This window comes from Ornithinibacillus bavariensis (genome assembly GCF_018333235.1).
In the GTDB taxonomy this organism is placed as follows: domain Bacteria; phylum Bacillota; class Bacilli; order Bacillales; family Amphibacillaceae; genus Ornithinibacillus; species Ornithinibacillus bavariensis.
Map to the genome: position 1 here is coordinate 57,672 of NZ_BORP01000002.1, position 115,343 is coordinate 173,014.

At 37.8% G+C, this 115,343-nt stretch carries 121 protein-coding genes and 1 riboswitch (1 of these 122 only partly in view); of the genes, 84 read left to right on the forward strand and 37 right to left on the reverse strand.

Annotation, left to right across the window (positions count from 1 at the left end; genetic code table 11):
- Positions 1-507, reverse strand: the 5' portion of a protein-coding gene (locus KI338_RS06110; protein ID WP_212920123.1) for a 3-hydroxyacyl-CoA dehydrogenase. Its footprint begins 387 nt before the window's first position; the window shows 507 of its 894 coding nt (coding positions 1-507); its start codon is at positions 505-507; its stop codon lies beyond the left edge, outside the window.
- A gap of 130 nt (positions 508-637) precedes the next feature.
- Here KI338_RS06110 and KI338_RS06115 point away from each other — a divergent pair, with 130 nt between their 5' ends.
- Complete coding sequence (locus KI338_RS06115; RefSeq protein WP_212920124.1) at positions 638-1,723, forward strand: LuxR C-terminal-related transcriptional regulator; 1,086 nt, start codon at positions 638-640, stop codon at positions 1,721-1,723.
- Positions 1,724-1,946: 223 nt separating this feature from the next.
- The gene (locus KI338_RS06120; protein WP_212920125.1) at positions 1,947-2,138 is read left to right on the forward strand and encodes a hypothetical protein; all 192 of its coding nucleotides are present in this window, start codon (positions 1,947-1,949) and stop codon (positions 2,136-2,138) included.
- Between the two features lie 398 nt (positions 2,139-2,536).
- On the opposite strand, the gene KI338_RS06125 is transcribed toward KI338_RS06120, so the two are convergent.
- Positions 2,537-3,271: a CAP domain-containing protein gene (locus KI338_RS06125; RefSeq protein ID WP_212920126.1), complete on the reverse strand. Its 735-nt coding sequence runs from the start codon at positions 3,269-3,271 to the stop codon at positions 2,537-2,539.
- Between the two features lie 150 nt (positions 3,272-3,421).
- Here KI338_RS06125 and KI338_RS06130 point away from each other — a divergent pair, with 150 nt between their 5' ends.
- The 9 genes from KI338_RS06130 (at position 3,422) to KI338_RS06170 (ending at position 10,528) form a co-directional block, all read left to right on the forward strand.
- Positions 3,422-4,096 (forward strand): response regulator transcription factor, encoded by a 675-nt coding sequence (locus KI338_RS06130; RefSeq protein WP_212920127.1) that lies wholly within the window; start codon positions 3,422-3,424, stop codon positions 4,094-4,096.
- Positions 4,089-5,450 carry a sensor histidine kinase gene (locus KI338_RS06135; RefSeq protein ID WP_212920128.1) on the forward strand — a complete coding sequence of 454 codons (1,362 nt, stop codon included), beginning with the start codon at positions 4,089-4,091 and terminating at the stop codon, positions 5,448-5,450. Before KI338_RS06130 ends, KI338_RS06135 begins: the two co-directional genes overlap by 8 nt.
- A gap of 229 nt (positions 5,451-5,679) precedes the next feature.
- Positions 5,680-6,363: a zinc metallopeptidase gene (locus KI338_RS06140; RefSeq protein ID WP_212920129.1), complete on the forward strand. Its 684-nt coding sequence runs from the start codon at positions 5,680-5,682 to the stop codon at positions 6,361-6,363.
- A gap of 16 nt (positions 6,364-6,379) precedes the next feature.
- Positions 6,380-6,811, forward strand: coding sequence for a DUF5392 family protein (locus KI338_RS06145; RefSeq protein ID WP_212920130.1), 432 nt, complete (start codon positions 6,380-6,382; stop codon positions 6,809-6,811).
- A gap of 21 nt (positions 6,812-6,832) precedes the next feature.
- Entirely contained in the window at positions 6,833-7,126 is a 294-nt protein-coding gene (locus KI338_RS06150) for a hypothetical protein (RefSeq protein ID WP_212920131.1), read from the forward strand.
- 36 nt (positions 7,127-7,162) lie between these two features.
- Positions 7,163-7,564 (forward strand): Spx/MgsR family RNA polymerase-binding regulatory protein, encoded by a 402-nt coding sequence (locus KI338_RS06155; RefSeq protein ID WP_212920132.1) that lies wholly within the window; start codon positions 7,163-7,165, stop codon positions 7,562-7,564.
- 142 nt (positions 7,565-7,706) lie between these two features.
- Positions 7,707-8,873 carry a TraB/GumN family protein gene (locus KI338_RS06160; RefSeq protein WP_212920133.1) on the forward strand — a complete coding sequence of 389 codons (1,167 nt, stop codon included), beginning with the start codon at positions 7,707-7,709 and terminating at the stop codon, positions 8,871-8,873.
- 97 nt (positions 8,874-8,970) lie between these two features.
- Positions 8,971-10,203: a hemolysin family protein gene (locus tag KI338_RS06165; protein WP_212920134.1), complete on the forward strand. Its 1,233-nt coding sequence runs from the start codon at positions 8,971-8,973 to the stop codon at positions 10,201-10,203.
- A gap of 16 nt (positions 10,204-10,219) precedes the next feature.
- Complete coding sequence (locus KI338_RS06170; protein WP_212920135.1) at positions 10,220-10,528, forward strand: TFIIB-type zinc ribbon-containing protein; 309 nt, start codon at positions 10,220-10,222, stop codon at positions 10,526-10,528.
- Positions 10,529-10,633: 105 nt separating this feature from the next.
- Here the strand turns inward: KI338_RS06170 and KI338_RS06175 are convergent, their stop codons facing one another.
- From KI338_RS06175 to KI338_RS06190, 4 genes are all read right to left on the reverse strand, one after another.
- Complete coding sequence (locus KI338_RS06175; protein WP_212920136.1) at positions 10,634-11,197, reverse strand: NADPH-dependent FMN reductase; 564 nt, start codon at positions 11,195-11,197, stop codon at positions 10,634-10,636.
- 291 nt (positions 11,198-11,488) lie between these two features.
- On the reverse strand, positions 11,489-13,189 hold the full coding sequence (locus KI338_RS06180) for a methyl-accepting chemotaxis protein (RefSeq protein ID WP_212920137.1): 1,701 nt from the start codon (positions 13,187-13,189) through the stop codon (positions 11,489-11,491).
- 151 nt (positions 13,190-13,340) lie between these two features.
- A complete protein-coding gene (gene dacB / locus KI338_RS06185; RefSeq protein ID WP_212920138.1) occupies positions 13,341-14,858 on the reverse strand; it encodes a D-alanyl-D-alanine carboxypeptidase/D-alanyl-D-alanine endopeptidase in 1,518 nt (505 codons plus the stop codon).
- A gap of 121 nt (positions 14,859-14,979) precedes the next feature.
- The gene (locus KI338_RS06190; protein WP_212920139.1) at positions 14,980-15,450 is read right to left on the reverse strand and encodes a GyrI-like domain-containing protein; all 471 of its coding nucleotides are present in this window, start codon (positions 15,448-15,450) and stop codon (positions 14,980-14,982) included.
- A gap of 154 nt (positions 15,451-15,604) precedes the next feature.
- Here KI338_RS06190 and KI338_RS06195 point away from each other — a divergent pair, with 154 nt between their 5' ends.
- The 3 genes from KI338_RS06195 (at position 15,605) to KI338_RS06205 (ending at position 16,527) form a co-directional block, all read left to right on the forward strand.
- Complete coding sequence (locus tag KI338_RS06195; RefSeq protein ID WP_212920140.1) at positions 15,605-16,009, forward strand: hypothetical protein; 405 nt, start codon at positions 15,605-15,607, stop codon at positions 16,007-16,009.
- 134 nt (positions 16,010-16,143) lie between these two features.
- Entirely contained in the window at positions 16,144-16,332 is a 189-nt protein-coding gene (locus KI338_RS06200) for an H-type small acid-soluble spore protein (protein WP_212920141.1), read from the forward strand.
- A 15-nt stretch (positions 16,333-16,347) separates the two neighbouring features.
- A complete protein-coding gene (locus KI338_RS06205; RefSeq protein ID WP_212920142.1) occupies positions 16,348-16,527 on the forward strand; it encodes an H-type small acid-soluble spore protein in 180 nt (59 codons plus the stop codon).
- A 34-nt stretch (positions 16,528-16,561) separates the two neighbouring features.
- Here KI338_RS06205 and KI338_RS06210 read toward each other — a convergent pair whose 3' ends face one another.
- Positions 16,562-17,131 carry a YpjP family protein gene (locus KI338_RS06210; RefSeq protein ID WP_212920143.1) on the reverse strand — a complete coding sequence of 190 codons (570 nt, stop codon included), beginning with the start codon at positions 17,129-17,131 and terminating at the stop codon, positions 16,562-16,564.
- A gap of 245 nt (positions 17,132-17,376) precedes the next feature.
- Here KI338_RS06210 and KI338_RS06215 point away from each other — a divergent pair, with 245 nt between their 5' ends.
- The 4 genes from KI338_RS06215 to pstB all read left to right on the forward strand — a co-directional run bounded on the left by KI338_RS06215 (position 17,377) and on the right by pstB (position 21,157).
- Positions 17,377-18,366 (forward strand): PstS family phosphate ABC transporter substrate-binding protein, encoded by a 990-nt coding sequence (locus tag KI338_RS06215; protein ID WP_212920144.1) that lies wholly within the window; start codon positions 17,377-17,379, stop codon positions 18,364-18,366.
- Between the two features lie 102 nt (positions 18,367-18,468).
- Positions 18,469-19,419: a phosphate ABC transporter permease subunit PstC gene (pstC, locus tag KI338_RS06220; protein ID WP_212920145.1), complete on the forward strand. Its 951-nt coding sequence runs from the start codon at positions 18,469-18,471 to the stop codon at positions 19,417-19,419.
- A 1-nt stretch (position 19,420) separates the two neighbouring features.
- Positions 19,421-20,305, forward strand: a complete 885-nt coding sequence (pstA, locus tag KI338_RS06225) for a phosphate ABC transporter permease PstA (protein WP_212920146.1) — start codon at positions 19,421-19,423, stop codon at positions 20,303-20,305.
- Positions 20,306-20,356: 51 nt separating this feature from the next.
- Positions 20,357-21,157, forward strand: a complete 801-nt coding sequence (pstB, locus tag KI338_RS06230; protein WP_212920147.1) for a phosphate ABC transporter ATP-binding protein PstB — start codon at positions 20,357-20,359, stop codon at positions 21,155-21,157.
- Positions 21,158-21,226: 69 nt separating this feature from the next.
- Here the strand turns inward: pstB and KI338_RS06235 are convergent, their stop codons facing one another.
- The gene (locus KI338_RS06235) at positions 21,227-22,921 is read right to left on the reverse strand and encodes a methyl-accepting chemotaxis protein (RefSeq protein WP_244853434.1); all 1,695 of its coding nucleotides are present in this window, start codon (positions 22,919-22,921) and stop codon (positions 21,227-21,229) included.
- A 262-nt stretch (positions 22,922-23,183) separates the two neighbouring features.
- Here KI338_RS06235 and KI338_RS06240 point away from each other — a divergent pair, with 262 nt between their 5' ends.
- From KI338_RS06240 to KI338_RS06250, 3 genes are read left to right on the forward strand one after another with little or no spacing between them, the layout of a single operon-like run.
- A complete protein-coding gene (locus KI338_RS06240; protein WP_212920148.1) occupies positions 23,184-23,546 on the forward strand; it encodes a DUF2089 domain-containing protein in 363 nt (120 codons plus the stop codon).
- Between the two features lie 12 nt (positions 23,547-23,558).
- Complete coding sequence (locus KI338_RS06245; RefSeq protein ID WP_212920149.1) at positions 23,559-23,942, forward strand: hypothetical protein; 384 nt, start codon at positions 23,559-23,561, stop codon at positions 23,940-23,942.
- A gap of 9 nt (positions 23,943-23,951) precedes the next feature.
- Positions 23,952-24,239 (forward strand): hypothetical protein, encoded by a 288-nt coding sequence (locus KI338_RS06250; RefSeq protein ID WP_212920150.1) that lies wholly within the window; start codon positions 23,952-23,954, stop codon positions 24,237-24,239.
- Between the two features lie 24 nt (positions 24,240-24,263).
- Here the strand turns inward: KI338_RS06250 and KI338_RS06255 are convergent, their stop codons facing one another.
- Positions 24,264-25,514 carry an MFS transporter gene (locus KI338_RS06255; RefSeq protein ID WP_212920151.1) on the reverse strand — a complete coding sequence of 417 codons (1,251 nt, stop codon included), beginning with the start codon at positions 25,512-25,514 and terminating at the stop codon, positions 24,264-24,266.
- Positions 25,515-25,715: 201 nt separating this feature from the next.
- Here KI338_RS06255 and KI338_RS06260 point away from each other — a divergent pair, with 201 nt between their 5' ends.
- From KI338_RS06260 to KI338_RS06305, 10 genes are all read left to right on the forward strand, one after another.
- Positions 25,716-26,261 carry a PadR family transcriptional regulator gene (locus tag KI338_RS06260; protein WP_212920586.1) on the forward strand — a complete coding sequence of 182 codons (546 nt, stop codon included), beginning with the start codon at positions 25,716-25,718 and terminating at the stop codon, positions 26,259-26,261.
- 14 nt (positions 26,262-26,275) lie between these two features.
- Complete coding sequence (locus KI338_RS06265) at positions 26,276-26,755, forward strand: DUF4188 domain-containing protein (protein ID WP_212920152.1); 480 nt, start codon at positions 26,276-26,278, stop codon at positions 26,753-26,755.
- 204 nt (positions 26,756-26,959) lie between these two features.
- On the forward strand, positions 26,960-27,958 hold the full coding sequence (locus KI338_RS06270; RefSeq protein WP_280530732.1) for an ABC transporter ATP-binding protein: 999 nt from the start codon (positions 26,960-26,962) through the stop codon (positions 27,956-27,958).
- Positions 27,955-28,950, forward strand: coding sequence for an ABC transporter ATP-binding protein (locus tag KI338_RS06275; RefSeq protein WP_212920153.1), 996 nt, complete (start codon positions 27,955-27,957; stop codon positions 28,948-28,950). The genes KI338_RS06270 and KI338_RS06275 overlap by 4 nt, the downstream gene beginning before the upstream one ends.
- A 99-nt stretch (positions 28,951-29,049) precedes the next feature.
- Positions 29,050-30,645, forward strand: a complete 1,596-nt coding sequence (locus KI338_RS06280) for an ABC transporter substrate-binding protein (protein ID WP_244853436.1) — start codon at positions 29,050-29,052, stop codon at positions 30,643-30,645.
- 82 nt (positions 30,646-30,727) lie between these two features.
- Positions 30,728-31,732, forward strand: a complete 1,005-nt coding sequence (locus tag KI338_RS06285) for an ABC transporter permease (protein WP_212920154.1) — start codon at positions 30,728-30,730, stop codon at positions 31,730-31,732.
- Between the two features lie 56 nt (positions 31,733-31,788).
- Positions 31,789-32,691, forward strand: coding sequence for a nickel transporter permease (gene nikC, locus KI338_RS06290; protein ID WP_212920155.1), 903 nt, complete (start codon positions 31,789-31,791; stop codon positions 32,689-32,691).
- A 166-nt stretch (positions 32,692-32,857) separates the two neighbouring features.
- Positions 32,858-33,445 (forward strand): DUF6305 family protein, encoded by a 588-nt coding sequence (locus KI338_RS06295; protein ID WP_212920156.1) that lies wholly within the window; start codon positions 32,858-32,860, stop codon positions 33,443-33,445.
- Between the two features lie 25 nt (positions 33,446-33,470).
- Complete coding sequence (locus KI338_RS06300) at positions 33,471-34,868, forward strand: HAMP domain-containing sensor histidine kinase (RefSeq protein ID WP_212920157.1); 1,398 nt, start codon at positions 33,471-33,473, stop codon at positions 34,866-34,868.
- Positions 34,840-35,451 (forward strand): response regulator, encoded by a 612-nt coding sequence (locus tag KI338_RS06305; protein ID WP_212920158.1) that lies wholly within the window; start codon positions 34,840-34,842, stop codon positions 35,449-35,451. The genes KI338_RS06300 and KI338_RS06305 overlap by 29 nt, the downstream gene beginning before the upstream one ends.
- A 61-nt stretch (positions 35,452-35,512) precedes the next feature.
- Here the strand turns inward: KI338_RS06305 and KI338_RS06310 are convergent, their stop codons facing one another.
- On the reverse strand, positions 35,513-35,968 hold the full coding sequence (locus KI338_RS06310) for a nucleoside deaminase (RefSeq protein WP_212920159.1): 456 nt from the start codon (positions 35,966-35,968) through the stop codon (positions 35,513-35,515).
- Between the two features lie 11 nt (positions 35,969-35,979).
- Positions 35,980-36,537 (reverse strand): CDP-alcohol phosphatidyltransferase family protein, encoded by a 558-nt coding sequence (locus tag KI338_RS06315; protein WP_212920160.1) that lies wholly within the window; start codon positions 36,535-36,537, stop codon positions 35,980-35,982.
- A 1,668-nt stretch (positions 36,538-38,205) separates the two neighbouring features.
- On the opposite strand from KI338_RS06315, the gene spxA reads away from it, so the two are divergent.
- Complete coding sequence (spxA, locus tag KI338_RS06320) at positions 38,206-38,601, forward strand: transcriptional regulator SpxA (protein WP_212920161.1); 396 nt, start codon at positions 38,206-38,208, stop codon at positions 38,599-38,601.
- Positions 38,602-38,649: 48 nt separating this feature from the next.
- On the opposite strand, the gene guaC is transcribed toward spxA, so the two are convergent.
- The 7 genes from guaC to KI338_RS06355 form a co-directional block, all read right to left on the reverse strand.
- Complete coding sequence (gene guaC / locus KI338_RS06325; protein WP_212920162.1) at positions 38,650-39,633, reverse strand: GMP reductase; 984 nt, start codon at positions 39,631-39,633, stop codon at positions 38,650-38,652.
- Between the two features lie 309 nt (positions 39,634-39,942).
- The gene (locus KI338_RS06330) at positions 39,943-40,431 is read right to left on the reverse strand and encodes a DinB family protein (RefSeq protein ID WP_212920163.1); all 489 of its coding nucleotides are present in this window, start codon (positions 40,429-40,431) and stop codon (positions 39,943-39,945) included.
- Positions 40,432-40,597: 166 nt separating this feature from the next.
- Positions 40,598-40,993 carry a hypothetical protein gene (locus KI338_RS06335; protein ID WP_212920164.1) on the reverse strand — a complete coding sequence of 132 codons (396 nt, stop codon included), beginning with the start codon at positions 40,991-40,993 and terminating at the stop codon, positions 40,598-40,600.
- A gap of 58 nt (positions 40,994-41,051) precedes the next feature.
- Positions 41,052-41,456 (reverse strand): YciI family protein, encoded by a 405-nt coding sequence (locus KI338_RS06340; RefSeq protein ID WP_212920165.1) that lies wholly within the window; start codon positions 41,454-41,456, stop codon positions 41,052-41,054.
- A gap of 354 nt (positions 41,457-41,810) precedes the next feature.
- A complete protein-coding gene (locus KI338_RS06345; RefSeq protein WP_212920166.1) occupies positions 41,811-42,818 on the reverse strand; it encodes a ketoacyl-ACP synthase III in 1,008 nt (335 codons plus the stop codon).
- Positions 42,819-43,078: 260 nt separating this feature from the next.
- Complete coding sequence (locus tag KI338_RS06350) at positions 43,079-43,732, reverse strand: YdeI/OmpD-associated family protein (protein WP_212920167.1); 654 nt, start codon at positions 43,730-43,732, stop codon at positions 43,079-43,081.
- Between the two features lie 15 nt (positions 43,733-43,747).
- On the reverse strand, positions 43,748-44,200 hold the full coding sequence (locus KI338_RS06355) for an SRPBCC family protein (RefSeq protein WP_212920168.1): 453 nt from the start codon (positions 44,198-44,200) through the stop codon (positions 43,748-43,750).
- A 123-nt stretch (positions 44,201-44,323) separates the two neighbouring features.
- Between KI338_RS06355 and KI338_RS06360 the strand changes: the two genes are divergently transcribed.
- On the forward strand, positions 44,324-44,866 hold the full coding sequence (locus tag KI338_RS06360; RefSeq protein ID WP_212920169.1) for a D-glycero-alpha-D-manno-heptose-1,7-bisphosphate 7-phosphatase: 543 nt from the start codon (positions 44,324-44,326) through the stop codon (positions 44,864-44,866).
- A 719-nt stretch (positions 44,867-45,585) separates the two neighbouring features.
- Here KI338_RS06360 and KI338_RS06365 read toward each other — a convergent pair.
- Complete coding sequence (locus KI338_RS06365) at positions 45,586-46,419, reverse strand: N-acetylmuramoyl-L-alanine amidase (protein ID WP_212920170.1); 834 nt, start codon at positions 46,417-46,419, stop codon at positions 45,586-45,588.
- 419 nt (positions 46,420-46,838) lie between these two features.
- Between KI338_RS06365 and KI338_RS06370 the strand changes: the two genes are divergently transcribed.
- From KI338_RS06370 to KI338_RS06385, 4 genes are all read left to right on the forward strand, one after another.
- Positions 46,839-47,258, forward strand: coding sequence for a VOC family protein (locus KI338_RS06370; protein ID WP_212920171.1), 420 nt, complete (start codon positions 46,839-46,841; stop codon positions 47,256-47,258).
- Positions 47,259-47,312: 54 nt separating this feature from the next.
- Positions 47,313-47,897, forward strand: coding sequence for a GNAT family N-acetyltransferase (locus KI338_RS06375; protein ID WP_212920172.1), 585 nt, complete (start codon positions 47,313-47,315; stop codon positions 47,895-47,897).
- 93 nt (positions 47,898-47,990) lie between these two features.
- A complete protein-coding gene (locus KI338_RS06380; protein ID WP_212920173.1) occupies positions 47,991-48,917 on the forward strand; it encodes a fumarylacetoacetate hydrolase family protein in 927 nt (308 codons plus the stop codon).
- A gap of 67 nt (positions 48,918-48,984) precedes the next feature.
- The gene (locus tag KI338_RS06385; protein WP_212920174.1) at positions 48,985-49,188 is read left to right on the forward strand and encodes a CDGSH iron-sulfur domain-containing protein; all 204 of its coding nucleotides are present in this window, start codon (positions 48,985-48,987) and stop codon (positions 49,186-49,188) included.
- 97 nt (positions 49,189-49,285) lie between these two features.
- Here the strand turns inward: KI338_RS06385 and KI338_RS06390 are convergent, their stop codons facing one another.
- Positions 49,286-50,080 (reverse strand): hypothetical protein, encoded by a 795-nt coding sequence (locus tag KI338_RS06390; RefSeq protein ID WP_212920175.1) that lies wholly within the window; start codon positions 50,078-50,080, stop codon positions 49,286-49,288.
- Positions 50,073-50,666: a sigma-70 family RNA polymerase sigma factor gene (locus KI338_RS06395; RefSeq protein ID WP_212920176.1), complete on the reverse strand. Its 594-nt coding sequence runs from the start codon at positions 50,664-50,666 to the stop codon at positions 50,073-50,075. The genes KI338_RS06390 and KI338_RS06395 overlap by 8 nt, the downstream gene beginning before the upstream one ends.
- A 246-nt stretch (positions 50,667-50,912) precedes the next feature.
- Here KI338_RS06395 and KI338_RS06400 point away from each other — a divergent pair, with 246 nt between their 5' ends.
- Positions 50,913-52,568, forward strand: a complete 1,656-nt coding sequence (locus KI338_RS06400; protein WP_212920177.1) for an FAD-binding dehydrogenase — start codon at positions 50,913-50,915, stop codon at positions 52,566-52,568.
- Positions 52,569-52,641: 73 nt separating this feature from the next.
- Here the strand turns inward: KI338_RS06400 and KI338_RS06405 are convergent, their stop codons facing one another.
- A complete protein-coding gene (locus KI338_RS06405) occupies positions 52,642-53,292 on the reverse strand; it encodes a glycoside hydrolase domain-containing protein (protein ID WP_212920178.1) in 651 nt (216 codons plus the stop codon).
- Between the two features lie 207 nt (positions 53,293-53,499).
- On the opposite strand from KI338_RS06405, the gene KI338_RS06410 reads away from it, so the two are divergent.
- Positions 53,500-53,643, forward strand: coding sequence for a hypothetical protein (locus KI338_RS06410; protein ID WP_212920179.1), 144 nt, complete (start codon positions 53,500-53,502; stop codon positions 53,641-53,643).
- A gap of 245 nt (positions 53,644-53,888) precedes the next feature.
- Entirely contained in the window at positions 53,889-54,647 is a 759-nt protein-coding gene (locus KI338_RS06415; RefSeq protein WP_212920180.1) for a hypothetical protein, read from the forward strand.
- A 42-nt stretch (positions 54,648-54,689) separates the two neighbouring features.
- On the opposite strand, the gene KI338_RS06420 is transcribed toward KI338_RS06415, so the two are convergent.
- Positions 54,690-55,751, reverse strand: a complete 1,062-nt coding sequence (locus KI338_RS06420; protein WP_212920589.1) for an NAD(P)/FAD-dependent oxidoreductase — start codon at positions 55,749-55,751, stop codon at positions 54,690-54,692.
- Between the two features lie 235 nt (positions 55,752-55,986).
- Here KI338_RS06420 and KI338_RS06425 point away from each other — a divergent pair, with 235 nt between their 5' ends.
- Entirely contained in the window at positions 55,987-56,754 is a 768-nt protein-coding gene (locus KI338_RS06425) for a hypothetical protein (protein ID WP_212920181.1), read from the forward strand.
- Between the two features lie 58 nt (positions 56,755-56,812).
- Here KI338_RS06425 and KI338_RS06430 read toward each other — a convergent pair whose 3' ends face one another.
- Both KI338_RS06430 and htpX read right to left on the reverse strand, forming a co-directional pair.
- Positions 56,813-57,484, reverse strand: a complete 672-nt coding sequence (locus KI338_RS06430) for an SIMPL domain-containing protein (protein WP_212920182.1) — start codon at positions 57,482-57,484, stop codon at positions 56,813-56,815.
- 124 nt (positions 57,485-57,608) lie between these two features.
- Positions 57,609-58,487 carry a protease HtpX gene (gene htpX / locus KI338_RS06435; protein ID WP_212920183.1) on the reverse strand — a complete coding sequence of 293 codons (879 nt, stop codon included), beginning with the start codon at positions 58,485-58,487 and terminating at the stop codon, positions 57,609-57,611.
- A gap of 143 nt (positions 58,488-58,630) precedes the next feature.
- Between htpX and KI338_RS06440 the strand changes: the two genes are divergently transcribed.
- Both KI338_RS06440 and KI338_RS06445 read left to right on the forward strand, forming a co-directional pair.
- A complete protein-coding gene (locus KI338_RS06440; RefSeq protein WP_244853439.1) occupies positions 58,631-59,110 on the forward strand; it encodes a PaaI family thioesterase in 480 nt (159 codons plus the stop codon).
- A gap of 308 nt (positions 59,111-59,418) precedes the next feature.
- The gene (locus tag KI338_RS06445; protein ID WP_212920185.1) at positions 59,419-61,350 is read left to right on the forward strand and encodes an ATP-dependent DNA helicase; all 1,932 of its coding nucleotides are present in this window, start codon (positions 59,419-59,421) and stop codon (positions 61,348-61,350) included.
- A 26-nt stretch (positions 61,351-61,376) separates the two neighbouring features.
- Here KI338_RS06445 and KI338_RS06450 read toward each other — a convergent pair whose 3' ends face one another.
- Complete coding sequence (locus KI338_RS06450) at positions 61,377-62,006, reverse strand: NUDIX hydrolase (protein ID WP_212920186.1); 630 nt, start codon at positions 62,004-62,006, stop codon at positions 61,377-61,379.
- Between the two features lie 169 nt (positions 62,007-62,175).
- Here KI338_RS06450 and KI338_RS06455 point away from each other — a divergent pair, with 169 nt between their 5' ends.
- The 5 genes from KI338_RS06455 to KI338_RS06475 all read left to right on the forward strand — a co-directional run bounded on the left by KI338_RS06455 (position 62,176) and on the right by KI338_RS06475 (position 66,181).
- A complete protein-coding gene (locus tag KI338_RS06455) occupies positions 62,176-62,688 on the forward strand; it encodes a DUF3231 family protein (RefSeq protein ID WP_212920187.1) in 513 nt (170 codons plus the stop codon).
- 253 nt (positions 62,689-62,941) lie between these two features.
- Positions 62,942-63,694, forward strand: a complete 753-nt coding sequence (locus KI338_RS06460; protein ID WP_212920188.1) for a MerR family transcriptional regulator — start codon at positions 62,942-62,944, stop codon at positions 63,692-63,694.
- Positions 63,695-64,708, forward strand: a complete 1,014-nt coding sequence (locus tag KI338_RS06465) for a C45 family autoproteolytic acyltransferase/hydrolase (RefSeq protein WP_212920189.1) — start codon at positions 63,695-63,697, stop codon at positions 64,706-64,708.
- An 87-nt stretch (positions 64,709-64,795) separates the two neighbouring features.
- Positions 64,796-65,401 carry an NAD(P)H:quinone oxidoreductase gene (gene wrbA / locus KI338_RS06470; RefSeq protein ID WP_212920190.1) on the forward strand — a complete coding sequence of 202 codons (606 nt, stop codon included), beginning with the start codon at positions 64,796-64,798 and terminating at the stop codon, positions 65,399-65,401.
- Positions 65,402-65,539: 138 nt separating this feature from the next.
- Positions 65,540-66,181: a pentapeptide repeat-containing protein gene (locus tag KI338_RS06475; protein WP_212920191.1), complete on the forward strand. Its 642-nt coding sequence runs from the start codon at positions 65,540-65,542 to the stop codon at positions 66,179-66,181.
- 383 nt (positions 66,182-66,564) lie between these two features.
- On the opposite strand, the gene KI338_RS06480 is transcribed toward KI338_RS06475, so the two are convergent.
- Positions 66,565-67,581: an LLM class flavin-dependent oxidoreductase gene (locus KI338_RS06480; RefSeq protein WP_212920192.1), complete on the reverse strand. Its 1,017-nt coding sequence runs from the start codon at positions 67,579-67,581 to the stop codon at positions 66,565-66,567.
- A gap of 199 nt (positions 67,582-67,780) precedes the next feature.
- Between KI338_RS06480 and rlmN the strand changes: the two genes are divergently transcribed.
- Both rlmN and asnB read left to right on the forward strand, forming a co-directional pair.
- Positions 67,781-68,848 carry a dual-specificity RNA methyltransferase RlmN gene (rlmN, locus tag KI338_RS06485; protein ID WP_212920193.1) on the forward strand — a complete coding sequence of 356 codons (1,068 nt, stop codon included), beginning with the start codon at positions 67,781-67,783 and terminating at the stop codon, positions 68,846-68,848.
- 102 nt (positions 68,849-68,950) lie between these two features.
- A complete protein-coding gene (gene asnB, locus KI338_RS06490) occupies positions 68,951-70,777 on the forward strand; it encodes an asparagine synthase (glutamine-hydrolyzing) (protein ID WP_212920194.1) in 1,827 nt (608 codons plus the stop codon).
- Between the two features lie 51 nt (positions 70,778-70,828).
- Here the strand turns inward: asnB and KI338_RS06495 are convergent, their stop codons facing one another.
- Positions 70,829-72,037: a GGDEF domain-containing protein gene (locus tag KI338_RS06495; protein WP_244853441.1), complete on the reverse strand. Its 1,209-nt coding sequence runs from the start codon at positions 72,035-72,037 to the stop codon at positions 70,829-70,831.
- Between the two features lie 354 nt (positions 72,038-72,391).
- On the opposite strand from KI338_RS06495, the gene KI338_RS06500 reads away from it, so the two are divergent.
- The 4 genes from KI338_RS06500 to KI338_RS06515 are packed head-to-tail and all read left to right on the forward strand — an operon-like array spanning position 72,392 to position 76,062.
- On the forward strand, positions 72,392-73,570 hold the full coding sequence (locus tag KI338_RS06500; protein WP_212920195.1) for a carboxylate--amine ligase: 1,179 nt from the start codon (positions 72,392-72,394) through the stop codon (positions 73,568-73,570).
- A gap of 16 nt (positions 73,571-73,586) precedes the next feature.
- Positions 73,587-75,080, forward strand: a complete 1,494-nt coding sequence (locus tag KI338_RS06505; protein ID WP_212920196.1) for a Mur ligase family protein — start codon at positions 73,587-73,589, stop codon at positions 75,078-75,080.
- Positions 75,081-75,123: 43 nt separating this feature from the next.
- A complete protein-coding gene (gene cuyB, locus KI338_RS06510) occupies positions 75,124-75,849 on the forward strand; it encodes a cysteate racemase (protein ID WP_212920197.1) in 726 nt (241 codons plus the stop codon).
- A 12-nt stretch (positions 75,850-75,861) separates the two neighbouring features.
- Positions 75,862-76,062, forward strand: a complete 201-nt coding sequence (locus KI338_RS06515; protein ID WP_212920198.1) for a hypothetical protein — start codon at positions 75,862-75,864, stop codon at positions 76,060-76,062.
- A 63-nt stretch (positions 76,063-76,125) separates the two neighbouring features.
- On the opposite strand, the gene KI338_RS06520 is transcribed toward KI338_RS06515, so the two are convergent.
- Entirely contained in the window at positions 76,126-77,127 is a 1,002-nt protein-coding gene (locus KI338_RS06520) for an NAD(P)/FAD-dependent oxidoreductase (RefSeq protein WP_212920199.1), read from the reverse strand.
- Between the two features lie 356 nt (positions 77,128-77,483).
- Here KI338_RS06520 and KI338_RS06525 point away from each other — a divergent pair, with 356 nt between their 5' ends.
- Positions 77,484-77,897, forward strand: a complete 414-nt coding sequence (locus tag KI338_RS06525) for a PaaI family thioesterase (protein WP_212920200.1) — start codon at positions 77,484-77,486, stop codon at positions 77,895-77,897.
- Between the two features lie 110 nt (positions 77,898-78,007).
- Here the strand turns inward: KI338_RS06525 and paaX are convergent, their stop codons facing one another.
- Entirely contained in the window at positions 78,008-78,868 is an 861-nt protein-coding gene (paaX, locus tag KI338_RS06530; RefSeq protein WP_212920201.1) for a phenylacetic acid degradation operon negative regulatory protein PaaX, read from the reverse strand.
- 300 nt (positions 78,869-79,168) lie between these two features.
- Between paaX and paaA the strand changes: the two genes are divergently transcribed.
- The 17 genes from paaA (at position 79,169) to KI338_RS06615 (ending at position 94,612) form a co-directional block, all read left to right on the forward strand.
- The gene (paaA, locus tag KI338_RS06535) at positions 79,169-80,158 is read left to right on the forward strand and encodes a 1,2-phenylacetyl-CoA epoxidase subunit PaaA (RefSeq protein WP_212920202.1); all 990 of its coding nucleotides are present in this window, start codon (positions 79,169-79,171) and stop codon (positions 80,156-80,158) included.
- An 18-nt stretch (positions 80,159-80,176) separates the two neighbouring features.
- Positions 80,177-80,530, forward strand: coding sequence for a 1,2-phenylacetyl-CoA epoxidase subunit PaaB (gene paaB / locus KI338_RS06540; protein ID WP_212920203.1), 354 nt, complete (start codon positions 80,177-80,179; stop codon positions 80,528-80,530).
- Positions 80,527-81,348: a 1,2-phenylacetyl-CoA epoxidase subunit PaaC gene (paaC, locus tag KI338_RS06545; protein WP_212920204.1), complete on the forward strand. Its 822-nt coding sequence runs from the start codon at positions 80,527-80,529 to the stop codon at positions 81,346-81,348. Before paaB ends, paaC begins: the two co-directional genes overlap by 4 nt.
- Positions 81,349-81,401: 53 nt before the next feature.
- Entirely contained in the window at positions 81,402-81,905 is a 504-nt protein-coding gene (gene paaD, locus KI338_RS06550; RefSeq protein ID WP_212920205.1) for a 1,2-phenylacetyl-CoA epoxidase subunit PaaD, read from the forward strand.
- A gap of 87 nt (positions 81,906-81,992) precedes the next feature.
- Positions 81,993-82,298 (forward strand): EthD family reductase, encoded by a 306-nt coding sequence (locus tag KI338_RS06555; RefSeq protein ID WP_212920206.1) that lies wholly within the window; start codon positions 81,993-81,995, stop codon positions 82,296-82,298.
- Positions 82,291-83,061 carry an enoyl-CoA hydratase/isomerase family protein gene (locus KI338_RS06560; protein ID WP_212920207.1) on the forward strand — a complete coding sequence of 257 codons (771 nt, stop codon included), beginning with the start codon at positions 82,291-82,293 and terminating at the stop codon, positions 83,059-83,061. Before KI338_RS06555 ends, KI338_RS06560 begins: the two co-directional genes overlap by 8 nt.
- 4 nt (positions 83,062-83,065) lie before the next feature.
- Positions 83,066-83,842 carry an enoyl-CoA hydratase/isomerase family protein gene (locus tag KI338_RS06565; protein ID WP_212920208.1) on the forward strand — a complete coding sequence of 259 codons (777 nt, stop codon included), beginning with the start codon at positions 83,066-83,068 and terminating at the stop codon, positions 83,840-83,842.
- An 11-nt stretch (positions 83,843-83,853) separates the two neighbouring features.
- Entirely contained in the window at positions 83,854-85,374 is a 1,521-nt protein-coding gene (locus KI338_RS06570; protein ID WP_212920209.1) for an aldehyde dehydrogenase family protein, read from the forward strand.
- 82 nt (positions 85,375-85,456) lie between these two features.
- Complete coding sequence (locus KI338_RS06575) at positions 85,457-86,332, forward strand: 3-hydroxyacyl-CoA dehydrogenase (RefSeq protein ID WP_212920210.1); 876 nt, start codon at positions 85,457-85,459, stop codon at positions 86,330-86,332.
- Positions 86,329-87,528 (forward strand): acetyl-CoA C-acyltransferase, encoded by a 1,200-nt coding sequence (locus KI338_RS06580; RefSeq protein WP_212920211.1) that lies wholly within the window; start codon positions 86,329-86,331, stop codon positions 87,526-87,528. The genes KI338_RS06575 and KI338_RS06580 overlap by 4 nt, the downstream gene beginning before the upstream one ends.
- Positions 87,529-87,589: 61 nt before the next feature.
- Entirely contained in the window at positions 87,590-88,366 is a 777-nt protein-coding gene (locus KI338_RS06585; RefSeq protein ID WP_212920212.1) for an enoyl-CoA hydratase-related protein, read from the forward strand.
- 15 nt (positions 88,367-88,381) lie between these two features.
- Positions 88,382-89,350, forward strand: a complete 969-nt coding sequence (locus tag KI338_RS06590; RefSeq protein WP_212920213.1) for an NAD(P)H-dependent flavin oxidoreductase — start codon at positions 88,382-88,384, stop codon at positions 89,348-89,350.
- Between the two features lie 145 nt (positions 89,351-89,495).
- Positions 89,496-90,548 carry a pyruvate dehydrogenase (acetyl-transferring) E1 component subunit alpha gene (pdhA, locus tag KI338_RS06595; protein WP_212920214.1) on the forward strand — a complete coding sequence of 351 codons (1,053 nt, stop codon included), beginning with the start codon at positions 89,496-89,498 and terminating at the stop codon, positions 90,546-90,548.
- Between the two features lies 1 nt (position 90,549).
- Positions 90,550-91,569, forward strand: coding sequence for an alpha-ketoacid dehydrogenase subunit beta (locus KI338_RS06600; protein ID WP_212920215.1), 1,020 nt, complete (start codon positions 90,550-90,552; stop codon positions 91,567-91,569).
- A gap of 163 nt (positions 91,570-91,732) precedes the next feature.
- Positions 91,733-92,719, forward strand: coding sequence for an ABC transporter substrate-binding protein (locus tag KI338_RS06605; protein ID WP_212920216.1), 987 nt, complete (start codon positions 91,733-91,735; stop codon positions 92,717-92,719).
- 116 nt (positions 92,720-92,835) lie between these two features.
- Entirely contained in the window at positions 92,836-93,816 is a 981-nt protein-coding gene (locus KI338_RS06610) for an ABC transporter permease (RefSeq protein ID WP_212920217.1), read from the forward strand.
- A 1-nt stretch (position 93,817) separates the two neighbouring features.
- Complete coding sequence (locus KI338_RS06615) at positions 93,818-94,612, forward strand: ABC transporter ATP-binding protein (RefSeq protein WP_212920218.1); 795 nt, start codon at positions 93,818-93,820, stop codon at positions 94,610-94,612.
- A gap of 608 nt (positions 94,613-95,220) precedes the next feature.
- Here the strand turns inward: KI338_RS06615 and KI338_RS06620 are convergent.
- Positions 95,221-95,943 (reverse strand): NAD-dependent deacylase, encoded by a 723-nt coding sequence (locus KI338_RS06620; RefSeq protein ID WP_212920219.1) that lies wholly within the window; start codon positions 95,941-95,943, stop codon positions 95,221-95,223.
- Between the two features lie 146 nt (positions 95,944-96,089).
- A riboswitch (cobalamin riboswitch) is annotated at positions 96,090-96,276 on the forward strand.
- A 184-nt stretch (positions 96,277-96,460) separates the two neighbouring features.
- On the opposite strand from KI338_RS06620, the gene KI338_RS06625 reads away from it, so the two are divergent.
- The 3 genes from KI338_RS06625 to KI338_RS06635 are packed head-to-tail and all read left to right on the forward strand — an operon-like array spanning position 96,461 to position 100,129.
- Complete coding sequence (locus KI338_RS06625) at positions 96,461-98,683, forward strand: ribonucleoside-diphosphate reductase subunit alpha (protein WP_212920220.1); 2,223 nt, start codon at positions 96,461-96,463, stop codon at positions 98,681-98,683.
- A complete protein-coding gene (locus tag KI338_RS06630) occupies positions 98,680-99,105 on the forward strand; it encodes a flavodoxin (protein WP_244853444.1) in 426 nt (141 codons plus the stop codon). The genes KI338_RS06625 and KI338_RS06630 overlap by 4 nt, the downstream gene beginning before the upstream one ends.
- Entirely contained in the window at positions 99,086-100,129 is a 1,044-nt protein-coding gene (locus tag KI338_RS06635) for a ribonucleotide-diphosphate reductase subunit beta (protein WP_212920222.1), read from the forward strand. The genes KI338_RS06630 and KI338_RS06635 overlap by 20 nt, the downstream gene beginning before the upstream one ends.
- Positions 100,130-100,210: 81 nt before the next feature.
- Here KI338_RS06635 and KI338_RS06640 read toward each other — a convergent pair whose 3' ends face one another.
- Both KI338_RS06640 and KI338_RS06645 read right to left on the reverse strand, forming a co-directional pair.
- Positions 100,211-100,969, reverse strand: a complete 759-nt coding sequence (locus tag KI338_RS06640; RefSeq protein WP_212920223.1) for a TerC family protein — start codon at positions 100,967-100,969, stop codon at positions 100,211-100,213.
- A gap of 314 nt (positions 100,970-101,283) precedes the next feature.
- Entirely contained in the window at positions 101,284-102,537 is a 1,254-nt protein-coding gene (locus KI338_RS06645; RefSeq protein WP_212920224.1) for a hypothetical protein, read from the reverse strand.
- 124 nt (positions 102,538-102,661) lie between these two features.
- Here KI338_RS06645 and KI338_RS06650 point away from each other — a divergent pair, with 124 nt between their 5' ends.
- Positions 102,662-103,693 (forward strand): MerR family transcriptional regulator, encoded by a 1,032-nt coding sequence (locus tag KI338_RS06650; RefSeq protein ID WP_212920225.1) that lies wholly within the window; start codon positions 102,662-102,664, stop codon positions 103,691-103,693.
- A 52-nt stretch (positions 103,694-103,745) separates the two neighbouring features.
- On the opposite strand, the gene KI338_RS06655 is transcribed toward KI338_RS06650, so the two are convergent.
- Complete coding sequence (locus tag KI338_RS06655; protein ID WP_212920226.1) at positions 103,746-104,405, reverse strand: N-acetylmuramoyl-L-alanine amidase family protein; 660 nt, start codon at positions 104,403-104,405, stop codon at positions 103,746-103,748.
- A 179-nt stretch (positions 104,406-104,584) separates the two neighbouring features.
- Here KI338_RS06655 and KI338_RS06660 point away from each other — a divergent pair, with 179 nt between their 5' ends.
- From KI338_RS06660 to KI338_RS06685, 6 genes are all read left to right on the forward strand, one after another.
- The gene (locus KI338_RS06660; protein ID WP_212920227.1) at positions 104,585-105,361 is read left to right on the forward strand and encodes a 3-hydroxybutyrate dehydrogenase; all 777 of its coding nucleotides are present in this window, start codon (positions 104,585-104,587) and stop codon (positions 105,359-105,361) included.
- 85 nt (positions 105,362-105,446) lie between these two features.
- Positions 105,447-106,361 carry a DUF7847 domain-containing protein gene (locus KI338_RS06665; RefSeq protein ID WP_212920228.1) on the forward strand — a complete coding sequence of 305 codons (915 nt, stop codon included), beginning with the start codon at positions 105,447-105,449 and terminating at the stop codon, positions 106,359-106,361.
- Between the two features lie 23 nt (positions 106,362-106,384).
- Positions 106,385-107,032: a DUF4129 domain-containing protein gene (locus tag KI338_RS06670; protein ID WP_212920229.1), complete on the forward strand. Its 648-nt coding sequence runs from the start codon at positions 106,385-106,387 to the stop codon at positions 107,030-107,032.
- Positions 107,033-107,045: 13 nt separating this feature from the next.
- Positions 107,046-108,170, forward strand: coding sequence for a DUF4350 domain-containing protein (locus KI338_RS06675; RefSeq protein ID WP_212920230.1), 1,125 nt, complete (start codon positions 107,046-107,048; stop codon positions 108,168-108,170).
- The gene (locus KI338_RS06680; protein ID WP_212920231.1) at positions 108,167-109,096 is read left to right on the forward strand and encodes an AAA family ATPase; all 930 of its coding nucleotides are present in this window, start codon (positions 108,167-108,169) and stop codon (positions 109,094-109,096) included. The genes KI338_RS06675 and KI338_RS06680 overlap by 4 nt, the downstream gene beginning before the upstream one ends.
- Positions 109,047-110,405: a DUF58 domain-containing protein gene (locus tag KI338_RS06685; protein WP_212920232.1), complete on the forward strand. Its 1,359-nt coding sequence runs from the start codon at positions 109,047-109,049 to the stop codon at positions 110,403-110,405. The genes KI338_RS06680 and KI338_RS06685 overlap by 50 nt, the downstream gene beginning before the upstream one ends.
- Here KI338_RS06685 and KI338_RS06690 read toward each other — a convergent pair.
- Positions 110,383-111,360 carry a stage II sporulation protein M gene (locus tag KI338_RS06690; RefSeq protein WP_212920233.1) on the reverse strand — a complete coding sequence of 326 codons (978 nt, stop codon included), beginning with the start codon at positions 111,358-111,360 and terminating at the stop codon, positions 110,383-110,385. The genes KI338_RS06685 and KI338_RS06690 overlap by 23 nt on opposite strands.
- An 84-nt stretch (positions 111,361-111,444) precedes the next feature.
- Here KI338_RS06690 and KI338_RS06695 point away from each other — a divergent pair, with 84 nt between their 5' ends.
- Complete coding sequence (locus KI338_RS06695; protein WP_212920234.1) at positions 111,445-112,236, forward strand: RDD family protein; 792 nt, start codon at positions 111,445-111,447, stop codon at positions 112,234-112,236.
- Between the two features lie 58 nt (positions 112,237-112,294).
- Here the strand turns inward: KI338_RS06695 and KI338_RS06700 are convergent, their stop codons facing one another.
- A complete protein-coding gene (locus tag KI338_RS06700) occupies positions 112,295-113,521 on the reverse strand; it encodes an ABC transporter permease (RefSeq protein WP_212920235.1) in 1,227 nt (408 codons plus the stop codon).
- Positions 113,514-114,449: an ABC transporter ATP-binding protein gene (locus KI338_RS06705; RefSeq protein WP_212920236.1), complete on the reverse strand. Its 936-nt coding sequence runs from the start codon at positions 114,447-114,449 to the stop codon at positions 113,514-113,516. The genes KI338_RS06700 and KI338_RS06705 overlap by 8 nt, the downstream gene beginning before the upstream one ends.
- A gap of 294 nt (positions 114,450-114,743) precedes the next feature.
- On the opposite strand from KI338_RS06705, the gene KI338_RS06710 reads away from it, so the two are divergent.
- Positions 114,744-115,250 (forward strand): DoxX family protein, encoded by a 507-nt coding sequence (locus KI338_RS06710; RefSeq protein WP_212920237.1) that lies wholly within the window; start codon positions 114,744-114,746, stop codon positions 115,248-115,250.
- Positions 115,251-115,343 lie beyond the last annotated feature (93 nt).

A 115,343-nucleotide genomic window follows, 5' to 3' on the forward strand; every position in this document is an offset into this window, starting at 1 on the left:
GTCAGTTACTTGCTCTGTATATTTAGCATCAGTTCCCGGATGTCCCATAACTTCAGCAGTATTGTTTTGCCAAATGGAATTAGCAAAATGTAGTGCTAAAAACTTTTCAGGACGACCGGTAAACGCTGCAAATTGACTTGGCAACATGGTAGAAGAGTTTGAAGCGAATACCGTTTTCTCTGGTGCAACCTCTGCAAGCTTTTGATAGAAATCTTGCTTAATACCTACAACCTCTGGAACAGCTTCGATCATCAAATCTACATCTGCTACTGCATCCGCTAAATCGGTATAGAAAGATATACGACCAATTGCAGCTTCTGCTTTATCTGAATCCTGGAAGTAGCCTGCATAGACAGCTTTTAATTTAGAAAAACGTTCCTTCGCTACATTAATAGCAGCTTCATTGATATCATATACGTTTACATGATAACCAAAAAATGCTGATTGGAAGGCGATTTGGCTACCTAATACACCACTACCTGCGACCATTATCTTTTTGAAATCCATATTCATTCCCCTTTGAATAACTCTAAAATATAAATCTATCAATTTCATTTTATAGGACTTTTGTGTCATAATAAACATAGTTTAATAGGTATTTTTACGGATATATCCCATGCAAATGTAGGTGTTTACTATGAAGGAAATCGAATTCCAGTATTTATTATTTAGTAAGATTAATCAGGATGAAATCATGAACTGTGCTGCTATATTAATAGAAAAGAATAGAAATATAGAAACCAATCAGAAGCAAGGACTCTACCAATTTGTCACAGCATTTACCGACTTTGTTACATCACAGATCAAATATACTAAAATTGAAGAAATGCAACTGAATCATTGGGTACAAATGTTTAGTAATGATATGTCAGTATTAGATCCTTATATTTTTCTAGAAATACTTCATGAATCATTTAAGAGTGTTCTCGTTGAGCAAAAACAATCCAATCAAGAAGCGCTGTTAGGTTTTCATAACGAATTGTTACATAAGGTAACTACCTACTATTTAGATTGGGTGGAACATCCCCTGGAAATAACGGAAAGAAAACCAAAATATTTGCAGCAATTAGACAAATTTAGTGAGGTCCTCATTCAAAGAAATGGAACGGAAGATTTACCTTATATAGTAGCTAGAGTAGAAGAGATATTCGGATTCAAGCGCTGTGTATTTGTAAGCTATAATCCCTGGTTAAAGGAATTCTCAGGAGTGATTGGTGAGGAATTAGCGAAGGTTCATTTATTACGGGGGAAAATAGAATCTGAGCCAGTTTTTGCTTTGAAAAGGCCATTATTTCTAAAAAAGCCAGACCCATATGTACAACAAGTAGCCATTGAGATGTTTGAACTGTCCTCTATTATTTTTATACCGATTACACATGAGCATGAGTTATACGGATGGCTTACCCTTGATCAGCGTGGAGAACCTTTTGATTGTACAAAGCTCCAGCTTGATATTTTAGAAAAGGTTGGGGATCGTTTAGGGATGTATTTAGCACGGAAGCAAATGGGAAAAAGATACAAATATCCTCTAGATCTTACGGAAAATGAATTAGCCGTTCTTCATTTACTCACAGAAGGCTATAGTAATAAGAAAATGGCAGAATTAATGTTCTTAAGTGAGTTTACAGTACGAGATTATATCCAAAAATTAATGATTAAATTGAGAGCAAAGAATCGAACACAAATCATAGCAATGGCTTTTCGTATGGGGTTGGTGGACTAAATCAAATTTAAACTCACCTCTAAAAAAGGAGGGTTTGGGGTCAATACGCACACTATGCTCTCAAGTCCATTGGACGTATCTGAATCTTATTATCTCCCATGGAGCACTATATAACGTATTACAAAAAAGTATTTCTATTTTGTCGTTGATAACCCAATTGAAGGACAAACAAATAAGGTAACGGCAATCAAATAATTTAAAACATATGAGAAGGGAGTCAACGATGAAAAAAAGAAGTTTGATTATATTAACAACGGCTGCTATTACTGGTCTTTTAACTTACTTTTTGTTTATTACCGAAGATAAGAAAACTGAAAGTATTGTAATAGATAAAGATGGAGAAATAGTAAAACCATTAAATGGCGAAAATGATACTATTGGTCATTATTGTAAAAGAAGCGACTTTATAAGTTGAAGTAATCTACGAGGATTATTTATTTCCAGGATGAGAAAATCGCTACAGAAAGAGGTGCCGTCAAACATTTCGGATGTTTTGTGCGCGAAGGGATTTTTAAAGTGAAAAACAGGCTATTTATGTACGTTAAGACACTTTCATAAAGGGTGTAGTCGATACCTGGATTTTGAAACACCTTTTGGTACTACTTTTTAGCCCAAATTTGGGTTTAATAATGAGTGCTATGAGAAATGTTTAAACATACGGACACCTCCAAAAATTATTGTTCGTTAACTTTAATTTATCAAAAGGTGTCCTTGTTTGTGTACACAAATTGAGTGCTATTCACCTGTTTTAGCGAGTACCACTCTTCTTTATTTACTGGGTTATTGTCCTGGCCTCAGCCTATTCCATAAAGCCTATTTTTGAATAAACATCTGTGTCCAATGCTGTCCATCTGGATCATATCCTACACCGATATGGGTGAAATTTGGATTTAAGATGTTCTCACGGTGTCCTTCACTATTCATCCAAGCATTTACTACGTCCGCAGGTGTGGTCTGCCCTTGGGCAATATTCTCACCAGCTGCTTTGTAGGTAATTCCGAAGTCACGCATCATATCAAATGGTGAACCATATGTTGGGCTAGTGTGGGAGAAATACCCTTTTCGCTGCATATCATTCGATTTTTCCCTTGCAACTTGACTTAAGCTTTGGTCAATTTGTAGTTCGGGAACTCCAGCCTGTGCTCGTTCTTTGTTCGTTAACGTAACAACATCACTTTCAAAATTACTAAGGGAATAATTTTGATTTGATTGTTGCTGCTTAGCAGGCTGGTTCTGTGGCTGTTCTTGTTTCTCTAGATTATTTGTCCCAGTATTCGGTGATGGAGCTTGTCCATTCGGAATCTCCTGGAACTTATATTTAGCTTCTTGCGTTTGTATTGGCTGCGTATGTGGGTAGTTATCACTGGACTGGTCTGTACTAAGGCTCGAGATATTGTCATTATTTTGATTCGTGTTATCTCGATTATCTTGGTTATTATGATTATTTTGGCTATCTTGATTAGCATTATCATTATTGTTAGTGCCACAAGCAGATAATGCTGCAATCAATACGATAGAGAAAAGAATTCTCAAGTAATTTTTTTTCATTTGTTTTCACTCCTTAATGGTTTTGTCATAGTATTAGTAGTTCATTGAGAAAATATTGATGGAAATATAAAAAACACAACTTCCTATTTTACGTTTAAATAGCTATCCGCTAAACTAGCATTAGAATACGTTTTGAGGAAGGAAAGAAACATGAATACAATCCTAGTTGTAGACGATGATGCACATATACGGAAATTAATAAGGCTTTATTTGGAGAATAGTCATTATCATGTGATTGAGGCGGCTGACGGTAAGGAAGCGCTACATCTTCTAGGAAAAAACACGATTGACTTGGCAATTGTCGATGTCATGATGCCACATGTGGATGGCTATGAACTCACAGAAGATATTCGTTCCTTTTTAGACATTCCTATTCTGATGGTAACGGCAAAGGCGGAGTCACAGGATAAGGTAAAGGGGTTCCGCGCAGGGACAGATGATTATTTAGTAAAGCCCTTTGATCCAGTGGAATTGATTCTGCGAGTTGAGGCTTTGTTAAAGCGTTATAATATCAACATTGAAAATAGAATTAAGCTTGGGTCAGTTACTATTGATAAAGACCGTTTAACTGTTTATACGGAAGAGGAGACAGTTTCATTAAAGAAAAAGGAATGTGAGTTATTGTTTGTGCTAGCTAGTTCACCGGGAAAAATATTCACCCGAAATCAATTAATCGAGAAAATCTGGGGCTATGATTATGAGGGTGATGAACGGACAGTCGATGTGCATATAAAACGGTTAAGAGAACAGCTAGAGGTATTTGAAGATATAACGATTACGACCGTAAGAGGTCTTGGGTATAGGCTGGAGGACAAGGATGTTTAGAAGCCTGTATTTAAAAATTGTACAGACATTTATTTCTGTAGTATTAATCAGTATTTTTATTTCCTATTTTTTAACACCGTTCTCTCTAAATCAAGAAGAAATATTTAAGGAAGAATTATCAAAAATATCCATGGGTATTGCCCAGGTAATTCAAATGACAGGACCAGAAAGCATACCGGAATTGATTAGGGGATTTGATGATGAGAATTTAAATATCCTTATTACCAATGGGGAATATACATTTTTTGTTAATGAAGGCGATGATCGTTTACAGATACGGAAGAAGGATGTAGAGGAGATTCTTAGACATACCTTTGATGACCCCGTTGTTTTGGTGGATAAAGATAACAGGTCAGCTAGAATTATAGGTGTACCAATTAACGTATCAGGGAAAAAATATGCACTAATTACACGAATTGATTATGAAGATGAGTTTGAGGATATTCAACAAGGAATCTTTATGTCTTTAGTTATTGTGTTAATGGTTGGTAGTCTCTTAATTCTCCTAGCATCGACCTATTTAGTAAAACCCATTAGGAATTTGACCCATGCTGCACGAAAGCTTGCTAAAGGGGATTTCTCAGTACGAGTAGAGAAAAAGGAAGGCAAAAACCAGGATGAGGTTGGGGAACTAATCGATAGCTTTAATCATATGGCAACTGAGATTGAAAAAATTGATATGATGCGAGCAGACTTTGTTAGTAATGTCTCTCATGAAATACAATCGCCCCTTACTTCGATAAAAGGATTTACAAAAGCCATTATGGATGATGTAGTTCCAAAGGAAGACCAGAAGGAATACCTAACCATAATTTATCAAGAGATTGAACGAATGTCGAGGTTAAGTGATAACTTATTACGTATGGCATCACTGGATTCAGAGCACCATCCATACCACCCCGTTTCCTATCGTCTTGATGAACAATTAAGAAAATCGATATTAACAACCCAGCCACAGTGGGAAAAAAAGAATCTATCCATAGAGCTAGATTTAGAACCTGTTGAAATATTTGCTGATAAGGATTTGATGGAGCAGGTATGGCTTAATTTAGTTATAAATGCGATAAAATATTCCCATGATAATGGAACCATCGAAATTGCTATTAAAATTGCTGGTGGTCAAATTCATGTACTAGTTAGAGATTACGGTATTGGAATACCGGGAGAGGCAATACCTAACTTATTCAGTCGTTTCTATAAAGTGGATCGTTCTAGAAACCGTTCAATCGATGGAAATGGATTAGGGCTTTCTATCGTGAAGAAAATAATATCGATCCATAAGTTCAGTATTCATGTTATCAGTGAAGAAGGGGTGGGCTCAACATTCACAGTAAAAATACCAATCAGGCACTAAAAAAAGGGCTAGGAACAATTTTTTGTTCTTAGTCCTTTTCAGTTCATATTCAGTTCATATTTATAATTTATACTAAAAACAAAATAAGATCATTAGAAATTTCTTTATTTGTGAAACGAAGTACAAAGTAATTTCGTATAGATAAGTGATACTCCAAAAAAAGGGTATTAATCTAGGATGAAATTGGCAAGTCTGAATATAAGAGTAAGAACAGCTAGGGGGAATAGACATGTTCTTTCATCCAATGGATTTTTTAATAATTATCGCTTTTGGACTTGCGATGTGGGCACAAAGTCTTGTACAGCGTAATTTCCGAAAAGGTTCTAAAATAGGCTCATCCTCTGGGATGACAGGTGTAGAAGTAGCAAGGAAAATTTTAGATAGTGAAGGACTCTCTGATGTAAGGATTGAGCTTTCAAGAAGAGGAGCATTATCCGATCACTATGATCCGACAGCTAAGGTTGTTCGACTTTCGGAGCCTGTATATCGCGGGAAATCTATCGCTTCTCTGGCGGTTGCTGCACATGAGGTTGGGCATGCTATCCAGCATGCGAATCATTATTCCATGCTAGTGTTTCGTCATAAGCTTTTTCCAGTGGCGAATATTAGCTCCCAGCTAGCACCATTTTTATTAATTGCTGGATTCATTTTTTCCATACCGAGTCTAATTGGAATTGGAATTGTTTTTTTTGCGGCAGCAGTCGTTTTTCAGCTCGTCACCCTACCTGTTGAGTACAACGCATCGAGTCGAGCTAGAAATAAATTAATTACACTTGGAATGATTACGAATCAAGAGGAGAAAGGCGTAGGTAAGGTTTTAAATGCGGCGGCTTTGACCTATGTAGCAAGTACCTTAATCGCTTTACTTGAATTAGTAAAATACATCATGATTTTTCGTGAACGAAATAGTTAAGAAGGTGGGATGTTTAATGAGTTATTTACCAATAACTGATATGCCAAGCTTTATCAAGAAAGAAGTAGATACGTTAAATGAGGCAATCGCACCATTCATAAAAAGGATATCAAAATATTCATTTTGGGCTTTTCCGTTAATCGTGTTTTCACTCATTAATTTGTTATTTATGTTGTTCATTATGCCAGACACAAGGACTACATTTTCATTAGTCATCTATGCGGTGATGGGTGCCTTTGGTTTTGCTTTATCTAGAGAGGTGAAGCTACAGCGCAAAGAAGTAATAAAGGTAAGTGAGGATTTCATTATAAACCGAATTGAAAAAAGTAGTGCTTTGGTAGATTCCATAAAAGACCGGTATATTAAATTGGTTAAAGAGCAGCCTGCATTTGCAATGAATTATTTCATTCGATTCTTGGAAGAAGAGAATCGAGAGATAAGTCACTAAAGCGCTAGCTGGAGGGATTTAGTGGAGTTATTAGCCGAGCAGGAATATGTAAAGATTGAACGTAAGGTAGATAGTTTGGAACAGGTAGATTTGGAACACTGGCGCTACTTACGTCTATATAAAAGCAAAATTACGAGTGAGCATCGTGAATTTCCTATTCAGGAAGTTTTAGATATGTCTTTCCGTGAAATCGGTAGTAAAGGGGTTGGCCTTCTTTACTTACATACTATACGTGGTGTGTACTCGTATACCGTGAAGTCTTCTCCAAAGCAATTTATTGAAACGTATAAGCGGCATGTAGGAAAAAATGTATGAGATTTTCAAAACTTTAGTTGAAATGGGGAATGATCGATGACTGTTATGATTTATGGAGCAGCGTGTTCATCAACAAGAAAAGCAAAAGATTGGTTTAGAAAAAATAACATAGAATTTGTGGAACGAAACATTTTAAGGGAACCTTTAACAGTACAGGAGCTACAGCAAATCTTGCGAAGAACGGTTGAAGGTACAGAAGAAATTATATCAACAAGATCAAAGGTATATAAAGAATTAAATGTGGATATTGATTCCCTTCCATTACAAGAGCTGCTGGAACTAATTCATGAACATCCAAGACTATTAAGAAGCCCAATCATGCTTGATGATAAACGATTACAGGTAGGGTTTCATGTGGATGACATTAGACAATTTTTGCCACGGAAAACAAGAGAAAGACAATGGTTACAGTGGCGAATGAATTACCTTCCGATGTGAAATAAATGAGAAAGACTAACTTAGGAAAAACGTAACCCCTAATGAAGCGGTTACGTTTTTTCTAAGTTAGTAGTAAAATTATTCAAATTTATTCCAAACTAGTTTATTATTAAATTTATATAGATACAAAGGAAGGTAACCAATGTCCGAAGAAAATATATCACGATTGCAAATAGAGGGAAAAGAGATTATCTTAATTGGCACTGCCCATGTATCGAAAAACAGTGCCGAGCAGGTTAAAGAAGTGATTGAGAGAGAACAGCCTGACTCTGTTTGTATCGAATTAGATGAGCAACGATATAAATCGATTACAGAAGGAAACAAGTGGAAGGATACAGACATTTTTCAAATTATTAAGAATGGCAAGTCATCCTTGCTATTAATGAATCTTGCCATTTCTTCCTTTCAGAAGCGGATGGCTAACCAATTTGGGATTAATCCAGGGCAAGAGATGATTCAAGGCATCGAGTCAGCAAAAGAAACTGGAGCAAATTTAGTGCTTGCAGACCGAAATATTCAAACAACATTTTCCAGGATCTGGCGCGGTATTGGTTTAAAGGGAAAGGCAATGCTGTTAACTCAAGTTATAGCGAGCATCTTCACGAAGGAGACCATAACAGAGGAAGAGCTAGAGAAGATGAAAAACCAAGATATGATTGATTCTATGCTCCAGGAGTTTACAGAAAGCTTCCCGAGGCTAAAGACACCTTTAATTGACGAACGAGATCAATATCTTGCACAAAAAATTAAAGAAGCACCAGGAGAAAAAATAGTTGCTGTATTAGGTGCAGCACACGTTCCGGGAATCAAGGAGCAAATTAAAAAGAATCATGACCTAGGGCTTCTCACCAAGCTACCACCAAAATCGAAAATTCCTAGACTTATTGGCTGGTCGATACCTATTCTCATTATAGCCCTCATTGTATACACCTTTATGACAAATGCAGAAGCTGGTGTTGCCCAGGTTATTAGCTGGGTTTTATGGAATGGATCGTTGTCAGCACTAGGTACACTACTTGCCTTTGGACACCCGCTTGCTGTAGTCACTGCCTTCATTGCAGCACCGATTACATCATTGGAACCATTCCTTGCTGCAGGCTGGTTTGCAGGCTTTGTTCAAGCTGCGTTTAAAAGACCAAATGTCCGAGATTTCGAAAGCCTAACGGAGGATGTTCATAGTTTAAAGGGATTTTGGAACAATAAAGTGACTCGTGTTCTTTTAGTAGTCATCTTTGCTAATATTGGGAGTTCAATTGGAACCTTTGTAGGTGGTGCAGATGTAATTCGTTTGTTCATTGAGCATTTATAAGTAAATAGGGACCAGAATGATCTCTGTTCTAAATTAGAAATATTAAAAGTATTAATTACTATATTCATGTTTGAAAATCCTAAGGGGGAACTTTCTAGTGATCATTGCGATCATCATTTTATTATGTGCATCATTTTTCTTTTCAGGTAGTGAGACTGCTTTAACTGCAGCAAATAAGATGAAACTACAAACAAAAGCAAATCAACATGACAATAAGTCTGCCAAATTGTTAGAGCTAGTTTCCAAACCAAGTGAATTCATTACTACCATTTTGATTGGAAATAACATTGCTAATATTATTTTACCTACTCTAGTAACCATGGTAGCGATGGAGCTTGGCGCTAACATTGCTATTGCTTCAGCTGTTTTGACTGTAACGATTATCGTGTTCTCAGAGGTACTACCAAAGTCAATAGCTGCTGCTTTTCCAGATCGAATTGCTTATATTGTATATCCTATTATTCGCTTTTTTATGATAATATTTAAGCCATTTACATTTCTATTAAATGGCTTAACTGGACTAGTAGTTAAATGGCTTTCAAAGGATGACGACGACAATGTCTCTATATCGAAAGAGGACCTTCGAGCAATGGTAGATATTGCCGGTACAGAAGGGACATTTAAGCAAGAGGAATCCTACCGTATCAAAGGAGTTCTCGATTTCCAGGATTTAAACGTAAAGGACGTTATGAAAACTCCTCGAATTGATATTGTGGCAGTTCCTCATGATGCTACATATGAAGAGGTTCGGGATATTGTTATTCAAAATCAGTATACAAGATACCCAGTTTATGAAGGGGACATCGATAATATTATTGGGGTGTTCCATTCGAAGTATTTATTGACCTGGTCTATCGAACCAGAAAAAAGACTAGAATCATTTTGTGACTTGGAGCCGATGGTTTTCTTTGAATTCCATTCGATTGAGATGATTTTTAGACAAATGACACGGGATCGGAAGCATTTAGCTATTGTTTTAGATGAATATGGAGGAACAGAGGGCATTATTACACATGAGGATATTATTGAGGCCATGATCGGGTTAGAAATTGAAGATGAAATGGACCTTGAAAGTGAGAAGTTGGTTGAAAAATTAACGGATACAGAAATTATATGTGATGGAAAAATCACGCTACACCGTCTAAACTCCATTTTCGATACGGAGATACCTGAAGAAGAAGATGTACTTTCAGGATACTTACTAACCGAATTCATTCGTTTTCCTCAGCAGGGAGATATTTTGGAACGAGATAACTTGAAGTTTAAAATACTAGAGGTTGACGGAAGAACCTTAAAGCAAATACAAATTATTAAAGAAAATTTAGCCTGATGTGGAGGAAGATAAAATGAACTGTCCTATTTGTGATAATGTACGAATGAAAGAGGTTCAAAAGGGGGATGTCTTAATTGATATTTGTCCAAGTTGTAAAGGTGTATGGCTGGATAGAGGTGAACTAGAAAAGATTAGTACAGGGTTGAAAGAGGATCAACAGTTTTATGAGGATACATTTGATTCCTATGAGCGTAAGTTTCGTGAGACGCCAGAATATAAAAATAAGACACATCCTCATGGGTATGATGAAAAGTACAATCCGTATGGCTATAAGAAAAAGAAGAAAAAGAAGATGTTGGATTTATTTGATGACTTATTTTAGGATAATGCACATTATGTATAATGAAAGCAGAACAGGTTTTTGAAAAAAGCTTAGAATAATAAGTAATAAACCCCCGCTTAGCATGCTAAGCGGGGGTTGTTTATATTATGAACGTAATGGTTTTAATGCAGTGCTCCAAGCGATAACTTGATCTAGCATACCATTTGCATTGTCTGCATGATAATCAGCAGGTTTAAATACGCTGAAGTTTTCAAAATCAGATAGAAGTGAGAAAGTAACAGCTGTACGAACATCTGCAACCTGTAATTCCCCTAAGATTAGACGTAGGTTTTCATGTGCACGAGTACCACCAAGGCTACCATAACCAACAAAACCTGCAGCTTTGTTATTTACTTCTGCATTTAAGTAATCTAATGCATTTTTCAATGCTCCACCAACCGCATGATTATATTCAGGTGTTACAAAGATATATCCATCAAATGAAGCCATTTTTTCTGACCAAGCTTTAATAGTTGCTTGAGCCTCTTCTTTTCCAACTTCCGGAAGCTTTGCACCAAGTAATGGTAGGCTGTAGTTAGCAAGGTCAACTAACTCATATTCCACACCTTCATCATTACGGCTTGAAGCGAAGTCAAGCATCCAATTAGCTACAGCTTCACCATTTCTTCCTTCACGCACACTACCTAGTACGACTGCTATTTTTAACATATTAATTCCTCCTCTAGATGTAGTACATCATTGAATTAAAGACGGGTAAAAATATTGAAATAAATTATCTCTAATTCAATATATTTATTATCAACATTTGTAATCTTATCATGTGTTTGTCCCTTTTGCAACTATAAATAATTTACTTACAAAAAGTAATTATAAAATGCATAGCTAACACGAAATAACCGTATGAAAGGGGGTACATATCCCGAAAGCTAGATTGAAAAATATAACCTTCGATGGGACCACCTTTTCAAACGGTTTAATCATGGAACTGAATTTGAGGATTTAGCTTTTAAATTTACTAATAATCTCACGTGAATGCTCTGCAACAATAGAGAGATTATGGATAGAAGTATTAATCTGATTCATTAGATTAACTTGCTGTTCTGTTCTAGAGGTGACTTCTTGGGACTTGGCCGCAGCTGTCTCAGATATAGCAGTAATATGATTCATTGTGTTAGAAATATTACCAGCTCCAACACTCATTTGCTGTACGGCAGATGAAACCTCATGTATCTTTATAGAAACATCCTGAATATAGTTATTTATTTGTTCAAAGGAATCTCCAGCCTCAGTGACTACCCCGATTCCTGCGATAACTTCATTTGTAACAATATCCATCGTATTCACTGCGGTCTCTACTTCATCCTGAATCGCATTTATTAGAGCTGAAATCTGGGATGATGATTTTTCCGATTGTTCGGCAAGGTTTTTAACTTCATTCGCTACAACGGCAAAACTGCGTCCTTGTTCTCCGGCTCTAGCTGCTTCAATGGAAGCATTAAGGGAAAGAAGATTGGTTTGCTCAGAAATTTCGGTGATGATTTCAATAATATGGTTTATTTCTCTGGAACGTTCTCCCAGCCCTTTAATAATCTGTGATAATCCATTTACAGTATGTTTAATCTCGTTCATTTGCTGAATGGCAACGATAACGGAATCCTTTCCTTTTGTTGCATTATCAGTTGCTTCATGTGCGATATTAGATACATTATTTGCACTCTCTGCAATTTGCTGTATACCGTTTGACATCTCGCGGATAGTTATGCTGGTTTCTCCCATTGTTCGTACCTGTGTTTCAACACCAACAGATAATTCTTCCATCGTGACTGCTATTTCCTCGGTCGTTGCATTTGTTTGTTTAACATGTTCCACAAGTTCTTTAGAAGAGGTTGCCACTTGATCAGCGCTTTCGTTAAAGCGTTGGATGACTAATGATAGGTTTGTGGACATCTGATTTAAGGTTTCGGCTAATAGCCCAATCTCATCTTTATTTTTAACGTTTATCTTATCGACAGTTAAGTCACCATCTGCAATTTGTTTTGCATAATAAATGAACGTAGAGAGTGGTTTTGTCTTTCTACCTATGATAAAAATTGTAAAAATACATGCAATAATTAACGGAATAAGTCCAAGTAATACACTACTCTTTACAGAATTAATCGTTCTTTCTGTAACAATGTTCGCATTAAAGTCAATAGCATTAAGGGCGATTACTTCTTGGGTGGGGTCATTGTCTTTAAAAATAGGTGCATAACCAGTTAATCGTTTCATTCCAGCTTCTTCATATATCTCTGAATAATCTGGTTCCTTTGTTTCGATAATTTTCTTTACTAAGTTTTCATCTAGATAAAAGGAATCACCAATAGAAACACCTTGGTCTTCTAAATTTCTATCTGCTACTAAAATTTTGCCATCTAGTCCAATAATGTACTGGTCTTCAAATATATGCTTATGCTCAACAGTCCAGTTGATACTTTCCTGCATTTCTTTTGCTTTTTGCATATTACCATTTAATAGAGCCTCCATATCATCTGGACTAATTAGACCAGTTGTAATATTCGCACAGCCTACTGCTTCTATACCTGCTGCCTCGTATGTATGCTTATATGTAACCCAATAGTTGGAAACTGAAGTTATTAGTAAAGAAATTAAAAATACACCAATTATAATAACCCCTAATTGCCTTGTGATTCCTTTTCTCATGAAAGTACCTCCATTAATATAATTAAAACCTAGTCAATATGATTATATATTAAAACGATAGACATTTGGGTATTTGGTCCTAATTATTGGGAGGTGGTCATTTGGCCTTAAAAAAAGGCCTAACTCCTAAGAGTTAAGCCCTCACCATTCCCTATTCCAGCTCGTGTTCCGCAAGTGCTATTGCAATTTGATCTTCAATTTTAGTTATCGTACTTGAAGCGCCTAAGTAATTATTAACGATGATGGAGAATGCTAGTTTATGACCGTCCTTCGTTGTCACATATCCAGATAGGGAGGAAACACCTGTTAATGATCCTGTTTTTGCTAAAACATTATTGGCTGCTGCTGTATTTAGCATTCGAGAGCGAAGTGTTCCACCAACAAGCCGTTCTGTATTACCTGCAACAGGTAATGACTTCTCAAATGCTGGATACCAATCCTCAGTTTGAATCGCAAACAATAATTGTGATAATTCATTACTTGGAATCAGATTTTTGTGTGACATTCCTGAGCCGTCGCGAAGTAGTAACGTACTAGTATTTACACCGTAGTTTCCAAGTACTTCTTTCATTACACGTAATCCCTCGTCCCAGCTTCCTTCATCATAAACGGCTCTTCCCATTTCTTTGGCAAGTGTTTCACCATGCCCGTTGTTACTAAGCTTCATAAATGGAATAAGTAATTCATGTAAAGGCATTGATTTTCTTTCTGTGAGTAGGGTCGCATTTGCTGGTACTTTACCCACAGTGGCTCTACCTCTTCCAATTATGGTTATGTTATTTTCTTCTAATGATTTTTTAAATACATCGACTGCATATCCTGTAGGCTCCCAAATCGAAACCCAAGATCTTGAACTAGACCCTTCTAAAGGTATAGCGCCAGTGATAAAGATTCGGTTGGAACCGTGTTCCCTCTCTATTGAAATAGTCTTGGAATGATCCTTCTTTACTGTCTCAGCCTTGTTCACAATTTCTACATATTCTGTTTGTGGTGTAAGCGTAACGATTGGTTTATCCCCGACGCTCTTTCCCGGAAGTACGTCAACTATTATAGTTCCAGCATCATAATCCTCATTTGGAGACAGGGTTAAAGCAGAAACCTGAGCCCCAGTATAAAATGGTTCATCAGACCAGTTCAAATCCTGTGAAAGTCTAACATCATCATACCAAGAGTCGTCTCCAATTAAATTACCATTAATCTGCTTAATTCCAAGCGATTTTAGCTTTGCTGCCATTTGATCTAAATCCTCTTTCAGAAGCGTGGGATCACCTTTTCCTTTTAGATACAGATTGCCCTGTAGAACATTGCCCCGTACTCTGCCATCCGTTAAAACTTCCGTAGAAAACTGATAATCGGGTCCGAGCTTTTTTAAGGCAGCTACGGTAGTAAGTATTTTCATGTTAGATGCGGGATGTAAGCGATGGTCACCGTAAAATGAATAGAGTAGTTCTCCTGTGTCCGCTTTTCTCACGCTAACTCCTGTAGTTGTGCCATTTAGTGAATTGTTCGTTAAGATGGAAGTAAGTTTTTCAGCTAGGGACTGGTCCTGGGTGGTTTCAGTTGAGGCATTCACAGGTTGTGATTTTTCAAGGGAAGTAAATGGTGCAAAGGCTAAGAGTATTAGCATTAGTAGGAGAATGCCTTTCTTCCAAAGCTTGGCCGTGTTCATTATTTCCACTCCTTCATCCATTTTTTACAATTATATGAATAGAATAAGAAGCTTATCCTAGGTATAAAGACCACTTTGCTAGTATTTCCAATGGAAGAAAGGCTTTATAGGAGAAAAAGAATTATTTTATTTTGTTAATCGCAATACAAATTTCTGTATGATTTTCATTATTATCCCATATCTCCAGTTCCATGCCTAGAGGGATGCAGCGATTTTCTTCCATCCAGTTATTATAGAGAAAGTCATAGGCCTTATACGTGTCGGTGCGTTTCCCGTGAAATTCGGTGTGGACATACATATTTTCTTCAACCGTATAGATATCAGCCTCTGAAGGGACTCCTCTCACTTTCTGTACCTCATAGCCGATGAAGATATGATAATAATCTTCAAAGGGGTTAAATTCCTCTATAAACGGATATAGTTGTAAAACATAAATATCGTCAGTAACTTTATTTTCAATTTTTTCTTTTATTTTACCTAATCTTGAAACCATATTTTCAGTAATATGTTCCTCTCCTATTTTCTGTAAGTTTGTTAAAAGATGATAACCGATGAGCTGAAAGGAATCTTTTTTTATGATTTTTGGTCCCAAATTGATGACACCTCCATATTTTTCACCATTCATATTCCCCTAAAACAAAAAATATGCTTTCTTTCTATCACATCGGCTTGTCTATTTTTAGCATGAAGCATATTCCGTCGTCATAGATATGAATGAAAGAATTTTTTGATAGGGGGAATAAGGGATGGAAGGAATGTTATCCATTACGGAAGAGGAAATAAAGCGTTATTATGAATTAAATAAGCTGCAAAAGGAAGTTAAACAAGAAATGGATCATTTGAAAAAGAAATTCCATGACATTTTGGATGCTTCTTATGGAAAAGAGAAAAAAGGGGAAATCCAGCGGGGTAATTACAAATTACAAAGGCAAATAAGGGTATCTACTAGCTATGATGATGCTATTGCAGTGAAGAAACTAGATGAGATGAACCTTAAGGATTTTATTATAGTAACAAGAACAACGGACAAAGAAAAATTAGAATCTGCCTTTAAGCTGGGGTTAGTAGAAGAGGATGAGTTTAAGGATTGCAAAGTCACCAAATTAATCCCGTCTATTACGGTTAAAGAAACATTTTCTAGTGCCCCCTAAATGATGCCTGAAGAAAAGAATGGCTTCGCAGTTTTTATTGGTAAATTGTCTCAATGAACCCCATTTTCTCCTTGCATAGTACGCATTAAAGTGGTCGACAATAATTGTGTAAGGCTGTAAAAGGAGAGGCAAAAATGGATATAAATAGAGCGCAAGAGATCATGAATGCGGATGTTTATGTCAATGTAAATTATCACGGTATTCCTGTTTTTATCCAAGAGGTAAACCAACAAGCAGCGAAAGTTTTTCCGCTTGATTCTATGGAACATGTGCAAGAGGTTGATTTGGATGGGCTAAATGAATCGGGGCCAATTCACCTTTAATTTGGAGGGAAGGTTATGCAGCGAATGCGAGCAGAGGAGATTGCTCAATCTCCGGAGATGAAGCAAGTTACCTATAATGGAAAGCCTGTCTACATTCAACGGGTTAACGAAAATGGAACGGCTAGAATATTTCCTCTAGATGAGCCACAGCGTGAGTTTGATGTTCAGCTAACTAATTTATATGAAAAGATATAAAAGAACCTCCCGAGTTGGGAGGTTCTTGTGATTTTTAAGCCATCCATTTTGGTGGTGTGTTTTTATCATAGTATATTTCGCCTAATGCATGATGTTGTTCAAAGTTATCTTCCATAACATGATAGTGAAAATTAAACCAATAGCCTTCTTGTGGGCGATTATCCCTGCGAACATGAAATTTTGCTATATCTTGATTTGTTTGTTCATTATGAAGATTGAAGATACGTTCACCGTAGCCGTTTGAGGGTTGTTCTGTGATGGAAATGTACGCTGCTTCATCTTCTTTTACAATTGACTTTAATGCTAGCTCAATGTTTGGTAATATTACTTCCATAAATTCGTCTTCTACTTTTTCACTAATTTTCGGACCGAATTTCTTTAAGCTTTGTTGTTTTGCCTTCTCAGTCAACGTACGAATGATGTCTGTCTCTTCCTGTGCTTCTTGCCTTATCGGAAGGACAGCGACGTTCCCCCGATTGGAGTCTTCTGGTGATATTACTTCCTTATTATTATTTTCGTCGGCAATTAAATAAGTAGGCGTATATAAACCAAAGGTTAATACGGCAATTAAAGCAACAGCTATTTTTCTCATCCAACGGTTCATGGTACATTTCCCCTTTATTATTACTTAAATTTTATCATGTTTTCCATGGATGTCTACCTTAATCTCGATGAATAGGAGAATAGACTTATAAGGGATCGGCTATCCTCTTTTCAATTCATCCGTATTATTTACAAACCCTTTACAATCACAACATATTTACTTAATAATTCTCCCCTATACTTAAAGCTGTAAGAGGGATAGCCCTTCAGAAAAACACAAATTGAACGTTGGGGAGGACAATTTTGATGAGATTCAAAAAGTTTGTGATGTTCCTATTTGTAGCAGCGCTAGCCATTATACTAGCAGCATGTGGGAGCGACAAAGAAGAGAACAGCTCCGGGAATAAAAATCAATCCGAAAACACTTCTAATGGAAGTGAAGGTTCAGAAGAATTAGAGGGTAGTGTTGTTATTGATGGATCTGGAACAGTTTTTCCTTTAATGTCCCGATTAGCAGAGGAATATATGGTGAACGAGCAACCGGGGGTGTCAGTCGAAGTTAGTCGTGCAGGGACTTCTGCAGGATTTGAAAAATTCTTACAAGAGAATGGGACGAACTTTAACGACGCATCTCGTTTAATAAAGGATGAAGAAAAAGCAAAAGCAGATGAGCTTGGTATAGAAGTTAAGGAATTAAAAGTGGCACTTGACGGTTTAACTATCGTGGTAAACCAGGATAACGATTGGGCAAAAGAATTAACCGTTGATCAGGTCAAAGGTATTTTCCTTGGTGAGTATACAAATTGGTCAGATATTAATGCTGATTGGCCAAAGGAAAAGATTCAAACGTATGGTCCAAATGAAAACCATGGTACGTATGAATTCTTTTATGAAAACATTTTAGAAGAGCAAGACCTAGTTAGCGATATTAATCTACAACAAGAATATTCAACACTCGTAACACTAGTTTCAGAAGATAAAAATGCAATTGGCTTCTTTGGTTTTGGATATTATGACAGCAATAAAGACAAAGTTAAAGCAGTAGGAATTGACTTTGGCGCAGGTGCTGTTCAACCATCACTCGATACGATTGCAGAGGATGGCGATTATGCAGGATTTACTCGACCAGTATTCACTTATTTAAATGTAAATCATGCAAAAGAAAAGCCAGAAGTATTAGACTATGCAATCTATGTCATGGAAAACACAAATAAATTTGCCGGGGAAACTGGGTTTGCTCCAATCCCTGAGGCAGAAGCTAGTTCACTAGTTGACGAGCTAAAGGCTCTTCAATAAAAATAAGGCATATTGTTTAGCCCCCTTATGCAATAAGATGAGAGTTCTAAAAGGCTCTCATCTTATTGTTGACTATAAGACTCGGAAGGAGTGCCTTGTCCAATGGCAGCTAATAGTGAATTTAACCATGCTGCAGATGTTAAAGGAATGATACAGAAAAATAAACAATCAAAGAGTATTCAAGGAAAATTGGAGAAGGTAATTCCAATTCTACTCTTCTTGTTTGCTATTATATCGATTCTGACAACTGTGGGGATTGTAGTAACATTACTTGCAGAAACAATTGAATTTTTTAAGCGAGTTCCTATATGGGATTTCTTTACGGGGACTGTGTTAAAACCGTTAAGCCAAAATCCTCAATTTGGTGTATTACCACTAATTAATGGCACAATCATATCTTCTATCATTGCCATGCTCGTAGCTGGACCGATTGGTATAATGGCAGCAATATATTTGAGCGAATATGCATCAGATAGGGTTCGAAGAGTGTTAAAGCCATTACTGGAGCTACTTGCCGGTATTCCTACCATTGTCTATGGCTTTTTTGCTTTTACATTTGTTACCCCATTGATTCGTTCCATATGGCCAGGGGTAGAGGCTACTAATATTTTGAGCCCAGGTATCGTAATGGGAATTATGATTATCCCAATGATTGCTTCGTTATCAGAGGATGCAATGACCTCTGTTCCCAATTCGATTCGTGAAGGCGCATTAGGTTTAGGAGCAACGAAGCTTGAAACTACTTTTAAGGTTGTCATTCCAGCAGCTTTATCGGGAATTATCGCATCCTTTGTACTTGGCATTTCACGAGCAATTGGTGAAACAATGATTGTTACGATCGCTAGTGGAAGCTCGAAAAACTTCACCTTTGATATTACTGAATCGATGCAAACCATGACGGCTTATATTGTAGAGGTATCGGGTGGGGAAGCAGCAGCTGGATCAACCATTTATTATTCGTTATATGCAGTAGCAATGACGCTATTCGTATTTACACTTTTGATGAATTTACTTGCAAGATTTGTCTCTCGTAAATTTAGGGAGGAATACTAAAATGAGGTATTTGGATCCAACTCAAGTATCGAGAAGGATGAATGGAAGGATTGTCAAAAATAAGTCAGCGAAAGGCTTGTTCTTCCTTGCGACATTATTTGGTCTTATTGTACTTGCTGTCTTAATTTATCGTGTTGTTGTGGACGGAATCGGCTGGATTGATTGGAGCTTTTTAACGGGAAGACAATCTCATGACCCAGAGCGCGCAGGAATAATGGGTGCCATACTCGGTACCTTATGGATGATGGTGGTTGTTGCCCCTGTCACGCTCATTCTAGGTATTGGTACTGCTATTTATTTAGAACTATACGCAAGAAAGGGTCGATTACAATCCTTTATCCAGACAAATATAGCTAATCTTGCAGGTGTTCCATCTATTGTCTATGGAATCTTGGGATTAACGATATTTGTACGGGCAATGAAGATGGGAAATATCGTATTAGCTGGTGGATTAACCCTTTCTCTTTTAGTGCTTCCAATTGTTATTGTGGCAGCTCAGGAAGCAATTCGTGCAGTTCCAAGCTATCTTAGTGAGGCATCGTATGGTATGGGTGCTACCAAATGGCAAACCATAAAAAATATAATCCTGCCAGCCGCTTTACCTGGTATATTAACCGGTGCAATTTTAGCACTATCACGAGCAATTGGGGAGACAGCCCCACTTACTGTTATTGGAATTCCAGCATTAATTATTCCTTTTCCAGAGGGGATATTTGATAAATTTACTGCTTTACCAATGCAAATTTATTATTGGACACTTGACTCTTCATTAGTGACTGAATACGCAAATTTAGCTGCAGCAACTATTGTAGTCTTATTGATTCTATTATTCCTGTTAAATTCTGTAGCAATTTTTATTCGAAACAAATTCCAACAACGTTATTAAACGAGGGAGGAACATAAATTGAGTCTGGCAACCGTTAAGGAGAATGTAAGTATGGCAAAAAATCAATCCAATGCAGTCATTTCAACTTCTACTGTTAATGGTATTGTATTTGATACGAAGGATTTAAATCTTTGGTATGGCGAAACACATGCATTAAAGGAGATTAACCTGACGATACATGAAAAAGAGGTTACAGCGATTATAGGTCCATCAGGATGTGGAAAATCAACCTATCTAAAGACATTAAATCGAATGGTAGAATTAGTTCCTAGTGTACGAACGACTGGAGTTATCACGTATAAGGGTAAAAGTATTTTGGATAAGGCCTTTAAGGTGGAGGATTTAAGGACACATGTCGGTATGGTCTTTCAAAAGCCAAACCCTTTTCCGAAGTCCATTTATGACAATATTGCTTATGGGCCAAGAATCCATGGGATTCGGAATAAAAAAATTCTTGATGAAATAGTGGAAAAAAGCCTTCGTGGTGCATATATTTGGGATGAGGTAAAGGATCGATTGAAGGAAAATGCCTATGGTCTATCGGGTGGACAACAGCAGCGTTTATGTATTGCTCGTACACTTGCCATCGAGCCGGACGTTATTCTTATGGATGAACCAACATCTGCACTAGATCCGAAGTCGACATTGAAGATTGAGGACCTTGTTCAAGAGCTCAAGAGAAACTATTCAATTATCATTGTTACGCATAATATGCAACAGGCTGCACGAATCTCGGATAGAACTGCCTTCTTTTTAGATGGTGAAGTAATAGAATTTAATGATACGGATACTATTTTTACTAATCCATATGATAAGCGTACAGAGGATTATATATCTGGCCGATTTGGATAAGCTTGTGAATCTCTAGATCTCCCTTTCTATATAAGCTAGAGGATGTTTCATCACGAAACATCCTCTTTTCTATTGGATTGTAAATTGTTTTGTGCTGTCGGTAAGCTTTTTAGATATGTCGATTAGCTGTAACCCAATACGATGTGTGTTCTCTACTTGATTTATTTGATTTTCACTGCTAGCTAGCATTTCCTCAGCGCTTGCTAAGGTTTCCTGTGAGATGGATTGGAAGCGTAACGTCTCCGTTTCTAAAGGAGGTAAATATAGCTCCAGTTGCTTTAACTCTCCTTGTACATCTTGTAGCCCTTCACTAAGCATATATATATCTTGTAATAGATTGTCCACCTCTTGTTTTGCTTCTGTTGACTGATCCATCGTCTTATTGGTTTTGTGGAGGATTTTATGGAACGCATCTACCGCAGTTTTCGAAATCACATCCATATTTTTAATGGAAGTAGTAATCTTGTCTGCAGCAATTGATGATTGTTCGGCAAGTTTTCCTACTTCACGAGCAACCACTGCAAATCCTTTTCCAGATTCCCCCGCATGTGCTGCCTCAATTGTTGCATTTAATGATAAGAGCTTTGTCTGTTCAGCAATGCCTTGAATTAATCCGGCAAACTGATGTATCGACTTGGAATAATCATCTATATCGTTAATGGATGTGGTTAACTGTGCAAAATCATCCCTATAGGAAGCAAGCATATGTATTAATTCAGTCATGTTTTTATCACTTTGACGTGCAGAAGAAGTCATATCTTGTGCATTTTGAAAAATGGCTTCCATACGAGCTATTAGTTGAACCATATTTTCCTTCATCAACTGAAAAGAGTTAGCACTTCCCTCAGAGCTACTAGCGGTTTGTTCGGCACCTATTTTAACGTTATGTATGGCAGTAATTAAATCTCTGCTAGAAGCTAGTGTGCCATTTGATGCATATTGCAGTTCGTGCCCCGTTTTTTCTAAATGAGTTGTAATTTCGGTAATCTGATGGAACAATGAGCGCAAATATTCCATCATGACTTGATAGCTTTTATGCAACGAAGCTATCTCTGGTATATTCGTTTTGATGGAACTGGAATCTTCCCGAAGGTCTCCATCTCGAACAGCTCGCATTTTTTCTCGTAGAACATGTAATGGCTGTGAAATGCCGCGTACGACGAATAAGATAGTGATGGTTGCAATGAAAATGCTAATTATCATGATGACAATCATTAGATAGGCCATTGTGTGAACGCTGCCCATATAGGATGCTGTAGGGACAATTAAAACAAATGTACCACCAATTTCTTCCATTTCCACAAAGGTAAATGTGTAATCATTTCCATTTATATCCTGATGCAATGTTCCACTTTCCGACTCTGCTATTTTTGAGATGAAGGAACCTGGTATATTTGGTAGGTTATTCTTACTTATTTGGAAGGGAACAATCTCTTGATCTATGATATAAAAATAATCTGAGGTAATCCCGTCCATAGCAAGCTTTTCTTTTTGCTTGCGGACGTTTAATTCTAGCTGCTGCATAAAATAATCATCATCACTAATATACAAGAACTTTAAATTGTCGGCTATGTAACTCATAAGCTCTGTTTCACGTATTAACCTGCTTTCAATAGAATGAATAGTAGTCTCACGGGCAATGGAATAGGAGCTTAAGCCCGTAATGATAATAGAAATGGTCAGTAAAGCGATAAATAGTACTAGTAAACGTTTTTTTAAACTACTACCTTTGTGGGCATTATTCTTTATCCTTTTAATAATCAAATTCGTACCTCCACAAGCATATGTTATATAGCTAATTTTACCAACGATTTATTAATTGATTGTTAAGGCATTGTGAAATTAATCTCTAAATGTTTAATGATGGGGAGATTTGTTAAGTGAATTGATTTCAAATTAATAAATTTAGATTTGTGGTTTAATTATTAAATAATTTCTTATTAAAAAATAAATATTTTTAATTTATTTATTTACATATTTAAAATAATGTATATAATTATAACTAAAATAAGGAAAGGAATTTACTATGACACATCCTGTATTAACGAACTGTCCTATTTGTCAACATCATCTAACCGTTATTCAATTACAGTGTGACCATTGTAATACAGTAATTGAAAATAAGTTTTCGCTGCCAAAGTTTGCTCTGTTAACACAGGAACAACTTGAATTTATTGAGATTTTTTTAGTTAGCAGAGGGAATATAAAGGAAGTTGAAAAAGAGCTAGGAATCTCCTATCCAACAGTAAGAGGAAAGCTTAATGAGGTCATTAAAGCTCTCGGTCATGATTCCGAACAAAAGAAAGCGATGGATGAAAGTAAAATTGTCAGTATGCTCGAAAAGGGAGAGATTACTCCTGATGAAGCTATAAAATTATTAAAAGAATAGGGGAAAAGGAAAATGAAACAAGAAATTGCGAAGGTCATTAGAATGATGGAAGAGGGAAAAATTGACGCAGAAAAGGCAACAGAGTTAATTTCTTTACTAAAAGAAAAGGAAGAAAGTGGTTCAACAGCAAAATCTACTAGTTATTTAGATAAAACCTTAAAAATACGTATTAAATCGGAAGAAAATGATCAGGTCAATGTAAACCTGCCGATTAGGCTTTTCCAAGTATTGCTTCGAGCCGGTCATGGTATTGCCTCTAGTATTCCAGAAGTAGAAAAATATGTGAAGGATTTGGATGTAGATTTAATTTTAGCAGCAATTGATCAGGAGCTAGAAGGACGTATTGTGGATATTTCAACAAATAATGGCGACAAAATTGATGTATATGTTGAATAAGGTGCAACAATGGTAAAAATAAAGATCAAGACGGAAGGGTCTATGAAGCTAATTATTCCAGTTCCCTATTTTGCATTACATTTCGCAGTTTCCATCATTTTCTCCAAATTTGTTTGGAAGCAACTGATGACTCGCCGTGACAATGACAAGACCTCATCACGAATACCTTCCACGCTAAATAACCAATTTATTAAACCACTGATTAAAACCACTATCAAAGAATTTCAAAATTATCGTGGGATAACCTTAATCGATATTAAAGAATCTGACGGGACTGAAATAACAATTAAACTATGAAGAATAGGGACTGATTTATAGTCCCTATTCTTCATCCGTTGATTTAAGTGAACGGAATACGATTAAGAAATACAAGGATCCAATTAAATATAACCCTGCAGTTATCGTAAAGACATTTGCGTAGCCCCAATATGTACCATATTTTAGGACAATAGCTGTAGATACTGGTCCCATAAATGCCCAACCTAACTGAAATACCATTTGATTAATCGAATTAGCCAGCCCTTTAACAGAGTCATTTACTTTTGACATCATTAAAGAGGATTGAATTGGGTTACCAGCATTCATGAGAGCCTGCCTAAATAGAAATCCAATACTAGCTAACAATAAACTTTCTGTATAAGCGGTAAGCAGCAGGAAGGGTAGTGATGCTAATTGGAGATAAACAACTGCCCGAACCTCTCCTACCTTTCTTACCACTAAAGGTCCGATAAACATTGCGACAGCAGTTGCTGCCTGCCCTAAAGAGATGATTAACCCAATGATGGAGTTAGATGCTAGAAATCGATCCGCAAAGTATAGATTTAAATAGGGAATGACAAGTCCACTACCAAAACCAATTAATAATTGCGCAACTGCAAATAAAATAATGACCTTGAAGCCCGATTTATTAGCACGTATAAACTCGCGAAATGGTATCTTTTTATTTTTCGGCAATTTTTCCTTTCTGTTTTCAACCATTTTTGCGATTGGGAAGAATGCTAGAATATAAAAGATACTGCCAATAATTAATGTGAAGCGTATCGCACTAAGATCAGTCGTAAATAAATGGAAAAAGTCCGTTAGGAAACCACCTAATAAACTACCAATAACATTGGCAGCGGTCATAATTGCAGAATGAAGGCTAAATAGGTGAACCCGCTGTTTCGGCTTAGAGTTTTCTGCTAACCAGGGGATAGAAGATACCTGTAGGAAGGCTGTAAATATCCCCGTTGCAAATCCTGTAATTAATAAAAGCGTTTGCATCTCCACGATACTTCGCAGGAATAAAATCATTCCAGAAAGTAGTACCCCAAAAACCATTACGCGTTTTCTGCCAAGCTTATCACTCATTATTCCAGCTGGAACAAGAATAATAGCGGTAGCAAGAGAGGTAAGAGCAATTACCTGTCCATTAACCTCGTGACTAAGGCCAAGCTCTTGGATATAGATATTATAAATGACCATAAACATGCCCATTCCAATTTGTGAAAAGATATTGGCCCAAATTGCTAACTTAATATTCTGATTATATGTTTTAAATTGTGTAGACCATTCTTGGAAGAATACCGCCATGCTGTTTCCCCGTCCTTTGAAAATCCAGTCGTTTGCCATAAAAATATTTCGTGTCCCTAAGCAATAGTACAATCAAATAATAGAAAAGTAAATAAAAATAAGGCGGTTAATTTTTGTATGAATAATTTGAACATTATTGACTAATCAGGAATATTTATATAATGTATCATATAGATATATATCAAAAGGATAGGTGTAATGATGAAGAAAAATTATAATCATACAAGGTTCGCGATATTGGGCTTACTGACCACTGAATGCAGAACGGGATATCAAATTAAGCAAATGATTGATGGAAGCTTAAACCATTTCTGGAAGATTAGCTATGGCCAAATCTATCCTACATTAAAGACACTTGCAGATGAGGGATTGGCAACTGTTCAGGATACAAAGCAGGATGGTAAGCCAGATAAGAAAGAATATCTTCTAACATCAAAAGGCGAGAAGGAGCTTCGAGAATGGTTAAAATCACCTTTGAAGGATATCCCAATTCATAAGAATGAGGTTTTATTAAAGCTGTTCTTTAGCAGACACCAGGAAAAGGAACGAACTATTAACTATTTGCAGCATTATCACGAGATATTACAGGAAAAATTAAACACATATGGAGGTATTGAGTCTGTCATACATAAGCATTCACTTGATAATGCTGATGCACAGTATTGGCTATTTACATTAGATTATGGAAAAAGGATAACAGCAGCAGAAATAGCATGGTGTGAGGATACAATTAAAAAATTAGTATGAGAGGAGGAATCTAGATGGGAAAGAAGCTGTACACAGGAAGGTATACAACAGATAATGATGAGGATATAGTGGTATTTCTTATAGGTATGAGAATTAATAACCGGTTAGCCATTCGAAAATGGTTCCCTGTGTTTAAGGCTATGCCACCGATGATTCGGGAGCTATATGAGAATAAGGAGGAGCTAGGGTTCCTTTCGATGGAGAGCTTTTTTGGCCTGCGAACCACGTTATTAATTACGTATTGGAGATCGATTGAGGATTTGCTGGCTTACGCTAAAGGGCAGAAACACGTAACTGCTTGGAGAGAATTTAATAAAAAAGTAGGTGATAATAAGGCTGTTGGCATCTATCACGAAACATATTTTGTGACGAAAGGAAATTATGAATCTGTGTATGGGAATATGCCAATATATGGCCTAGCTAAAGCCAAAAATCATCGCTTGATAACATCGAATATACGAACGGCTAAAAAACGATTATCTGTTAAAGAATAGGAAGTAAAGCTACAAGTAGAATAGAGCTGCCTACTGCTAAAAACTAATTATGATAAAAACAAGTTATCGAAGTTTCTTATTTTGATAGCTTGTTTTTTTTTCGAGAAAAAAGAGAAAAAACATAAATTGATGAAATGATATGTATAATATATATAATTCCGATTTATCAGTTTATTGAAAAAGCCATCAAAGGAGGTTGCTGAAATGGAATCTGTAAAGCCACTACTTGAGGTTAAAAACTTACATACACACTTTTTTACGAAGACTGGAGTGGTCCGAGCTGTTGATGGCGTAAATTTTGATGTGAAGCCAGGAGAAACCTTAGGGATTGTTGGAGAATCGGGATCGGGAAAGAGTATTACTGCGATGTCTATTTTGGGGTTGATTCCGAGTCCACCAGGAAGAATAGTGGACGGAGAAATCCTCTTTAAGGGAGAGGACTTATTAAAAAAGAGTGAAAACCAAATGAGACAAATCCGTGGAAAAGAAATTTCGATGGTATTTCAAGATCCAATGACATCATTAAATCCAGTATTTAGTGTGGAAAAACAGATGGTCGAAACTGTTCTAGCGCACGAGAAGGTGACCAAAAAACAAGCAAGGGACCGAGCAATAGAACTGTTGAATCTTGTTGGTATCCCAGACCCATCAAAGCGTGTTAAAAATTACCCACATGAATTTAGTGGTGGGATGAGACAACGTGTAATGATTGCAATGGCACTTGCTTGTAATCCTTCTTTATTAATTGCGGATGAACCAACGACAGCACTGGATGTTACGATACAAGCTCAAATATTAGAGCTCTTTAAAAAAATGCAGAAGGAACTAGATATGGCGATTATCATGATTACTCATGATCTTGGAGTAGTAGCAGAGGTCTGTGATCGTGTATTGGTTATGTATGCTGGTAAGCCAGCCGAATTTACAGATACGAAGAAGCTCTTTGATCAAGGAAAACATCCCTATACATTAGGGCTAATGAATTCTATCCCAAAAATTTCTCCAAATAAGGAAAAATTAATACCAATTACTGGTCTACCACCGAACCTAGGTGACTTACCGAAGGGCTGTAGCTTTGCTCCAAGATGTAAGCATGTAATGGATAGCTGTCTCTCTATTGATCCTACATTGCAAGAAATTGACGAAAACCATTTTGTTCGCTGTCTATTATACGAAGAATCAAAGAAGGCGGTAACGACATGAGTGCATTATTAGAACTGAAAAATATCAAAAAGCATTTTCCATTAAAAAGTGAGAAGCTCTTCACAAAGGAAAAGCCCTTACTAAAGGCAGTGGATGGTATATCCCTGTCCGTTCGTTCAGGGGAAACGCTTGGATTAGTAGGAGAAAGTGGATGTGGAAAGTCTACAGCAGGCAGGATGGCACTAAAATTGTTAGAGCCAACAGAGGGCGAGATTTGGTTTAAGGGAGAAAATATTACGAATTATCGAGGGGAACAATTAAGGAAGCTTCGAAGAGAAATGCAAATAATTTTCCAGGATCCCTATGCTTCATTAAATCCACGAAAAACGATTGAGCAGACACTTGCTGAACCACTTAAAATCTTTGGCATGCCAAAAGGGCAAGTAACACAGCGAATTGACTATTTATTAGATGTTGTAGGGCTAAGCTCTTACCATAAACAGCGCTATCCACATGAATTTAGTGGTGGACAACGTCAACGAATAGGAATTGCTAGAGCACTTGCACTCGAGCCTGAGCTTGTCATTTGTGATGAACCAGTTTCAGCACTTGATGTATCGATACAGGCACAGGTTATCAACCTTATGGAAGAATTACAGGCTGAATTTAACTTAACCTATATCTTCATTGCACATGACTTAAGTGTCGTTCATCACATTAGTGATAGGGTTGCAGTGATGTATTTAGGGAAAATAGTGGAGCTGGGCGACGCAGGTGAGGTGTATAGTAATCCGAAGCATCCTTATACACAAGCATTGCTATCAGCAGTACCTGAGACGAATCCACATCGTGAAAAGGAACGAATAATTTTAAAGGGAGATTTACCTTCACCAGCAAATCCACCAGCAGGCTGTAAATTCCATACAAGATGCCCTTTTGCAGAGGATATTTGTAGAGTACAGGAGCCAGAATTAAAGCTGGTGTCAACAGGTGGTCAGATGGCAGCATGTCACTTTGCTAAAGAGGTAGTGACAGAAGGGAATTTTACTTAATCGTATAGGTTACTAGTTGCTTTTTAGAAATAGCTAGGATTTTTATGAAATGATCCTAGGTTTCATAAATATTATTATGACAAATGAGGGGGAATAAAGTTGAAGAAACGATATTTGTTTATGTTACTTATAATCGTAGCCATGATCCTTAGTGCTTGTGGAGATAGCACAAGTAAGTCAAACAATAAGGACAATGGTGGCGGGGAAAAAACACTCGTATTTGGACGTGGTGCGGATTCGATTCAGTTGGATCCATCAAAGGTGACAGATGGTGAATCCATCTATGTAACAAACCAGATTTATGATACGTTAGTTCGTTATGTTGAAGAAAATACGGAAGTAAAACCAGCACTCGCAACGGAGTGGAATGTTACAGATGATGGTTTAGTTTGGACCTTCCAGCTACGAGATGATGTTAAGTTCCATGATGGCACTGACTTCACCGCAGAGGATGTAGTTTATAACTTTGAACGCTGGACTACTTCGGCAGAATTTACATACTACGGTTACATGTTTGGGGCTTCTGAGGATGATATGGGTGGAATTATTGAAAAGGTAGAAGCTACAGGAGATTATGAAGTGCAAATTACATTATCTGAACCGAACGCACCATTCTTACAGACATTAGCGATGCCACCATTTGGAATTGCTAGTCCAGATGCAATAGAAGAGCATGGGGATAATTATTTTAAAAACCCTGTTGGAACAGGACCTTTTGTATTCAAGGAGTGGGTTCCAGACGATAGCATTACCCTTACAAAAAATGAAGATTATTTTGGTGAAGTAGCAAAAATTGATAAGGTTATATTCCGTGTGATTCCAGATAATGGTGCTCGTTTTATGGAATTACAGGCTGGAACAATTGACATCATGGAGGGGTTAAACCCACAGGATATTGCGACCGCTGAGGGTGATGATGCATTACAAATTATTCGCAGACCTTCGATGAACGTTTCCTATATGGCGATGAATATGGATAAAGGTGGACCTATGTCAGACAAACTGGTTCGTCAAGCAATCAATATGGCAATTAATAAGGATGAACTAATTGCATTATATGAAGGTGTTGGAAAGGAAGCTAAAAATCCAATTCCACCATCATTGTGGGGATTTAATGATGATATTGAGCCTTATGCTTATGATGTTGAGAAAGCAAAGGCTTTGCTTGCAGAGGCTGGCTATGCAGATGGTTTTGATATTACCCTTCACACATTCTCTAATCCAAGACCATATATGCCACAGCCAAAGCTAGCTGCCCAAGCAATTGCAGAAATGCTAAAAGAAGTAAATATTAATGTGGAAATAACTGAAAGTGATTGGGATACGCATTTAGCAACAGTAGAAAACGGTGAGCATGACATGGCATTCTTAGGCTGGACTGGTGATAACGGTGATCCAGATAACTTCCTATATGTTCTTTTAGATAAGGATAATGCGACTGTAGGTTCAGCAGGAAATATTGCTTTTTATAAAAGTGATGAGGTTCATGACATTTTAAAAGCAGCACAAGTAGAAATGGATCAGGATAAGCGCACGGAACTTTATCTAAAGGTACAGGAAATAATCCATGAGGATGCTCCATGGGTACCAATTGCTCACACAACACCACCGCTTGCAGCGAAAAGCAGTGTTGTTGACTTTGTGCCACACCCAACAGGAAGTGAGCCATTCAATCTACTAGATATTAAAAAATAGATATTAGAGAATTGTTGTCTCATAGGGTAAATATTCCCTATGAGGCAACATCTTTATTGAAGGAAAACGGAGGAATAAAGCGATGTTAAAATACATTACTAGTAGACTACTCATGCTAATCCCCGTGCTCATCGGAGTCTCCATTCTTGCTTTTTCCCTCATTCACTTAGTACCTGGAGATCCTGCAAGAAGCATATTAGGTGAGAAGGCAACTGCTGCTCAATTAGAAGCATTACGCAATGAACTCGGATTAAATGATCCGTATGTCGTGCAATATGGTAGGTTTTTAGGACATATTTTGCAAGGGGATCTAGGAAAGTCCATTCAATCAAAGGAAAGTATTGGAGTGGAATTGATTCAGAAGCTACCAGCAACAATAGAATTAGCGATATTCGCGATGGTAATTGCCATTGTTATTGGAGTATTAGCAGGTGTTATAGCAGCAGTTAAGCAATATTCGTGGTTTGACAATATAAGTATGACGGTTTCTCTATTCGGTGTTTCCTTACCAATTTTTTGGCTAGGACTAATGATGATTTGGATATTTTCCGTTACGTTTAATATTCTCCCTCCAAGTGGACGCCTAACAACTGGGGTTGAATTAAACACCATTACGAATTTTTATTTATTAGACAGTATCCTTACTGGAAACTGGGTAGCTTTAAAGGATGCGTTTTTGCATTTGTTAATGCCTGGTATAGCACTAGCAACAATACCGATGGCTATTATTGCTCGGATGACGAGATCTAGCATGCTAGAAGTAATGCGCCAAGATTACATTCGAACTGCTAATGCAAAGGGTTTACGTAAAACGATTATTATCTTTCAACATGCCTTAAAAAATGCCTCCTTACCTGTATTAACAGTTGTTGGCCTTCAGTTTGGGTTATTGCTAGGAGGTGCAGTGCTTACAGAATCCATTTTTTCCTGGCCGGGAGTTGGTCGGTATGTCTATCTAGCAGTTCTTGGACGAGATTATCCAGTTGTCCAGAGTACGATCTTAGTAATTGCAGCTATCTTCGTGTTCGTCAATTTAATTACGGATATTCTATATAAGTATCTAGATCCAAGAATAAAGTATGAGTAGGTTTGACGATTAATGGAATTTGTTTCGGTAAAAGACGAAGAAAGGATGTGCAGCCAATGTCTATAGAACCAATTCCAAATGTAGAAGTTGAGCAGGGAAAGGTGAAATCTACAAAATCAAGAAGTCTCGGAATGGAAGCATTGTTCCGGCTCTTGAGAAGTAAGACTTCCATTGTTGGCTTAATAATTATCCTAATTTTGATGATTACAGCTTTATTCGCGCCGTTAATTGCCACCCATGATCCAACAGTCCAAAGTATTCCTAATCGATATCAAGCACCCTCCAGTGAACATATACTAGGAACGGATGAATTGGGACGGGATATTTTTAGTAGAATCGTGTTTGGAACTAGAATTTCAATCCAAATTGGACTTATCGCTGTTGGAATCTCAATGGTAGTTGGTGTGTTCTTAGGAGCTGTTGCTGGCTATTTTGGTAAATGGGTGGACCAGATTGTTATGCGTTTTATTGATATCATGATGGCATTTCCTAGTATTCTATTAGCAATAGCTCTAGTAGCGGTACTTGGTCCAAATTTACGAAATGCGATGATTGCGGTCGGTATTGTAGGAGTACCCCAATTTGCAAGGATTGTACGATCAGCAGTGTTATCTGTAAAGGAAACAGAGTTCATTGAAGCAGCAAGGGCAATAGGTGGAAAGCATGGCAGAATATTGTTTGGGCATGTACTGCCTAATAGCATGGCACCGATTATCGTACAAGCAACATTAGGGATTGGTACAGCTATTTTAGATGCTGCTGGCCTTAGTTTCTTAGGCCTAGGTGCACAACCACCGACACCAGAATGGGGAGCGATGCTTAGTGATGGTCGAGCAGCTATTCAACATGCTCCATGGGTTGTTGCCTTTCCAGGGCTAGCGATCTTTCTATTCGTATTAGGCTTTAACCTATTTGGAGATGGACTACGTGATGCATTAGACCCAAAATTGAAAGAATAGTAACATTTCTGGTAATTCCATAGTATTATTAAGGATAAAGTTAATGACTTTATCCTTTTGTCATTTACCAATGGAGTACCTTTTTATCAATTGTGATTAGAAGGTAGCTCAAGTGAGCAACAGAAAGCTCCATGAAAACACATATTACAATGGAGGTTGAGTGGCCATGAAGAAGTTTTTACCTGCCTTTGTTTGCTTTTGTCTAGCACTCATTCTAGTTCCAATTTCCATAGGATCCACCACTTCTAAAATCAATACATACCCGAATTTACCAGCACCAATCGCACAGGAAAGGATCTTGATTACATCAGCGGGACAAGCTGTAGAAGGGGCGATTATGCAATCCATCGCAGAAAATCTTAACTTAGAAGCAGATTATCGACCACGTGCTCTGGACACGGACTTGTATGAATATAAGAGTGTAGTCATTGTAGTTGGCTATAGCAAAAATGGCTTAGCTCAAACTGTGAGGAATTTCCAAGAGGAGTTATCACGTTCTAAGCACTTAGTACAGGAGGCAGAGGCTAATGGGATCTCTGTCATCGTAGTTGATTTTTCTGGTTCCCTTCGTAATGATTCTACGACCTGGAAGCTGCTAGAAGAAGTTATTCCCCATTGTACATACTATATTGGTTTCTCTCATACGAAGAAAATGGATAAGCTACATGCAATAGTAAAGGAGCATCATATACCAATAACACTCATTGATCAGATAATGGATATAGAGGTTCCTTTTAATTCAGCTTATCGTTAAGGGTATGTGGAAAAAGGATGATGATATGAGCTTAAATGATAATCAGATATCGACCAAGACATTATCTGGAACAATTCTATTAATTATTGGCATTTTATTTCCAAATATTGTAGAAGACTGGACAACCTATATCATTGAAAATATTGAAGCAAGTATCTTGCTAAAAGATGGAGGGAAATTGGTCATTACTTCGATTGTCTACATGACTAAATACTGCTTTATCTTCTTTTTTATATTTTTTGGGGCAATACTTGTTACGGATGGCATGCTGGTAAAAAAGGACCATCCATATCGACTTTATTTCTACGCTGTTTTAGTTCTAGTAACGATAGCTATATACAACTATCTCCATCTGGAAAACTTTTCCTATATTGGTCACTTACTGACATTAGCTATATTACTATGTTTACAGAACTACATTCCCAAACAAAAATACTATTATGTCATCTATTCTATCATTCTATTATTTGTCTTAATGGCAATGAACTGGGTGCAGCTTATTCCAGCTCTATCAGTGCTTGGGCTAGGCACAGATGATATGGCAGTTAGCCTTAAAATTACTGACCACTACTTATCAAACAACTATTTATTAAATACATTAGCATCTATTCTGTTTGTTGTTTTTTTGGTTATTCCAATTACGTTGACCTTTTTAGTTCATTTATTGAACAAACAGATTATGGCGATGGAAAAAATACAGGAAAGTGAGTCTGCACTAAAGGCAGCACGGATTGCGTTAGTAGAATCAAAGGTATATGAAGAGGTTAATTCATTGGTGCATGATTTGAAGACTCCACTCTCGACAATCGAAGGCTTATCCTCTTTAATCAAAATGCGATTACAGCATAAGGCGGAAACATCCATTGATAACTACCTAGATCGAATGGGTGGATCGATTCAAAAAATGAATGATATGATCTCGGAAATATTATATGAAGATATTAAACAACCAATTTCTGTAAAAGAGCTATTAGAGTATGTCACAAGCCACCTCATTCTAGCAGAACAGAATATCGAAATCGATATAAGCATAGAAGATAATATACCAAACATTTATGTAAATAAAATAAGATTTTCCAGAGCAGTATCGAACATTCTCGAAAACGCTATCGCCTCACTAGCTGGAAAAGCAGGGAAGATTACTGTTGATGTTACGAGAATAGAGGAAAGTATTATATTTAAATTTCTTGATAATGGTCCAGGTATAGAAGCATCCCATCTGCAAGATATATGGGAGGATGGATTTAGTACGAGAAATTCAACTGGCATTGGACTATCTTTCGTGAAAACAGTTGTAGAAAACCATCAAGGAACAATTCAAGTGGATAGTTCCCCTGGAAGCTATACACAGGTTTACATTACACTTCCATTATATGAAAAGGGTGAAAAGGTAGATGAGTATAACTATCTTAGTCGTGGATGACGATGAAAATATTCGGTTTACGTTAAAGGAAATTTGTCATTATGCAGAGTGGAATGTACTAGAAGCGGCAACAGGCAAGGATGCTGTAGAGCTGTTTAAACAAATGCGCCCTGATCTTGTGTTACTGGATTATCATTTGCCTCATGGAGATGGTATTAGCACTACAAAAACAATCCGAAAGCGAGATCAGCATGTTCCGATAATAGTCTTAACCGTAGATGAAAGGCAGGAGGTGGCTGATTCATTCATGAAGGCCGGGGCTACCGACTTTGCCTTAAAGCCAATTAAGGCGCCAGATTTAATCTCAAGAATTCGATTAAACCTTAGAATAAGTAAGCTAACAGAAGAGCATCATAGTGCATTTGTTGATAAAGGAATAAAATCAGATACACTAATGTCCATAAAAGGCCATTTATTAAATCAGGAGGATGCGGTCACCATTGATGAAGTCAAAGACGCATTACCAATCGCTTATCAGACGGTTCATCGGTACTTAAACTATTTAGAGGGAAAAGGTGAGGTAGAGGTAATTACTCAGTATGGAAAGAAAGGCAGGCCAAAGAATCGGTACCGGTTGATATAGAGGTATAAAGGAAGGGGACAGATGCTGTCCCCTTAAAACGTATCGAACTCTATTATGAAATTTAGTTTTCTTTATCCTTCCATAGCTCCATCGGATTTAGTTGCTCCGCTGTAAGTGGGATTTGTTTTATATCAAGCGAAATTTCCTGTTTATCCTTCTTCAATTCCGCATAGATAAATTTAGATTTACCCAATCCTACAGCTTCAGCATCGTCCACAGATTGACAGTAAAAGATTTTTGTAATCCCGACAAAATACATAGCAGCTAGGCACATGGGGCATGGTTCTCCACTAGCATACATAGTGAATCCAGATAAATCGTTCGTTTTTAATTTTTTCTGGGCTCTTCTTATCGCAAGCAATTCCGCATGACCGCTAATATCGAAATTCTTATGTAACTCATTTACCCCTTCTGAAATCACTTCATTACCTTTTACTAGTACAGCTCCGAATGGCTGCCCACCATCCTGAACATTATGAATAGCTAGTTCAATTGCTCTTTTCATGTGTGTATCCATCAAATATCCTCCTATGTTCTTCTATAAAGTCTCATAAACTCCGGAATGTATAGGATGAATGCCAACCCTAAAAATATACCGGTAATAAGCATAAGAATTGAAGCAGCATGTGGATGTATTTCTGGGAAGCCAATTAAGATGAATGTAGCCGCATAAAATACAGCAGTTGACACTTTACCAAACCACATGGCACCATCCAATTTTTTGCCTCTCTTTAATAAAATCAGACCATTAATACCCATAAAAAGCTCTTTAATAACTAGTAATACAACCAATACCCACATATAGTAGTAGCGAAACATTAAGCAACCAACAATGGCAGCTTGTGTAAGTTTATCTGCTACCGGATCAACGGTTTTGCCCAGCTCAGTTATCTGATTGAATCTCCTCGCTATTAATCCATCGAGCATATCCGTAAGCCCGGAAAACAGGATAATAATAGCAGCAACATAATAATCATGCGCACTTTCTGCAGTGATATAGATAAACACGAATATTGGAATGAGTATTAGTCTTATATAAGATAAGATATTTGGTATAGAAAATATTTCTTTTCTTGTAAGCCGCACAATGATATCCCCCTAGAAGCACCTCACGTAGACGTTAGTAAATTATTCCTATTGGTATTGTAACGGTTATGAGAGATATTTGAAAGTGGAAGGCACGAAAATGAAGGAAAGTAAAGATAAATCATGTTTGGTTCCACTTTCTATTAGACAGAAACCCAGCAAAGAGCATGATTCAGTCTAATAGAACTGCTCTAATAGACTGAAACTCGGAAGAAAGCCAAACTCAGTCTAATAGAAGTGCTCTAAAAGACCGAAATCCAGAAGAAAGCCTAATTCAGTCTAATAGAAGTGCTCTAATAGACCAAAACCCAGCAAAAAGCTAAATTCAGTCTAATAGAACTGCTCTAATAGACCGAAATCCAGAAGAAAGCCAAACTCAGTCCAATAGAAGTGCTCTAAAAGACCGAAACCCAGAATAAAGCCTAACTCAGTCTAATAGAAGTGCTCTAATAGACTGAAACCCAGCAAAAAGCCTAATTCAGTCTAATAGAAGTGCTCTAATAGACTGAAACCCAGAAAAAAGCCAAACTCAGTCTAATAGAAGTGCTCTAATAGACTGAAACCCAGAAAAAAGCCAAACTCAGTCTAATAGAAGTGCTCTAATAGACTGAAACCCAGCAAAAAGCCTAATTCAGTCTAATAGAAGTGCTCTAATAGACTGAAACCCAGAAGAAAGCCTAATTCAGTCTAATAGAAGTGCTCTAATAGACCGAAATCCAGCAGAAAGCCTAATTCAGTCTAATAGAAGTGCTCTAATAGACCGAAATCCAGCAGAAAGCCTAATTCAGTCTAATAGAAGTGCTCTAATAGACTGAAACCCAGCAAAAAGCCAAATTCAGTCTAATAGAACTGCTCTAATAGACTGAAACCCAGCAAAAAGCCTAATTCAGTCTAATAGAACTGCTCTAATAGACTGAAACCCAGCAAAAAGCCTAATTCAGTCTAATAGAACTGCTCTAATAGACCGAAATCCAGCAGAAAGCCTAATTCAGTCTAATAGAAGTGCTCTAATAGACCAAAACTCAGCAGAAAGCCTAATTCACTCTAATAGAAGTGCTCTAATAGACCGAAATCCAGCAGAAAGCCTAATTCAGTCAAATAGAACTGCTCTAATAGACCAAAACTCAGAAGAAATCCAAACACAGTCTAATAGAACTGCTCTAATAGACCGAAACCCGGCAAAAAGCCCAATTAAGTCCAATAAAAGCATTAAAAATAGACAAAAACTCAGAAATAAAATAGGTCTTCCCTCTCATTATTTTTCCGTACTATTCTGATAAAATAACAATGGTATGAAGCACTATTTATTTTTCTTGCTTCAATTCTAGATAAACGTGCATAACATTGGGGGCCTTATGGGTATACTTTTCAATAGGGCTTTACTATAAGAGTTGTTAGACCTGTACTAGTGGAGAATGTGAAGTTGCTGAAGAATATGGGCAAATGCTTGTTTTTCGTTGTTATAGTAATTGAAAACAATTGATATGAGTAAAGGAAGGCAGGTTGACACTGCCTTAAAACTGTAATAAAATTATATTGAATTAAAGATAATTAATTAAAGTGATATAGATTTATATGGGAATTGGAGAAGTCTCCATAGGATGAACCATAGGAAATTATCTGTGGATGATTATTTAAATCTCTTCTAAAGAGAAAGGAAGTAATTGCATGGTAACTTTATACGTTACACCTAGTTGTACATCCTGCAGAAAGGCTAAAGCATGGTTTCAAGAAAATAACATTCCTTACAAGGAGCGTAATATCTTTTCGGAACCGTTAACCTTCGATGAGATTAAAGGTATATTACGATTAACAGAAGATGGTACAGAAGAAATCATTTCCGAACGTTCCAAGGTTTTCAAGGAGATGGATGTTGATATTGAACAGCTACCAATGAAAGAGTTGTATCAATTAATCCAGAAAAATCCAGGACTGTTAAGAAGACCAATTATTATCGACGAAAAGCGTCTGCAAGTTGGGTATAACGAGGATGAAATTCGTCGTTTCCTACCAAGATCAGTTCGGACTTTCCAATTACACCAGCTTCAAAAAATGGTAGACTAATGTAAAGAAGAGGTGAGCACCTGAATGCTCACCTCTTCTTTTTGTATTTTAATAAACCTTGTCGCCATTGAAAATAGAGTTTTTCACAACTACATAATCAACATTGCGGATAGCATCTAGCTTATTTCCACCTGCATACGAGATCGATGATTGAAGGTCTTGCTCCATTTCGATTAATGTGTCTTTTAAATAGCCTCGATGCTCAACAAGCATTTTCTTTCCTTCTACATTCTTTCTTTCCCCTTTTTGGAATTCAGATGCAGAACCAAAGTACTCTTTAAATAATTTTCCTTCTTTTTCAACGGTTTCCCCAGGAGATTCCTCATGCCCAGCAAATAGTGAACCGATCATCACCATGGAAGCCCCGAATCGTACAGATTTTGCAATATCACCATGTGTGCGGATACCACCGTCAGCAATAATTGGCTTGCTTGCAGCTTTTGCACACCAACGAAGTGCAGCTAATTGCCAGCCACCTGTACCAAATCCAGTTTTAATTTTTGTAATACAAACCTTACCAGGTCCAATACCAACCTTCGTAGCATCAGCCCCAGCATTTTCTAATTCACGTACTGCTTCAGGAGTACCGACATTACCTGCTATAACAAAGCTTTCAGGTAAGTGCTTCTTAATATGTTGAATCATATTAATGACTGCATTGGAATGTCCGTGTGCAATGTCTATTGTGATGTATTCTGGAGTAAGATTTTGCTCTTTTAGCTCTTCAATAAAACGATATTCTTCTTCTTTTACACCAACACTAATGGACGCGTATAATCCACGTTCCTGCATATCCTTAACGAAATCGATTCGCTTTTCAGGTTGAAAACGATGCATGATATAAAAGTAACCGTCTTCTGCTAAGGTTAAAGCAATTTTTTCATCTATAATAGTCTGCATATTTGCGGGTACGACTGGTAATTTAAATTTACGCCCACCGAATGTAACGGATGTATCACATTCAGAACGGCTATTAACGATACATTTTGCGGGAATTAATTGGATATCTTCGTAATCAAATACATTCTCCATAACTTACACCCCTAAATGCGAATATTTTATTTAATGTTAAAATCAATTGTTCGACATTAGCTAATTTACTATAATTCTAATAATATGTCAAATTTCATATTTAGGTTGTACTAAATGCTTGAAAAAGTTGCATCATTCCCAGGTGTTTTTAAAATTGGGTGATTATAAGCTGTAAGAGAGTGGGAAATAGCATACAAAAACACTTGGATAAAGAACGGCACCCAACTGTTTATGGACTGTCTAAGGTTAGGTATGTTCAAATCCAAGCGTTTTTTTATCAATCCATCATTCTTGTTGGATGAAAGAATATTATAATCTGCCCCTGGTATCCCTGTTTTCTTGTAGCTTTCGTATATAGACGATTTGACCGATATGATAGGCGTTATGTGTAATAGCATTTCCGAGTACCTCATACCATTTTGCCGGTAAGCTGAATCCAACTACATCACTTTCGAGTTGTTCCTCAGTTAGCAGGTTCTGCCATTGTAACAGCACCACTTCTAATTGCTCTCTTAATTCAGTAAACTTACTATTCTTTGGGATAACAAAGCTTTCATCATTATTTTCTATCGGGGTTACTGCTAAGACATTCGCTTTTTTAAATCTTATTTGCCATGTTTCATTCCAGTAGATAAGATGCTGTACAAGCTCAGCAATACTATGACTATTTTCAGTTGGCTTCCAAAAAGCTTCTTCCTCAGATAGGTTTTCAACTGCTTCGGTAAATGGAAGATACCAGCTTGGGTCATTCGCATTTGCTAAAAACTGATCTAATAAAAGCTTCTTAACATGCGGCATGCTGCTTCAGCTCCTTTAGTAATGGTTCAAAGACCTTGTAAGTAGATCTAACACCTTTTATTCGACGTATTACTAAATTTCCCTTTTAGACTTCCTTTTCTTATTTAGTAATACAGTTAATCATTTGATTGGAATGAAAGCATTCGTTTGATAAAATGGACAGTTATCAACCTTCAACAATCGCAAGGTATTTTAGTGTTTTTGCTTCCGATTCGACAATTAGTATATCTCCTCTTTCCTTTACGGAAAAAATCTTTGCGCCAACTGGAAGCTTATTCGCCATTTCATCTTTAAAGTCTGTATTTGAATCATTTTGTACTTTTATTTCACCGATTTGTTCCCCTTTTGATAAAGATAATTCTTCCACCCAGTCAATGTTAGTCCTATAAATTACTCCATCATACTGAAATATATCAGCATCGGGTTCTAATGTTACTACTTCTTCGGCATCAATGTTATCTATTGTTACTGTTCCTTTGTTTTTCTCTCCTTCTAAAGAGCATCCACTAATAGTAAATAAAGCAACTACAATTGAAGTGAAAAATAGTCTTTGTATCCTCACTTTAACATCCCCTTTCTAATAGGACGTTAGAAGTCTTACTAATGTTCCTTCTGAAACCTTATTTTCCTAAAAGGTGGTTAAGAATATAATTAGAGGAAATAGTGTTTAACATTTCACTCGTTTGTTGGAGAGTACCTTCATTTCCAACTGTTCCGTTTTCTTCAGTCACTGGTATATCCATCAACCAATTATTATCCTCGTTTGCTTCCATTAACTCATTTACTTCATATGTAGCATAATAACCCTCTTTGATAAATGGGTCAGTTTCAACAAGCCTTATTGCCTCATCAATTGTTTTACAAATTAATATTTGCATTGCGCTATCATTATCCTTAAAGGGCCCGCAGAGAAATAGCCTCCTATCCTTAGTCAAGCGCTGTAAATGGCCTACGTGTTTGTGTAATAATTCCTTTGTTAGTTCCCCTTTCTTTTTATCCTTTAAAATAGCAACATATTTCCTCATAGAGCACCTCTCCTTTTTAGGTAGACTGTGTCAAAACATAAAAAAATCAACAGGAGTTATCATGCTATGATGGTTCCTGTTGAAAAATATGGAATATAAATGGCTAGATATTATCTTCAGCGTGGATAAGCTGTCTAATACTACAGTTAGTTTCTTATACGTACTCCCTCTTTAATCACACAATAACCCACTGTATCCTCAATAAACGCGCTGAAATTAGCTGTTCGTACAAGGTTGTTCACGAGAAACATAATGCTTCGATTAAATTTCTAAAAAGTAAAATTCATTTATCTGAGCATATTTTTTTACTATTGCCCCATTCGCTCAAGTAGATGGTTTCATAAGTTTTTTCTACTACAATGGTCTTGGCTCATTTACTTGTTCGTCTAAATCGATATCTAGCAATTGACCAGCATGAACCAAACCAGAGCCGAAGCCGTATAAAAGCACTCGGTCTCCATCTTTTACTTTTCCATCACGAATACCTAGGTCAAGTGCTAAAGGAATTGTTGCAGCAGAGCTATTTCCAAAATTGATCAAGCTATAAAGCGTTTTTTCTATTGGATATCCTAGCTTTTCGCAAATCGGTTCGATGAGCCGTAAGTTAGCACTGTGAGGGATAAACCAATCAACCTGCTCTAGACTCGTTTGTGTTTTTTCTAAAATTTGATGTACGCTTTTGGGAATATTTCTTACAACCCATCGAAAAACTTCCCTGCCGTTTTGTACCAGATATTGCGTATCGACTAACTCAATCCCATTAACTTTTTTAGACAGACCAGTTCGGTATACATTTTGTGCTCCACTTCCGTCACTTCCCATATGGAATCCAATAAAACTTTTCGCTTGTTCGTCCCTTTCTACCAATACGGCGCCAGCACCGTCACCAAATAAAATACATGTACTTCTATCCGTATAATCGGTAATTTTGGAGAGAGTATCTGCCCCTATTACAAGTATCTTCTTATGAAGTCCAGAAGCAATAAGGCTATGGGCTGTATGCAATGCATAAACAAAGCCTGCACAAGCAGCACTTAAATCAATGGCCCCTGTTTGAGCAATATTTAAGCGGTTTTGTACGATACTTGAAACAGATGGAAATGGAAAATCTGGGGTACTTGTTGCAACGATGATCATATCAACATCTTCCACATTTTTATCATACCGATGCATTAAATCCTTTACTGCAGCCTCACATAAATCACTTGTGAATTCATCGGGACGGCTAATTCTACGTTCGTGAATTCCTGTTCTTTCGATAATCCATTCATTGCTAGTTTCAACCATTTGCTCAAGCTCATAATTGGTCAGCCTTTTTTCAGGTACATACGTACCAATTGCTGTAATTCTTGCTCCTACCAAATTAGTCACCTCTTTTATAAGTTGGTATTAGTATCTAGTACCAATTATAACGATGTATATTATTGAAAAGCAACTTTAATTCTTTACTTTAAAAATTAAAAAGGGTTACTTTCTTTGAAGTAACCTCTCTGTTCGTTAAAGAATATTCCACATACACTTATCTGTTATACATATTTTGTATCGACCACAGAAGCCCATAGCAATGTTCTAATCTTCTCCATAAAAACGGATCTACTTATTACCAGTGGGGCAATTTGCTTTCACTTTTTCTTCATCCGATATAAGTCAATCGTCTTATAGCCCTGGGATAGTATGCTTACCATTTGCTCTGTTCGTTTATCACGAGTCTTTTGTTGTTTTGCTGAAAAGATATATCGTGCCCAATCCCTGCGATAACCTGGAGTTAGACTTTGATAAAATGTGAGTTCATCTGGATGGGAAGCAAGTAATTCCTCGATATTCGTTTCTAGTCCAACATAATCCGCAACAGATTGACTGGCTGTAGTAAATTTCTTTGTTTTTCTTTTCTCACGTTTTAACCCAACAACAGTAAATACGTCATCCATACTAACCATCCGTGAGAATTTGAAATCACTATTTTCGACATAACCGTCTTCGTCGACATGTAAAGCAGGGAAAAGCTCATCTCTAAGGATGGAAGTTTCATAACGCTTATTGCCCTTTTTCGGATAAGCGAAGAATAGATAGCCTTTCTCGGTTAAAAAATCGTTATGTTCGATAATATATCTTGTATGAGCAATCATCTCATCAAGTGTCAGAACGAAAATAAAGATGGCATCGTGATGCCTTGTTAAGGTTGTTGGATATTCTTTAAATATATGGTAGTCATCTGGTTCATTGATGACAACCATATTACGATATTTTGGTATATTTAGCTTTTCAATAATAGACATGCTGACTCCTCTTTCCTATACATGAACAGGTTCTAATACATCTCCTGTTTCTAGAAGTGTTTTAAGGTTACTGATGATCGCAGGCCAACCATTATTAAATCCCTGGAATGTATCCTCTTCTTCTACTATATCTTCTGGAAGTAAATTTTCGTGTTTTAAGGTAAGCTTTACAACTTGTCCCATTTGTTTTAATAAAAAGGTAACTTTTGTTGGTTCTTGTCTGTCTTTATTCTTGTCCATGATCGAGGTCCATGTATACGTAAGCTGATGGTATGGCTCGTACGTTATGATATTTCCATAGTCTACGGTTTCTCCTTCTCGAAGGTATTTAACTTCTGCCCCTACCTTCCATTCGGATTCGATGGCACTTCCGAAAAAGTACTTTTCTGTATACGCACTACTAGTTAAAGCCTTCCAAAGCTCTTCAGCAGAGGTATGAATATAGGAAACATAAGTAAATGTCGTCATGCATTTTTCTCCTTAATAGGTATTTGTTAGTTTGAAAATACCTTTGTTCAGACAGGTTGTCAATTTTTAAATATGCAACAATCTAGGGCATAATAGAAAAGAGAATCGTTGGAGGATGAGCTGATGGAATCTGCCATTTTTTTGGACCGTGATGGGGTCATTAATGAAGTGTTAACAAGTCGTGTAAAATATGTGAATAAACCACGTGATTTCTTTTTGCTAGATGGTGTTGGTGAAGCAATTCGATTATTGAATGAAAAAGGTCTTAAGGTATTTGTAGTTACGAATCAGGGTGGTGTTGGGTTAGGGTATATGAGAGAGAAGACACTTATAGAGGTTCATCAAAGGATGAAGGATGATTTAGCTGAATTTGGTGCTAGAATTGATGATGTTGCCTATTGTCCGCACAAACCATATGAAGGGTGTGCCTGTCGGAAGCCAGGGCCAAAAATGCTTGTTGATTTGGCAGAAAAACATAATGTAGATCTGAAGAGAAGCTATATGGTTGGAGACCGTGATCCAGATATTGAAGCAGGGAAGGCAGCGGGGACAAAGACGGTATTGGTCGGTACAAGGGAGAAAGTGACTAGTAAAGCAGATTATATCTTTCCAGATTTACTCGCCTTTTCTAAATGGTTAGTACAGGGTACTACTATATTGGACTGAGTTAGACTTTTTGCTCGGTTTCAGTCTATTAGAGCAGTTCTATTAGACTGAGTTTGGCTATTTGCTCGGTTTCAGTCTATTAGAGCAGTTCTATTAGACAGAATTGGGCTTATTTGTGAGTTTCGGTCTATTAGAGCGTTTCTATTAGACAGAATTGGGCTCTTTTCTGAGTTTCAGTCTATTAGAGCAGTTCTATTGGACTTAATTTAGCTTTCTGCTGGATTTCAGTCTATTAGAGCAGTTCTATTAGACTGAATTCGGCTATTTTCTGGGTTTCAGTCTATTAGAGCAGTTCTATTGGACTTAATTTAGCTTTCTGCTGGATTTCAGTCTATTAGAGCATTTCTATTAGACTGAATTTAGCTTTTTGCTGAGTTTCGGTCTATTAGAGCATTTCAGTGAAAAAGTGCAGTATATTAAATTAAATAATTAGGTTCGTGTAAAGACTCGCTCCGGAAATATACTTGGCTTTCCGCGGGCGGCTGGTGAGCCTCGAGCAGACAGGATGTCGGTCACGAAGGCGTTGCCACAAAGATTTTCGGTGGGGCGAGTAATGGCAGTCCGAGAACGTGGCGCTCTTAGCCTTCAAAACTCTATACCTGCGGCGAGGTCTCACCGATGCCTTTCCTCCCGCTGGAGTCTACGTATATTTCCTCCGTTGAACACAGAATTATTCTTCCTTTTAGTTGGTCATTTTAGTTATGGCCAATCCTCTTGTTTTATTCGCTCATAATTGGCTCTAAGCTAGCTGTTTTCTGTTCTGTAACAATATAGGCATCTGTTATTCCTGCATTTTTGACCTGCTGCAAGCGTTGTTCGGCATTTTCTCGACTGGAGAATGCTCCAGCTTGAACTCGGTACCAGGTTGTTCCAGAAATGTTCACCGTACCGATAAATGAATCGATGCCTTTCCTGCTTAAGTAGGCTACACGCTCTTCAGCATTTTGCCTTGAAGTAAAGGAGCCTGCGATAACCTTGTACAGAATCTCTCCACCACCATTTTGTTTTGGAGGGAGGTTAAAAGCTATTGCTAACCCGTTTACATGTCCTTGTGCTACTGCTTGAAGCCATGATGTCTGCTTCATTAGATTTGCATCATTTGGGTTGTCGATAAACCCATTCTCCGTAAGCAGTGCTGGCATATTAGACTCACGTAAAACATGGAAATCTGCCTTCTTCTGCCCGCGGTTTGTTAATTGATTGAGTTTTGTAATTTCAGTATGGAGAATATCTTGGTATCTAGCAGTTAAAGATGAATCGGATAAATTACTGTGAATATAATCCTCATATCCTCGTGCTGACCCATTGAAGGAATTGCAATGGATGGATAAATAGTAGTCAGCTCCCCAAGCATTTGCTTCATCTGTGCGTGCCTTGAGGCTCTTTGTAATGTCGTTTGTTCGACTCATCCGAACTTCAACATTATCATAGCTGTTTAATAATGTATTGCGAATACGTAACGCAATATCGAGGTTAACATTTTTTTCTAACAACCCGTTTCCACTAGCTCCGCCGTCTGTACCACCATGACCTGGATCTAAATATAGTTTCATAACAAATCTCCTCCTAAATTTTTATAGAAAGCATTTGTGAAACCTCTTAGGTGGGAAAAAAGCTATTTTATGAAACGCAGTTATAAGGCTTTCTTCTAAGAGGTGTCTTGAACATCAGGTCCTAACGATTGCCACATAATAATCCCTCCTCTCTTTAGTTTTATATCTTTTCGAGATGTAATAGGCAAAACCCTCTATTTTTCTGAAGAATGAGATAATATACTTAATCTATATTTCCATGGAAGGAAGAAAGTAACGGTTCGTAAAGCGCTAATTATACGAAAGGATTTAGTACTATTTTCATAGATGAATAATAGAGTTAGTGTAATAAAAAAATAATAGACTAAATAGTCACATATTTTGGCAAAAGTTGGTATATAATGAAGAGAGGAATGAAATATAAATAAGGAGTGGTAATTTTGATACAAGAGATAAATCCATATCTCGTTACAAACGGAAATGGCCAGGAAGCAGTTCAATTCTATAAGGATGCCCTCGATGCAGAAGTAATTAGTTTACAGACCTTCGGAGATTTACCAGAAGGGGACATGCCTATACCAGAGGAGTCAAAGAATCGTCTTTTACATGCCCACCTAAAAATTGGCAAATCAATATTGATGATTTCAGATACACACCCTGGAAGTCCTTATCAGGTTGGTGATCATCTATCCATAGCGATTATGATCAGCGATACAGAAAAGACAAAGGCGGTTTTTTCTAAGCTAGAGGAAGGCGGAAAGGTAGAAATGCCTTTACAACAAACCTTCTGGAGCCCCCTATATGGTCAAGTACAGGACAAGTTTGGTGTCCTATGGCAGGTTTCAACAGCAGGTGAATAAGTTACGGTAAAGAGCTTGAATCACATCAAGCTCTTTATTAATGGAGGAAAAGCTATGCATGATCAACATCTTTTAACGGAAATTCCAACTTTATTAACCAAATATTATATTTTGAGAAGTGTAACCATAGATGATACATATGCATTATTTTCTATTTTGAGTAATAAAAATACGATGCGGTTTATTACTGCAAATCCTATTAGAAGCAAAGAGGAAATGCATAAAGCAATTGTAAAATCCTTAACCAAGTTCGCTGATAGACAGGAAATCCCTTGGGTGATTATTGACAAGTATAGTCAAAGCCTAATAGGACAATTTCGCTTACATAAGCTTGATTTTTGGCATAGGAAAGCAGAGATGGGCGCAGTCATTCATGAGGATTATCAAGGAAAAGGTGTGATGACAGAGATTCTTAAAACAATGATTCCATTTGTTTTTGAGACCCTTGAGCTTAATAGACTCGTAGGAGATATTTTTGCCGGAAATGAGGGATCTAGAAAGCTATTAGAAAAGTTTGGTTTTAAAAAGGAAGGCATTCTAAGACAAACAGATTTTGATGGAGAAAGGTATCATGATACGATTGTTTACTCGCTACTAGCAGAGGACTTTACTGCTTTAGGAAAAAGCATATTTAATTAATGATAAAAAGAAAATTGGCAAAATTATAGGAGTGGTCCTATAATAATGGTATGAATGGAGTCGGGTATAGAAACTGGATGATAGAGGTGTAGCATGAGACTAGTAAGTTATCGATTGAAAAATCAGGACGTTCCACTAAGAGTAGGGGCAGTGGTAGAAAATAATATTGTAGATGTGCAGGAAATATATCATCGGTATAGGAAAGAGAAGAATGGTGAGGAACTGGACATCCTGATACCAGAGGATCCCACGTCGTTTTTTAGGTTGGGTCATCCGGCGATAGAATGTGTTCAGGAAGCGTATACCTATTGTTTAGCGAATAATTGGGATGGTGTGGACATTCTGCCTCGTGATATCGTTTATTTAGGCACATTGATTCCAGAACCATCTAAGATAATTTGTGTCGGTAGGAACTATGTGGATCACGCTGTAGAAATGAATAGTGATGTTCCTGAGTATCCAGTGCTATTTGCAAAGTTTGCGAATGCGTTAATTGGCCCAGATGATGCCATACATAAGACGAGATTAACGGAGAAGCTCGATTATGAAGTAGAGCTTACCATTGTTATTGGTAAAACGGCTTCCAGGGTAAAAAAAGAGGATGCATATGATTATATTGCAGGCTATACCATTGGTAATGATATTTCTGCTCGTGATCTACAGAAGAGAACGCCACAATGGTTACAAGGTAAGACAATCGATCGGAGCACTCCAATCGGACCATGGATGGTAACATCTGATGAAATTGGCGACCCTAGTAATCTTGCTATACGTTGCTATGTGAATGGGGACGAAAGGCAATCCTCAAATACAAAAAAGCTAATCTATGATATTCCATTTTTAATTGAATTTATTTCTAATTTAATAACCTTACAGCCTGGGGACCTTATCATGACGGGAACTCCTGATGGGGTTGCCTTAGGGATGGAGTCACCAAAGTTTTTGCAGGATGGCGATATTGTAACTGTAGAGATCGAAAATATCGGGCGAATGGATAATCAAGTAATAGCTGAAGATTAATGTATGAGCTATACCCGTATTTATGATATAAGTTTGTTTATAATTCGATTACAAAGGAGGAAAGGTAATGAGTGAAAAAGTAATTATTAAAGTAAATGATAATGGCTCTTATCGAATTACTGGTGATGTAGAACTTGTAGATGCAGAGGGGAACGTATTTGAAACCAAAAGTAGCTTCTCCCTATGTCGCTGTGGGCATTCTTCTAATAAACCATTTTGTGACGGGACACATAAGAAAATTGGCTTTGAAAGTGCACCCCGTGCAAAATAAAGAAATCCGCAATCCTCGATTCATGAGGGTTACGGATTCTTTAATTAAAGTGGATTAATCTAGCATGTAAGAAGACAATGGCCAGTAGCTTCTAGCATTATTGTATTGGCATATAGGACACCTTCCATACGTTAAGTTCTGTGTCCTTGTAGAGCCTAAACCCAATCAAATCATCTAGTTGGTATTCGACAAGAGCCTCATTCTCGTGTAGATAAACTACCGTATAGGAATTAATCTCAAGCATTTTATTATAGTTTTCTTCTATCTGCTGTTTGGCCGTGATATCATTTTTCGCTTCTTCCATAAAGGTATCCCTGTCAGGAACGTAGTGATTATTACCCTTCATATATAAGGCGTATACCACATCTAAGTCATCATGTAGATTAGCATAATTGTATAGCTTAAAAACATCAAACGGGGTCAAGTCCACTAATAAAGAGTCATCTAAGGTTGTCTTGTACTCCTGGTAAATATTCGTTAATTCCTCAGATAATGCAATGGACTCATGATACGTATCTCTTACACTATCATCATTACCAAACGATTTATTCTCAGTAGAACTATCGTGAATGGAATTTTCCTCTTTACTTTCCAGTGCCTCTGTTTGTGCCATATCTGCTTTATTATCAGATGATTTTTCGAGAGCGCTATCAGACAATTGGCTACTTCCACTCCTCAAAAGACCTTGTTGATCAATTGTCACGATAAAAATAATAATAGCAAACGTGACGACTAAACCTGTTAATAGCTTTGGAAATAGCTGAATTTCTCTTCTCCGTGGTTTCTGTTGGATTTTATCAATTTTACTACGTATAGCCTCTTTATCCTTTTCTGTAAAAGCTGTAGGTATTTGCTCAAACTGTAATTTTAAATCCTTTAATTGCTTATCCATGGCTTTCACCACCTCTTTCAGGAGCAAAGCATTCCTTCAGTTTCTCTCGTCCCCGATTTAGCCTAGTACGAACTGTTGCTTCATTCATATTTAATACCTGGCTAATTTCCTTTGTGGAAAACTCTTTAAAATAATACAGTATAATAACCTCTCGATACTTAATGGGCAATTCCATAACCTTACGAAATAATTCGCTTGCATAATCTTTTTCCAAGGCTTTCTCTTCAGGAGTAGTGCTCTCCTCCTTTGAGGTATGCGAGGATTGTATCAGTCGCTCTCGTAACCGTTGATTACGGGAATGCCAGCTCCGTAAGTAATCTTTACATTTATTAATTGCTATCGCGTATATCCAGCTTTTTAGTGTTGAATTACCTTGAAAAGTACTCAATTTTTGATAAATCGTTACAAAAACCTCTTGTGTCACATCGTCTGTGTCAGCAGCGTTTTTGACGTACGCAAATACTAGTCGTTTAATGTCATCTCCATACGTATTCATGATAGTCTCAATTGCCTGGCTTGGACTAGCTTGTAATATCTCCAGGTCTACCTTACTGTACGTCGGACGGAAAGCTTTCGAGTGGCCCACTCTTTTTCCTCCTAACTTTCTATCTCGTATATAAGACGTGATAATTTGCTTTGATGTTTCATACAAGAATTATTTATCGTAAGTTTACCATAGATATTCCTTTGGAAATAAAAAAATAAAGAAGTAATTCGGTATTTATTTTATATTAAAAATTTTCAATCATATCATTGTTCGTGATTGAATGAAATACTATACTGATTATAGATAGGCATTATAACGAGATAGGTGAATTGGGGGCAAAACAAGATGAAGTATGATGCAATTGTTGTTGGTGCAGGGCTTGCGGGTTTGGTTGCCACCGTCGAAATCGCTGATGCAGGTAAAAGAGTATTGTTGGTAGACCAGGAACCAGAAAGCTCGCTTGGGGGGCAAGCATGGTGGTCGTTTGGAGGACTATTTCTGGTTGATTCCCCTGAACAACGGAGAATGGGGATAAAGGACTCTAAGGAATTAGCGTGGCAGGACTGGCTAGGGACGGCAGGCTTTGATCGTGAAGAAGATGAGGACTATTGGGGGAGAAAATGGGCGGAGGCATATGTGAATTTTGCCGCTGGTGAAAAAAGAGCATGGTTACATAGCTTAGGTATTCGATTCTTCCCAGTTGTAGGATGGGCAGAACGTGGAGGATATATAGCAGATGGTCATGGAAACTCTGTGCCTCGATTCCATATCGTGTGGGGAACAGGTCCAGGTGTGGTGGCTCCATTTGAGAATAAACTTAGAGACTATATAAAAACTGGTATTGTAAATTATCTTCCAAGACACCGCGTTGACCATTTCATTCAAGATAATGATCGAGTGGTTGGTGTTCGTGGTGCAGTTCTTGTTCCAAGCGATGTAAAGCGTGGAGAGGAGAGCTCACGTGAGGTGGAAGGTGATTTCGAATATTATGCAGAGGCAGTCGTTGTAGCGAGTGGTGGTATTGGAGCGAACTTTGAGCTTATTCGTAAGAACTGGCCGAAGCGGTTAGGTAGTCCACCTAACCATATGATATCTGGCGTACCTGCCCATGTAGATGGGAGAATGCTAGAGATTACCGAGAGGGCAGGAGGAAGGATTGTAAATCGAGACCGGATGTGGCATTACACAGAGGGGATTAAGAACTGGAATTCCATCTGGCCAGAACACGGGATTCGTATTTTGCCAGGACCATCTTCTATCTGGCTAGATGCAAGGGGAAGAAGATTTCCTGCACCAAATTTCCCTGGATTTGATACGTTGGGTACACTCGAGGCAATCATGAAAACAGGCTATAATTATTCCTGGTTTATTTTAACAGAAAAAATAATTGAAAAGGAATTTGCTCTATCTGGCTCGGAACAAAATCCGGATTTAACGGAAAAAAATATTCGTAAGCTGCTAAATAGAATATTGCCCGGACCACCTGCTCCGGTCAAAGCATTTATGGACAAGGGTGAGGATTTTATTGTAGCGGATAATCTACATGATTTAGTCAATAGAATGAATGAGTTAACAGGTGAAAATTTATTGGATGTAGTGGAAGTGGAGAGGCAAATTGTTGCTCGAGACCGAGAAATGGATAATCCTTTTACAAAAGATTTACAGGTTACAGCACTACGGGGTGCCCGCAAGTATCGTGGGGATAAGCTGATTCGTGTAGCAACTCCACATAAGATCCTCGACTCGAAAAAAGGACCTTTAATTGCAGTCCGTCTAAATATATTGAGTAGAAAAACACTAGGGGGCTTACAAACCGATTTATCCTCAAGAGTACTGGATTCTCATGGGAATCCAATTCCTGGCTTATTCGCAGCTGGGGAGGTAGCTGGTTTTGGAGGCGGTGGAGTGCATGGTTATCGTTCATTGGAGGGGACCTTTTTAGGTGGCTGTCTATTTTCCGGGCGTATTGCTGGAAAGAGCGTAGTGAAGGAGCTTGGTTAGGTAGAGCGAATAGAAAGTACGATTAGCCGATGGAAGGAAGCCTAGTTAAATGGTTAGGCTTCCTTTGTACATCTTACCAAATGGCCTCATACAACTTCGGTTCAATTAGATTTGTATCAACAGCACATTCTTGTGCATTTTCTCCATACTGCCATGCCCAAACATTGGCAATACATGGCGGAACTATCGGTTTATATGCTGGTGCATCCTTCTTTTTTGTCGTTCCATGTTTCGGTTCATGACTCCATAAAATGAGCTGTCTACTAACAGCTTCATTGTTGGATGCCGCAGTACAGTAAGCCTCATTAAATGTGACAGAGCTTGGATCGCCATAAATCCCAGGACGGAATCCACTTGGACGAATGGCATCTACCCAACCACGTATCCACGCTTCGTCAATTTCAAATGACCGCTCTGTATTGACAAAAATAATATTCCCTTCTGGATAGCCTAATCGGCGTGCATGGAAAATAGCATTAGCAGCTGCCACTCTTCCATTACGGTATCCAGAAGCGGAAGCGAAGTCATTGTAAATTGGTATAATCCGAACCCCATTCTGACGAAGAAAACGTATTTCGCTCTCAGTCAATCTATCCGACACATTTTGAACCGTATTTAAGAAGCGTCCCCAAAATAGTGGTTTTCCAAGATTTTCAATCACACAGTTATATAAGTCTTGTGTAACCCTTGCAGCAGAATTAACACCCCATAATTCATTAACCATATACACTTCTCCCTTAAGTTTCATTCGTCTACATATCATATGAACGAGAAATGGGATGGGTCATTGATTAGTTAAATCTTGGGCTGTCGTAAGTAAAGCGAGATACTATACATAAATAATACAAGGAGTATAGTTTCTAATGGTGACAAATGTGAATAAGTTATTAGGTTACTCAAAAACTAAGGTGATTTTAAAGGAGGGAAGAAAATGGTCAATAAAGGTAAGGAATTTAATAATATGTTTAAAGAAAATAAGACACATGGTGAGCATAGGAATGGTCGAAAAAGTCAGTTTAAGAATAGCTCTGTTCACGGTGAGAAGCTGGATGAGTATTTAAATCAGAAGGATTAGAAGGTGAAGGCCGGTGGGTATCATTCCTATCGGCTTAAAATTTTTCTGCTCCTTATTAAATCGAATCACTCAGCCACCTATCACACGATATAGTTGGCTATTCAAACCCTCCACTTGAAATGAATGTGCATCTATTGTGAAGTAAGGATTATAGATAACTGTCCCGTATACTAAGTTTATTTCATATGATGGTATATGTATTTTTAAAAGAAATTTAGAACTTATTCATAGGAGATGTATTGTTTATGGGAGTATATATCAATCGAAATTCTCACCCTAATTTATTTCAGAACAGTAAGCCAATTGAAGCTCAAAATCAGGATTATTTCCATTCCGACTATATGAGGGAGCTTTTAACGAATCAAAAGGAATTACATGAGTCATTGGAGCGTGCATTAAAGTCTTTTAAAATCACCTTTCAAAAGCATCAGTATTCTGAAGATAAGCGGTGGGGTAGCATAAACAAACAGATTCAGGAACTAAGCCAATCAAGTGAAAGACAGGATTCCTTCATGACTCAGGCAAGGGAGTGGTTAGGTATGTTAGAAAAGAATAACTTGGAGCTTCAAAAAATAATACAACATGATTCCATTGTCAAAGAGGATATGAAGGAGGAAATTTCGCGAATCCATCAATCTAATCGTGATATCGTGGGCCAGCTTGCTGCATATGAAAATTTAAATGAACAATTAGTAGGTAAGATGGATGAACTGGTGGAACTTTATGATTCTATGTCAACCAAAATAACAGAACAAAATGAAAAGCAGGATACGGTCATTGATAATTTAGAAAAACAGGAAGCCATGATGGAAAAGTCGTACCGTCAGCTTAGCAATTTAAGATCCATTCTTTATGAGAGAACAAGCTTTGTTGCTGAGAAAATTGAGGAAAGCTATCGATTGACTTCATCTATTTTATATAAGTTCTTATCAGGCTCAGATAAACCATTAGAGATTATGTTCATGAATCATAAAAGAGATGGGGTTAAGAAAAGGGACGAGTAGAAGAACAAAAGACTTGTAGTCCTTGCTACAAGTCTTCCGCCCCTAATGCCGCTTATTCAACCATAAGACGCCCGATTTTACAAGTCTTGGTACGATCCCTGTTAATGCTTGATTCATCATATTACCAAAGCCATCATTTTTCCCAAGGGAGCCAAGGGTTCCTCTTAGGCGAATTTCCTTCGGCTGTTTCGGTTCTTGATTACGAAGGATTGCATTTAGAATTATCGCTACCTGTTCACCTTGAATACCAGCTAACTGAGCACTCGGTGAAAAGATAGATGACGCACAATCTCCAATGATATAAACATTGGTTTGTTCAGGAACCTGGAAATAATCATTAACAATAATCTTCTCTTGATTATCCTTCTGGAAAGGGAGTTCTCGAACGACCTTATTAGGACGAACTCCTGCTGTCCATATCGTGACATCATTCACATAACAAACACCGTTATTACAAACACCGTCTTTTTCAACGTACTCTACATTTGCGTGATGAAGCACCTCGACATCATTCTTGTTAAACCAATCTGCAACATAGCCTTGAATTCTTGGGTTAAATGCTCTTAATACAGATCCCCCACGGTCTAAAATTCGAATATTTAGATCTTCTCTACTCTCACGTATCTCGGAGGCAACTTCAACACCACTGAGACCAGCCCCAACAATGGTGACCTTTCCATTTGCTTTTAGGTTTCCTACCTCAAGACCAGTCTTTCGTGCTCTAGAAAAGGTTTGTACACTCTCTGTGTACACATCTGCCCCAGGGATCCCATGATAATTATCTTCGCAACCTAATGCTACAACTAAGTAGTCATATGCTAAAGGCTCAGAGCGATCCTGGAATAAAATTAATTGGTGATCTGTATCAATTTTTACAATTTCTCCATACACATAATGTATTCTATCATCCTTGGGAAAATCATTTCGAACTTCTCGATCAGCTACTGTACCGGCAGCAATTGTGTAGAACTCAGTTTTTAAGGATTGGTACGGATTCCGATCGACAATGGTGAGTGTTACATCTGACGGTAAATCCTTATCAAGTACACCTAAGGCAACTTTGATTCCCCCATATCCGCCACCGAGTATCACTAAGTTTTTCATCATTATTACCCCCATCCCCTGGTAGAAATCTAGATTGATAGTATTGGGATACGTTTTGAAAACGTTCTCGATTTCTTCTCTCATTAAGAGTAACAAAGAATTGACAGTACGACTAGGGGGAATATGAAGATAATTTTTTGTAGAAAATTATCAAAAATAGTATTCATGCTTTTTTTATTTTAGGAAATAGTAACAGATAGCATTACCGGACTAAATAAGGAAAGGAACGAGTGTAATGAAAGGAAAATTATTATTGGTTGTGACACTTATCTTTGCCAGCTCCTGGCCAATTTCCACCGTATTTGGCGAGAAAAATATGGACGAAGGTTGGTTTGACTTTATTAAAAAGGAGAAGGAGGAGCAAGAGCAAAGCCAGGAACCACAAAAGGGTGTACATAAAAGGCATGAGGCATGGATTAAGTACAACGCAAAAGAGCTGGGAATTGATACAGAAGGAAAGGATCTTAATGAGCTAGCAAAGGAAGTAAGGGAAAAAAAGCTGCTGAAAAAGGCAGAGGAGTTGGGTATTAAGACAGAAGGAAAAAATCCAAAGGAACTTTCTGCTGAGATTCATCAGGCTAAGGTGAAAAAGGAAGCAGAAGAACTGGGAATCGATTCAAACGGTAAGGGAATGGACGTCTTAGCTGAGGAAGTAATCGATACCAAGCTTAAAAATAAAGCAAATGAATTAGGAATCAAAACGGAAGGTAAAAATAGAAGTTCTCTTTTAAAGGAGATTAACCGGTCTATCTTGATAAAAGAAGCAAAAGAATATGGTGTAGAGACAGAGGGTAAGAAACATCATGAGATTGTCATGGAAATTCACGAGGCAAAGATATATGACTCTGCTGAAAAATTAGGCATAGATACAGAAGGCAGAAAGCCAAATGAAATATTAAGTGAAATCTTCGAAAAATATGCAAGTGAAGCAAAGGAATTAAAGATTTTCCCATTTGAAGACAATAAGGATAAATTCTTTCTTGAGCACCATATGCAGGATTAAGAACGAATAGAAAGAGGATTATTCCACCTAAGCTTTAAGGAACAGTCCTCTTTATGTGTTATGAAAATTGATAATCAGCCTCGATCATAGCAGTTATTTTAAATTGTCCTGCTTCAATAGGAGTAGTCGCGCTTTCCGTGGAAAGTCCTAGCACCATTGGTCGTGGAATTTCAGGGCGTCTAGCAGTTATTTCCTTTACTTTAAAAGGTGTTTGATTAATAGTGACACCAAGTGTTTCACCAACAATTGCTGCTTTTTCCTGGGAGTTTTTAATTGCATTTGCAAGTGCTAGGTTATAAAGTTCCTCATGATTAGAGACGGACATTTGGATATTCCGGACCGTGTTAGCACCATTTTCTACTGCAATGTCCACTAGCTTCCCCACATTTTCGATGTTATCAATAGTAATTTGAAGTAAATTAGTTATACGGTATCCACGAAAAACCTGTACACCGTTTTGGAAGTCGTAATCTATTTCAATTTGATAATCAGAGGTTTGGATGTTTTGGCGTGGAACTCCATTTTCTAGTAAAGCATTTATGACCGTATTGGTCTTTGTGGCATTTGTTTGCTGAGCTTCCTGTAAATTTTTGCTTTCCGTTACGACACCTATTAAAATTGTTGCTTTGTCAGGAGTGGCAAGAACATAACCCTCTCCGAACAGCTTTACTTTATGTTCACGTTGCCGAGCAGGAAAGAGTGGATTTGCTGGACTAGATGAATAGTACATTTTTTCACCTCTCTTGGCTATTATATATGGTAACTATATGAATAGCATGTAATAAATGTGTGAAAAACCTATGTTTTCATGCAACTAAAAAGACCAAATCATTTTTGATTTGGTCTAATTTGTCCTACGCCAGACGTCTAATTCGCTCATCTAAATCTGGGTGGGTTGAGAATAATGATGCTTTACGCTTGTTATTAATTTTTAGTGTAGCAATGGAGGTTTCTTCCCCACTTTTAATTCGATTTGTATACGCCTTTAAGCTTTCTAACGCATGACGCATTTTATCTTTTCCAGCTAGATCTGCACCACCACGGTCTGCATGGTATTCACGGTGTCTAGAGTAAGCATAGACTACAATACTGCCTAGAATGGAGAAGACAATTTGGAATACAAATACAGCAATAAAGTGTACAATTGGTGCTAATTCTTCCTTCACAAAACGAGATGCAACAAAGGCTACAATACGTGATAGGAAGACAACAAATGTATTCACAATACCCTGAAGAAGAGTCATTGTTACCATATCACCATTGGCAATATGTGCTACCTCGTGCGCGATAACGCCTTCCACTGCATCATCATCCATCTCTTGAAGTAAACCTGTTGAAACAGCAACTAAAGAACGTTTCTTAGATGGCCCAGTAGCAAAAGCATTAACTTCTGGAGAGTTATAAATACCAACCTCTGGCATATGTGTTAGTCCAGCTGCTCTTGATAAGCGATGAACCTTTTCTACAATAGCCTTTTCATAATCATTTAGTAGACCACTTGGATCGATGATCTGAACGCCCATCATCTTCTTGGCCATCCAGCGTGACATAGCTAAAGAAATGAAGGAACCAGTAAAACCAATAACAGCACTAAAAATTAGAAGCGTAGTAAAGTTAATGGTGGTTCCATTGTTAGTAAGATAGCCTCTAACAGGTAAAATGCTAAAAATAATACTAATGGTTAGAACTACTAAAATGTTTGTTAGTAGAAAGTAAAATATTCTCTTTCCCATATTCTCACCTTTCATTTTTAAATTTTTGAAATTGTTTTCGCAAAGATATTATGTATATTATAAAGGTAACGGACATTATTGTCATCTGGAATATATATATGTTTAGGGAAGACAAGATATTCTTAGAGGGAGAGTGGAATAAAGTGGAAAAGGTGAAACAGGCGATTCAGGATGATTATGCAGAGGATTATTCGTATTGCTATGGTTGTGGAAGATTGAATCAGGACGGACTTCATTTGCGAACAGGGTGGGAAGGGGAACATACGGTAACGATCTATGAGCCGCGCCCTGAACATACGGCAATTCCGGGATTTGTATATGGTGGTGTTATTGCTTCCCTCATTGACTGCCATGGAACCGGGTCAGCATCGCTTGCCTTACATAGAAAAAATGGCCATGAACCAGGAGATAGAGTGGAACCACCTCGATTCGTTACCGGGTCTTTGCAGGTGAATTTTCTAAAACCAACCCCACAAGGTGTTCCATTAAAGGCCATTGGAAAAGTGGAGGAGATTCATCCAAAAAAGTGGAGGGTTGTTACGGAAGTTTTTGCAGGTGAGGAATGTGTTGTAGCTGGTGAGGTAATTGCTGTAGTCATGCCTAAGACCTTTGTACAGGAATAAATGGCTACTAGGAGCTATTCTTTAATCACGAAGACTTTTGGACATAAAGTATTAAATTACTTTTTATTATTTATAATAGCATATGCATATTGAACACCGAACCCTATGGTACTTGTATAATGTCTGGGGTTCGGTTTGTTCTAAGATTAACGTCAACACTTAGGATTCTTGAGCCAGCTACTTAGGAAGGTATTCTTTTTTGTCTTTGGAATTTGAACCCATAGGCCATTCAATAGGCATTTTTTGAATAAATATAGCCAGAGCATGGTAGAATTAGTCGTATGTTGAATTGAAAAAGAGGGAAATGTATGACGAATAGTAATGGGTTACCATTTCAGGTGGCAAAAACGGAAAACTTCTTTGACAAGCTTGGTGATTATGTCGGGGATGTTTTCTATGATGTGTTACCTGAACAGGGATATGAAGTTCGCGATGAACAGATTTACATGGCTTTTCAGCTGGAAAAGGCCTTTAAGGACAGGAGCACCGTCTTTGCTGAAGCGGGTGTTGGTACCGGTAAAACGTTTGCTTATTTAATATATGCGATATGCTATGCACGCTATAAAGGTAAGCCAGCAATTATATCCTGTGCAGATGAGACATTAATTGAACAGCTCGTGAAAAGAAACGGTGATATTGAAAAGCTGGAAAAGGCACTTGGTATAACGGTTGATGTAAGGCTAGCAAAGGCAAGAGAAAACTATATATGTGCCCGTAAGCTAGATGGGCTTGTTGATGAAACAGAGGATGAAGCTATCGTTCGTGTTCATGATGCAATTCCTGAGTTTGTTTATGATAATAGTGCTGTAAAGAAGGTATTCGAACGTTATGGAGACAGGAAGGAGTATCCTTGGGTATCCGATGAAACGTGGGAAAAAATTGCCTGGGACCCACTACAGCAATGTGCAACCTGTGAGTTTCGCCACCGTAGTGGTCAGACCTTGAATCGAGAGTACTATCGCCATGCGAAGGACCTCATTATTTGCTCGCATGATTTTTATATGGAGCATATCTGGACGAAGGATTCACGGAAGCGAGAAGGACAAATACCGCTTCTGCCAGAGGCATGTACGGTTATTTTTGATGAAGGGCATTTACTCGAGTTTTCTGCGCAAAAGGGTCTTACCTATCGCTTTAACTCTGAAACACTACAAAACGTCCTTACTGGTTATATGGGACAAGATGTACGTGAGGAATCACTCTACTTAATTGAAGATATTATTACCTTACATGAGGATTGGTTCTACTCCTTAGGTCAATCTGCAATAGCGGTTACAGGTTCGAATCGGAAGGAAGTCGATTTGACCAGTGAAATGAGAAGGTTAGTATCTACGCTTTTTGAAAAGGTGGAAAAGCTTCTAGATCAGCTTGTATTTGATGCGGAAATGTTTACCATCGATGAATATCATCTAAGAATCATTGAAGAATATTTGGAGTTTTATCACCATGGACTTTCTATAATTCTAAAGGACAATGAGGGTATTTTCTGGCTAGAAGAAAATAAAGCATCTACAACCCTTGTATTAATGCCGCGATTAGTAGAGGATGTCCTAAAAAACGAGGTTTTCTCAAAGGACATACCAATTGTTTTCTCTTCAGCAACGCTATCACAGGGTGGGGATTTTTCCTATTTAGCGAAAAGTCTTGGTATCGAATCCTATCAATCTTTTTCAGTGGAGTCACCTTTTGACTATGAAGAGCAAATGAAGCTATTTGGACATATTGAATATGACACCGATGAAAAATGGACAAAGGTGGAAAAACAAATTCTCCAAAATAATGGGAGTACCCTTGTGTTATTTTCTAATGTGGCTGAAATGAATCACTTTAGAAGCTGGGCGAACAGCAGATCATTGCCAGTTGAGATTTTCTATGAGGGTGATCAGGAAATTAGTGAAATAATAAAAGAATTCCAGAACAGGAAGGAATCAATCCTTTGCGCCTATCACCTATGGGAAGGGCTTGATATACCAGGTGAGGCATTATCACAGGTGATTATTACCTCTCTTCCATTCCCGCCTAAGGATCCTGTTTTTCAGGCAAAAAGAAAACACGCAGTTGACCCAGATAGGGAAGTTGATACACCATACATGCTTTTAAGACTCCGGCAGGGAATTGGGCGTTTAATCCGAACAAGAGAGGATCAAGGAGTTATTCACATATGGATGAAGGAAAGTGAAGAAAATAAGTATCGTAAGGAATTAATGGGTGTATTGCCTGTAGAAATAAATTGGGAATAATGGTAATGAAAACCGCAGTTTATTTATTAGCTGCGGTTTTCATTACTAATTAATTGACAAAAGTGTCTTAAAATCTTCGCTGTTAATCCCCAAATTACTCTATCCTCATATCGGTAGAAAAGCTCTTCTATATGTTGAATCTGCCAGTTGTAGTTTTCTCCGCCAACAATTAATTCAAACGGAAAATTATCCTCTGGTATGACGTTGACCTTTACTTTGTAAGTATCTGGAGTGGTAGCTTGAAAATGGGCTAAAGGGACAGTGAATATTTCTCCGACTTCCATTTCATTAAGGATAATTTTGTTTATATCTGTAAGCTGTCCAACATAGGGGTAGATGATTCTGCCCATATCTGAAACAACATAATCAATTGGCGTGACATTGACGATATTTTCTTTTGTAATGCCGAGCTCTTCGGATGTTTCCCGAATAGCGCATTCCATTGGAGTTTTGTCACTAGGATCTATTCTACCTCCTGGAAAACAAATGTCTCCAGGTTGCCTCCGCATATGCATGGAACGAACCTCAAACAATATATGCACTTCCCCTTCTACCTCAACAAGTGGTATGAGTACAGATGATCTTCTGAAGTTCTCAAGTCCCATTATTCCGGGCTCTTTAGCTGCCAATTTGGAAAGAATATTAGTTATATTCATATGCATCCCTCCGGTAATCACTCTTTTAATTATTATACTAATGAGTAGCAGCATAAAACCAATGATTTCCATTCAGTGAATTCATGTTTTATTTTCTTACTATTAGACAATCTAATGATGTACTCGATTACAAAAGCTTGATCAAATCTAATCTTTAAGGAGGATTATAATGGGAATTTTAAGTGGAAATCCACAGGATGAACCAATGCATTATGGTGAAGTATTTGGTGCATGGTCTGCTGTATTAACTGGGAAGTCCATGATTGCTGCTTATCAAACATTACTTAACCACACCGGTGATGGGGATCTAAGAAAATTGATTCAGGAAGCGATTGAACAGTGCAAACAGGATACAGAAAGTATTGAAAATCTACTTAAGGAAAATGGTGTAGGGCTACCACCTTCCCCACCGGAAAGACCAACAGCTGACTTGGAATCTATTCCAGCAGGTGCTCGTTTTATGGATAATGAAATAGCTGCAAAAATGTCTGCAGATGTTGCTGCTGGATTAGTGTCTGCTAGTACGATGATTGGCCAAGCGATTCGAGAAGATATTGCAACATTGTTTGGATCAATTCATACAAAGAAAGCAGCATTCGGTGCAAAGCTGTTACGATTAAATAAGGAAAAAGGCTGGCTTGTACCTCCTCCATTACATTTGGCAAATGTTGAGAAAGAATAATAAAGAATACAGCTTGCTGGTATGCTTAAAAAATAAGTGAAAAGGTAGTATGGTCAGATGAAATGTCTGGCATTTTATTTTATTACAGCTTTTTATACAGTATGGCCAAATATGTGGTGAAGCCCTCTAAACCATTTGATATCTTGATAAACTAAAAAATTGATAACCTCTATTTTCAATAAATTTGTTCTTGACCTTCAAGTTACTTGAAGGTTTATCTTATATATAGAGAGGTGATAACTTGAGGGATCTAATGAATATACAAGTTTTTTCAGAGAAAACAGGAATACCTAAAAGTACATTGCGTTTTTACGAGGAAAAAGCGCTACTCGTACCAATTCGAAATAAAGAAAATGGTTATCGTTTATACACAGATGCACAAGTAGAGCTTGCCAAGTTAATAGCTAGCCTACGATTAATAAATGTTCCGTTAAAGGAGGTTCAACAGTATGTAGCTTCTGCTGAATCGGAACGACAAAACATGAGAAGAAAATGGATGGAAACGATTAGAAGACAGTTAGACTTACTGAATCTCCAGCTAAAGTTTCTAGATAGCAATCCGAATGAGGAGATTTTCTTAATGGAAAAGGAGACAGAAAGAATTCTTTGGTTTTCCGCTGAGGAAAGGCAGGGTAGGTTCGCTAAGTTCTTTAAGTTAGGACGAGAGGAACTAGAAAAACATGGCGTTAAAATCAGCCATTCTTATTTGAAGCACGTATCTGGTCGTCAAAATGTTCGCGCTATGATTGGGTTTGGGATCGCTAATCACCATGACGTATCCGAGATATCCTTTTTTGAAGTAGAGGAGCAATTAAGTAAATCCTTATGTGTAGCAACTTATTTTCGAGGGAATTTTACTGCAATTGAAGACGCTTATCAATCACTAATAAAATATATAGTGCTTAATAATTATGCACCAGCCGGACCGATAATGGAGATGTACCAAGGTGAACAGCTGGATGCCGTTACCATTTTCATGCCTGTCATGAAACTAGGAGGGGAATAGGTGTATCAGGAGCTTAAGGTGGATATTAAGGAAGTAGTTGGTTCAAATGTTGATATCGGTATTAAATTAGGTAGAGAGACAAATAAAGATGAAAGCATTGCGTACATGTCTAAGCTAAATCGTGATGTAGATGCTAACACTGCTAAAGCATTGCTACAGAGGTATTCACCTGGTCTATGTAATGAATTATTAGGACTTGCAAATGGATTAGGAATAGACCAAGACACTGCCTTGAAAATATTTAGTGGCTATAATACAGAAATACCTCCAATGGGCTGTTCAGCTATTGCAAAAGACGATTACTATGCTAGAAATTATGACTTTAGCCCGAAATTGTACGATGCTTGCTTTATTTTCCATAACGCAACAGAAGGATATGCGAGTGTTGGATTTAGCCAACAAATGATTGGCAGATTAGATGGAATGAATGAACATGGGCTTGTGGTCGGTTTACATCTTGTCAATGAAGGGTATAAGGGAAATGGCTTTTTGGGAACGAACATTGTCCGTATTGTACTAGACCAATGTAAAGATGTCACCGAAGCAACAGAATTATTAAATAGAATTCCTCATGGCTATTGCTATAACTTCTCCCTGATGGATAAAAGCGGGAATAAATGTATCGTGGAGGCATCCCCAGAAAAACAGGTTGTGAAATACCTGGATACTTTGCAATGTACAAATCATTTTGAATCAAAACATTTAAAGGATAAAAATAGAAATTATATAAAGAGTTCTATCTCCCGTAAAAAAACTCTCCAAGAACTAACTGAACTACATCATGACCCCGCACATATTTACTATGAGTTTAATAAGGAAGACTCTCCTTTATTTTTTCAAGATTATCACCATTTTTTTGGAACATTACATACAGTTGTTTATTTACCTAATTCACTGGAGGTCATTGTTGGTGTTGGTGGAAATGCTGAGCCAACAAGGTTTTCGCTAGCTAAATGGTTAGAAGGGGAATGTAAGGTAGGGGGTCATTTAATTGGAAAAATTAATATTATGTAAGGCTCTTTTTTCTTAGGTTATAGGTTTAAACTAGGAATTTTTACAGATAATAGAAGCGATAAAGAAATGTAACCTAAAAAGGAGAAAATGTATATGGTTAAATTAGCGGTTATTTACTACAGTTCTACCGGTATAAACTATCAGTTGGCAAGATGGGCAGAAGAAGCAGGAAAGTCAGTAGGTGCAGAGGTAAAGGTCGTGAAAGTACCTGAGCTTGCCCCAGAAGCGGCAATTGCTTCAAATCCAGCTTGGAAGGCACATGTAGAGGAAACAAAAGATGTTCCTGAAGCTACTTCAGCTGATATTGAATGGGCAGATGCGATCATCTTTAGTGTACCGACCCGTTTTGGTGTTATGGCATCACAAATGAAACAGTTTCTTGACACCCAGGGTGGATTGTGGGCATCTGGAAAAACCGTGAACAAGGTAGTTAGTGCGATGACCTCTGCACAGAATGCACATGGTGGACAAGAGGCTACCATCCTCTCACTGTACACCGCGATGATGCATTGGGGAGCCATCCTTGTACCACCTGGATATACAGATCAGGTTCTCTTTGGTGCAGGAGGAAATCCATATGGAACAAGTGTATCACAGGGGCAGGATGGAAAGATGGTAGAGGATGTAAAGGGAGCTGTAGAGCATCAAGCAAAACGTACGATTGAAATTGCAAAGAAAATAGTTGGCGAATAAACACTCACAGTTAAACGGCGTTGGGGATCTAATGCCGTTTTTCTTTGGTTGAAATAAGTAATTTGAGCAGCTACTCCATGCGTTGCAGATCTGTATAGATTATACTTAATAAAAAGAACCGAAAAAGGGGATAAGGAAATGGTAAAAGGATTTAAAATAGATAAGCCAAAGCTGCCACATGAATTGCCTGAAGTAGGGTTTACCATAAAGGAAAATGGCTATTATGATTATTGTATCTATAGAGATTGTGTGATTACTCGGGACGATACGGACCGCATTGCTTTTGATCAAGTAATATTTGATCGTGTAACCTTTGAAGGAACTGATTTTACCAATATTGAATTGACCGACTGTGTCTTTGATCATTGTGATTTATCGAATATTGACTTCAGTAAAGGCAGCATTCACCGTGTAGAATTTAAAAATTCAAAAATGATAGGCGTTATGATGCCAGATTCGTCATTAGGTAATGTTGTTTTTGATAATTGTCAATTGAATCTTAGTGCATTCGGTTACTCCAAATTAAAACAGGTAAGGTTTACGGAGTGCACGATAAAGAACAGTGACTTCTATGAGTGCAAATTTCAAAAGGTTGCACTTGATACATGTGATATCGAAGAGGCGAATTTCGCAAATACTAAGTTAACTGGTGTGGATTTAACTACCTGTAAATTTGATAGATTACAAGTATCACCGGAAAGCATGCAAGGTTGCATTGTTTCTACGGAACAAGCAATAGGGTTTGCAAGACTTCTAGGGTTAGAGATTAAGGATGAATAGAAGAGGATGGGCTATACCTAAACGGATTCATTAAAAGAGAAAAAAATTGCTTTTTGGCACGGAGACTTTGACGAGAGGAACAACAACGGTGGGACCTCAAAGTGCGAAAATAGAAGGTTGATGATGAAGAGAGCCCCATCCTTGGACTGTGATAACTCGCCCAGGAGAACTTTGTGGTAACACCTCTATGGCTGAAGATCTGTCTGTCTGTCTGATGCACAACAACCACCAAGCAGCAAGGTAGACACTGCGAAGGTTTTCGAGCAGATGTCTACCTTGTACTGGAATTAAAGAAAAGTATATTTCCGAAGCGGTTATTTAGATTAAACAATTAATCGGGTTTTCATATATATACTTTTGCACCAAGCTTCTTCTTCAGAACATTAATCCATCATTTCCGCTACAATCTCATAGGAACGTAAGCGGTCCTCATGATGGAATATTTGTGATCCAATAATTAGCTCATCTGCATTTGTTTCCTCTATAAAGCTTTCTAATCCTCTGTGTACGGCTTCCTTGTCCCCGACGATGGTTGTTTTGGGATCGAGTGATTCCATTACAGCAGCAATTTCCATAGGGGAATATAATTCCTCTAGATTATGAACAGGAGGCTGCAATTTCCCAGGATTACCCCTACGCAAGCTTAAAAATTGCTGCTGCTGAGAAGTAGCAATGAATTTAGCTTTTTCATTTGTATCTGCTGCTATAACGTTTATTCCCAACATAACATATGGTTTTTCTAGTACTTCTGATGGTTTAAAATTATCTCGATATAGCTTCAAGGCTTGATGTAAATAAGCTGGTGCAAAGTGGCTAGCGAAGGAAAATGGTAATCCCTTTTGTGCTGCTAATTGTGCACTAAAGCCACTTGAACCTAGTAACCATAATGGAACCTTTGCTCCTTGACCAGGGATAGCTTTTACTCTTGAAATAGGTTCATCCGAAAAATAATCCTGTAATTCATTTACTTGCATTGGAAAATCTTCTACACTCATATTTAATGTTCTTCTCAATGCATAGGCCGTTGCCTGATCACTCCCAGGTGCCCTTCCTAAGCCTAAATCAATTCGCCCCGGGTACATCGCTTCAAGGGTACCGAATTGTTCAGCAATTACTAGTGTTGCATGGTTTGGGAGCATCACACCACCAGCACCAATACGCATTGTATTGGTTGCACCAGCTATATGGCCTATCACGACAGAGGTTGCAGAGCTTGCGATACCAGGCATATTATGATGCTCTGCTAACCAATAGCGATTAAAGCCCCATTTTTCCACGTGCTGTGCTAAATCCACACTATTTTTGAACGATTCACTAGCATTACTACCTTCTGTAATAGGTGCAAGGTCGAGAACCGATAAAGGTATATGTTTAAAGTTTTTTGCTGTTTTAGATTTCATAAATTGAACTCCTTTCAGTTGCAATCCTTAATAAGCAATGATAATTATTTTGGCCATAAGAGTCCAGTTTTCCGCTTAGAGCTCATGATACAAAAATTAGTTTGCGCATACCATTTGAATCAAGTATGATAGTAAAGTGATTTAGGCAAAGCTATTACTGGATAAACCAGCTTACTATAGATTTTTGGAGATGAGAATAATGACAAAAGCATCCATTTACGGGTTAACAATGGATCAATTGACAGAATGGCTAACGGAAAACGGACAAAAACGTTTCCGTGCAGATCAGGTGTGGGATTGGTTATATAAGAAGCGTGTCCACAGCTTCTCCGATATGAAAAACGTAAATAAGGAGACTATTGCACTCCTTGAAGAAAATTTTGTAATTGAAACGTTAGCAGAAGAAATTAAACAAGTGTCAAAGGACGGTACGATAAAATTTCTTTTTAAACTAACAGATGGAAACCTAATTGAAACAGTATTAATGCGATTTAATTACGGACTATCCGTATGTGTAACTACACAGGTTGGTTGTAATATTGGTTGTACATTTTGTGCCAGTGGCTTGCTAAGGAAGAGCCGTGACTTAACGAGTGGTGAGATTGTCGAACAAATTATGAAGGTGCAAAAGCATTTAGATGAACAAGGAAATGATGAACGTGTTAGTCATATCGTTGTCATGGGTATTGGAGAGCCATTTGATAACTTTAATAACCTACTCAATTTTATTAACGTTATCAATGATGAAAAAGGACTCAAAATTGGCCAACGCCATATTACGGTTTCAACAAGTGGCTTAGCACACAAAATTTATGAGTTTGCGGATACTGGCTTACAGGTCAATCTTGCCATTTCCTTACATGCACCAAACAACGAACTAAGAACTCGCATTATGAAAATCAATAAGGCATTCCCAATAGAAAAGCTTATGAAAGCTGTTGACTATTACCTAGAAAATTCAAATCGTCGTATTACTTATGAATATATCATGCTAAAGGATATAAATGATCATGAGGAAGAAGCATTACAGCTTGCGAAATTATTAAAAGAGAAGCGCCATCTATCTTATGTTAACCTAATTCCATATAATACGGTTCTTGAGCATAGTGAATATAAGCGAAGTGATACTGCGGTTATTCAAGCCTTTCATGAGACCTTAAAAAAGCACGGAATTAACAGTGGTGTTCGCTGGGAAAATGGTGCAGATATTGATGCAGCTTGTGGCCAGTTAAGAAGTAAGCAAATTAGAAAACAACAAATTGGATAGAACAAAAAAAGATTGATTCAAGTTTATGAGTCAGTCTTTTTTTCTTGGAATACTATATTACCAAAAATAAAAAATGTCTATTTTTAAAAAGGGGTAATTAGTATGGTTGGATTTTTCGGTGTTCTAAAGCTAGAAGAAAATGGGAGGAATGTAGAGCAGGGAGGCAATGCTTTCGACAATACAAAGAACGATGACTTGAATGTCTTTGAGAATGAACACATTCAGCTTGGCCTTTTAGGCTATTTAGATCAAGTCGACCAGCCGCTTATCTTTGGAAATAATCGATATGTTCTTATATGGAATGGGAAAATTTATAATGGAAAGCAATTACGGCAATTGCTTGAAAATAGGAACTATACATTTGCTACAACCTCTGATGAGGAGGTCATCGCAACGCTATTTTTAGAATATGGTGTTGGTTCCTTCCGAGAAATTAGGGGCATGTTTTCTATGATCATATGGGATAAAGAAGAAAAAAAACTTTATGGAGCGAGGGATCCATTTGGAATCAAGCCTCTTTATTACTATGATCAAGAGAGTTTTCTGTTTTCTTCTGAGAAACAACCAATTACAACATATATAGGCAAATTACCCCTTCATGAGCAAGCACTAGCCGATTATTTATCCTTTCAATATGTACCGCCATCAGTCACGTTGACAGAGGGAATCCTTTCCCTTGCCCCCGGTCATTACTTTATTAAAAAGATGGATAAACCGGTGGAAAAACACCGCTATTTTCATGCAACACTGAAACCTGTCTATGGAAATGAAAATATGATTATTAACCGGATTCAAGAGGCTTTAATTGATTCTGTAAAGGTTCATTTACCTGCTGAAGTGCCATCTGGTGTCTTTTTATCGGGTGGAATTGACTCAAGTCTACTAGCTAGTATTGCAAGGCAAATTCAACCGGAAATCAAAACGGTATCTGTTGGATTTGAAGAAGAAGATTATTCTGAGCTCTCCATTGCACAACAAACCGCGGAGGTCCTTGGCGTTGAGAATATCTCGTATACCATTACTCCACAGGAATACATTGATGTCCTGCCAACTGTTATCAAGCTCCTGGAGGAACCACTTGCAGACCCTGCTTGTGTTCCACTTTATGTTGCAGCAAGAGAGGCTAGTAATTATGTGAAGGTGGTCCTATCTGGTGAAGGGGCAGATGAGTTATTTGGTGGCTATAATATTTATCGTGAATTTGAATCGTTAAAGCTATTTAATTATATTCCAAATCCCTTACAAAGAATCATTCACTGGCTTTCGAATATATTACCGGATGGAATGGTTGGGAAAAGCTTTTTACAAAGAGGAACAACACCACTAAACCAACGATATATTGGAAACGCTAAAATATTTGAAGAGAAGGAGAAGGAACTAATACTGGTTTCGAAACGATCCCCACGACAATCTTACCTGCACATTACGGAGGAATTATTTGCTCATGTAGAAGGACAGCATCCCACACAACAAATGCAGTATATTGATATTCATACTTGGCTTCCCGGAGATATTTTAGTAAAAGCCGAACGAATGACAGCAGCTCATCTATTAGATCTTAGAACCCCTTTTTTAGACAAAGAAGTATTTGAAGTAGCTAGAAAAATACCTGTTGAATGTAAAATAACAGATAAAACGACAAAAGCAATCCTCCGAAAAGCAGCGACAGAATTTGTTCCTCCACATGTTGTACATCGTAGAAAACTAGGATTTCCAGTCCCAATCCGTAAATGGTTACGAGAAGAGCTAGTTGAATGGGCAAAACAAATCATTCATGATAGTCAGACTGAAGATTATCTTAATAAATCCTATGTGAAGCATTTATTGGAGGAGCACGTTACCCATAAGCGCGACCATGCTCGTAAAATATGGACTGTTCTAGTCTTTATGCTATGGCATAAAATTTATATAGAGGATACCGAGATATAATATACATTTAACCAATGAAAAAGGGCTGACTAAAAGTTTGTCAGCCCCTTATTAGTACATAGAAGATGATGGTACATCTGATATACCATTTTTTTCTGAAATACGATTTTTACCTAAGTTTTTGGATTTTATTAACAGCTGGTCCGCATGTATATATGCATTCTTAATATCTAATGCTTCATTTGTCTTATAATAGTAAAAGCCGAATGAAGCAGTTAAAGAAATTTCAATTGTCTTTTTAAAATGTTCAACTATAACCGGCGTGCTTTTTACAGCTTCCCTTATTTTCTCCACCTGCTTCATGCACTGATCAAAGTCACGATGACGAAGGAAAATAGTAAATTCCTCTCCACCACTCCGAAATAAATAATCATCCGTGGACAATTGATTTTGTAACACATGTGCAACCTGCTGGATAGCTTTGTCCCCAACGGCATGGTTATAGGTATCGTTAATTCTCTTAAAGGAGTCTATATCTGTTACAATAATTCCAAGCTTTTCACCAGAGTTATTTAATTCACTCATTTTCTTATCCATAAAGGTGCGGTTATACACCCCTGTTAGAAAATCTGTATAAGCCATTTGTTCAAATTTATCCCGTTCCATTTTATGTTGAAGTGACTGGTTAATAGCAATATTAGAGCGGCTAACTAAATAATTTAGTAGGAAAAGTCCAACGAGCATTTCCCATTGCTTATTCTCTAGAAAGATAAGTAAAAAAGCATTAGAAAAAGCGATTTTCCCAATATCTAAAATACTTCTACTTTGAATGAAGGAGATGACATCTTTGAACGACGTAAATTCTCCAGTAGATGTAAAGATAATGGACAAATAAAGATGGGATAGCAGTGTCATAATAATAACTAATGTGAATAGTAATATCCAGAATCCAAATGGTACCGGATCAAAAATTGGATAAAGTGCTCGGAATAGATAATAGACAATTGCCCCATTTAAGGCAAAAGAACCGATGTTGTAGAACGTATGCAAAAATTCCTCTTCATCTGCTGTCTTTGTTAGTTTTCTTATGAAAAATATGGAGAACATCGAAATGGTCTCATAAATAAATGCTCCTAGAGGACCAACAAAAATAGCAAATGCTATACTATAAGAAATAGTATAGTCTACATTCGTATTTCCATGTTTTACAACTATTTTTAAATGATTATACAAATTGGAAAAGAAATAAAATAATGCAAAAGCAAGGACATAATTATTGAAGTCTATCTTTATACCACCAGAGCATACGGCAACAACCACCGATAACAGAAATAAGGAAATTATGAAAATTCTGTAAAATCTTATGACCTACTACCCCCTTTCATACAGATATGGGCAAGAATTCCTATACTAAATATAACATAATTTAGTAGATTTACTTCAATATTATTTCAATTTGCAACACATAAGCGAGTAAATTCGTCTAATAGGTATAGAAAAGTAAACCTGTTAGCAATTTGTGTTTTGACGAAAATCGTCTTATTGAAGTATCATTTACGCATGCGTATAATGAGAGTATAAGTATGAAGATAATATTGGCTGATAAGTTTCTAATAAATATACATTGTTTGGAATAAGATTTAGAAATGAATCTGCCCTGGGAGTAGTAGAGCGATGAATAATAAAGCAGTTATTTTAGGAAATAATTATTATATAGGGCTGAGTGCCATTCGGAGTCTAGGCGTACATGGTGTACATACTGTTGCTGTGGACTACTCAGAAGAAGATCGATATGGTGCAGCATCGAAATATTGTTCGGAAAAAATAATCGTTCCACATTATAAGAATGATACGGAAGGATTTATACAAGCATTGATTGATTATGCGAAAAAACAAGATCAAAAACCAGTTCTAATTCCTTGTCATGATACATATTTAGAGGTGATTGATGCAAATTTACCGAAAATAAAAGAATACTATCTCATCCCTCAAACAGAGCAAGGATTGGCATCGAAGGTGATGAATAAAGATACATTGCATGCACTTGCGGTAGAACATGGTGTTCGCGTTCCAGAAACCGTACGTATCCATGAACCTAACTTTAAAGAGCGAGTTGAAGAGGAAATTAAGTTTCCATGTTTAGTAAAGCCATTTGACTCACCGAGCTTTGTAGCGACATTCCGTAAAAAGATATTTAAGGTTCACAATATGGAGGAGCTTGAGGAAGCAATAAACAAGGCGAAGGAAGCAAATCTAGAAGTGTTTGTGCAACGTATTATTCCTGGCTTTGATGATCATATGTATACATTTGATGCTTATCTTAATCAGGATGGGAAGGTAACACATTGGACTACATGTCAAAAACTACGTCAGTATCCAATTAATTTTGGTGCATCCGTCTATACAATTCAAAAGTATACCCCAGAACTGTTTGACATTGGTTCGAAGTTTTTAGAGGCAATACATTATAAAGGATTTGCAGAAATAGAATTTAAGAAGGATGAAGAAACCGGAGAGTTTTATTTGATTGAAATAAATGCAAGGATTACAAACTTCAATCATTTGCTCTATAAGGTTGGCTTGAATTTTCCATATATCACATATCGAGAAATGATCGGAAAGCCACTTGAGCCAAAGGCATTGACGGATACGACTAATCGTGCTTTTTGGTATGGTTATGAGGATTTTCTAGCGGTAAAGGATTATATAAAAAGTGGTCAATTGAAAACAAGTGAGGTAATGAAATCATTTTTCAGGCCAAAGGCTTATGCAATATGGAGCTGGAAGGATCCAAAGCCGGCATTTACATTCATGAAAACGAGAGTTGGAAAACTATTTGGAGGCCGAAAATAGGCAAGGAGGTAGCACAATGCAACTAAACGAATTACTCGGAGCAATTGAAATATTAAATGATAGACAAATAGAGCCATTAGAGATTACAGAGGTCTCCTATCATTCCCAAAAAGTAAAAAAAGGAGATCTGTTTGTTTGTGTGAAGGGCTATAAAACCGATGGTCACAAGTATTTAGGTGATGCGGTTAAGCGTGGTGCAGTAGCTGCAGTAGTGGAAGATTTTCAAGAGGATATAGACATTCCACAATATATTGTGAAAAATAGTCGAGTGGCTCTTGCTAAGCTAAGTGCAACATTTTACGGTAATCCATCCAAGAAATTAAATATGATTGGGATTACGGCAACGAACGGTAAAACAACTACCTCTTATATGACAAATGCTATATTAGAAAATGAAGGTCGTCGTACTGGTCTAATTGGTACTGTCGTGATTAAAAATGGCGATAAAACTATTCCCGCTGAGCTAACAACTCCGGAGTCATTAGACCTGCAACGATATTTAAACGATATGGTACAAAATGATGTTACCCATGTTACGATGGAGGTATCATCAGCTGCTTTAGAGCTGCATCGAGTAGAAGCTGTGGAGTATGATGTAGTCTCATTAAATAATATGAGTAAAGAGCATATGGAAATGCATGGTACCTTTGAGCGTTATTTCGAGGCAAAATCTAGTCTAATTAGAAATGCTTCTGAACATAGCTATGCTGTTTTAAACCTAGATGACCAGTATTCTGCCTCATTAGTGGATAAAACAAAAGCAACTGTTATTTCGTTTGGTGTAAATAATAAAAATGGCTATATTCATTGTAAGAATTTAGATTTAACGACTGGAAGAGGTAAATTCACGGTAGAAATTCTTAAACCCTTTGAAGCGAATGGGATGAAGTTTTCACCTAGTGAGTTTGATATCGAGCTAGCTGTTCCTGGATTACACTCCGTTTATAACGCAATGGTTGCTATTATCATCTCCTTGATTAGTGGTGCGAGAATTCCAACAATCCAACAGACATTAAAGGAATTCTCTGGTGTTCCAAGGAGATTTGAGTTTATCTATGAAGATGAAATAAAGGTAGTAGATGACCACTTTGCTAACCCAGGTAATATAAATGTTACGTTGCAAACATTAGATTTCATGGATTACGATAATCTTCAGTTAGTATATGCAATTAGGGGCAGTAGAGGTGCTACAATTAACCGAGAAAATGCAGAGGTAGTCGTGGAATGGGCAGATAAACTAGGTATTAATGAGATAATTGCAACGCGAAGCATCTCCCATACGACAGATAAGGATAGAGTGACGGATGACGAAGTAAAAGCATTTACGGATGTTATGGAAAAGGCGAATATTAAGGTTCGTTTATATGATGAATTACCAGATGCTATTAAAGATGCACTTTCACGGGCAAAAAAAGGGGATCTAGTATTACTGGCCGGCTGTCAAGGTATGGACTATGGTGCAGGAATTGCTCTAGAAGCGTTAAATAAGGAAAACGTAGAAGTACAATAAATCATCAATGTAGATGCAGCATTGGATAAAGCAGGTGGAGAGATTGAAGCAAAAGAAACTTGGGGTTTTAGGTGGAATGGGCCCAGTTGCAACATCACTATTTTTTGAGAGAGTTATCGATAACACGGTGGCAAATAAGGACCAGGAGCATATTGACATGGTTATACTTAACCATGCCACTATTCCAGATCGGACAAGGGCTATTTTAGAAAATGACAAGGAACTTTTCCTAGAAGCAGTTAAGAATGATTTTGCTATTTTTCAAGCTGCAGACATTGATCATATAGCAATCCCATGTAACACATCTCATTATTTTTATCATGAGATGCAAGCAATGACTTCTATCCCGATTATTAACATGATAGAAGAAACTGTAAAGCGTATACAACAGCAATTTGGACAACATACAACTGTTGGTATTTTAGCAACCGATGGAACGATAAATACTGGTATATATCAACAAGAGTGTCATAAATTTAATATGAAGGCTCTTACGCCAAATAGGCATGTTCAAGAACAGGTCATGCGGACTATTTATGATTTTAAGGCCGATAAACCAATTGATACGGAAGCATTTAATGGGATTATTAGAAGTATGCTTGAAGAGTGTGACTGTGTGATTCTTGGGTGTACAGAGCTTTCCTGTATCCACATAGTGGATGAATTAAAGCCTTATTGTGTGGATGCAATGCAAGTATTAGTGAATGAAGCAATCATTCGATCAGGTAAGAGATTAAAGCATGATGTGTTGGTCCCTAATCTAGAGTAAGGGGGGAGTTCTGTGATATCAAATAAAGAAGCATTTGATGAATTCTTACTCGAATCCTTTAAAGACGGAAGAAGTGTCCGTGAATTACGATTATCTGAAGAAGAGGCGGACTATATTAAAGTAAAACTTCCAAAAGCAAAATTCAAAAAATTATCCGGTACCGATCTTCATGCCATTAAAAAATGGTATGAAGTGGATACCAATAGGGATTAACACGGTGTTATGGCACCTCTAGAGGATGGTAGATAACTATCCATTTAGAGGTGCTATTTTCTTTTATTGAAATGACTCGGCAAATAAGTGGGTACTATGTACACTTAATTTCGCTTTTGGATCAAGGAATGTTTTTGCGTGATTAACTGCTATCGTTGCCTCGCCAAACCCGGTTGCAATAAGCTTTGGCTTTCCTTCATATCCACAGATATCCCCTGCTGCATATATTCCAGGGATAGTAGTCTCCATTTTTCCGTTTACCAATACGGCATTTTTTGTTGTATCTAGCCCCCAAGATTTGATTGGTCCAATGTTGGTAATAAAGCCATAGCTTACAATAACATCATCTACTGGTAAATTTACTACCTTTTCTCCCTTAACTTCCTGTAATACTACTTCACTAATTTGCCCATCGGAACCAATTATATCATGAACCTCGTATGGAGTAAGAATGGATACAGATGAGTTTTTAAGCTGTGTAATACTATGTTCATGCGCTCGGAACTCTTCCCTCCGATGGATGAGTGTAACAAATTTTGCTACCTCTTCTAAGGCTAAGGCCCAATCTACTGCAGAATCTCCACCACCACAGAGTAATACATGCTTACCTCGAAAAACCTCCACTTGCTTTACATGGTAATGGAGAGATGTCCCTTCAAATTCTATGGCGTTATGAAGCTTTAACTTTCGTGGTTCAAAGGCACCAGCACCAGCTGAAATAATGATACTACGAGAGTAATGAATAGCCTTAGTGGTTTCGATTTCAAACCTCCCATCTGCTAGCTGGGTAATCGCAATAACTTGCTCATTTAAGCAGATTTTTGGCGAGAAAGTTAATGCTTGTGTATGAAGTGCATGAACGAGGTCTTTAGCTTTGACACCGGTAAAACCTGCCACATCGTAAATATATTTTTCGGGATATAATGCAGCAAGCTGACCACCGACTTCTGGTAGACTGTCAATTATTTTCACAGTTGCCTCCCGCATCCCTGCATAGAATGCGGTAAACAATCCAACTGGGCCTGCACCGATTATCGTAATATCGATACACTCATGTTTATTCATTTGCGTGACTCCCTTTCATTTATTGTCCATGTACTAATTAACGAAAATGTATATAACGAAATATTTACGTATTCTAAAAATGTTGTTATATAAATAATAAAAATATTTCCAATAGAAGTCAATATTTAATGAACAACTTAATTTTACTTTCGGTTAAATCCATCTTCTCCTACATTTTTAACGAAATAATCATTGTTACAGCCGATTATTAGGCTAATAATTCCAACTATTATATCTAACGCTATAATCAGTATATTTTGATGTTATTGACAATTAATGTAGTGGGTTTTAATATTAATATAACGTTTAAAATACGGAATATGAATCAATTAGAAAGAAGGGGAAGAGGTGAATAGATGAAATATTCAATTACGGATTTGCAGCAGGTAGTAACGAATGGACGAACACCACCTCCTTGTGATTTAACAATGCAAATAAAAGTAAATTCTTCTGAAGATGGTATTGCAAAGGGGATTTGGCAGGTTGATCAGAAATACATGAATGGCCATGGAGTAGTGATGGGGGGATTTCTAGCTGGAGCTGCTGATATAGTAATGGCCTATGCGATAGCATCTAAATTAACAGATGAACAAGGCTTTGTTTCGATAGATTTAGATACTACTTTTCACAGACCAGCCTTTGAGGGTGAGATTGAAATTATTGCACGAGTGGAAAGAATGGGAAAAACATTAGCCTACGTCGTAGCAGATTTGTTTCAAAATGAAAAAAAGGTAGCAACTTGTGTGTCCTCTCTACTTATAAGAGGTTAGGTAACTTGGTAACTACAACTAAAATAATTGATTTTCTTATTTAATATGAGGTAGCGAAGAACGGCGCCCGCTGAATTGATCGTGTCCATAGCTGGGTGCCGTTTCATTTACTACCTCTTTATTTCTTCGATTACCTTTTCAACTTCACCTTGTCTAAACACTTCCTCAAAAAAGCATTTTGCTGGATGTATTAGTAATTGGTAATAATCATTAAACAGGGAAGCAGCAGAATCACCAAGCCACTTTTTAGGTAATAGTTCCTGTGGAAGGTTTGGATCAATGAATAAGAACTTTCGGTATTGATGAACTAATAGAGCTGATTTTACAAAACAGCTTCCATCACTTAGTTCATCCTTTTCCATTTTGTTTTTATCAATGACATACCTTTGGCTGTATTCCTGAATGAACTGCTGATATTTCTTATTAACTTCATCAAGGCTCCAGCACTTTTGTACAAGCTCCTCCTCGTCATTTTTGCCGATATAGGAAGCATTGAAGAAGGAGACATAGTCACTAATATGGTACTTATCAATTAAACGATTAACTTGTTCCTCCAAAGGATTAGGGGTTATCCAACAACTATTAGATAGAAGACCGAAACCACTCCATACTAGTTCCTTTCGTAATTCATCACGAAGATGTCGTTTATTTTCTGGAATCGTATAAACAAGAATACGCCAATTTCCATCCCATGACGGGTGCTCCGTTTTATAAATACGCTGGGAAGCCTCTTCCATTCTTACTTGTCCTTGCTCGGTTAGGGAATAATAACTCTTATTGCCAATCTTCGTAGATTTTACCCAGCCCTGCTTGCTCATACGGGAAATAGCAGCACGTACGGATTGCTCATTATGACCGAACTCTTCCAATAAGCGGATAAGACTCCCAATCCAAATAACATTGTCATAATGCCTTATGTAATCACCAAATAAGGTGAAAATCATGGATCTTGTATTAAATTGTTTTTCCATTTAAACCCTCTCTCTTGTTAGCATCTGTCTCTCCAAATTTTAGCAGATATGATGATGGATGAATAGGACTACCTATGACTGTGTTATTGCTTATCTGTAGTGTTATGAAATGATAAAAATAGGACGTTATAAAATAAAGCGTGATAAGAGAGCAACCTATACCCTCTCTGTAGCCTATACAATAGACTATTATAGCATAAATTGTCGAAGTGATTTGTGAAAATTTAAAATAATTATATTGCGATAGATATGACACTTTGTTATCATAACGTTAAAGAAACGTTATAAAGGGGTGTAACTATGTATAACTATGTGGAGGACGGAGATTCCAAGACTAGCGCCTACATGGAACAGGATCAGGAAAAATATGAAGCTTTTATGACCCGAATAGAAGCAGGAGAAAAGATTGAAGCAGATGACTGGATGCCTGCTGATTATCGTCAGGCACTAATAAAACTGATATCAATGCATGGGATTAGTGAAATTATGGGGGCACTTCCAGAGAAGGAATGGGTACCGAAAGCACCGACATTAAAAAGAAAGCTTGGTATTATGGCTAAAGTTCAAGATGAGATGGGACATGGACAGTTATTGTTACGTGTTGCAGAAGACTTGATGAAGCCATATGGAAAAACTAGAGAAGACTTAATGGAAGATTTACTAAATGGGGATTTAAAATTTCATAATGTCTTCCATATGCCAACCAAAACATGGGCAGATGCTGGAATGGTCGGCTGGTTAGTAGATGGAGCTGCTATTATTTCTCAGACTAACATGCTAGATGCGTCCTATGGACCATATCAACGGGCATTACAGCGTATTTGTCAGGAGGAGGTTTTCCATGCGCAACATGGGGAATCCATTATTATGGCATTAGCAGAGGGGAATGACTATCAGCGAGAAATTTTACAAGAATCATTGAATCGTTGGTGGCCTGCACTGCTTATGTTCTTTGGACCTAGCTCCGCAGAAACTACTGGAAGTTCAAAGCAAGACATTATGATTAACTATAAGATTCGTAAAAGCACAAATGAAGAGCTACGTCAGGCATTTTTATCGAAGTACCTGCCAAGGGTATTTTCATTAGGGCTAACCGTACCAGACGAGACGGTACGTTATGACGAGAAAGAAGAAAAATGGATATATAAACAGCCAGATTGGGAAGAGTTCAAGCAAATTATTCGGAATAAAGGACCTCGTTCCAAAGAAAGATTACGTGTAAGAGAAATTGCTTATGAAAACAATCGCTGGGTAAGGCAAGCGCTAGCCACAGATCCAGTCAGCGTGTAAAGGGCGGGAGGAACAAACATGGCAAAGGAATCCGATTTTTATCAAGTCTATGAAGTGTTTAGCAGGCGTGGAAATAAAGCGCCAATGCAACATCAATTCAGCCTACTAGCACCGAATAAAGAAATGGCAATGCTTATGGCACAGGAGAACTTCATGAGACGTGAAGAAGTTATAGATGTTTGGGTTGTCAGACAAAGTGATATTCGCAAAATGACAAGTGAGGAAAGGCAAGGCTTGACGAATCGTTTGGATAATAAAGAATATCGAACAACAAAGGGCTACGGATATTTACGTCAAAAATGGAAGGAAAAAGAACAAGGCATGCTAGATGAAAAGGAAATTATGTCCTGGAGAGAGGTGAAGAGGAAATGAGCAAGATTGTTGAGACAGCTGAAATAGCTAGACAGGATCCAAGCTATTATCAAGCATTAAGGGAACTCTTATTTCAATTAGCTGATGATGATTTTATTATCTCTTTTCGTGGCTCTGAGTGGTTAGGTTTAGCACCTCATATAGAAGAAGATGTTGCTTATTCCTCTATCACACAGAATACAATGGGCCATGCTGTAATGTATTACAATTTATTGGAAGAACTCGGTGAAGGGGATGCCAATTTCCTTGCTCATGATCGAGGTGCAAGTGATAGAAGAAATGGTGCTTACCTCGAAAAGCGGAACGGAGAAGGGAAGTATTTAGAAGAGCCTTACTTTGATTGGGCGTTAGCTGTTGTGAGGAACTACTTCTATGAATCCTTTAAAAAGGTAAAGTTGGAAGCGATTTCAACGAGCTCCTATAAGCCACTAGCAAATGTGGCAAAAAAAGTATTAATGGAGCACCCTTATCATTTTGCCCATTGGAAGCTTTGGATCAAGCAGCTACAAACCTCGTCTGAGGAGGCAAAAAAGAGAATTCAGAACCGTATTGAAGAGGCTTGGGAAGAATTTCTCGATGTGCTTGAGTTAGGTAATTATGGAAATGAAATGGTGCAACACCAGCTAATAGCTATCGATGAAGAGACGATAAAGGGAAATTGGCTAGAAGAAGTAAAAACTGTATTAGTTGCTATGCCAGAGGGTCCTTTAGGAAAAAAATATGGTAGTGGAAGAAATGGAGAGCATACTTCCGATTTGGACCAAGCACTAGGAACACTTGCAGAGGTATTTCAAAGTGATAAAACAGCAATCTGGTAATATAGCATGCCAAACATACGAGATGAATAAACTAGTAGAGAGGAGGAGTGACAATGGTAGAGACTACTAAACTGGAAGAAATATACACGGTATTAAAAACAGTCGACGATCCTGAGCTCCCTTCTGTCAGTGTGTTTGATTTAGGCATGGTTCACCAGGTTCTCGTGAAGGACAATTTGGTACAAATCAAAATGGTTCCAACCTTCGCGGGCTGTCCTGCTCTAGATTTTATCGAAATGAATGTAAAGAAAGCGGTAGAAGAGCTTAGATGGGTGAAGAATTGTCAGGTTGAATTTACAATGGAACACCAATGGTCAACGGATGCTATTACGGATAAAGGAAAGACAGAATTGAAGAAGCATGGAATTGCTCCACCACCAGAAAATTATCGACCTGGTGATGAGTGGACGGTTAACTGTCCGTATTGTGACTCAGATTATACCTCTATGGAAAATGTGTTCGGACCAACTGCTTGTAGAAGTATTCTTTATTGCAGTTCCTGTAGAAATCCATTTGAAGCAATGAAGCCTGTCGTTATTCAACCACTTAATAGCTAGACAATTACCCAATGATCTATAAACTATATGAAATTCGGAGGCAAAGCTATGCCTCCAAAAAAAACCATATATCAAGGGGGAAATAAAATGGTAAAACTAATTGCATTATACAAACAACCAGAGGATAAAGCGAAATTTGATGAGCACTATTTTCATACACATGCTCCAATAACTAGTAAAATTCCAGGCTTACGAAAAATGGAGGTTACGAGAATTGTAGGTTCACCAATGGGGGAGAGTGAATACTATTTGCTATGTGAAATGTACTATGATGACCATGAATCATTACAAAAGGCAATGCGAACCGATGAAGGGAAGGCTTCTGGTAGAGATGTCATGAAATTTGCTGGTGATATTGTCACCCTAATGATTGGTGAAGAGGTAGATGAGTAATTATATTCGTGCTTTTTCACAAGATGATATAGGGATAATTCAATTAGACCGTCCAGAGGTTTTAAACGCATTGAATAGAGAGATGGTTGATGAGATTGTAGCCCAGCTCGAATCCTTTGATCAAAATAATGCGATACGAGTGATGATTATAAAGGGAAATGAAAAAGCTTTTGCTGCTGGTGCAGATATAGAAGAGATGGTTCATAGTACACCTCTTTCACTGGAAATGGTAAACCCATTTGCAGTCTGGGATAGAATTAGCCTTATCAAAAAACCAATTATTGCTGTTGTTAATGGTTTTGCATTAGGGGGTGGGTTTGAATTAGCCCTACACTGTGATTTGATTGTTGCAGCAGAAGATGCAAAATTTGGCTTTCCCGAAGTGAAATTAGGTGTTATGCCTGGTGCAGGAGGAACACAATTTTTAACAAAAGCGATGGGACCACGAAAAGCACTAGAATTCATCTGGCTTGGAGAGCCGATGCCAGCAAAAATTGCATATCAGTTTGGAATAGTTAATCGATTAGTAGCATCTGAATTGGTAGAAGAAGAAGCAATGAGATTAGCATATCAACTAGCACTTCAACCACCAATCTCATTACGATTAATCAAAGAGGCAGTCCATGCAGCAGTCGATTTAAGTCTACAAGATGGCAAAAACCTCGAACGGAAAAACTTTTATATTGCATTTGCATCTGAAGACCAAAAAGAGGGGATGCAGGCATTTACTGAAAAGCGTCCACCAACATTTAGGGGGATGTAAGGAGATGAATTTTGAAACAATCCTATATGAAAAAAACAATAAAATAGCCACTATTTATCTAAATCGTCCTGCCTCTTACAATGCATTTACGCAAAAGATGAATCAAGAAATTACATATGCTTTTAAACTAGCTACAAAGGATGAAGAAATAAGGTGCATTGTTTTAACTGGTAGTGGAAAAGCCTTTTGCTCAGGCCAGGATTTAGCTGAGGTAGATGAACAAACTAACCATGCAACTTTTTTAAGAGAACGATATCATCCCATGCTACAGACGATAAAGCAGACACCAAAGCCAGTTATAGCAGCGGTTAACGGGATTGCTGCCGGAGCGGGTATGGGACTTGCCCTTGCCGCAGATTTTCGTTTGATGAAGGAAAATGCAAAATTTGTTAGTGCCTTCATGAATATTGGACTTGTACCGGATTCAGGATTTTTATATATACTCCCTCGGTTAATAGGTTATGCAAAAGCACTTGAAGTTACGGTTCTTGGAAAGCCAATAGTAGCTGAAGAGGCCAAGGCACTGGGGTTAGCAACAGAGGTATATAGTGAACAAGACTTTTTGGAACAGGTCGAAAACTTTGCATTTCAAATGGTGGCACTACCTACCAAGGCATTTTCATTGTTGAAGCGTTATATGCTAGATAGCATGCATACCGATTATGGAACGTTTTTAGAGCAGGAGGCATATGCGCAACGAATTGCTGGCATGTCCACGGATCATCTTGAGGGTTTACAGGCATTTGTGGAAAAGCGTAATCCAAATTTTATAGGAAAATAAGGAGGACCAAAATGGAACAAATCGTATCAGATAAGATTACAGCAGTTGGAGAAATGAAACGAAGCCATTACGGCATGGTTATTAATGGTGAACGTGTGGAAAGTGTTTCTAAAGAGGTGTTTGAAACGTTTGATCCAGCAAAAGGAGAAGTAATTGCAACAATTGCTAAAGCAACGATCGAGGACGCTGAGAGAGCTGTTCAAGCAGCAAGAAACGCTTTTGATAATGGGAAATGGCGCAAATACCCAGTTGGAAAACGTGCACGTGTTTTAAATAAGATCGCCTCCATTATGCGAAGCCGATTTAATGAGTTGGTGGAAATGGAGGTTCTCAACAGTGGTAAGTCGATTAGTGCAGCACAGGTTCAGATTAGTCAAGCCATTGAGGATTTCGAATTTTATGCAGGTGCCATTATTGGTCACCGTGGAACAGTGAATAATATGCCGAATGGCTTTTTTAACTATACACATAAAGAACCAGTAGGGGTTTGTGCACAAATTATCCCTTGGAACTATCCAATGATGATGGCAGCATGGAAAATTGCACCGGCGATTGCTGCTGGGTGCTCGGTTGTCGTCAAGCCTGCTAGTCTAACACCAATCACAGCAATTATTCTCAATGAGATATGTCATGAAGCTGGTGTTCCCGAAGGAGTGGTAAATACCATTCCTGGCGCAGGCCAAGTGGTAGGAGATTACTTGGTTACCCATAAGGATGTAAATAAGGTTGCTTTCACAGGATCCACTCCAACAGGGCGAGACATTATGGAAAAGGCGTCAAGTACATTAAAACGATTGACTCTTGAGTTAGGCGGCAAATCACCAAGCATTATTTTTGAAGATGCTGATTTAGAAGCGGCAGTAGCAGGGTCATTGTTCGGTATCTTCTTTAATACAGGACAGTCCTGTGAAGCAAGGTCCCGATTGTTCGTTCATGAGGAAATATACGATGAATTCATGGAACAGTTTGTATCAAGAACGCAGAAGCTGAAGCTAGGTGATCCTTTTGATAAAGGGACACATGTTGGTTCTATCATTAGTAGAAGCCAGCTAGAGAAAATTGATGGCTACGTACAATCAGCTAGGGAAGATGGGGCAACCATTTTAACCGGTGGAAGAGAATTAAAAATTGAGGGGTTTGAGAATGGTTATTGGTATGAGCCTACCATTATTGTGGATGTTACTCCAGATATGAAGGTCGTCCAAGAAGAGATTTTTGGACCGGTTGTTGTAGTAGAGAAGTTTGCGGATGAGCGGGATGTTGTGGCACGAGCAAACGATACAGAATATGGACTTGGTTCAGCTATCTGGACGACAAACCAAGCAAGGGCTACCCGTGTTGCCCACCAAATCCAAGCTGGAATTGTTATGGTTAATAGCCCATTCTCCGCATTCCCGGGAACACCATTCGGTGGCTACAAGCAGTCAGGATTCGGTAGAGAGCTAACCGTAGAAACACTAGATTTATATATGGAAGACAAGAGTGTGCTCTCCTATTATGGTCCAAAACCAATAAATCCGTTTGGGGTATAAAAGCTTTTCTAAATGTCTTACCTTCGAAGGATTGGTAGCAAAAGATAAAGTTTAGTTAAGTAGAAAGAAAGGAAGACTACCAATGACAATTAATAGTATTACTGTCGTTGGAGCTGGTGTGATGGGGCGAGGCATAGCCTATGTCTCGGCCCTTGCTGGCTTTCAGACGACACTTGTAGATGTTTCACAGGATCAACTACAAAATGCCCTAGACGAAATGAGCATTTTGGCAAATAAAGCAGTGGAACGTGGGAAATTATCCAATATAGAAGCTGGGAATTTAGTAGGGAATATCCAAACCTCACTGGAGCTACATACAGCGGTAAAGAGTACGGACTTTGTTATAGAGGCTGTTCCGGAAAAGCGTGATTTGAAGAAACATGTATTGGAAACAGTTGATACATACGCAGCAAAGGATATCGTGATTGCCTCTAACACCTCGACCATCAGTCCAACTGAATTAGGGTCCTACACAAAGAGATCAGAAAAGGTTGCTGCTATGCATTTTTTTAATCCAGTTCATCGCATGCGACTAGTAGAGATCGTAAAAGGGCTTGAAACAAGCTCAGAAACGGTGACCATTATTCGTGAAGTAGCGGAAAGAATGGGTAAAGAAACCGTTGAGGTTAATGAATTTCCAGGATTTGTTACGAGTAGAATTAGTGCCATGGTCGGGAATGAAGCCTTTTACATGCTTCAGGAAGGTGTTGCAACTGCAGAAGATATTGATAAAGCGATTAAGCTCGGTCTTAACTACCCGATGGGGCCACTGGAGTTAGGGGATCTAGTTGGATTGGACACAAGATTGAATAATTTGAAGTACTTACATGAAACCTTAGGGGAAAAGTTTCGTCCAGCACCACTATTAGAACAGTATGTTAAGGCAGGAAGGCTAGGGAGAAAAACTGGTCGTGGTGTATACGAGTATTCCAAAGATGGTGAGTTGATAAAAAAATGAAAGATGTTGTAATTATTGATGCAGTACGGACGCCAATTGGTAGGTACAAAGGTGCTCTAAAGGGTGTTCGTCCAGATGATTTAGGAGCAATCGTGATAAAAGCGTTACTAGATCGAAATCCAGCTATTATTCCTGAAGAGATAGAAGAAGTTGTCTTAGGGAATGCCAACCAAGCAGGAGAGGATAATCGAAATGTAGCTAGAATGTCTGCGCTACTAGCGGATTTACCTGTTTCTGTAAGTGGAACAACCATTAACCGTCTTTGCGGGTCAGGACTTGATGCGGTCATGTATGCAGCACGCGCTATTGCTATTGGAGAGGGAGATATTTTTATTGCTGGTGGGACGGAAAGTATGACGCGTGCCCCGTTTGTTATGGCTAAGCCAGATAAAGAATTTCCTAGAGGAAATATGGAGCTTTTTGATACAACAATTGGATGGCGATTTATAAACGCAAGGCTTGCGGAGATGTACGGAACAGAATCTATGCCGAAAACTGCCGAGAATGTTGCAGAACGTTTTTCCATTAGTCGTACAGAGCAGGATGAATTTGCTTTTACTAGCCAGCAACGAGCGAAAAAAGCGATGGAAGAAAACCGATTTTCGGATGAACTCGTTCCGGTAATCTATCATGATCAAAAGAATAATGAGATGAAGATTGAACAAGATGAACATCCACGTCCAGATACAACCCTAGAAAAGCTGAGCAAACTTAAACCATTATTTGATAAAGGCACCATTACAGCGGGAAATGCATCAGGTGTCAATGATGGTGCTTCAGCTTTATTATTAATGAGCGCAGAAAAGGCAAAAAAATTAGGTGTAAAGCCGATGGCACGGTATGTTACTGGGGCTACTGCAGGGCTTGAGCCATCCATCATGGGACTTGGTCCTATTTATTCAACTAGAAAAGCACTTGTTCGGGCAGGTTTAAATACCTCTGATATCGGGCTAGTAGAATTAAATGAAGCATTTGCCTCCCAATCGATTGAATGCATTCGACAATTGGAATTAGATTCACAGATTGTGAATGTTAATGGTGGAGCAATTGCCTTTGGCCATCCACTTGGAGCAAGTGGAGCAAGGATATTAACAACGCTGATCCATGAAATGAAGAAAAGAGAAGTAAAATATGGCCTCGCCACCATGTGTGTTGGAGTCGGGCAAGGTGTTTCCGTAATCGTGGAAGGGTTATAGGCACTATTGAATAATGACCTAGAACACGACCACGCCAACACCAACGAAAGGAGAAAGAGCGATGCAAACAATCCTTTTTCAAAAAGAAAATCATATTGCTTACATTACTTTAAACCGTGAAGAGGCACTAAATGCCTTCAACTATCAAATGCTGTCTGAGCTACAAGAAACCGTAGACCGTATTCATCTTGATAGAGACATAAGGGCTGTTATTATAACGGGAGCAGGGAATAGAGCGTTCAGTGCAGGGGCTGATTTAAAGGAACGTAAAACATTAACAGAATCTGAAGTGAGACGAAATGTGAAAGCAATCCGTGACTGTTTCGATTCGGTTGCCAGATTACCACAACCGACCATTGCGGCAGTGAATGGCTATTGTTTTGGTGGTGGCTTTGAATTGATGATTGCTTGCGATTTTGTAATTGCGGCGAAAGCTGTTCAAATGGGATTAACGGAAACAAGTTGGGCCATCATTCCAGGTGCAGGTGGAACGCAACGTTTACCTAGAATAGTTGGCGAAATGAAAGCAAAGGAAATGATTCTTACTGCAAAAAAGATTACTGCAGAAGAAGCACACACACTTGGGGTAGTACTTAAAGTTGTAGAGCCAGAATTGGTGCTACAAGAATCAAAGGACCTAGCAGCAAAAATTTTGAAAAATGGACCGATTGCTGTTACACAAGCTAAATTTGCCATTTCACTAGGGCTTAATACCGATCTCCACACTGGACTCGATATGGAAGCAAAAGCCTATGAGCTTACAATTCCGACTGAAGATAGGTTAGAAGCCTTACAGGCGTTTAGTGAAAAAAGGGAGCCAATTTTTAAAGGGAAGTGACAAAGGGGGATTAGGATGAATCGTGTTACGAAACTATTAAATATTACCTATCCAATCATTCAAGGTGGTATGGGAAATATTTCAAATGCAATGCTAGCCGCTGCTGTCTCAGAAGCAGGTGGGCTCGGCACGATTGGTTGTGGCACTATGTCTGTCGAAGAAGTTGAAGAAATTATTTTGGAAACAAAACGGCTAACATCTAGACCGTTTGCATTAAATATCGCCATAAATGTTTCCCCGTTTGTTGATGAGTTGATTAATTTGGGCATTCAACATAGTGTCCCCGTTTTTTCCCTGTCAGCTGGAAATCCAGCACCCTATATCCCAATACTTCATGAAAGAAATATAAAGGTCATAACAATTGTTGCATCTGTAAAACACGCGGAAAAGGCAGAAGCGGCTGGGGCGGATATTTTAGTTGCTGAGGGGTACGAAGCAGCAGGAATTAACTCTAGTTTGGAACTTACTACGTTTACATTAATTCCCCAGATTGTTCAAAAGGTGAAAACACCTGTTGTTGCAGCGGGTGGGATTGGTGATGGAAGAGGATTAGCTGCAGCGCTAGTACTTGGTGCAGAAGGAGTACAAATGGGAACGCGATTTATCGCAACAAAAGAAGCCCCTTTTCATGAGAATTATAAGAAGAAGCTAATGGATGCTAGTGGAACGGATGCAATTATCATTGGTAGAAGCTTCGGTAGCGTTAGAAGAGTAATGAAAACAAATTACTCTACTAGTTTGTTAGATAGGGAAAAGGAAGGATTATCTAAAGAAGAATTTGCAGATTTCACCTCGGAAGCACACCATGTGATAGGGGCTATTCAGGGTGATCTGGATAGAGGATTCATAAATGGTGGTCAGGTAGCTGGGTTAATTGAGGATATCCCTACAGTAAGCGAGTTAATGGAAAGCATGATAGAAAGTGCAAAAGCTCAAGTGTCAGCTTGTTTTCAGAGGCTGGACTTTCTTACTTCTAACAACTAGTTCAAAAGATATAGATTTTTCTAAATTTTCATTGACTACTACTATTACGGAATGATAAAATTACGTTTAAATAACGTAATATAAATAAAAATAATAATGAAAACGCTATCAATGTTTTTACTAGATTGATATTGGAGGTATTTTAATGGAAGAATATCCATTGAAACAAATAATTGATGAACAAGGTAATCTAGTTGATATGCAGGATAGAGATAGAATACATAAAGAACTTGTAGAGAATGGTTATTATCATATGTATCGGATTCGCACATTCGATAAAAAAGCAAAAAGCCTACAACGCCAGGGGAGGATTGGTACTTACCCACCTTTTGAGGGGCAAGAGGCAGCACAGGTTGCAAGTGCGTTAGCATTAGATTCAGATGATTGGATGTTTCCTACATACCGAGATCATGGAGCAATGCTAACCTTTGGTGCTGATATGGTTAGGACATTTCTGTACTGGAATGGTCGCGTTGAGGGCTGTGTTCCACCAGAGGGGAAGCGTATCTTCCCTGCAGCGGTACCAATTGCAACACAAATTCTTCATGCGGTTGGAGCTTCTTGGGCAGAGAAGCGAAAGGGAACTGACCACATAGCAATTGCTTATTTTGGGGATGGTGCCACTTCTGAAGGAGACTTTCATGAAGGATTAAACTTTGCAGGTGTATTCCAGACACCTACGATTTTGTTTAATCAAAATAATGGATATGCCATTTCTGTTCCGTTTGAACGGCAAACGAATTCAAAAACGATTGCTCAAAAGGCTGTTGCCTACGATATACCTGGAGCCCGTGTGGATGGAAATGATTTCTTCGCTGTTTATTTTGAGATGCAAAAGGCAATTAAACGCGCTCGAACAGGTGGTGGGCCAACGTTAATTGAAGCTGTTACCTGGCGTGTTGGAGCACATACGACGGCAGATGACCCAACAAAGTACCGATCAACTGAGATCGGCATGGATGTTGTAGATCCGCTTATTCGTATGGAACGTTTTATGAAAAACTATGGCTTTTGGGATGATGCATATATCCAAAAAACGCATCAGCAAGTAGAAGAAGAGATCGAATCCGCAGTTAAAGCCATGGAGTCCTATAGTAAAGCAAATGTGGAGGACATGTTTGATTATGTATTTGCCGAACCTCCTAAGCAATTATTGGAACAAAGAGATTCGTATCTAGAATTGTTAAGGGGGCAGTGAAATGAAGACGAAACGACAACAATCTAAGGATGAGTACATTGCCACTAAAAGCATGACAATGATTCAGGCGATAAATGATGGAATGAAAACTGTTTTAGAAAATGATGAAACAACATTAATTTTAGGTGAGGATATCGGGAAAAACGGTGGTGTTTTTCGAGCAACAGATGGTTTGCAAGAGCAATTTGGAGAAGAGAGAGTTATTGATACTCCTCTATCTGAATCGGGTATTATTGGAGCGTCTGTGGGATTAGCTGTAAATGGGTTTAAACCGATAGCGGAAATTCAGTTTATGGGCTTTATTTATCCAGCCTATGATCAAATCATGACCCATGTTTCTCGAATTAGAATGAGAACGATGGGGAGATTCACTGTACCAATGGTTATACGTGCTCCCTATGGTGCTGGAGTCCGTGCACCAGAGATACATTCCGATAGTGCAGAAGCATTATTCACCCATATGCCTGGAATCAAAGTTATCTGTCCTGCAACGCCATTTGATGCAAAAGGGTTATTTATCTCGGCTGTGGAAGCTCCAGATCCGGTTCTCTTTATGGAGCCGTTACATAGCTATAGGTCTACACGCGAAGAAGTTCCAACCGGTCACTATACCATAGAAATAGGAAAGGGTAAGAGGCGGATAGAAGGTAACGATGTGACACTTATTAGTTGGGGTGCAATGGTTCCTCTTGCAGAAAAAGTAGCGAAGCAAGCAGATGCAAAAGGAATTAGCTGTGAAGTAATTGATCTTAGAACCTTATATCCAATAGATCATGACATACTAGCTGAATCTGTTCAAAAAACAGGTAGAGCAGTTGTTATACATGAAGCACCAAGAACTGGAGGACTGGGAAATGATGTTGTTTCCATCATCAATGATACTGCCTTTTTATATTTAAAGGCCCCGGTAGAAAGAGTCACAGGCTTTGATGTTCCAGTACCATTATCAAGCTTAGAGAATCATTATTTACCTACACCACAGCGAATTCTTACGGCTATTGAAAAAGTAATGTATTTTTAGAAGGGGTGAAAAATTTTAAAATCTTCAAGTGCATTAATGGCTTGGTAGTAAGCGGTTACAAATTGGTAGAATAGTCTAATAATACGCTTGACTCAAATTTCTAGTATGTTATAATTTCTCAAATTGCATGAATTATTCAAAGGAGAATAAGGGGGAGTAGGTAGTGAAAAGAGGTTTACCATTATTAATTGTAGCGATTGTCAGTATTGTCATTCTAGCTGCATGTGGATCGAATGCAAGTAAAGGGGATAGCTTTAAAATTGGAGCATCACAAATAGTAGAGCATCCATCATTGGATAGAGCCTATGAAGGCTTTAAGAAGGCATTAGAGGATGCCGGATTAGATGTGAAATTTGACTTTCAGAGTGCACAGGGAGATCAAAACAATCTAAAGCCAATATCAGATGGATTTGTTGCAGATGACGTAGACCTTATCTTTGCCAACTCGACACCTGCTGCTTTGTCCGCACTAGAAGCAACTAAAGATGCTAGGGATATCCCTATCTTATTTACTTCTGTAACTGATGCTGTATCCGCTGGATTAGTTACAGCAATGGATGAGCCTGGTGAGAACATCACAGGGGTTGTAGATTTACATCCAGATGCTATACAAGAAACGGTGAAATTTATTGATAAATATTTTCCAGATGCTACGGTGGGGTTAATCTATAATGCTGGAGAATCAAATTCAGTAACGCAAATTGAAGCAGTTTTAGCTGCTGGTGAAGGTACCTCCTTAACTTTTAAAGAGCGTACGGTTGCAAACTCGTCTGAGGTTCAGCAGGCTGCAACAACCTTAGTTAGTGAAGTAGATCTTTTCTATATAGTAACAGATAATACAGTCGTTTCTGCACTTGAAAGTGTTGTAGGGGTTGCGAATGAACAAGATATTCCACTAGTTGTAGGAGAGCCGGATTCACTTGCTAAGGGTGGATTTGTAACTTTTGGTATTGATTACTATACTATCGGATATCGTACAGGTGAAATGGCAGTCCAAATTTTAAAGGATGGTAAGTCTATAAAGGATATTAAAGTGGAGTATCCACCTGAAATTCAGTTGTTCATTAATAAGAAAGCAGCAGAAGAACAGGGGATTGAATGGAATTCTGAGTGGGATGATGCTGAGTTCGTTGATACTGCTGAGAACTAGAGAAATGTACCTTATAAGTCCAATGAGAAGCAGGCATTAGGCCTGCTTCTCTATTCTAAGAAGTTAATATCCACATTTTTCAGAAAAAGGTGTGGAATAGGAGGTTAATATATTATATGGCTTTATCACTATTTGGTGCTGTTGAATCTGGAATTATATACGCAATCATGGCTTTAGGGGTATATTTAACCTTCCGCGTATTAGATTTCCCTGATTTGACAGTAGATGGTAGCTTTGTGACAGGTGCAGGTGTTGCTGCAGTATCCATTGTCAGTGGTGTCCCGCCTGTTTTGGCTACAATTTTTGCAATCATTGCTGGTTTTATTGCTGGCTGTATTACAGGTCTGCTTCATACAAAAGGTAAGATAAACGCATTATTATCTGGGATTTTAATGATGATTGCCTTATATTCTATTAATTTACGAATAATGGATAAGCCTACTGTATCTTTATCGAGTGAAGAAACCTTATTTTCCCAACTAAGAGGGATTTGGCCAGAAGGAATTGATAGTTTCCTGAATAATTTATGGAATTCTATTGGTTTAGGGAGAGCCCCTGCAACATGGATTATTGTAGCCTTCATGATTGTTGTCGCATTGGCTATAAAGTTTTTAACGGATTATTTCCTAAAAACAGAGGTTGGTCTTGCATTAAGGGCCACCGGAGATAATAAACGAATGATCCGGAGTCTTTCGGCAAACACAGACAATTTAATTATACTCGGTGTAGGAATTTCGAATGCAATGGTTGCGCTTAGTGGAGCGTTAATTGCCCAGATTGGTGGATTTGCTGATGTTCAGATGGGAATCGGAATGATTGTTATCGGTCTAGCCTCCGTTATTATCGGTGAAGCTCTGTTTGGCAAGAAAACAATCGCGATTGCAACCATTGCCGTCATTGGTGGAGCAATCGTGTATAGGATAGTTGTAACCCTGGCATTACGGGTTGAATTTTTAGAAACAGGTGATATGAAGCTAATTACTGCATTCATCGTTATCGTTGCCCTTGTTGCACCGAAAGTTCTTCAGGGACAGAGGGAAAAGAAGCGCCGATTACAAAAGCGTGCTGCACTAGTTGAATTAAAGGAGGAGGCCTAATATGTTACATGTAAAAGATGTGTCCATTACATTTAATGAAGGCACTCCAGATGAAAAAAAGGCGTTACAAAGAATAAATTTGGAATTAAAAGAAGGCGATTTTGTAACGGTTATAGGTAGTAATGGAGCCGGTAAATCTACGCTCATGAATATTATTTCTGGCAATCTAGTACCAGATGTGGGCGAGGTCATTATTGCTGAAAAGAATGTTACCAGTCTCCCTGAATTTAAACGCTCTGCTTACATAGGTCGCGTTTTCCAAGATCCGATGGCAGGCACAGCTCCATCCATGACGATTGAGGAAAACCTAGCGATGGCTTATTCCCGCATCAGAAAGCGGAATTTAAAGCCTGGTGTTACCAAACTGAGAAAAGCAGAATTTAAGGAACACTTAAAAACGTTAAATTTAGGCCTTGAAGATAGGCTGAATGCTAAAGTGGGATTATTATCTGGCGGCGAGCGTCAAGCACTTTCTTTATTGATGGCAACATTTACTAACCCAAATATTTTACTTCTTGACGAACATACAGCAGCACTGGATCCATCACGAGCCGCATTAATTACGAAACTAACGAAGGATGTTGTTGCAGAGCATGGCTTAACAACCTTAATGGTTACCCATAATATGCAGCAAGCACTTGATTTAGGAAATCGGCTGATTATGATGGATAAAGGGCAAATCATTTTAGATATCCATGGTGAAAAGAAACAGAATTTAACAATAGAAGATCTATTAAAAGAATTCCAACGTATTCGCGGAGAACAATTTGAAAGTGACCGTGCTGTATTGGGATAGTCGAAACAGGAGCGAGGAGCGCTCCTGTTTTTTTAGAATCACTCATTCGTAGACTGCATGAATAAATAATTATTCAAAAGAAAAGTCTGATTGAGGAGCGCTAATAGACAAGAAGTAGCTGGAAGTAGGTGCGTGAGTCTAATAGAAGCGGTCTAAAAGACAAAAAGTAGCTGGAAGTAGGCGCGTGAGTCTAATAGAAGCGTTCTAATGGACAGAAAGCAGCTGAAAGTAGGTGGTTGAGTCTAATAGAAGCGTTCTAATAGACAGAAAGCAGCTGAAAGTAGGTGGTTGAGTCTAATAGAAGCGTTCTAATAGACAGAAAACGGCTGAAAGTAAGTGCTTGAGTCTAATAGAAGCGTTCTAATGGACAGAAAGTGGCTGAAAGTAGGTGGTTGAGTCTAATAGAAGCGTTCTAATGGACAGAAATCGCCAGAAAGTAAGCACCCGAGTCCAATAGAAGCACTCTAAAAGACAGAAAGCACTCAAAAACAAGTAACTCTGTCTATTAGATAGAAGATATATTCTAATAGACAAAAAAACAGGCATACAGTCTAATAGACTATCCAAAGCCAATATATCGCAGAAAGTACATACTGCCGAACATGCTCTTATGATAATTCCTTTTCAATCATAATTAAAAACTCTTTGATACTTTTATCACGAACAATGAAATCCGCGTACATGTCCATTGGTGTTGGTTCGCGATTGACGATAATAAGCTTGGCGCCACGCTCAGTTGCAATTAGTGGGAACATATTGGCGGGAGTAACTGTTAATGATGAGCCTAGAACGATAAATAAATCAGATTTAGAAGTTTCAATTTCTGCTTGGAGAAAAACATCCTCAGGAAGCATCTCTCCAAATAGGACAATTCCTGGTCTTACAGGTCCATCACAATATTTACAGTGGCTTTTGCCATTCAAGTACTCTTCTCGGTCCTGGTCTCTCAAACATTGATTACAGAAAAACCTTCGAAATGTACCGTGAAGCTCCATTACATTTTGGTTTCCAGCATCATGGTGAAAGCCGTCCACATTTTGTGTGATAATTCCTTTTATTAACCCACGTTTTTCCCAATTTCCAAGAATTTGGTGGCCCTCATGGGGCTGATATTTATCAATCTCTCGGAGTCTATACTGGTAAAAGCTCGTAAATTCTTCAAAGTTATCCTGAAGTGCATGTACATTAGCTAGTTCATCTGGATTAAATTTAGTCCATAGTCCTCTATCCTTGGAGCGGAAATCTGGTAAGCCGCTTTCAGTAGACATACCAGCACCAGTAAATACAATTGTATAGGAAGCAGAACGAATTAATTCTACAATTTTATTCATATAAATCGACCTCCACTTGATAATGCTATTGTACCCAAAATCCCTCCCATTTACGAATGGAATTAAAATATGTTTGCAAAGTCTATAAAACTATGATAGGCTATTAATACAATATATTGTGATAACATAATAATATAATACTATATATAGTACCTTAAAGTAATGGTGACATATATTGTCTGAAAAGGGAATCCAGTGAAAATCTGGAGCTGTCCCCGCAACTGTTAGTGTTGACGAACGAGAATTCCACTGTATCGATAACATAATGATATGGGAAGGACTTTAGTAGAGTGACGCACAAGCCAGGAGACCTGCCATCACTTATAGTTTCATTTTTCTTCGGGTTGAAAGAGTATGAGGCGATGGAGTTATACATATTTAGATAATTTCTGTCGTTTTTTGTATGCCGTTCATCCCGTGGTGAGCGGCTTTTCTATTTTTAGAAAAGAGCTAATTTCCAAGCCATATTTACCTTGTTTTAGCATGTTGCTAGTTTTACTATTAGGAGGAATGAAGGATGCTGACAACAGAAGTAACATTAAAAGAAAAGCTAGATCCGATTATCCGTTTTGCTGTAGAAAATTTACCGGTGAATCCAGCCGATTTAACTATGGATGTTTCTGGGGAAACCTCTTTTGACAAGGCTATTGATACACTCATTAAACGTGCACTAGAGATTATTGACGAAGCAAATTCGAATTGGAGCTTTGTTGCTAGCCGATTATACTTACAAAAGCTTTACCATCAAGCTGCAAAAAATAGGAATTATGATGTCGCATTAAAATATGGCAGCTTTTATCAGCTCCTAAAAGACTTAACACAAGAGGGAATATACACGACTAAATTACTTGATACATATTCAAAAGAAGATATAGATTTTTTAGCTAATCATATAAATCCGGAGCATGACCTACAGTTCACATATTTAGGTCTCTATACCCTTGCTAACCGATACTTGGCTACAGACCATGATAAAAACACGTATGAACTTCCTCAGGAGCGATGGATGGTTATTGCCATGCATCTTATGAAAGATGAGGATAAAGCAAGTCGTCTTGATTTAGTTCTGGAGGCATATTGGGCGTTAAGCAATTTATATATGACGGTTGCCACACCAACACTAGCTAATGCTGGGAAAACACATGGACAGCTATCTAGCTGTTTTATAGATACAGTGGATGATAGCCTACAGTCTATTTATGATAGTAATACCGATATAGCAAAGCTTTCAAAAAATGGCGGTGGAATCGGTGTTTATATGGGGAAAATCCGTTCTAGGGGTAGCTCCATTAAAGGGTTTAAAGGGATGTCTAGCGGAGTAGTTCCTTGGATTAAGCAACTGAATAACACAGCAGTAAGTGTGGATCAGCTTGGTACGCGTAAAGGGGCAATAGCAGTTTATCTGGATGTTTGGCATATGGATATTGAAGCTTTTTTAGATTTGAAATTAAATAATGGGGATGACCGGATGCGTGCGCATGATATTTTCACCGGTGTGTCCATTCCAGATTATTTCATGGAACAGGTAGCTAGTCGTGGAGATTGGTATTTATTTGACCCACATGAAGTTCGTGAAGTAATGGGGTACTCATTAGAGGACTTTTATGATGAGGAAAAAGGGGACGGGTCCTGGAGAAAGAGATATGAGGAATGTATCCAATGTGAAAAACTAACGAAGAAGAAGCTGCCTGCTATTTTAATTATGAAGAGGATTATGATTTCTCAGCTTGAGTCTGGGACACCATTTATGTTTTATCGAGATGAGGTAAACAGACAAAATAGTAATGCACATTTGGGTATGATATATTGCTCCAATCTATGTACGGAAATTACCCAAAATCAATCACCAACCGAATTTCTAGAAGAGTTTACAGATGAAAATGGGTATATCACCAAAACGTATAAGCCTGGAGATTATGTAGTTTGTAATCTTAGCTCAATCAATCTAGGAAAGGCTGTTCCCGATAATGTGTTAGAACGCTTAATTAAAATACAGGTTCGAATGCTCGATAATGTCATTGATATCAATACATTACCAATCCTTCAAGCACAGCTTACAAACCAAAAGTACCGTGCTATTGGACTTGGTACATTCGGCTGGCATCATTTATTAGCGAAAAAGCAAATCCATTGGGAAACAGAGGAGGCAGTGGAATACGCAGATGATTTGTATGAGAAAATTGCTTTCTTGACCATTAAGAGTAGCATGGAATTAAGTGTGGAAAAGGGAAGCTATCCAGCCTTCACAGGAAGTAAATGGAGTACTGGAGCATACTTCGATGAAAAAGGATATGTCGGTGAAAAATGGCAAGAGCTAAAAGCTGCCGTAATGGAAAAAGGGATTCGTAATGGATACTTAATGGCAGTTGCGCCAAATTCCACAACTGCTATGATTGCGGGTTCTACAGCAAGTATTGATCCGGTTTTTAAACCGTTCTACCATGAAGAGAAAAAGGACTTTAAAATTCCAAATACAGCTCCAGACTTAGACCATCGTACGTATGATATTTATCGTCGCTCGGCATATATTGTCGATCAACGCTGGTCTGTTAAACAAAATGCTGTACGCCAAAAACATATTGATCAGAGTATATCCTTTAATTTCTATGTTCCACATACAATCCGTGCTTCGGTATTACTAGACCTACATCTTCAGGCGTGGAGAGAAGGACTAAAAACTACTTATTATGTAAGATCTACCTCGACCGATGTAGAAGAATGTGAGTGGTGTTCCAGTTGAAAACATTAATTGCTTACCTATCCTACAGTGGTAATACAGAAGAGGTTGCCGAGTATATTCAAAAGAAGTTAGAGACAAGAGGAGCGATGGTGGATAAGCACCGTATCGGCATCGATCCTCCAGTCCATCCTTCTGATTATGATGTGGTATTTATTGGTACCTTTACATGGGAAAATGGCAGTACGCCAGAAGAGGTAAAGGACTTTATTTTAGAAATAGGCTATAAGCCAAATAATATTGCAGTATTTGGAACAGGGGATACACAGTTTGGTTACTTTTGCGGTGCGGTTGATAGGCTTGTAAAGTTTTATGAAAGCCCATGGGCTGGATTGAAAATTGAACAGTCACCGAGAGGATTCCAGGAAATATTGATAGATCAATGGCTGAAGGGAGTATTACAGCATGTCCGTAGCATTGCTTAAAAAGGCAAAAACAATGGAGCCACGATTTCCGAATAAATCTACGAAAGTATTCGGAGGGGAGTCAAGTGGTATTTTAAATTGGAATGATATTAAATATCCACATTGGTATAAAATGTACAAGCGACTAGTAGGGAATTACTGGCAAGCAGATGAGATTAATATGTCTGCTGATGTAAAGCAATTTCCGATGCTTACTCAATCAGAACAGGATGCATACTTGAAAATAATAGGCTTACTATCGACGTTGGATGCCCCACAGACTAGAACAGCCCTGTTAATTTCTTTATATGCAACCGATCCGTCTGTTCAATCTATTATGGCAGTGATTGCTCAACAGGAAGCAGTTCATAATGAAAGCTATTCCTATGTCCTTTCTTCCGTAGTGTCTTTAAAGGAGCAGAATGAGGCGTTTCAGTTGGGACGTAAAGACCCTGTTCTATTAAAGCGAAATAAAAGGCTTATTGCTGGCTACAATCAATTTGTGGAAGAGCCGAGCATTGAAAATATCGTAAAAACACTTGTATATACCGCTCTTTTGGAAGGACTATTTTTCTATTCTGGTTTTGCATTTTTCTATAATTTAGCAAGGGATAATAAGATGGTTGGAACCTCTACGATGATAAGCTATATAAATCGTGATGAACTTGAGCACGGTAGATTTATTTCTGAGCTATTTCGTGCAACTCTAGCTGAGTACCCAGAGCTGAATACAGAATCCATGATGGAATGGGTGTATCAGGAATTTAGAACCTCCGTGGAATTAGAAATGGAATGGTCAACGTATGTACTTGCAGAGGTTGAGGGGATTGATTTGGAGCAAATGCAAGGCTATATTAAATACCGTGCTAACAAAATGCTACGATTACTAGGCTTGAGTGAAATCTATCCTGAACAAGTTGAAAACCCAATGAAATGGATACGTGCTTACGTTGATAATATCGATGGAACGAAAACAGACTTCTTTGAACAAAAGTCAAGACAATATACCAAGACAAGTGACTTGAATGGCTTTGATGACTTGTAAACGATAAGAACAAATTTGGTATTATGTAAAGAAGAACCCTATTGAATGATTACAACATTAATAGGGTTCTTTTTTTATTTTCTAATTTTTCCTATTGCTCTTCCCGGAAGCAAACCATCCGATTATAGCAATTCCGAGTAACACAACCCAGAAGGTAACTGTCCAGCCGGTACTATGTGGAAATTCATGTGGTAAAATTCCAACTTTGTCATGACTTAATGTTATGACAGCTAATTTTACCCCTACCCAAGCTACAATCAAATAAGCGGTAGTCTCAAGTCCAGGTCGCTTATCCAATAATTGAACAAACCATCCTGCAGCAAACTTTATTAAGATTAGTCCAGCAATACCAGCTAAGACAACGATAAAGAATTGTCCTGTATCCATACCACCGAAATGACCAAAGCCAGTTTCTGGTAATACGATTGCAAGCGCTACAGCAGCTAAAATGGAGTCAATTGCAAAGGCAAGGTCAGCCAATCCAATTTTCGCAACCGTTGGCCAGAATCCCTTCCCTGCTGATTCCTCTTCCTTTTCACCTTTGTCTCCTTTAGAAGAACCAAGGTCTTGAATTACGTGCTTTAATCCTAAATAAATTAAATAGGCGGCACCGATTGCTTGAACCTGCCATACATTAGCAATAAATGAGATAGCAAATAATGCAGCAAAGCGGAAAAAGAAGGCCATCAGGATACCGTAATTGATTGCTTTCTTTTTCTGATGATCTGGCAGATGTTTTGCAATTACTGCCAAAACTAATGCGTTGTCAGCAGACAGAATTCCCTCCAGCCCAATCAAAATTAATAGAGTCCAGGCATATTCTAGCCATATTGATTCCATTTAGTTTTCTCCCTTCCAACATAAAAAATAGAGGCTTATACCATGTACGATGGTAAAGGCCCCTAAAAAAGTAAAGACCTTTACCAATATTGGCAAAGGTCTTGCTAACAACACCGATGGGTTGCCAGTAATGCCGAGAGTAATGAATACTCTGAATTGACGACATAACTGTTAAAGCTACTCCCCTTTGAAATTATAAGTATATTTAATCATTAATTCTATTTTATGTCAATAATTTATTACACTATAATTGGAGAGAGCCCTTACCTAAATTTATTTTGATATAATGACACAGTTTTATTCCTGAAGGGTAACTACAACTCGTTCTTATCAATTAAATCGCCTGTTGCGGCATTTACCACATAGTTACATGAAACTCGGCCACATAATTGATAACTTTCCGATTTAGCATTTTTAACATAAACAGGAATGACTTCAATCGTTCCTACTATTTTTGAAAATGCCTCCTCTTTTGTGACAGAGACTTGGTCTTTTTCCTTATAATCGTTAAACATGTCGAGAAGGAATTGACTATCCCAATAATTAACAGTTGTAAAATCCTCGCGATTTATAATTACCTTTAATTTCCGTTTAAATGCTTTAAATGTCTCTCCTTCAAGCTCAACAAAAATATAATTCTTTTCAGGGTACATTCCAGTGGCTGTCCATTTTCCGGAGTCATTTGGATAGAATTGACTCAGGAAATCCTTCGTTTCTTCTAATGCTAGAGTAAGTTCGTTTTGTGAAATGGGCTGTACGATTACCTTATGCACGGCATCCTCGTAGGATATCTCTGTAGATAGCTCTAAGTCCTTCAGTGAGAACTCTTTGGTGCTAGTATTATCCCATTTGATCACACGATTTAACTGATGGTATGTATCCAAAGTAAGAATGGATTCAGGAAGGATAATCTCCGATTGATCATTACGTATATAGAATTCATTTACCTGCCAGATCGGTAGCCATTTTTCCTCTTCCTCTATCGGAGCTTCTAAGAATGAAAAATGGTCTTGAATTTCCTCCGTTATATCATCCCTAGTTAAGGAAAAGGGCTCCCATTCCACCTCATCCTCTGTTGGGAATAAGCCATCGATAGAAAACATTGTTAGTTGGTTCGTATCATTAAAGCGAACCTCTATCTCACCTGTTGGTGCAACTTCCATATTATCGACAGTCGCTTGAAAACGATATTCTCTATCTCCTTCATATACTAGCTTAAACTGTCTACCGAACATCATATCTGTTACTTCTTCCACCCATTCTATTACATTCTCTATTTCAGGGGTTGGGAGACTGTGCTCATTTGCAAAAGAAACCCCATTTACAAAAATAATTCTTCTCAATTTATTGGTATGGAAATCAATATCTAAAGAAGCCGTACCAGCTGGATTAAAATCCTCATGTTCTTCAGAAGCTTCCTCCGTAGGGAACAATTCTAAAGAAAGAATATAACTTGTACGATTATTTAAATTTGTTTCTGAAAATATATGACTACGTTCTAAAACATAATGATCTAGGCCTAATTTTTCTTGCCATGCCTTAGCTCTGGAAAGAATGTCTTCGTTCATTAAATTACCCTTCCTTTGTCTTATTTCCTACCATTATAACAAAGCATACGAGATTAAATAAAATAATACTTTACCTTCCCCTTAGAGTAATGTTTATAGTAAATACGAGGGAGGGAAAAGCAATATGAAAATTAAAGAAGCGGCAATTTTTTTAAATACGACCCCAAAGACACTACGTTTTTATGAGGAAAAAGGGCTGATTTACCCAAGAAAGGATAAAAGCAATCAATACCGGACTTATTCCCATGAGGATTTATATCGGATTAGTACAATCTTATCCTTACGTGAAATAGGTATGTCAATTCCTGCGATTAAGTCATTACTTGATAATCCTACATTAAGCGATAAGCAATATTTGGATATCCAACGTTCCGCACTATTTGAACAGTGGATAGAGATGCGAGATATGATTGAAACAGTTGATAAGATGTTATTGCAGGACGATATGAAGGACATCGAACCAATCCGTCAATTAACGAACCATCTAAAAAAGCTGAAAGAAATTCGCCGTTCCTGGACGGATCGTTGGAATTTTGATAACCAGGCAGCCAATTATGATAATAATATTAAAAAAGATGGTCATGTTTTTAATATCCATGATGGTTATGATCAAGCTCTAGCAAAAGTGGTGGACATGGTGCAGATATCAAGTGGCAAGACAGTGATTGATATTGGAATTGGGACAGGTAATTTAGGCTCACGATTTTTATCAGTCGGTGCTAGGGTCATTGGTGTTGACCAATCAACACTGATGCTTCAAAAATGTAAAGAGAAATATCCACAGATTGAAACAAGGAAAGGACATTTTCTCGCGTTACCTTTATTAGATCAATCGGCTGATGCGATTGTGTCAAGCTATGCTCTACATCACTTAACAGACGAAGATAAGCTATTTGCATTAGAAGAAATGCTTCGGGTAATAAAACCAGGAGGACAAATTTGTATTGCAGATTTAATGTTTCATGATAACTATCACCGTAAGAAGGTAATTAGTTCTTATTTGCGGAATGGAAATAAGCTAGCGGTCGAGTCGATAGAGGATGAGTACTTTGCGGATAAATCACGAATACTAGCTTGGTTGACGGAAAGAGGGTTGTTTGTTAAAGCTATGCAATTTAATGATATTCTCGGATTAATCTATATAAAAGTTAATTGAAATAGAGTAAGGCTGTCTAAGTATAATTGGAGACACATAAGACAGCCCTATTTTATTTACTACCCAAATACTCGACCAAAGCCTCCATAATAGCTTCAGCTACACTGTTTTGATAAGCATCTGTTTGTATAGTTGCAAGCTCCTTCTTATTTGTGATAAAACCTAATTCAATCAAAACTGCTGGCTGATGATTTTCTCTTAATACCGTATACCCATGGTGAATAACTCCACGGTTTCGTAAATGAATCTTTTCAGCAAGGGTCTTCTGAATCGTCTGTGCTAATCGTTCTCCATTTCTATAGTAATACGTATGGAACCCGCCTACATAATCTTCATTATAAGCGTTAAAATGAATACTTATAAAAGCATCTGCATGATTTTGGTTACTAAGCTGTACACGCTGCTGAAGGGAGACAAAGGAATCATCCTCTCTTGTTAAAATGACTGTTGCACCTGCCTGCTTTAATTGTTCAGCAATTCGTAAGCTAACAACTAAAATCATGTCTTTCTCTAATATATTCTGCTGACCTAAAGCTCCAGGATCCTTCCCGCCGTGTCCAGGATCAATTACAATGGTATATCCTGATAAAAGCCCTTTAGGCAGAAATACTTCAGATTTATTATCCTTGTTCCTTTCTGCAAGTGTAGAAAGGGGGAATAGGGCAATGTTAAAAAGGATAACCAATACAAGAAAGATACAGCTGTATTTCATAAAAGAAACTCCTTCCTACGTTATCCTTAGATAGGATTATCCTAAAGTACCTCATTTTAAACGAAAACTGCTCTACCTATTTTGCAGAAAAATATACTTAAACTGTAAAATAAAAGAAATGGATGGTTCGAATAAATAGTTTACTGGAATGATTAATAATCCAAAGAGGAGTGATAGAAATGGTAGAAAATAAAGTTGTATTTGTAACAGGGGCTGCGAGTGGTATTGGTTATGCAATTGGAAAAGAATTTGCTAAGCAAGGTGCAAAGGTAGTGCTTACCGACATTAATGAGGGAAAACTAGAGGAAGCTGTAAATACATTAAAAGATAATGGGCTAAAAGTGACTGGAATACGTTGTGACGTAACAAGTGAAGAGGAAATAATACATGCTTTTGAGAAAACAAGAGAATTATTTGGACGTTTGGACGTATTGATTAATAATGCTGGGATGCAGCATGTTGCTAGACTTGAGGACTTTTCTACAGAAGTCTTTGAGCGTATGGTACATTTGATGTTAGTTGCCCCATTTGTCGCCATTAAGCATGTTATCCCTATCATGAAGAAGCAAGGAAGTGGACGTATTCTAAATATGGCATCAATTAATGGTTTAATTGGGTTTTCTGGAAAGGCTGCTTATAATAGTGCCAAGCATGGGCTGATAGGATTAACAAAGGTAGCTGCTCTGGAAACAGCAGAAGCTGGTATTACAGTCAATGCTATCTGTCCTGGTTATGTAGATACCCCACTTGTACAAAATCAATTACAAGATCTTGCCAAAACAAGAAATGTAGCGTTAGAACAAGTGCTAGAGGAGGTTATTTATCCATTAGTTCCACAAAAAAGGTTACTGGATGTACAAGAAATTGCTGATTATACTATCTTTTTAGCCAGTGAAAAAGCCAGAGGTATTACTGGTCAAGCAGTAGTACTGGATGGAGGATATACAGCTCAATAGTGAAGTATTCGAAACTTTCACTCGGTTAATAGAAGAAAAAATGGTAAAATAAGAACTATATAATTTTATTGATGGGAGGATATTCATGAACGAACATTTTACAAGACCAATGCGATTTGGTGAGGTATTAGACCAAACCTTTCGCTTGAGTAAAAATAATTTTTCTAGTTTTTTATTGATAATGTTAATTTTGATAGGTCCTACGATATTATTGGAAGCTCTTATATTGTTACTAACTGGGACCGGTTTTTTCCGTGATATGGCTAGTGGAGGCTCATTCTTGGAACAGTATTACAATACGATACTTGATGTAGCGTATGAGCCGACAACAATAGGTGAGGATATAGGTACCATCATAATGGGGCTAGCATCTATTGTGCTCTATCCAATGGCACAGGCAGCGATTATTTTAGTGATTGATGCTAGTAGAAGACAGGAAGAATTTGCAGTGGGTTCCGCTATTAAACGAGCATTTTCAAGATTTTGGCCAATATTTGGTAGCTCCTTATTAATGGGCCTTATTATTTTTGGAATGTTTTTTGTTGCGATCATTGTAATTTCCATCTTTACAGCGATTGGAGTGGTTTTTCATCCTATTATTGGAATTGCAATGGGTGTAGTTTTATTTTTAGTGATTGGTGGAGCGATAGCTTATTTCTTGACCCGTTGGGGGCTATATCTTCCTGCCGTTGTATTCGAACATTGCGCTCCAGGGCTTGGCAGAAGCTGGAGCTTAACGAGAAGAAATTTCTGGAGAACATTTGGTTTATTTGTAGTACTAGGCTTAATAATAGTCGTTATTAGTTCTGTATTTGAATTGTTGTTCTTCTCATTTCTTGGCACAAGTGTTGTCTACAATATTCTTTTAAGTATAGTAAATCTTATTACCACAATGTTTTTTGCAGTTGGTTATGCCATTATTTATTTTGATCTAAAGCTCCGAAATGATGGAGACGATTTAATAGACATGATGGAAAACTATGAAAATCCTAAAAACTAAAGGCCTCATGTAGGGTGATGTAAATGATAGATTTAGACCAAGCAAATGATAAAATAGAAGAAATTCTGCATCGCGATGAGTATCTCGTTTACTTAAAGGATAACCGTAGCTTTCTTCAGAAATGGTGGGATTCCATTAAGGAATGGTTTGGGAACCTGTTTCAGGAACTATTTAGTTCTATTAATCCAGCAAATGGGTTTGCTACGGGAATTGTTGTCATCCTGTTAGTTGTTGTCGTTATGCTAATACTTGTTGCTGGTTTCTTTACGATACGGAATTGGAGAAGGAAATCAAAACTTCAGAAGCATGCCCCGCTCTATCAGAAGCATGAAAAGGATTGGGGATATGAGGAACATATTGCTGAAGCTAATAAACGAGAAGTAGCTGGTGATTTACAACTAGCTACTCGTCATATGTTTCTAGCACTCTTACTCTATTTTCACAATAAGGAATTTGTAGAGGCAAGAATATGGAAAACAAATTGGGAGTACGGACAGGAATTAAGACGTACAGATAAAAACTTAGCAGAAAGCTTCCAGCAACTTGCTCGTATATTTGATGAAGTTGTCTATGGGGAACAGAAGGTAGAAAGAGATGCCTATATGTCCTACAAGGAGACTATTGGAAGCTTACTAGCCAAACAATTGAATGAAGAAATAGGGCAAGGTTAGGAGGCGAGAGCATTTGAATAAATCAGTTAAGCAAACATGGGCTTGGATTGTTACTCTCGTCATCATCTTTGGTACGGTTAGCTTATTTCTTGGTTCGAAAAAACCGGTGGAATACTCACCATACATATCTACCTCTCCTTCACCCACTGGGGTAAAGGCATTTTATACATATATGGAAGAGGAAGGAATCCCAATTAAACGTCTCAAGGAAGCACCACTTTCCAATGATAATGAACAAGAAAAGCTTTTATTAATGATAGAGCCCACTTTATTATCCAATCAGGAAGCTAGGAAGGATTATGAAAGCTTCGTTAAAACCGGTAATACGTTGGTTATATTCAAACGTAATTTAGAAGGAATGTTTGATATAAAGACTACTTTTGGTATGTCAGACGAAGAGGCGGTCACCATTAAAGATCAAAATGGTGAAGAATATAAAGCGACCATGTTAACACAAATGCGAATTTTACCAGATGAATCGGATAAAGTTTTATTAGAGGATGACTTTGGAGCTATTGCAATTAAGCGAAATATTGGCGAAGGAACGTTAATTGCCGTTAATTCACCGGATTGGCTAACCAATCAATTTATACTAGAGAATGATAATCTAAATCTAGTATTTCAACTGTTGGAAGAACCTCAGTGGAATACAATTTTAGTTGATGAATATTCACATCAATCTACTAAAAAGCAAGCAATATTTGAGGTATACCCGATGTGGCTATTGGTCGGTTCGTTACAGCTCATTATAGTTACATTACTTTGGTTATTATATAAAGGAAAGAGGTTCGGGCCAATTTTGAGACCTCGGGAGGAAATGGTTCGATTTAGTGACGAGCATATAACGGCATTAGCTGCATGGTATCAAAAAGGTAAGCTATATCGCGATTCCTTACATTCCCAAGCAAGCTATTTAAGATCAATCTTCCAGGAGAAATGGGGGATTTCTTATCAAAAGGACTGGGAAGATATTCAAGAACAGTTGCTATTAAAAGTTTCTTCTATGAATAGAGAAGCGATTACTTCTTTTGTTAAAGAAATCGATACCGTGCTAAAAAAACCCGATATATCCAAACAAGAATACTTACTATGGTCGACACGAATTGATCAGTTACGGAAAGAGGTGGAGGAAGGATGAGAGCAGAATTAACATCCTTAATAGAAAGCTATGAAAAACGTATTTTAGGTCAAGCTATGAACCTAAAACTATTATTGTCTGCAATACTAGTTGGTGGCCATGTATTGCTGGAAGGTGTTCCTGGTACAGGGAAAACACAAATGGTAAAAACGTTAGCCAGTCTTTTAGGCGGTGCTTTTAATCGGATTCAGTTTACACCAGATTTACTTCCAAGTGATATTACAGGTAGTACTATTTACAATATGAAGGACGGCTCCTTCCAAACACTAAAGGGGCCAATTTTTACGAATGTGCTATTAGCTGACGAAATCAATCGTACACCTGCAAAGACACAGGCGGCTCTCCTTGAGGCTATGGAAGAACAGCAAGTTACGATTCAAGGTGAAACATATCGACTTCCCGAAGTGTTTTTTGTTGTAGCAACACAGAATCCAATTGAATTTGAAGGCACATATCCACTTCCAGAGGCACAACAGGACCGTTTTCTCTTTAAATTGCAAATCGGCTTTCCAACTTTAGAGGAAGAAACGAATGTGTTACGAAATGTACTAGAAAACAAAACATTTATGGATGAAGTCCAATCCGTTTTAGATATGGACACCTTCCTAGCAATTCGTACTGAAATAGATGCAGTTACCTTAAGTGAAGAGGTTTTAGACTATATTATGCAAATCATTCACCGAACTAGGAATACGGAAACCATCCGTTTTGGTGCAAGTACGAGAGCTGCTATTGCACTTGGAAAGGCAGCGCGTTCATGGGCATATTTAGATGACCGTGATTATGTTACACCAGATGATGTGAAAATGGTTGCTAAGCCATCATTACGTCATCGCATTCATGTATCTCCTCATATGGAATTGGAGGGAGTGAACATTGACCAAGTTATTGAAGAGCTTGTCGGCTCGGTTCCTGTTCCTAGATAGAGGTATAGTTCCGACCAAGCGGCTCCTAATTGGCTATATTAGTATATCGATTTGTATTACATTATTTACATTCATCGGTTTTTCTTGGCTTCAAATATTTATGATAAATGGGTTAATATTGTTGGCGAGTCTACTTGATTTACGTTCTATACCAAAGCGAAGTGATATACAGGTGACACGTTCGATCCCAGCAAATCTTGAACGAGGGCTGAACTATATAGTAAATTTACAGGTGCAAAATAATTCGAACCTCTCCTGTCATATACAGCTTATTGATGGAATGCCACAGTCCTTCATCTCAAATTTTCCTATTGAGGGAGTAGTACCAGGCAGGGGGACAGTAGAGCTTACATATCCAATCATTGCACCTGTTCGGGGAAAGTATTTGTTGGAAAAGATGTTTATTCGTTATCAAAGCTCACTTGGTCTTTGGCAAAAACAAATGGCTGTACAAGTATCTGATGCGATACGTGTCATTCCAGATTTATCCGAAACAAAAAGATACTTAGAAGATGCACAGCACTTTTTGATGCATGAAGGAATGAAAATTCGCAAGCAAAAAAGTGGTGTTGGGGAATTTGCGCAAATTCGCAACTATGTTGTCGGGGATGATCCAAGAAAAATAAATTGGCGTCAGACCGCCAAACTTCAAACTGTCATGACAAATCAGTATGAACCAGAGCATGGCAAGCATGTTATGATTCTGATTGATTGCGGGCGTACGATGGGTGCAGAATTACGTCATACGAATCGTTTAGAGAAGGCAATTGAAGCATCGTTAACAGTTGCAGCAGCAGCACTTGGGAACGGTGACTATGTTGGTATTATAGCTTTTTCTAAGGAGGTAACGGTCTTTGTGCCCCCAGATAAGGGAATGGCTCAACTACAAAAAATACTAGATGCAGTCTATGATATTAAAGTTGATGCAGCAGAATCAAATTATTTACAAGCTATGAATTATCTACAGACCGTGCAGAAAAAAAGAGGATTAATTCTTCTGTTTAGCGATATTCAAGCCTTTCTACAAGAAGAACAGACACTCTTTTATTTTGAGGGAATAAAACGAAGACATATGTTTATGCTTGTAACCATTAAAGATGAATTACTAGTGAATAGAGCAAGACAAGATCCTACTAGTTTAAATCGAGCAATGGTAAAGGGTATTGCGCAGGAACAAATCATGCACCGCAAACGACAAAAGACAAAATGGGAAAAGCAAGGATTCATTCTAGTAGAGGCAAAGGAAGACCGGCTAGCAACAGCTGCGGTCTCCCATTACATTCATATTATGAATCAAGGCTTACTGTAGCATTTTTTCTGGCTAGTAACATTCTGCCTATGATCATATATGCGACAAGGCCAATTACTGTGATACATGCCACAGCATATTTTGCTTCTAAGGAAATGGATGAAGGTGTTATAAAGCCCTCAATAATACCAGCTATAATAAAGAGCGGAACAGTTCCGAGAAATAATTGAACAGACCGTTTTCCATGCAGTTTAAGCTGGTATGCTCTAGTATATTTGCCTGGAGCAAAAAGTTTATAGCCCATCAGTAAGCCTGCACCTCCGGCAATGAAGATGGCTGTTAATTCTATCATGCCGTGCGGAACAATATATGCCCAAAATTCATAGCTCATGCCGGAGTGCCAGAATACCCCTGCAAGAGCACCGACGAGTAAGCCGTTATAGATCATTAAGTAAACAGTTAAGATACCGAACGTAATACCACTCGCAAATGCTAGAATAGCCACCTGTATGTTATTGGTCATGATTTCTGCCGACATAATAGAGGAATCGATGGAATCATGGCCCTCACCTAGACGATCAGGGTCAATTCCCTGGGATATATCCGTAGGTAATACCGCATATAGATGGAGTGGATCATCGAGAACAGCAAGGAAGCCTGCAAGACCACCAAGAGTGAATAAAAGAAATGCAGCCACAATGAACTTCCATTGCTCTAATAGTAAACCAACAAATTTTCTCGTGAAAAATTCACGAATTTGTTTTCCACTTGTTACCTGATCTTTATAAAGTAAATTATGAGATTTACCTACTAAATCGTTGATATAAGCGGTAACATCTTCGTTAGGAAAATAGGTTTGACTATAGGACAAATGCTGGGCAGCCTTTTGATAAAGCTGATCAAACTCTTTTAAGCTTTCCCTTGTTATCTGTTTTCTTTTACTTATGATGGCTATGTATTGTTCAAGCTGTTTCCATTCCTCACGGTGAAGCTTGATAAACTGTCTAATATCCAATGGAAAACCTTCCTTCCAATAGTGTACATATACTTATCTTATTATAATTTAATGAATAGTGAAACTTCAACAGGGGGATATAGAATGAATCAAGGAAAGGTTGAAATTAAAACGCCGGAATTCGTTTCCCTTCAATATCAGATTGCTGGCCTTGGAAGTCGGGCAGCAGCAATGATTATTGATCAATTATTAATTATCATTGTTAACTTCATCATCATCTTATTATTTTTAATCGCTAATTCCTCCAGCTTCTTATACCTATCAGATTCATGGGTTCCTATTGCAATTGCGGTTCTCATTGTGTTTGTTATTAATTGGGGGTACTTTTTTGTTAGTGAGTATTTTTTTTGTGGGAAAACGTTAGGGAAAAAGTGGGTTGGTATTCGTGTTATTCAGGAGAATGGCCATAGTGTAACACTATTATCAAGCTTAATCCGAAACCTTCTACGTATTATTGATATGCTACCTACTAGTTATTTTGTCGGAATGATTTTTGTGTTTTTCCATTCAAAGCATAAGCGATTAGGTGATATTGTAGCGGGAACTATTGTAGTCCACGAACGTGGAGTGAAAAAACAAGGCACATCTAAAATGGAAAAAGAAATTGTTCGAAGAGGATTGACTAAGGATAGTGTACAGCTGGAGGAATGGGCATTTCGTTCCTTAGGGAAGAAGGAATGGGAGCTTTTACGTGTGTATAGTGGGAAATTTCTTCATGTTACCCTCAATGAGAGAGTGGTTCTAACCAGGCAATTAGCGGGTATTTTACTACCAAAGGTTGGAATAGAGGTAAATGATAAGGGATATGATGAGCTTGAGAATATATTATTAACCTTATATCTAATAGCAAAAGATGAATGGGAATATGAGATATAATAAAGGGTCTGACGCTTAGCGCCAGACCCTTTATCAATAATCAAACCCTGCAATAAGTCTAGGATCTAATCCACTTCCAAATCTCTCCAGGCGTAGCATTTTTACCATACATTAAAATACCAACCTTAAAGATTTTTCCAGCTAGCTTCATAAATAGGAAAATACTCAAGACAAGAACTACTAATGCGATTCCTATTTCCAACAATGGCCAATCCTCTAATACGGTTAAACGCATGATAAGGACACCAGGTGAAGTGAATGGAATATAAGATGCTACCTTTGCAACTATTCCACTTGGATCACTTAATACAGGACCAATTATAGCAAATGATAGGAATGGTAACATCATTACTAATCCTTGGAAATTTCCACTAGTAGTCATATCCGACATCGTAGCTCCAATACCAACGAATATGGCTGCAAATAATAAATATCCTAAAACGGCGATTAAAACTAATAATAATGTCTCCGGAACAAATAGATATTCTAGTACGGGTTCATCAATTTTAATAACAGCATATGGAACAACAAATGCGAGAAGAACCGCTACTTGAATGATACCAAGAACAAAGTAGCCGACGATTTTCCCTTGCATTAATTCACTTGGTGTTACAGAGGATAAAATAATTTCGGCAATCTTATCTTTCTTTTCCAGTGAGGCACTTTGGAATATCATCATCCCAGTAACCACTATCGCAAAAAGGATAACCCCTGCAAAGATGCCAGGAACTAACTTTACTAATGGATCTTCTGCTTCAACAGACTGTTCCCCACTTGCTTGATAGTCCTCTGCTGCTGTCTCTTCAAATACAACGCCATTTGAGATTACTTTAAGCTGTTCCTCAGATAAATTTAATGAAGCTATACGCGTTTGCTGTAGGGGAGCTGCCAGTAGCTGTACTTTTGCACTGAAGCCAGAGTCTATCTCATCTGTCGTATAAACTGGTATAACTCCATTGTCTAACGCTTCCTTCGTTAAAAAAATGTAGGCAGTGTCTTCATTATTTTCTAATTCATCCTTTATTTCATCTTCCTTCAGATCTGTAGGAAGTATATCCCAATCGAGATTGAACTGGTCAGCAGATTCTGTTATAGTGTCTAATACATTTAATTGGTCATTAATAAAAACAGTGGTTGATTGTGTTTCATCCTCTGACCCAAATAAGCTTCCTAAAAATCCGAAACCTAATATAAGAAGCGGAGTTAAGAATAGACCGATTATAAATGACTTATTTTTTATATTCCGTTTAATTTCCCATCTCGCAACCTTCATGGAATTACGCATGGACCTCACCTACTTCCGCGATTAAATTATTGTTTGTCGCAATGTCAATAAAGATTTCATGAAGGGAAATGCGATTGATTTTTAATTCTTGAATAGCTAGATTATTAGGTAATTGTTTTAGCCAGTTTGTTGGGTCTACCGTTTGTTCTAAATACAGAATAGATGTATCCTCTTTTTGCTCAACACGCTGTACCTGTGGAATATTTTCTAGAACAGATAATTGATTTTTTCCATGAATAGTACACTTGAAATTTGCGTACTTTGTTTTAACTTCATCAAGAGAACCATAAATTACTTTTTGTCCATTTTGAATCATGAACAATCTATCACACATTTCCTCTACTAGATTCATTTGATGGGAAGAAAGTAGGATGGCGGTTCCATTTTTAGCTAAACTGCGAATCTCTTCTTTAAAGAGCTCCTGGCTGACAGGGTCCAGTCCAGAAAATGGTTCATCCAAGATTAATAGTTCCGGCTCATGTAATACGGAGCCTATGAACTGGACTTTTTGCCCCATTCCTTTGGACAATTCTTCCATTGAAACCTTGTCTTTCCCAACTAAATCAAACTTCTCTAAATACATTAAAATTCTTTCTTTTGCTTTATCAAGTGGATAATCCTTGAGGTCAGCTAGGTATAATAAAATATCCATTACTTTTACGTTTTTATAAAGGCCCCGTTCCTCGGGTAGGTAGCCAATCTTATTTCGTGGAATTTCCTTGCCATCATAATTGTGGAACGTTATCGAACCACTGTCTGGATACATAATACCCATAATATTACGAATAGTGGTCGATTTACCTGCGCCATTCGGTCCCAAAATGGCCATTATTTCCCCCTTGCGAACCTCAAAAGATATGCCTTTTAAAGCCTGTTTATCTTTAAAGGACTTCTCTAATCCTTCAACTGTGAGCATGACTTCCTTCATGATATTCCTCCCATAGTAATAGTCATTATTAGAATAACGTATATATTTCCAGCTAGTTATCCGTTAGTAATACGAAGAAAGTGAAAAAAGGTTTCAAGAATTTGCTAATAGTATTGGAATAATGAAATGCTCTGAACCCTTGTTCACAAGTTAGTCAAAAACAAAACAAAATGTGAAATTATGAGCAATAAAATATTTACTAAACGTAAACATCATGTTATTATCTAAGTGTAATAAGGAATATAACCACAATATATTGTGAAATGATGAACATGTATAAGGAGATGAACGCTAATGATGAATTTCATTCGTGAAAATAAGGTGTTTGCAGGTTTGTTAACAATTATTCGAGTTTATATTGGGTATACTTGGTTAACAGCAGGGATTGGTAAACTTACAGGTGGTGGATTCGATGCTAGTGGATTCATTCAAGGGGCTATAGCAAGTGCAGGAGGTGAACATCCTGCGGTCCAAGGCTGGTGGGCAGCTTTTCTTGAAAACGTTGCACTTCCATATGCTGATTTGTTTAGTATGATGGTCATGCTGGGTGAGGTTTTAGTAGGTGCTGCACTAATACTTGGTATTTTTACGAACTTTGCTGCTGTTATGGGAATGACTATGAACTTTGCGTTTCTATTCAGTGGAACTGTTAGCACAAACGCACAAATGGTACTACTAACCATTTTATTAGCAGTTGCAGGCTTTAATGCTGGTAGATATGGATTAGATAGATGGGTAATTCCATTCCTAAAAAGCCATAAACCAATGCGAAAAAACACAAAAAAAATGGCCGTTGCCTAACATAGTAATTAATGAGCCGATCCAATCATGGATCGGTTTTCTTATTTGCCTCCAGTTTTTATGTTTAGTAGTGCAATTACATGTAAACAATGT

Excerpts from the sequence above, each read along its gene's own strand:
- KI338_RS06115 (WP_212920124.1), top strand. The coding sequence starts at position 638 with ATGAAGGAAATCGAATTCCAGTATTTATTATTTAGTAAGATTAATCAG.
- KI338_RS06120 (WP_212920125.1), top strand. The coding sequence starts at position 1,947 with ATGAAAAAAAGAAGTTTGATTATATTAACAACGGCTGCTATTACTGGT.
- KI338_RS06125 (WP_212920126.1), bottom strand. The coding sequence starts at position 3,271 with ATGAAAAAAAATTACTTGAGAATTCTTTTCTCTATCGTATTGATTGCA.
- KI338_RS06130 (WP_212920127.1), top strand. The coding sequence starts at position 3,422 with ATGAATACAATCCTAGTTGTAGACGATGATGCACATATACGGAAATTA.
- KI338_RS06135 (WP_212920128.1), top strand. The coding sequence starts at position 4,089 with ATGTTTAGAAGCCTGTATTTAAAAATTGTACAGACATTTATTTCTGTA.
- KI338_RS06140 (WP_212920129.1), top strand. The coding sequence starts at position 5,680 with ATGTTCTTTCATCCAATGGATTTTTTAATAATTATCGCTTTTGGACTT.
- KI338_RS06145 (WP_212920130.1), top strand. The coding sequence starts at position 6,380 with ATGAGTTATTTACCAATAACTGATATGCCAAGCTTTATCAAGAAAGAA.
- KI338_RS06155 (WP_212920132.1), top strand. The coding sequence starts at position 7,163 with ATGACTGTTATGATTTATGGAGCAGCGTGTTCATCAACAAGAAAAGCA.
- KI338_RS06160 (WP_212920133.1), top strand. The coding sequence starts at position 7,707 with ATGTCCGAAGAAAATATATCACGATTGCAAATAGAGGGAAAAGAGATT.
- KI338_RS06170 (WP_212920135.1), top strand. The coding sequence starts at position 10,220 with ATGAACTGTCCTATTTGTGATAATGTACGAATGAAAGAGGTTCAAAAG.
- KI338_RS06175 (WP_212920136.1), bottom strand. The coding sequence starts at position 11,197 with ATGTTAAAAATAGCAGTCGTACTAGGTAGTGTGCGTGAAGGAAGAAAT.
- KI338_RS06180 (WP_212920137.1), bottom strand. The coding sequence starts at position 13,189 with ATGAGAAAAGGAATCACAAGGCAATTAGGGGTTATTATAATTGGTGTA.
- dacB (WP_212920138.1), bottom strand. The coding sequence starts at position 14,858 with ATGAACACGGCCAAGCTTTGGAAGAAAGGCATTCTCCTACTAATGCTA.
- KI338_RS06195 (WP_212920140.1), top strand. The coding sequence starts at position 15,605 with ATGGAAGGAATGTTATCCATTACGGAAGAGGAAATAAAGCGTTATTAT.
- KI338_RS06200 (WP_212920141.1), top strand. The coding sequence starts at position 16,144 with ATGGATATAAATAGAGCGCAAGAGATCATGAATGCGGATGTTTATGTC.
- KI338_RS06205 (WP_212920142.1), top strand. The coding sequence starts at position 16,348 with ATGCAGCGAATGCGAGCAGAGGAGATTGCTCAATCTCCGGAGATGAAG.
- KI338_RS06210 (WP_212920143.1), bottom strand. The coding sequence starts at position 17,131 with ATGAACCGTTGGATGAGAAAAATAGCTGTTGCTTTAATTGCCGTATTA.
- KI338_RS06215 (WP_212920144.1), top strand. The coding sequence starts at position 17,377 with ATGAGATTCAAAAAGTTTGTGATGTTCCTATTTGTAGCAGCGCTAGCC.
- pstC (WP_212920145.1), top strand. The coding sequence starts at position 18,469 with ATGGCAGCTAATAGTGAATTTAACCATGCTGCAGATGTTAAAGGAATG.
- pstA (WP_212920146.1), top strand. The coding sequence starts at position 19,421 with ATGAGGTATTTGGATCCAACTCAAGTATCGAGAAGGATGAATGGAAGG.
- pstB (WP_212920147.1), top strand. The coding sequence starts at position 20,357 with ATGGCAAAAAATCAATCCAATGCAGTCATTTCAACTTCTACTGTTAAT.
- KI338_RS06240 (WP_212920148.1), top strand. The coding sequence starts at position 23,184 with ATGACACATCCTGTATTAACGAACTGTCCTATTTGTCAACATCATCTA.
- KI338_RS06245 (WP_212920149.1), top strand. The coding sequence starts at position 23,559 with ATGAAACAAGAAATTGCGAAGGTCATTAGAATGATGGAAGAGGGAAAA.
- KI338_RS06250 (WP_212920150.1), top strand. The coding sequence starts at position 23,952 with ATGGTAAAAATAAAGATCAAGACGGAAGGGTCTATGAAGCTAATTATT.
- KI338_RS06255 (WP_212920151.1), bottom strand. The coding sequence starts at position 25,514 with ATGGCGGTATTCTTCCAAGAATGGTCTACACAATTTAAAACATATAAT.
- KI338_RS06260 (WP_212920586.1), top strand. The coding sequence starts at position 25,716 with ATGAAGAAAAATTATAATCATACAAGGTTCGCGATATTGGGCTTACTG.
- KI338_RS06265 (WP_212920152.1), top strand. The coding sequence starts at position 26,276 with ATGGGAAAGAAGCTGTACACAGGAAGGTATACAACAGATAATGATGAG.
- KI338_RS06270 (WP_280530732.1), top strand. The coding sequence starts at position 26,960 with ATGGAATCTGTAAAGCCACTACTTGAGGTTAAAAACTTACATACACAC.
- KI338_RS06275 (WP_212920153.1), top strand. The coding sequence starts at position 27,955 with ATGAGTGCATTATTAGAACTGAAAAATATCAAAAAGCATTTTCCATTA.
- KI338_RS06285 (WP_212920154.1), top strand. The coding sequence starts at position 30,728 with ATGTTAAAATACATTACTAGTAGACTACTCATGCTAATCCCCGTGCTC.
- nikC (WP_212920155.1), top strand. The coding sequence starts at position 31,789 with ATGTCTATAGAACCAATTCCAAATGTAGAAGTTGAGCAGGGAAAGGTG.
- KI338_RS06295 (WP_212920156.1), top strand. The coding sequence starts at position 32,858 with ATGAAGAAGTTTTTACCTGCCTTTGTTTGCTTTTGTCTAGCACTCATT.
- KI338_RS06300 (WP_212920157.1), top strand. The coding sequence starts at position 33,471 with ATGAGCTTAAATGATAATCAGATATCGACCAAGACATTATCTGGAACA.
- KI338_RS06305 (WP_212920158.1), top strand. The coding sequence starts at position 34,840 with ATGAGTATAACTATCTTAGTCGTGGATGACGATGAAAATATTCGGTTT.
- KI338_RS06310 (WP_212920159.1), bottom strand. The coding sequence starts at position 35,968 with ATGGATACACACATGAAAAGAGCAATTGAACTAGCTATTCATAATGTT.
- spxA (WP_212920161.1), top strand. The coding sequence starts at position 38,206 with ATGGTAACTTTATACGTTACACCTAGTTGTACATCCTGCAGAAAGGCT.
- guaC (WP_212920162.1), bottom strand. The coding sequence starts at position 39,633 with ATGGAGAATGTATTTGATTACGAAGATATCCAATTAATTCCCGCAAAA.
- KI338_RS06330 (WP_212920163.1), bottom strand. The coding sequence starts at position 40,431 with ATGCCGCATGTTAAGAAGCTTTTATTAGATCAGTTTTTAGCAAATGCG.
- KI338_RS06340 (WP_212920165.1), bottom strand. The coding sequence starts at position 41,456 with ATGAGGAAATATGTTGCTATTTTAAAGGATAAAAAGAAAGGGGAACTA.
- KI338_RS06350 (WP_212920167.1), bottom strand. The coding sequence starts at position 43,732 with ATGTCTATTATTGAAAAGCTAAATATACCAAAATATCGTAATATGGTT.
- KI338_RS06355 (WP_212920168.1), bottom strand. The coding sequence starts at position 44,200 with ATGACGACATTTACTTATGTTTCCTATATTCATACCTCTGCTGAAGAG.
- KI338_RS06360 (WP_212920169.1), top strand. The coding sequence starts at position 44,324 with ATGGAATCTGCCATTTTTTTGGACCGTGATGGGGTCATTAATGAAGTG.
- KI338_RS06365 (WP_212920170.1), bottom strand. The coding sequence starts at position 46,419 with ATGAAACTATATTTAGATCCAGGTCATGGTGGTACAGACGGCGGAGCT.
- KI338_RS06375 (WP_212920172.1), top strand. The coding sequence starts at position 47,313 with ATGCATGATCAACATCTTTTAACGGAAATTCCAACTTTATTAACCAAA.
- KI338_RS06380 (WP_212920173.1), top strand. The coding sequence starts at position 47,991 with ATGAGACTAGTAAGTTATCGATTGAAAAATCAGGACGTTCCACTAAGA.
- KI338_RS06385 (WP_212920174.1), top strand. The coding sequence starts at position 48,985 with ATGAGTGAAAAAGTAATTATTAAAGTAAATGATAATGGCTCTTATCGA.
- KI338_RS06390 (WP_212920175.1), bottom strand. The coding sequence starts at position 50,080 with ATGGATAAGCAATTAAAGGATTTAAAATTACAGTTTGAGCAAATACCT.
- KI338_RS06400 (WP_212920177.1), top strand. The coding sequence starts at position 50,913 with ATGAAGTATGATGCAATTGTTGTTGGTGCAGGGCTTGCGGGTTTGGTT.
- KI338_RS06405 (WP_212920178.1), bottom strand. The coding sequence starts at position 53,292 with ATGGTTAATGAATTATGGGGTGTTAATTCTGCTGCAAGGGTTACACAA.
- KI338_RS06410 (WP_212920179.1), top strand. The coding sequence starts at position 53,500 with ATGGTCAATAAAGGTAAGGAATTTAATAATATGTTTAAAGAAAATAAG.
- KI338_RS06415 (WP_212920180.1), top strand. The coding sequence starts at position 53,889 with ATGGGAGTATATATCAATCGAAATTCTCACCCTAATTTATTTCAGAAC.
- KI338_RS06420 (WP_212920589.1), bottom strand. The coding sequence starts at position 55,751 with ATGAAAAACTTAGTGATACTCGGTGGCGGATATGGGGGAATCAAAGTT.
- KI338_RS06425 (WP_212920181.1), top strand. The coding sequence starts at position 55,987 with ATGAAAGGAAAATTATTATTGGTTGTGACACTTATCTTTGCCAGCTCC.
- KI338_RS06430 (WP_212920182.1), bottom strand. The coding sequence starts at position 57,484 with ATGTACTATTCATCTAGTCCAGCAAATCCACTCTTTCCTGCTCGGCAA.
- htpX (WP_212920183.1), bottom strand. The coding sequence starts at position 58,487 with ATGGGAAAGAGAATATTTTACTTTCTACTAACAAACATTTTAGTAGTT.
- KI338_RS06445 (WP_212920185.1), top strand. The coding sequence starts at position 59,419 with ATGACGAATAGTAATGGGTTACCATTTCAGGTGGCAAAAACGGAAAAC.
- KI338_RS06450 (WP_212920186.1), bottom strand. The coding sequence starts at position 62,006 with ATGAATATAACTAATATTCTTTCCAAATTGGCAGCTAAAGAGCCCGGA.
- KI338_RS06455 (WP_212920187.1), top strand. The coding sequence starts at position 62,176 with ATGGGAATTTTAAGTGGAAATCCACAGGATGAACCAATGCATTATGGT.
- KI338_RS06460 (WP_212920188.1), top strand. The coding sequence starts at position 62,942 with ATGAATATACAAGTTTTTTCAGAGAAAACAGGAATACCTAAAAGTACA.
- wrbA (WP_212920190.1), top strand. The coding sequence starts at position 64,796 with ATGTATATGGTTAAATTAGCGGTTATTTACTACAGTTCTACCGGTATA.
- KI338_RS06475 (WP_212920191.1), top strand. The coding sequence starts at position 65,540 with ATGGTAAAAGGATTTAAAATAGATAAGCCAAAGCTGCCACATGAATTG.
- KI338_RS06480 (WP_212920192.1), bottom strand. The coding sequence starts at position 67,581 with ATGAAATCTAAAACAGCAAAAAACTTTAAACATATACCTTTATCGGTT.
- rlmN (WP_212920193.1), top strand. The coding sequence starts at position 67,781 with ATGACAAAAGCATCCATTTACGGGTTAACAATGGATCAATTGACAGAA.
- asnB (WP_212920194.1), top strand. The coding sequence starts at position 68,951 with ATGGTTGGATTTTTCGGTGTTCTAAAGCTAGAAGAAAATGGGAGGAAT.
- KI338_RS06500 (WP_212920195.1), top strand. The coding sequence starts at position 72,392 with ATGAATAATAAAGCAGTTATTTTAGGAAATAATTATTATATAGGGCTG.
- KI338_RS06505 (WP_212920196.1), top strand. The coding sequence starts at position 73,587 with ATGCAACTAAACGAATTACTCGGAGCAATTGAAATATTAAATGATAGA.
- KI338_RS06520 (WP_212920199.1), bottom strand. The coding sequence starts at position 77,127 with ATGAATAAACATGAGTGTATCGATATTACGATAATCGGTGCAGGCCCA.
- KI338_RS06525 (WP_212920200.1), top strand. The coding sequence starts at position 77,484 with ATGAAATATTCAATTACGGATTTGCAGCAGGTAGTAACGAATGGACGA.
- paaX (WP_212920201.1), bottom strand. The coding sequence starts at position 78,868 with ATGGAAAAACAATTTAATACAAGATCCATGATTTTCACCTTATTTGGT.
- paaA (WP_212920202.1), top strand. The coding sequence starts at position 79,169 with ATGTATAACTATGTGGAGGACGGAGATTCCAAGACTAGCGCCTACATG.
- paaB (WP_212920203.1), top strand. The coding sequence starts at position 80,177 with ATGGCAAAGGAATCCGATTTTTATCAAGTCTATGAAGTGTTTAGCAGG.
- paaC (WP_212920204.1), top strand. The coding sequence starts at position 80,527 with ATGAGCAAGATTGTTGAGACAGCTGAAATAGCTAGACAGGATCCAAGC.
- paaD (WP_212920205.1), top strand. The coding sequence starts at position 81,402 with ATGGTAGAGACTACTAAACTGGAAGAAATATACACGGTATTAAAAACA.
- KI338_RS06555 (WP_212920206.1), top strand. The coding sequence starts at position 81,993 with ATGGTAAAACTAATTGCATTATACAAACAACCAGAGGATAAAGCGAAA.
- KI338_RS06560 (WP_212920207.1), top strand. The coding sequence starts at position 82,291 with ATGAGTAATTATATTCGTGCTTTTTCACAAGATGATATAGGGATAATT.
- KI338_RS06565 (WP_212920208.1), top strand. The coding sequence starts at position 83,066 with ATGAATTTTGAAACAATCCTATATGAAAAAAACAATAAAATAGCCACT.
- KI338_RS06570 (WP_212920209.1), top strand. The coding sequence starts at position 83,854 with ATGGAACAAATCGTATCAGATAAGATTACAGCAGTTGGAGAAATGAAA.
- KI338_RS06575 (WP_212920210.1), top strand. The coding sequence starts at position 85,457 with ATGACAATTAATAGTATTACTGTCGTTGGAGCTGGTGTGATGGGGCGA.
- KI338_RS06580 (WP_212920211.1), top strand. The coding sequence starts at position 86,329 with ATGAAAGATGTTGTAATTATTGATGCAGTACGGACGCCAATTGGTAGG.
- KI338_RS06585 (WP_212920212.1), top strand. The coding sequence starts at position 87,590 with ATGCAAACAATCCTTTTTCAAAAAGAAAATCATATTGCTTACATTACT.
- KI338_RS06590 (WP_212920213.1), top strand. The coding sequence starts at position 88,382 with ATGAATCGTGTTACGAAACTATTAAATATTACCTATCCAATCATTCAA.
- pdhA (WP_212920214.1), top strand. The coding sequence starts at position 89,496 with ATGGAAGAATATCCATTGAAACAAATAATTGATGAACAAGGTAATCTA.
- KI338_RS06600 (WP_212920215.1), top strand. The coding sequence starts at position 90,550 with ATGAAGACGAAACGACAACAATCTAAGGATGAGTACATTGCCACTAAA.
- KI338_RS06610 (WP_212920217.1), top strand. The coding sequence starts at position 92,836 with ATGGCTTTATCACTATTTGGTGCTGTTGAATCTGGAATTATATACGCA.
- KI338_RS06615 (WP_212920218.1), top strand. The coding sequence starts at position 93,818 with ATGTTACATGTAAAAGATGTGTCCATTACATTTAATGAAGGCACTCCA.
- KI338_RS06620 (WP_212920219.1), bottom strand. The coding sequence starts at position 95,943 with ATGAATAAAATTGTAGAATTAATTCGTTCTGCTTCCTATACAATTGTA.
- KI338_RS06625 (WP_212920220.1), top strand. The coding sequence starts at position 96,461 with ATGCTGACAACAGAAGTAACATTAAAAGAAAAGCTAGATCCGATTATC.
- KI338_RS06635 (WP_212920222.1), top strand. The coding sequence starts at position 99,086 with ATGTCCGTAGCATTGCTTAAAAAGGCAAAAACAATGGAGCCACGATTT.
- KI338_RS06640 (WP_212920223.1), bottom strand. The coding sequence starts at position 100,969 with ATGGAATCAATATGGCTAGAATATGCCTGGACTCTATTAATTTTGATT.
- KI338_RS06645 (WP_212920224.1), bottom strand. The coding sequence starts at position 102,537 with ATGAACGAAGACATTCTTTCCAGAGCTAAGGCATGGCAAGAAAAATTA.
- KI338_RS06650 (WP_212920225.1), top strand. The coding sequence starts at position 102,662 with ATGAAAATTAAAGAAGCGGCAATTTTTTTAAATACGACCCCAAAGACA.
- KI338_RS06655 (WP_212920226.1), bottom strand. The coding sequence starts at position 104,405 with ATGAAATACAGCTGTATCTTTCTTGTATTGGTTATCCTTTTTAACATT.
- KI338_RS06660 (WP_212920227.1), top strand. The coding sequence starts at position 104,585 with ATGGTAGAAAATAAAGTTGTATTTGTAACAGGGGCTGCGAGTGGTATT.
- KI338_RS06665 (WP_212920228.1), top strand. The coding sequence starts at position 105,447 with ATGAACGAACATTTTACAAGACCAATGCGATTTGGTGAGGTATTAGAC.
- KI338_RS06670 (WP_212920229.1), top strand. The coding sequence starts at position 106,385 with ATGATAGATTTAGACCAAGCAAATGATAAAATAGAAGAAATTCTGCAT.
- KI338_RS06680 (WP_212920231.1), top strand. The coding sequence starts at position 108,167 with ATGAGAGCAGAATTAACATCCTTAATAGAAAGCTATGAAAAACGTATT.
- KI338_RS06695 (WP_212920234.1), top strand. The coding sequence starts at position 111,445 with ATGAATCAAGGAAAGGTTGAAATTAAAACGCCGGAATTCGTTTCCCTT.
- KI338_RS06700 (WP_212920235.1), bottom strand. The coding sequence starts at position 113,521 with ATGCGTAATTCCATGAAGGTTGCGAGATGGGAAATTAAACGGAATATA.
- KI338_RS06705 (WP_212920236.1), bottom strand. The coding sequence starts at position 114,449 with ATGAAGGAAGTCATGCTCACAGTTGAAGGATTAGAGAAGTCCTTTAAA.
- KI338_RS06710 (WP_212920237.1), top strand. The coding sequence starts at position 114,744 with ATGATGAATTTCATTCGTGAAAATAAGGTGTTTGCAGGTTTGTTAACA.